The 112,919-nt window shown below is 67.4% G+C and carries 109 protein-coding genes and 1 rRNA gene (1 of these 110 running past the window's edge); 28 read left to right on the plus strand and 82 right to left on the minus strand.

What is annotated here, in order from left to right; genetic code table 11:
* The 4 genes from BLS42_RS02755 to BLS42_RS02770 all read right to left on the minus strand — a co-directional run.
* Positions 1–137, minus strand: a 16S ribosomal RNA gene (locus tag BLS42_RS02755); the annotation flags it as partial.
* Between the two features lie 500 nt (positions 138–637).
* A complete protein-coding gene (tyrS, locus tag BLS42_RS02760; RefSeq protein ID WP_090576143.1) occupies positions 638–1,951 on the minus strand; it encodes a tyrosine--tRNA ligase in 1,314 nt (437 codons plus the stop codon).
* A gap of 112 nt (positions 1,952–2,063) precedes the next feature.
* Complete coding sequence (locus tag BLS42_RS02765) at positions 2,064–4,292, minus strand: HelD family protein (RefSeq protein ID WP_090576146.1); 2,229 nt, start codon at positions 4,290–4,292, stop codon at positions 2,064–2,066.
* Positions 4,293–4,441: 149 nt separating this feature from the next.
* A complete protein-coding gene (locus BLS42_RS02770) occupies positions 4,442–4,963 on the minus strand; it encodes an adenine phosphoribosyltransferase (RefSeq protein WP_176803165.1) in 522 nt (173 codons plus the stop codon).
* Positions 4,964–5,166: 203 nt separating this feature from the next.
* Here BLS42_RS02770 and BLS42_RS02775 point away from each other — a divergent pair, with 203 nt between their 5' ends.
* On the plus strand, positions 5,167–5,784 hold the full coding sequence (locus BLS42_RS02775) for a GNAT family N-acetyltransferase (protein WP_090576149.1): 618 nt from the start codon (positions 5,167–5,169) through the stop codon (positions 5,782–5,784).
* 6 nt (positions 5,785–5,790) lie between these two features.
* On the opposite strand, the gene BLS42_RS02780 is transcribed toward BLS42_RS02775, so the two are convergent.
* Entirely contained in the window at positions 5,791–6,420 is a 630-nt protein-coding gene (locus tag BLS42_RS02780; protein WP_090576151.1) for a hypothetical protein, read from the minus strand.
* Between the two features lie 73 nt (positions 6,421–6,493).
* Positions 6,494–7,210, minus strand: a complete 717-nt coding sequence (locus BLS42_RS02785; protein ID WP_256336207.1) for a DNA-3-methyladenine glycosylase — start codon at positions 7,208–7,210, stop codon at positions 6,494–6,496.
* Between the two features lie 90 nt (positions 7,211–7,300).
* On the opposite strand from BLS42_RS02785, the gene BLS42_RS02790 reads away from it, so the two are divergent.
* The gene (locus BLS42_RS02790; RefSeq protein WP_090576155.1) at positions 7,301–8,812 is read left to right on the plus strand and encodes a DNA-3-methyladenine glycosylase 2 family protein; all 1,512 of its coding nucleotides are present in this window, start codon (positions 7,301–7,303) and stop codon (positions 8,810–8,812) included.
* Positions 8,809–9,327, plus strand: coding sequence for a methylated-DNA--[protein]-cysteine S-methyltransferase (locus tag BLS42_RS02795; protein ID WP_090576158.1), 519 nt, complete (start codon positions 8,809–8,811; stop codon positions 9,325–9,327). Before BLS42_RS02790 ends, BLS42_RS02795 begins: the two co-directional genes overlap by 4 nt.
* 55 nt (positions 9,328–9,382) lie before the next feature.
* Here the strand turns inward: BLS42_RS02795 and BLS42_RS02800 are convergent, their stop codons facing one another.
* The 11 genes from BLS42_RS02800 to argC all read right to left on the minus strand — a co-directional run bounded on the left by BLS42_RS02800 (position 9,383) and on the right by argC (position 20,838).
* The gene (locus BLS42_RS02800) at positions 9,383–10,120 is read right to left on the minus strand and encodes a maleylpyruvate isomerase family mycothiol-dependent enzyme (protein WP_090577030.1); all 738 of its coding nucleotides are present in this window, start codon (positions 10,118–10,120) and stop codon (positions 9,383–9,385) included.
* A gap of 57 nt (positions 10,121–10,177) precedes the next feature.
* Entirely contained in the window at positions 10,178–10,699 is a 522-nt protein-coding gene (locus BLS42_RS02805; RefSeq protein ID WP_090576161.1) for a pyridoxine/pyridoxamine 5'-phosphate oxidase, read from the minus strand.
* Positions 10,700–10,785: 86 nt separating this feature from the next.
* Positions 10,786–11,928 (minus strand): hypothetical protein, encoded by a 1,143-nt coding sequence (locus BLS42_RS19870; protein ID WP_143019133.1) that lies wholly within the window; start codon positions 11,926–11,928, stop codon positions 10,786–10,788.
* Between the two features lie 123 nt (positions 11,929–12,051).
* Complete coding sequence (gene argH / locus BLS42_RS02815; protein ID WP_090576172.1) at positions 12,052–13,479, minus strand: argininosuccinate lyase; 1,428 nt, start codon at positions 13,477–13,479, stop codon at positions 12,052–12,054.
* A 5-nt stretch (positions 13,480–13,484) separates the two neighbouring features.
* Positions 13,485–14,690 (minus strand): argininosuccinate synthase, encoded by a 1,206-nt coding sequence (locus BLS42_RS02820; protein WP_090576175.1) that lies wholly within the window; start codon positions 14,688–14,690, stop codon positions 13,485–13,487.
* A gap of 85 nt (positions 14,691–14,775) precedes the next feature.
* Positions 14,776–15,306 (minus strand): arginine repressor, encoded by a 531-nt coding sequence (locus BLS42_RS02825; protein WP_090576179.1) that lies wholly within the window; start codon positions 15,304–15,306, stop codon positions 14,776–14,778.
* Positions 15,306–16,331, minus strand: a complete 1,026-nt coding sequence (gene argF, locus BLS42_RS02830; protein WP_371129495.1) for an ornithine carbamoyltransferase — start codon at positions 16,329–16,331, stop codon at positions 15,306–15,308. Before argF ends, BLS42_RS02825 begins: the two co-directional genes overlap by 1 nt.
* Complete coding sequence (locus BLS42_RS02835; protein ID WP_090577036.1) at positions 16,328–17,638, minus strand: acetylornithine transaminase; 1,311 nt, start codon at positions 17,636–17,638, stop codon at positions 16,328–16,330. The genes argF and BLS42_RS02835 overlap by 4 nt, the downstream gene beginning before the upstream one ends.
* A 38-nt stretch (positions 17,639–17,676) precedes the next feature.
* Positions 17,677–18,609, minus strand: coding sequence for an acetylglutamate kinase (argB, locus tag BLS42_RS02840; protein ID WP_090576182.1), 933 nt, complete (start codon positions 18,607–18,609; stop codon positions 17,677–17,679).
* A gap of 34 nt (positions 18,610–18,643) precedes the next feature.
* The gene (argJ, locus tag BLS42_RS02845; RefSeq protein ID WP_090576185.1) at positions 18,644–19,810 is read right to left on the minus strand and encodes a bifunctional glutamate N-acetyltransferase/amino-acid acetyltransferase ArgJ; all 1,167 of its coding nucleotides are present in this window, start codon (positions 19,808–19,810) and stop codon (positions 18,644–18,646) included.
* Entirely contained in the window at positions 19,807–20,838 is a 1,032-nt protein-coding gene (gene argC, locus BLS42_RS02850) for an N-acetyl-gamma-glutamyl-phosphate reductase (RefSeq protein WP_090576189.1), read from the minus strand. Before argC ends, argJ begins: the two co-directional genes overlap by 4 nt.
* Positions 20,839–21,119: 281 nt before the next feature.
* Between argC and BLS42_RS02855 the strand changes: the two genes are divergently transcribed.
* The 4 genes from BLS42_RS02855 to BLS42_RS02870 all read left to right on the plus strand — a co-directional run bounded on the left by BLS42_RS02855 (position 21,120) and on the right by BLS42_RS02870 (position 28,886).
* On the plus strand, positions 21,120–22,223 hold the full coding sequence (locus tag BLS42_RS02855) for a fatty acid desaturase family protein (protein ID WP_090576192.1): 1,104 nt from the start codon (positions 21,120–21,122) through the stop codon (positions 22,221–22,223).
* 182 nt (positions 22,224–22,405) lie between these two features.
* Positions 22,406–23,371, plus strand: coding sequence for a quinone oxidoreductase family protein (locus BLS42_RS02860; protein ID WP_090576195.1), 966 nt, complete (start codon positions 22,406–22,408; stop codon positions 23,369–23,371).
* Positions 23,372–23,484: 113 nt separating this feature from the next.
* Entirely contained in the window at positions 23,485–27,417 is a 3,933-nt protein-coding gene (locus BLS42_RS02865) for a Pls/PosA family non-ribosomal peptide synthetase (protein ID WP_090577039.1), read from the plus strand.
* A 47-nt stretch (positions 27,418–27,464) separates the two neighbouring features.
* Entirely contained in the window at positions 27,465–28,886 is a 1,422-nt protein-coding gene (locus BLS42_RS02870; RefSeq protein ID WP_371129496.1) for a M1 family metallopeptidase, read from the plus strand.
* Between the two features lie 25 nt (positions 28,887–28,911).
* Here BLS42_RS02870 and BLS42_RS02875 read toward each other — a convergent pair whose 3' ends face one another.
* Genes BLS42_RS02875 through pheS form a run of 3 tightly spaced genes read right to left on the minus strand, consistent with a single transcriptional unit; the run spans position 28,912 to position 33,308 of the window.
* Positions 28,912–29,655 carry a 4'-phosphopantetheinyl transferase family protein gene (locus BLS42_RS02875; protein WP_090576198.1) on the minus strand — a complete coding sequence of 248 codons (744 nt, stop codon included), beginning with the start codon at positions 29,653–29,655 and terminating at the stop codon, positions 28,912–28,914.
* A gap of 45 nt (positions 29,656–29,700) precedes the next feature.
* Positions 29,701–32,244 carry a phenylalanine--tRNA ligase subunit beta gene (gene pheT, locus BLS42_RS02880; protein WP_090576201.1) on the minus strand — a complete coding sequence of 848 codons (2,544 nt, stop codon included), beginning with the start codon at positions 32,242–32,244 and terminating at the stop codon, positions 29,701–29,703.
* 2 nt (positions 32,245–32,246) lie between these two features.
* Positions 32,247–33,308 (minus strand): phenylalanine--tRNA ligase subunit alpha, encoded by a 1,062-nt coding sequence (gene pheS, locus BLS42_RS02885; RefSeq protein WP_090576206.1) that lies wholly within the window; start codon positions 33,306–33,308, stop codon positions 32,247–32,249.
* A 281-nt stretch (positions 33,309–33,589) separates the two neighbouring features.
* Between pheS and BLS42_RS02890 the strand changes: the two genes are divergently transcribed.
* Positions 33,590–34,060, plus strand: a complete 471-nt coding sequence (locus tag BLS42_RS02890; protein ID WP_090576209.1) for a DUF4157 domain-containing protein — start codon at positions 33,590–33,592, stop codon at positions 34,058–34,060.
* Position 34,061: 1 nt separating this feature from the next.
* Positions 34,062–34,700 (plus strand): SIMPL domain-containing protein, encoded by a 639-nt coding sequence (locus tag BLS42_RS02895; protein WP_090577046.1) that lies wholly within the window; start codon positions 34,062–34,064, stop codon positions 34,698–34,700.
* A gap of 68 nt (positions 34,701–34,768) precedes the next feature.
* On the opposite strand, the gene pcp is transcribed toward BLS42_RS02895, so the two are convergent.
* A complete protein-coding gene (pcp, locus tag BLS42_RS02900) occupies positions 34,769–35,410 on the minus strand; it encodes a pyroglutamyl-peptidase I (protein WP_090576212.1) in 642 nt (213 codons plus the stop codon).
* A gap of 100 nt (positions 35,411–35,510) precedes the next feature.
* Between pcp and BLS42_RS02905 the strand changes: the two genes are divergently transcribed.
* On the plus strand, positions 35,511–36,659 hold the full coding sequence (locus BLS42_RS02905; RefSeq protein WP_090576215.1) for an Rv2578c family radical SAM protein: 1,149 nt from the start codon (positions 35,511–35,513) through the stop codon (positions 36,657–36,659).
* Between the two features lie 75 nt (positions 36,660–36,734).
* On the opposite strand, the gene BLS42_RS02910 is transcribed toward BLS42_RS02905, so the two are convergent.
* From BLS42_RS02910 to BLS42_RS02925, 4 genes are all read right to left on the minus strand, one after another.
* On the minus strand, positions 36,735–38,108 hold the full coding sequence (locus BLS42_RS02910; protein ID WP_090576218.1) for an NAD(P)(+) transhydrogenase (Re/Si-specific) subunit beta: 1,374 nt from the start codon (positions 38,106–38,108) through the stop codon (positions 36,735–36,737).
* Positions 38,105–38,506, minus strand: a complete 402-nt coding sequence (locus BLS42_RS02915) for an NAD(P) transhydrogenase subunit alpha part 2 (RefSeq protein WP_090576220.1) — start codon at positions 38,504–38,506, stop codon at positions 38,105–38,107. Before BLS42_RS02915 ends, BLS42_RS02910 begins: the two co-directional genes overlap by 4 nt.
* A complete protein-coding gene (locus tag BLS42_RS02920; protein ID WP_090576223.1) occupies positions 38,506–39,648 on the minus strand; it encodes a Re/Si-specific NAD(P)(+) transhydrogenase subunit alpha in 1,143 nt (380 codons plus the stop codon). Before BLS42_RS02920 ends, BLS42_RS02915 begins: the two co-directional genes overlap by 1 nt.
* Positions 39,649–39,736: 88 nt before the next feature.
* Positions 39,737–40,201, minus strand: a complete 465-nt coding sequence (locus BLS42_RS02925; RefSeq protein WP_090576226.1) for a (deoxy)nucleoside triphosphate pyrophosphohydrolase — start codon at positions 40,199–40,201, stop codon at positions 39,737–39,739.
* Between the two features lie 193 nt (positions 40,202–40,394).
* On the opposite strand from BLS42_RS02925, the gene BLS42_RS02930 reads away from it, so the two are divergent.
* Positions 40,395–41,603, plus strand: coding sequence for an MFS transporter (locus BLS42_RS02930; RefSeq protein ID WP_090576229.1), 1,209 nt, complete (start codon positions 40,395–40,397; stop codon positions 41,601–41,603).
* A 156-nt stretch (positions 41,604–41,759) separates the two neighbouring features.
* On the opposite strand, the gene BLS42_RS02935 is transcribed toward BLS42_RS02930, so the two are convergent.
* Positions 41,760–42,680, minus strand: a complete 921-nt coding sequence (locus BLS42_RS02935) for a cation diffusion facilitator family transporter (protein WP_090576232.1) — start codon at positions 42,678–42,680, stop codon at positions 41,760–41,762.
* A 231-nt stretch (positions 42,681–42,911) separates the two neighbouring features.
* Between BLS42_RS02935 and BLS42_RS02940 the strand changes: the two genes are divergently transcribed.
* Complete coding sequence (locus tag BLS42_RS02940; protein ID WP_028277246.1) at positions 42,912–43,181, plus strand: GlsB/YeaQ/YmgE family stress response membrane protein; 270 nt, start codon at positions 42,912–42,914, stop codon at positions 43,179–43,181.
* A gap of 174 nt (positions 43,182–43,355) precedes the next feature.
* On the opposite strand, the gene BLS42_RS02945 is transcribed toward BLS42_RS02940, so the two are convergent.
* The 4 genes from BLS42_RS02945 to infC form a co-directional block, all read right to left on the minus strand.
* Complete coding sequence (locus BLS42_RS02945; RefSeq protein ID WP_090576235.1) at positions 43,356–44,252, minus strand: TrmH family RNA methyltransferase; 897 nt, start codon at positions 44,250–44,252, stop codon at positions 43,356–43,358.
* A gap of 64 nt (positions 44,253–44,316) precedes the next feature.
* Entirely contained in the window at positions 44,317–44,787 is a 471-nt protein-coding gene (rplT, locus tag BLS42_RS02950; protein WP_018774438.1) for a 50S ribosomal protein L20, read from the minus strand.
* A 121-nt stretch (positions 44,788–44,908) separates the two neighbouring features.
* Positions 44,909–45,103, minus strand: coding sequence for a 50S ribosomal protein L35 (gene rpmI / locus BLS42_RS02955; RefSeq protein ID WP_009358635.1), 195 nt, complete (start codon positions 45,101–45,103; stop codon positions 44,909–44,911).
* A 115-nt stretch (positions 45,104–45,218) separates the two neighbouring features.
* Positions 45,219–46,391 (minus strand): translation initiation factor IF-3, encoded by a 1,173-nt coding sequence (gene infC, locus BLS42_RS02960; RefSeq protein ID WP_256336208.1) that lies wholly within the window; start codon positions 46,389–46,391, stop codon positions 45,219–45,221.
* Positions 46,392–46,748: 357 nt separating this feature from the next.
* Between infC and BLS42_RS02965 the strand changes: the two genes are divergently transcribed.
* A complete protein-coding gene (locus tag BLS42_RS02965) occupies positions 46,749–47,135 on the plus strand; it encodes a DUF1844 domain-containing protein (RefSeq protein ID WP_090576244.1) in 387 nt (128 codons plus the stop codon).
* A gap of 121 nt (positions 47,136–47,256) precedes the next feature.
* On the opposite strand, the gene BLS42_RS02970 is transcribed toward BLS42_RS02965, so the two are convergent.
* From BLS42_RS02970 to BLS42_RS03000, 8 genes are all read right to left on the minus strand, one after another.
* Positions 47,257–48,570, minus strand: coding sequence for an MFS transporter (locus BLS42_RS02970; protein ID WP_090576249.1), 1,314 nt, complete (start codon positions 48,568–48,570; stop codon positions 47,257–47,259).
* A 63-nt stretch (positions 48,571–48,633) separates the two neighbouring features.
* A complete protein-coding gene (locus BLS42_RS02975; RefSeq protein WP_256336209.1) occupies positions 48,634–49,599 on the minus strand; it encodes an SseB family protein in 966 nt (321 codons plus the stop codon).
* Positions 49,600–49,612: 13 nt separating this feature from the next.
* The gene (gene priA, locus BLS42_RS02980) at positions 49,613–50,359 is read right to left on the minus strand and encodes a bifunctional 1-(5-phosphoribosyl)-5-((5-phosphoribosylamino)methylideneamino)imidazole-4-carboxamide isomerase/phosphoribosylanthranilate isomerase PriA (protein WP_090576255.1); all 747 of its coding nucleotides are present in this window, start codon (positions 50,357–50,359) and stop codon (positions 49,613–49,615) included.
* A gap of 42 nt (positions 50,360–50,401) precedes the next feature.
* Positions 50,402–50,560 carry a hypothetical protein gene (locus tag BLS42_RS20110; RefSeq protein ID WP_176803138.1) on the minus strand — a complete coding sequence of 53 codons (159 nt, stop codon included), beginning with the start codon at positions 50,558–50,560 and terminating at the stop codon, positions 50,402–50,404.
* Positions 50,561–51,310, minus strand: coding sequence for an imidazole glycerol phosphate synthase subunit HisH (hisH, locus tag BLS42_RS02985; RefSeq protein WP_090576258.1), 750 nt, complete (start codon positions 51,308–51,310; stop codon positions 50,561–50,563).
* Complete coding sequence (hisB, locus tag BLS42_RS02990) at positions 51,307–51,930, minus strand: imidazoleglycerol-phosphate dehydratase HisB (protein ID WP_090576261.1); 624 nt, start codon at positions 51,928–51,930, stop codon at positions 51,307–51,309. The genes hisH and hisB overlap by 4 nt, the downstream gene beginning before the upstream one ends.
* 70 nt (positions 51,931–52,000) lie before the next feature.
* A complete protein-coding gene (locus tag BLS42_RS02995) occupies positions 52,001–53,119 on the minus strand; it encodes a histidinol-phosphate transaminase (RefSeq protein WP_090576264.1) in 1,119 nt (372 codons plus the stop codon).
* Positions 53,120–53,187: 68 nt separating this feature from the next.
* A complete protein-coding gene (locus BLS42_RS03000; protein WP_256336210.1) occupies positions 53,188–53,556 on the minus strand; it encodes a LysM peptidoglycan-binding domain-containing protein in 369 nt (122 codons plus the stop codon).
* A 431-nt stretch (positions 53,557–53,987) separates the two neighbouring features.
* On the opposite strand from BLS42_RS03000, the gene lexA reads away from it, so the two are divergent.
* Positions 53,988–54,737 carry a transcriptional repressor LexA gene (lexA, locus tag BLS42_RS03005; protein WP_090577049.1) on the plus strand — a complete coding sequence of 250 codons (750 nt, stop codon included), beginning with the start codon at positions 53,988–53,990 and terminating at the stop codon, positions 54,735–54,737.
* A gap of 76 nt (positions 54,738–54,813) precedes the next feature.
* Here lexA and BLS42_RS03010 read toward each other — a convergent pair whose 3' ends face one another.
* Positions 54,814–56,955, minus strand: a complete 2,142-nt coding sequence (locus BLS42_RS03010; RefSeq protein ID WP_305367287.1) for an ATP-dependent DNA helicase — start codon at positions 56,953–56,955, stop codon at positions 54,814–54,816.
* The gene (gene hflX / locus BLS42_RS03015; RefSeq protein ID WP_090576270.1) at positions 56,948–58,552 is read right to left on the minus strand and encodes a GTPase HflX; all 1,605 of its coding nucleotides are present in this window, start codon (positions 58,550–58,552) and stop codon (positions 56,948–56,950) included. The genes BLS42_RS03010 and hflX overlap by 8 nt, the downstream gene beginning before the upstream one ends.
* A gap of 574 nt (positions 58,553–59,126) precedes the next feature.
* On the opposite strand from hflX, the gene BLS42_RS03020 reads away from it, so the two are divergent.
* Entirely contained in the window at positions 59,127–59,741 is a 615-nt protein-coding gene (locus tag BLS42_RS03020) for a class I SAM-dependent methyltransferase (RefSeq protein WP_090576274.1), read from the plus strand.
* Here BLS42_RS03020 and dapF read toward each other — a convergent pair.
* The 6 genes from dapF to BLS42_RS03050 all read right to left on the minus strand — a co-directional run bounded on the left by dapF (position 59,722) and on the right by BLS42_RS03050 (position 65,687).
* A complete protein-coding gene (gene dapF, locus BLS42_RS03025; RefSeq protein ID WP_090576277.1) occupies positions 59,722–60,678 on the minus strand; it encodes a diaminopimelate epimerase in 957 nt (318 codons plus the stop codon). The genes BLS42_RS03020 and dapF overlap by 20 nt on opposite strands.
* Before the next feature lie 93 nt (positions 60,679–60,771).
* Positions 60,772–61,653 (minus strand): tRNA (adenosine(37)-N6)-dimethylallyltransferase MiaA, encoded by an 882-nt coding sequence (gene miaA / locus BLS42_RS03030; RefSeq protein WP_090576281.1) that lies wholly within the window; start codon positions 61,651–61,653, stop codon positions 60,772–60,774.
* Positions 61,654–61,803: 150 nt separating this feature from the next.
* Positions 61,804–63,426, minus strand: a complete 1,623-nt coding sequence (gene miaB, locus BLS42_RS03035) for a tRNA (N6-isopentenyl adenosine(37)-C2)-methylthiotransferase MiaB (protein WP_218122065.1) — start codon at positions 63,424–63,426, stop codon at positions 61,804–61,806.
* Positions 63,427–63,493: 67 nt separating this feature from the next.
* Positions 63,494–63,964: a regulatory protein RecX gene (locus tag BLS42_RS03040; RefSeq protein ID WP_256336211.1), complete on the minus strand. Its 471-nt coding sequence runs from the start codon at positions 63,962–63,964 to the stop codon at positions 63,494–63,496.
* 193 nt (positions 63,965–64,157) lie between these two features.
* Complete coding sequence (gene recA, locus BLS42_RS03045) at positions 64,158–65,210, minus strand: recombinase RecA (RefSeq protein WP_018774457.1); 1,053 nt, start codon at positions 65,208–65,210, stop codon at positions 64,158–64,160.
* A gap of 240 nt (positions 65,211–65,450) precedes the next feature.
* A complete protein-coding gene (locus tag BLS42_RS03050) occupies positions 65,451–65,687 on the minus strand; it encodes a DUF3046 domain-containing protein (RefSeq protein WP_090576287.1) in 237 nt (78 codons plus the stop codon).
* Between the two features lie 41 nt (positions 65,688–65,728).
* Between BLS42_RS03050 and BLS42_RS03055 the strand changes: the two genes are divergently transcribed.
* Positions 65,729–66,253, plus strand: coding sequence for a MarR family winged helix-turn-helix transcriptional regulator (locus BLS42_RS03055; protein WP_090576290.1), 525 nt, complete (start codon positions 65,729–65,731; stop codon positions 66,251–66,253).
* A 42-nt stretch (positions 66,254–66,295) separates the two neighbouring features.
* Here the strand turns inward: BLS42_RS03055 and BLS42_RS03060 are convergent, their stop codons facing one another.
* From BLS42_RS03060 to BLS42_RS20470, 8 genes are all read right to left on the minus strand, one after another.
* Positions 66,296–66,748, minus strand: coding sequence for a helix-turn-helix domain-containing protein (locus tag BLS42_RS03060; protein WP_090576293.1), 453 nt, complete (start codon positions 66,746–66,748; stop codon positions 66,296–66,298).
* Positions 66,749–66,886: 138 nt separating this feature from the next.
* Complete coding sequence (locus BLS42_RS03065; RefSeq protein ID WP_090576296.1) at positions 66,887–67,429, minus strand: CinA family protein; 543 nt, start codon at positions 67,427–67,429, stop codon at positions 66,887–66,889.
* On the minus strand, positions 67,426–67,998 hold the full coding sequence (gene pgsA, locus BLS42_RS03070; RefSeq protein WP_371129510.1) for a CDP-diacylglycerol--glycerol-3-phosphate 3-phosphatidyltransferase: 573 nt from the start codon (positions 67,996–67,998) through the stop codon (positions 67,426–67,428). Before pgsA ends, BLS42_RS03065 begins: the two co-directional genes overlap by 4 nt.
* A gap of 91 nt (positions 67,999–68,089) precedes the next feature.
* Positions 68,090–71,011, minus strand: a complete 2,922-nt coding sequence (locus BLS42_RS03075; protein ID WP_090577058.1) for an FtsK/SpoIIIE family DNA translocase — start codon at positions 71,009–71,011, stop codon at positions 68,090–68,092.
* Between the two features lie 247 nt (positions 71,012–71,258).
* Positions 71,259–72,950: a ribonuclease J gene (locus BLS42_RS03080; protein WP_090576302.1), complete on the minus strand. Its 1,692-nt coding sequence runs from the start codon at positions 72,948–72,950 to the stop codon at positions 71,259–71,261.
* Positions 72,951–73,010: 60 nt separating this feature from the next.
* The gene (gene dapA, locus BLS42_RS03085; protein WP_090576305.1) at positions 73,011–73,919 is read right to left on the minus strand and encodes a 4-hydroxy-tetrahydrodipicolinate synthase; all 909 of its coding nucleotides are present in this window, start codon (positions 73,917–73,919) and stop codon (positions 73,011–73,013) included.
* A gap of 104 nt (positions 73,920–74,023) precedes the next feature.
* Positions 74,024–74,812 (minus strand): carbon-nitrogen hydrolase family protein, encoded by a 789-nt coding sequence (locus BLS42_RS03090; RefSeq protein ID WP_256336212.1) that lies wholly within the window; start codon positions 74,810–74,812, stop codon positions 74,024–74,026.
* A gap of 9 nt (positions 74,813–74,821) precedes the next feature.
* Entirely contained in the window at positions 74,822–75,277 is a 456-nt protein-coding gene (locus tag BLS42_RS20470; RefSeq protein WP_256336213.1) for a hypothetical protein, read from the minus strand.
* Positions 75,278–75,369: 92 nt separating this feature from the next.
* Between BLS42_RS20470 and BLS42_RS03100 the strand changes: the two genes are divergently transcribed.
* On the plus strand, positions 75,370–76,623 hold the full coding sequence (locus BLS42_RS03100; protein WP_090576308.1) for a heparan-alpha-glucosaminide N-acetyltransferase domain-containing protein: 1,254 nt from the start codon (positions 75,370–75,372) through the stop codon (positions 76,621–76,623).
* 6 nt (positions 76,624–76,629) lie between these two features.
* Here BLS42_RS03100 and BLS42_RS03105 read toward each other — a convergent pair whose 3' ends face one another.
* Positions 76,630–77,112, minus strand: a complete 483-nt coding sequence (locus tag BLS42_RS03105) for a hypothetical protein (protein WP_090576312.1) — start codon at positions 77,110–77,112, stop codon at positions 76,630–76,632.
* 5 nt (positions 77,113–77,117) lie between these two features.
* Complete coding sequence (gene dapB / locus BLS42_RS03110; protein ID WP_090576315.1) at positions 77,118–77,876, minus strand: 4-hydroxy-tetrahydrodipicolinate reductase; 759 nt, start codon at positions 77,874–77,876, stop codon at positions 77,118–77,120.
* Positions 77,877–78,208: 332 nt separating this feature from the next.
* On the opposite strand from dapB, the gene BLS42_RS03120 reads away from it, so the two are divergent.
* Entirely contained in the window at positions 78,209–78,667 is a 459-nt protein-coding gene (locus tag BLS42_RS03120) for a Clp protease N-terminal domain-containing protein (RefSeq protein ID WP_090576322.1), read from the plus strand.
* A 19-nt stretch (positions 78,668–78,686) separates the two neighbouring features.
* Here BLS42_RS03120 and BLS42_RS03125 read toward each other — a convergent pair whose 3' ends face one another.
* From BLS42_RS03125 to BLS42_RS03155, 7 genes are read right to left on the minus strand one after another with little or no spacing between them, the layout of a single operon-like run.
* Complete coding sequence (locus BLS42_RS03125; protein ID WP_090576325.1) at positions 78,687–79,169, minus strand: molybdenum cofactor biosynthesis protein MoaE; 483 nt, start codon at positions 79,167–79,169, stop codon at positions 78,687–78,689.
* Positions 79,159–79,671, minus strand: a complete 513-nt coding sequence (locus BLS42_RS03130; RefSeq protein ID WP_090576328.1) for a MogA/MoaB family molybdenum cofactor biosynthesis protein — start codon at positions 79,669–79,671, stop codon at positions 79,159–79,161. The genes BLS42_RS03125 and BLS42_RS03130 overlap by 11 nt, the downstream gene beginning before the upstream one ends.
* A complete protein-coding gene (gene moaC / locus BLS42_RS03135; RefSeq protein WP_371129499.1) occupies positions 79,668–80,204 on the minus strand; it encodes a cyclic pyranopterin monophosphate synthase MoaC in 537 nt (178 codons plus the stop codon). Before moaC ends, BLS42_RS03130 begins: the two co-directional genes overlap by 4 nt.
* Positions 80,192–81,415 carry a molybdopterin molybdotransferase MoeA gene (gene glp, locus BLS42_RS03140; RefSeq protein WP_090576331.1) on the minus strand — a complete coding sequence of 408 codons (1,224 nt, stop codon included), beginning with the start codon at positions 81,413–81,415 and terminating at the stop codon, positions 80,192–80,194. The genes moaC and glp overlap by 13 nt, the downstream gene beginning before the upstream one ends.
* 26 nt (positions 81,416–81,441) lie before the next feature.
* A complete protein-coding gene (locus BLS42_RS03145; RefSeq protein WP_090577068.1) occupies positions 81,442–83,229 on the minus strand; it encodes a molybdopterin-dependent oxidoreductase in 1,788 nt (595 codons plus the stop codon).
* Between the two features lie 35 nt (positions 83,230–83,264).
* Positions 83,265–84,521, minus strand: coding sequence for a sensor histidine kinase (locus BLS42_RS03150; RefSeq protein WP_256336214.1), 1,257 nt, complete (start codon positions 84,519–84,521; stop codon positions 83,265–83,267).
* Positions 84,508–85,251, minus strand: a complete 744-nt coding sequence (locus BLS42_RS03155) for a response regulator transcription factor (protein ID WP_090576334.1) — start codon at positions 85,249–85,251, stop codon at positions 84,508–84,510. The genes BLS42_RS03150 and BLS42_RS03155 overlap by 14 nt, the downstream gene beginning before the upstream one ends.
* A gap of 132 nt (positions 85,252–85,383) precedes the next feature.
* On the opposite strand from BLS42_RS03155, the gene moaA reads away from it, so the two are divergent.
* The 3 genes from moaA (at position 85,384) to BLS42_RS03170 (ending at position 87,206) form a co-directional block, all read left to right on the plus strand.
* Complete coding sequence (gene moaA, locus BLS42_RS03160) at positions 85,384–86,523, plus strand: GTP 3',8-cyclase MoaA (protein WP_176803140.1); 1,140 nt, start codon at positions 85,384–85,386, stop codon at positions 86,521–86,523.
* Between the two features lie 7 nt (positions 86,524–86,530).
* Entirely contained in the window at positions 86,531–86,797 is a 267-nt protein-coding gene (locus BLS42_RS03165; protein WP_090576340.1) for a MoaD/ThiS family protein, read from the plus strand.
* Positions 86,798–86,924: 127 nt separating this feature from the next.
* Complete coding sequence (locus tag BLS42_RS03170; protein WP_090576343.1) at positions 86,925–87,206, plus strand: hypothetical protein; 282 nt, start codon at positions 86,925–86,927, stop codon at positions 87,204–87,206.
* A 90-nt stretch (positions 87,207–87,296) separates the two neighbouring features.
* Here the strand turns inward: BLS42_RS03170 and BLS42_RS03175 are convergent, their stop codons facing one another.
* The 7 genes from BLS42_RS03175 to BLS42_RS03205 all read right to left on the minus strand — a co-directional run bounded on the left by BLS42_RS03175 (position 87,297) and on the right by BLS42_RS03205 (position 95,489).
* Entirely contained in the window at positions 87,297–87,794 is a 498-nt protein-coding gene (locus BLS42_RS03175) for a DUF1579 domain-containing protein (RefSeq protein ID WP_090576346.1), read from the minus strand.
* A gap of 57 nt (positions 87,795–87,851) precedes the next feature.
* Positions 87,852–89,201, minus strand: a complete 1,350-nt coding sequence (locus BLS42_RS03180; protein WP_090576349.1) for a M16 family metallopeptidase — start codon at positions 89,199–89,201, stop codon at positions 87,852–87,854.
* 106 nt (positions 89,202–89,307) lie between these two features.
* Positions 89,308–91,557, minus strand: coding sequence for a polyribonucleotide nucleotidyltransferase (locus BLS42_RS03185; protein WP_090576352.1), 2,250 nt, complete (start codon positions 91,555–91,557; stop codon positions 89,308–89,310).
* A 247-nt stretch (positions 91,558–91,804) separates the two neighbouring features.
* The gene (gene rpsO, locus BLS42_RS03190) at positions 91,805–92,074 is read right to left on the minus strand and encodes a 30S ribosomal protein S15 (RefSeq protein WP_018774485.1); all 270 of its coding nucleotides are present in this window, start codon (positions 92,072–92,074) and stop codon (positions 91,805–91,807) included.
* A 227-nt stretch (positions 92,075–92,301) separates the two neighbouring features.
* A complete protein-coding gene (gene kynU / locus BLS42_RS03195; protein WP_090576355.1) occupies positions 92,302–93,552 on the minus strand; it encodes a kynureninase in 1,251 nt (416 codons plus the stop codon).
* Positions 93,549–94,403 (minus strand): tryptophan 2,3-dioxygenase, encoded by an 855-nt coding sequence (kynA, locus tag BLS42_RS03200; protein ID WP_090576358.1) that lies wholly within the window; start codon positions 94,401–94,403, stop codon positions 93,549–93,551. The genes kynU and kynA overlap by 4 nt, the downstream gene beginning before the upstream one ends.
* Before the next feature lie 102 nt (positions 94,404–94,505).
* Positions 94,506–95,489, minus strand: a complete 984-nt coding sequence (locus BLS42_RS03205) for a bifunctional riboflavin kinase/FAD synthetase (RefSeq protein WP_090576361.1) — start codon at positions 95,487–95,489, stop codon at positions 94,506–94,508.
* Between the two features lie 235 nt (positions 95,490–95,724).
* On the opposite strand from BLS42_RS03205, the gene BLS42_RS03210 reads away from it, so the two are divergent.
* The gene (locus tag BLS42_RS03210) at positions 95,725–96,345 is read left to right on the plus strand and encodes a DUF937 domain-containing protein (RefSeq protein WP_090576363.1); all 621 of its coding nucleotides are present in this window, start codon (positions 95,725–95,727) and stop codon (positions 96,343–96,345) included.
* 42 nt (positions 96,346–96,387) lie between these two features.
* On the opposite strand, the gene BLS42_RS03215 is transcribed toward BLS42_RS03210, so the two are convergent.
* The 3 genes from BLS42_RS03215 to BLS42_RS03225 all read right to left on the minus strand — a co-directional run bounded on the left by BLS42_RS03215 (position 96,388) and on the right by BLS42_RS03225 (position 99,255).
* Complete coding sequence (locus BLS42_RS03215; RefSeq protein ID WP_090576366.1) at positions 96,388–96,771, minus strand: hypothetical protein; 384 nt, start codon at positions 96,769–96,771, stop codon at positions 96,388–96,390.
* A 44-nt stretch (positions 96,772–96,815) separates the two neighbouring features.
* Positions 96,816–97,337, minus strand: coding sequence for a P-loop NTPase family protein (locus tag BLS42_RS03220; protein WP_256336215.1), 522 nt, complete (start codon positions 97,335–97,337; stop codon positions 96,816–96,818).
* Between the two features lie 181 nt (positions 97,338–97,518).
* On the minus strand, positions 97,519–99,255 hold the full coding sequence (locus BLS42_RS03225; RefSeq protein WP_256336216.1) for an HNH endonuclease signature motif containing protein: 1,737 nt from the start codon (positions 99,253–99,255) through the stop codon (positions 97,519–97,521).
* Positions 99,256–99,541: 286 nt separating this feature from the next.
* On the opposite strand from BLS42_RS03225, the gene BLS42_RS03230 reads away from it, so the two are divergent.
* Positions 99,542–100,096 (plus strand): NUDIX domain-containing protein, encoded by a 555-nt coding sequence (locus tag BLS42_RS03230; RefSeq protein ID WP_090576368.1) that lies wholly within the window; start codon positions 99,542–99,544, stop codon positions 100,094–100,096.
* Between the two features lie 84 nt (positions 100,097–100,180).
* Here the strand turns inward: BLS42_RS03230 and BLS42_RS03235 are convergent, their stop codons facing one another.
* The 3 genes from BLS42_RS03235 to truB are packed head-to-tail and all read right to left on the minus strand — an operon-like array spanning position 100,181 to position 102,082.
* Entirely contained in the window at positions 100,181–100,735 is a 555-nt protein-coding gene (locus BLS42_RS03235) for a hypothetical protein (RefSeq protein WP_090576371.1), read from the minus strand.
* A 1-nt stretch (position 100,736) separates the two neighbouring features.
* Positions 100,737–101,090, minus strand: coding sequence for a hypothetical protein (locus tag BLS42_RS03240; protein ID WP_090576374.1), 354 nt, complete (start codon positions 101,088–101,090; stop codon positions 100,737–100,739).
* Positions 101,090–102,082: a tRNA pseudouridine(55) synthase TruB gene (truB, locus tag BLS42_RS03245; RefSeq protein ID WP_218122066.1), complete on the minus strand. Its 993-nt coding sequence runs from the start codon at positions 102,080–102,082 to the stop codon at positions 101,090–101,092. The genes BLS42_RS03240 and truB overlap by 1 nt, the downstream gene beginning before the upstream one ends.
* 83 nt (positions 102,083–102,165) lie before the next feature.
* Between truB and BLS42_RS03250 the strand changes: the two genes are divergently transcribed.
* Positions 102,166–103,380 (plus strand): pyridoxal phosphate-dependent aminotransferase, encoded by a 1,215-nt coding sequence (locus tag BLS42_RS03250; protein WP_090576378.1) that lies wholly within the window; start codon positions 102,166–102,168, stop codon positions 103,378–103,380.
* Positions 103,381–103,471: 91 nt separating this feature from the next.
* The gene (locus BLS42_RS03255; protein WP_028278246.1) at positions 103,472–103,681 is read left to right on the plus strand and encodes a hypothetical protein; all 210 of its coding nucleotides are present in this window, start codon (positions 103,472–103,474) and stop codon (positions 103,679–103,681) included.
* A 14-nt stretch (positions 103,682–103,695) separates the two neighbouring features.
* On the opposite strand, the gene trxA is transcribed toward BLS42_RS03255, so the two are convergent.
* The 6 genes from trxA to rimP form a co-directional block, all read right to left on the minus strand.
* Complete coding sequence (gene trxA, locus BLS42_RS03260) at positions 103,696–104,124, minus strand: thioredoxin (protein WP_090576381.1); 429 nt, start codon at positions 104,122–104,124, stop codon at positions 103,696–103,698.
* A 146-nt stretch (positions 104,125–104,270) separates the two neighbouring features.
* Entirely contained in the window at positions 104,271–104,780 is a 510-nt protein-coding gene (gene rbfA / locus BLS42_RS03265; RefSeq protein WP_090576383.1) for a 30S ribosome-binding factor RbfA, read from the minus strand.
* A 301-nt stretch (positions 104,781–105,081) separates the two neighbouring features.
* Positions 105,082–107,982, minus strand: coding sequence for a translation initiation factor IF-2 (infB, locus tag BLS42_RS03270; protein ID WP_090576386.1), 2,901 nt, complete (start codon positions 107,980–107,982; stop codon positions 105,082–105,084).
* Between the two features lie 152 nt (positions 107,983–108,134).
* A complete protein-coding gene (locus BLS42_RS03275) occupies positions 108,135–108,596 on the minus strand; it encodes a YlxR family protein (RefSeq protein ID WP_371129501.1) in 462 nt (153 codons plus the stop codon).
* Positions 108,597–108,749: 153 nt separating this feature from the next.
* Positions 108,750–109,730, minus strand: coding sequence for a transcription termination factor NusA (gene nusA, locus BLS42_RS03280; protein ID WP_090576390.1), 981 nt, complete (start codon positions 109,728–109,730; stop codon positions 108,750–108,752).
* Positions 109,730–110,347 (minus strand): ribosome maturation factor RimP, encoded by a 618-nt coding sequence (gene rimP / locus BLS42_RS03285; RefSeq protein ID WP_090576393.1) that lies wholly within the window; start codon positions 110,345–110,347, stop codon positions 109,730–109,732. Before rimP ends, nusA begins: the two co-directional genes overlap by 1 nt.
* Before the next feature lie 86 nt (positions 110,348–110,433).
* Between rimP and BLS42_RS03290 the strand changes: the two genes are divergently transcribed.
* The 3 genes from BLS42_RS03290 to BLS42_RS03300 all read left to right on the plus strand — a co-directional run.
* On the plus strand, positions 110,434–111,666 hold the full coding sequence (locus BLS42_RS03290; RefSeq protein ID WP_090576396.1) for a ferritin-like domain-containing protein: 1,233 nt from the start codon (positions 110,434–110,436) through the stop codon (positions 111,664–111,666).
* Between the two features lie 114 nt (positions 111,667–111,780).
* Positions 111,781–112,509 carry a VIT1/CCC1 transporter family protein gene (locus BLS42_RS03295; RefSeq protein ID WP_090576399.1) on the plus strand — a complete coding sequence of 243 codons (729 nt, stop codon included), beginning with the start codon at positions 111,781–111,783 and terminating at the stop codon, positions 112,507–112,509.
* 67 nt (positions 112,510–112,576) lie between these two features.
* Positions 112,577–112,919: the start of an aminoglycoside phosphotransferase family protein gene (locus BLS42_RS03300; protein ID WP_090576403.1), read on the plus strand. Its footprint extends 764 nt past the window's final position; the window shows 343 of its 1,107 coding nt (coding positions 1–343); its start codon is at positions 112,577–112,579; the stop codon falls past the right edge of the window.

Raw genomic sequence — 112,919 nt, forward strand, 5'->3', positions numbered from 1 at the left:
GTTAAGGGCAGGTTACTCACGTGTTACTCACCCGTTCGCCACTAATCACCGGTGCAAGCACCGGGTCATCGTTCGACTTGCATGTGTTAAGCACGCCGCCAGCGTTCATCCTGAGCCAGGATCAAACTCTCCGTTGAAGTAAAACAGACACACCATGCGCCCCCGGGAAAACGGGATGCACACAATGCACAAAATTTGAAACCAGCTGTAAAAACCAGACCACACCACGGGGTGGCGCAACCTGGTCAATTCAACCAATTCAATACAATAAATTGGTATCAACAAACTTGGCACACTATTGAGTTCTCAAACAACAGACACATTCGAATACTTGCCGAAACAATTCATTTCAATGAATTCTTTATTTCGTTTTTCTTCGCTGCGATGTTTACAGCTTATTTCATTCATTTCCACTTTGCAAATTCGCGATTTTCATCCGAATTTCACTTTGTGGAGCGAATCCGCCCAGCAGAATTGAAGCAATTTCCATTCTGTGCGCCTAGCGCATGAAGAATTGCTTCTCATTTGTGGGGGTTTGTCACCACTCAACGGCGGCAACTCAGAAAACAATACACGCTCCTCCCCGGCCGTGCAAATCGGCCGGGAAGGAGCGTGCAGGGTGCGTTTTCGAAGCCGATCAGGACGCCGCGACTTCCACCGTTGCCAGGTTCTTCTTGCCCCGGCGCAGGAGCAGGTAGCGGCCGTGCAGCAACTGGCTGGCGGCAATAACGGCGTCGGGGTCGGACACCTTCGCATTGTTGACGTAGGCGCCGCCCTCCCCCACGGTGCGGCGTGCGGCGGACTTGCTCTCTGACAGACCGGAGGCGACCAGCAGCTCGATGATGCCCAGGGCGCCGGCGTCGACAGTGGCGGACGGCAGCTCGGAGGTCGCCGCCTTCAACGTCGCCTCATCGAGCACGGAGAGATCGCCGTTGCCGAACACAGCGGCCGACGCCGCGATGACCTTCTCCGTGGCGTCCACGCCATGGACGAGCGAGGTCACCTCGTATGCCAGTTTCCGCTGGCCTTCACGGGCGAACGGCCGTTCGGCGACCGCCACCTCCAGAGCCTCGATCTCCGCCCGGCTCAGGAAGGTGAACACCTTGAGGCGGTCCGCGACGTCGGCGTCCGCCGTGTTAAGCCAGAACTGGTAGAAGGCGTACGGGCTGCACATGGCCGGATCCAGCCAGATCGCATTGCCCTCGCTCTTGCCGAACTTGGTGCCGTCAGAGTTGGTGATGAGCGGCGTTCCCAGGGCGTGGACGTGCTTGCCCTCAACCTTCCGGATGAGCTCGGTGCCGCTGGTGAGGTTGCCCCACTGATCCGAGCCGCCGGTCTGCAGCATGCAACCGTGGTCGCGGAACAACTGCAGGTAGTCCATACCCTGCAGGATCTGGTAGCTGAACTCCGTGTAGCTGATGCCTTCGTCGGAACCGAGGCGGGATGCGACGGCGTCCTTGCGGAGCATGGTGCCGACACGGTAGTGCTTGCCGATCTCGCGCAGGAAGTCGATGGCGCTCAGGGGCGCCGTCCAGTCCAGGTTGTTGACCATCCGGGCGGCGTTATCGCCCTCGAAGCTCAGGAAGCGACGGACCTGCGCCTGCAGGTAGCCCACCCATTCGGACACGGTGTCCTTGGTGTTGAGGGTGCGTTCCGCCGTCGGACGAGGATCACCGATCAAACCCGTGGAGCCGCCCACCAGTCCGAGGGGCTTGTGGCCGGCCAGCTGGAGCCGGCGCATGAGCAGCAGCTGGACCAGGTTGCCCAGGTGCAGGCTCGGTGCGGTCGGATCGAAGCCGCAGTAATACGTCACGGGGTCGCCGGCGAGGAGCTTTTCGAGCTCCGCCTCATCCGTGGAGACGTGGACAAGACCGCGCCATTTCAACTCCTGCCAGATATTGGCAAAGCTGGGATCGTTCTGCTGGGCATCGAGAATATTTAGCTGGGACACGGAATCTAAGTTAGCAGGATCGACAGACCCGCATCACAGTTGACGCCGTGCGCACGGCAGCCGGACAACCATTGCCGCCCGGCCAGCCGTACAGCCATTGCCGCCCAGCGGCCTACTCCTCGATGCCTGCCGGGACGCCGGAGGCGGCGATGAGCCGCAGGCGCTGCGTGGGCCGGGTCATGGCAACGTACAGGTCACCCACCCGGCCGTGCTCGTGGTTGAGCATGTCCGTCGGTTCCAGGACCACGACGCCGTCGAATTCCAGTCCCTTTGCCTCGCGGGGACTGATCACCACGATGTCCTGCGCATAGCTGCCCGCTCCGGTTCCGACACGGTGGCCGTACACGGCCCGCAGCGCCGCGCTGGCCTCGGGCAGAAGCTCGCCGTCGGCGATGACCGCCATCAGGCCGCCCTCGATGGCATCCAGTTCCTCCGGAAGCACCTCGACGAGCTTGTTGACGATCTGGCCCCTGCCGACACTGTCGATGACCGGGGACCAGCGCCCTTCCCTGACAGCCTTAGGCGCCGAAACCACCAGTCCGGCCGCCGTCGCCATGCGGGCCGCGGCCTCGGCGATCTGGGACGGCGTGCGGTAGTTGACCGTCAGTTCCTCGAGCTGCCAGCGGTCGCCAAACATCGGTCCCAGTGCGCTGTGCCAGGAGTTGGCACCGGCGACGGAACTTGTCTGGGCGATGTCGCCCACGATCGTAAACGACTTCAGCGGGCAGCGGCGGACCAGCAGCCGCCACTGCATGGGCGACAACTCCTGGGCTTCGTCCACCACGATGTGCCCGAAGGCCCAGGAACGGTCCGTGGTGGCCCGCTCTGCAGCGGTCAGCCGCGTCTCGCGCTCCTGGTTCTGATCCACGAGCTCTTCGGCCGTGACGAGGACATCTACGCCGGCGGTTTCCATGTTGACCAGGGTCTGCTTGGCGTTGGCGAGGTCGCGGGCACGGTCATGTTCCTGCTGCGCGAGTCCCCGTCCGGCGGCGGCATCAAGCTCGCCGAGCAATTCGGCTGCCTCGTCGAGCAGCGGAACGTCGGACTCGGTCCACGGCGAACCGGCCGGACGGAGCAGCAGCGCGCGTTCCTCCGGGCTGAGGTTCGGCGTGCATGCCTCCAGGATGGCGGGCTTGCTCAGCAGCTCCCCCACGAGCTTCTCCGGGGTCATCGGCATCCAGCACAGGTTCAGGGCGATCCGGACATCCCGGGCGGAGCGGACGTCCTCCGCCAGGTAGGAGCGGTCGGCGTTGTTGCCGATGTTGCCGGCCTCCACAAGCTCCGTCATCTGCTCGGTGAGTTCGCGGAGCAGGATCTTGACGAAGGAGACGCGGGCCTCGTTGTGCGGTTTGCCCGTGGCGCGGGCCCTTTCCTTGGCGCGGCGGACCTGGCGCGGCGTGAGGACCAGCTTGCGGCCGTCGACTTCGAGGATCCGGTTTCCGGCCGGTATGCGCTGCCGGTTGGCCACGGCGTTGGCGACCACCTCGGCCATGTCCAGCCGGCCCTTGATGGCGGCAACGGCGGAGTCCGGCTCGGCAACGGCGGTGATGCCCGGCATGAGCCGGCCAAGGCTCGCCATCACGACGCCGGTCTCGCCGAGCGAGGGCAGCACGCGTTCGATGTACTTCATGAAGGACGACGTCGGCCCCACCAGCAGGACGCCGGCACTCTTGAGCCTGTCCCGGTGCGTGTAGAGCAGGTACGCGGCGCGGTGCAGGGCGACAGCGGTCTTGCCGGTGCCCGGACCGCCCTGGACGACGAGGGCGCCGGAGATGGAGGAACGGATGATCCGGTCCTGCTCGGACTGGATGGTGCCGACGATGTCTGACATCCGGCCCGTCCGTTTGGAGTTTAGGGCAGCCAGCAGGGCGCCTTCGCCCTGAAGCGAATCGTTGTCGGCGAGCATGTCGGCGTCGAGGACGTCGTCCTCGATTGCCTTGACCTCGCGGCCCTGCAGGATCAGGTGCCGGCGGCGGCGAACGCCCTGCCGGTCAAACGCCGTGGCCTGGTAGAAATGGCCGGCCTCGGGCGCCCGCCAGTCCACCATGAGCCGTTGCAGGTCCTCGGTGGTCAGGCCGATGCGGCCGATGTACTGGGCCTCCCCGGAATCCAGGTCGAGACGGCCGAACACGAGCCGGTCATCGACGGCGTCGAGCTGGGCGAGGCGGTCCTCGTAGAGGGCCGCGAAGGCATCGCGCTCGGAAACGTTCTGCATGGTGCCCACGGCACCGGCACGGCGCACCTGGGCCAGCTGGGTGCGCTTCTCCGCCCGCAACTCATCGAGCCGGGCGTAAAGTCCGGCCACATAGTCGCGTTCATGGGCCAAATCAGCGTCGTGCATCGAACGTTCCCCTATCGAAAAAGACGGACCCACCATTCTACAGCCATTTCGGCGGCCACGGCTGTTATATGTCGCCGAACAATGCCAAGGCAGTCTTCGTCAGGGAATTCTACCGACACGTCCCGGATGGTCCAGCCTCAGAGTCCCCGCTAGATCCGCAGCAGGGAGCGGACGTTGTGGCCGGTCAGGGCCGTGCGGCCGGCAAGTTCGTCCAGTTCCATGACCACGCCGATGCCGGCCACGTGGATCCCACACCGCTCGAACAGCCGTGCCGCGGCGCCGAGCGTACCGCCGGTGGCAAGCACGTCGTCGAGGATCAGCACCCGGCTCCCCGGCGCCAGGTCCGTGGTGTGCAGCTCAAGGGTGGCCGTGCCGTATTCCAGGGCGTAGTCCTCGGAGAACACTTCGCGCGGCAGTTTGCCGGCCTTGCGGACCGTGATGACTCCGGTCCCAGTGGCGTAGGCGGCGGCCGCCGCGAGCAGGAAGCCGCGGGCTTCCACTCCGGCGACGGCGTCGAACTGGCCCTGGAACGGTCCAACCAGGGCATCGACGACGGCCCCGAACGCGGCGCCGTCGGCGAACACCGGGGTCAGATCCTTAAAACTGATTCCGGGTTTGGGATAGTCCGAGATGGTGGCGCACAGGCTCTTGATCAGCTCATCCACCGGCATTGCAATCTTCGTCAGGTTCGGCTCGCTTTGATTCACCCGTCCACCTTACTGGCTGGTAGCGGGACGTCCGCCGTACCCGCGGCCTCCCCGGCCGGCGGCCCCCAGGCCGGGGGCCTCGGGGCAACCCCTCAGTCATCTAATGTTCACGCGGAGGGCGCCGGATTCGCCGGTCCCGTCCACCCCACCGGTGATTGAATGCTCGAATGCGACACGAAATCGTCCTCTCCGGCCATGGGGTCCGCCTGGTTCCGCTGGACCCGCACCACGCGGCGGACCTCCTTGATTTTGTGGATCCCGGCATGTGGGGCGGCATGGCGGCACCCATGCCGGGGACGGCCGGCGAACTGGCAGCACTGTTCCAGTCACGGCTGGAGGATCCCGCCACCATCCCGTTCGCCGTGACGGACGGACGCACCGGCGCCCTGCTGGGCACGACGTGCCTCCGCGACTACGTTCCGGCCCAACAGCGCCTGGAAATCGGCGGAACCTTCTACGGGCGGCAGTTCTGGGGCAGCCACGTCAATCCGGCGAGCAAGCACATGCTCCTCGGCTACGCCTTCGAGGTACTGGAAGTGGAACGGGTGGCCTTCCGCTGCGACGCCCGCAATACCCGGAGCGCGACGGCCATCGAACGGCTCGGCGCCCAATTCGAGGGCGTCCTCCGCGGCCACCGTGCAGCGCCCGGCGGAGGACGCGCGGACGCCGCCGTCTTCTCGATCCTCTCGCAGGAGTGGCCGCAGGTGCGCGAAGACCTGCGGCGCCGCCTCGCCCCTTTCACCGTCGGCGCCGACTACGGGCTCTCCAGTATCGCCGCCTCTTAGAAGTCCCTACGCTTCTGCTGTTGGAGGCTCGGCGTCTGGCGGCTCGGCGTCGGGAGGCTCGGCGTCGCCTCCCGGGCGCGGCGGGCGAAGGAGTTCGTTCGCAAGCCCGTAGGAGACCACGCCCAGCGCCTTCCTGAGCGCGCGCTCGGCGTCGAACCGTCCGGCCGCCACGCTGCTGAGCCGGGGGTAGTCCTCGGCCCACCCGGACCGTAGGAACCTGTCGGCGTCACCATGCAGGAGCCGTCCGTAGAGGACGTCCTCGAACAGGTCGTGGTCATCCAAGGCGATTTCGGCCATCAGCGCCTCGCGGTCCCGGATCATCCCGTTCGTGAACAAACTGGCCGCTTCTGCCGTGCCCTCGGTTATCCGGGGGTCCGCCGAGTAGTTGCACAGGCGCAGGGCCCTGACGACGAGTTTGAGCGAGACGTGTTCTTCCGGAACGATGAATTTACGCAACAGGGCCGCACGGAAGAGCTCCACCCAGTGCCTGCGCTCTGCTTCGACGGAGTCCACCGCGGCCTGCTCGCCGTCAGGCGTGAACAGTTCGACCATGCGGAAGTACTCGGTGGCCAGCTGCGCAAAGATCTGGAGCCGTTCCAGCTCGCTGCCCGGTTTTCCGCGTTTCCCCTCGCCCATAATGCTCCATCATCCCCCACCGCGCGTGCCTGCTGCAGGGTGCCTACAAGCCGCGTGCAGGGTGCCTGCCGCCTTACGCCCCGCTGGTGTTTCGCGCCTTTGCCGCCTTGTAGCGCGAGACGGTCGGATCGCCGCTGAGCCAGAACCGCCAGGGGTAGTCGTGGCTGCCGCCGGCGCCGGAGACGCCGACGCGCGGACCGGAACTGATGCCCTCAGCGACCCCTTCCGGCGGGTTTGCGGGCGGTTCCAGCCGGAACGGCGGCGCGAGGGCGTCCCGCCCGCTGTCCGCCGTCGTCAACCCCAGCGCGGTGGCAAGCCGGGCAGGCCCGCTCGCGAGGTCGATGTCCGATTTCGACGTCGGGCGCCTGGCCCTGGCCAGCTCATGTCCGGCAACCACTTCGCCGGCCCGCAGCAGCAGCGCCGACGCCACGCCCTCGGGCCCGCACACGATATTGGCGCAATGGTGCATCCCGTACGTGAAATACACGTAGAGGTGGCCGGCCGGGCCGAACATCGGCGCGTTGCGGGCCGTTTGCCCGCGGAAGGTGTGGGACCCGGGGTCAGGGTGGTGCGAATCATGCGGGCCGAGGTACGCCTCCACCTCGGTAATCCGGACCGCGACGGAGCCGTCGCGCCCGTCATGCGTCAACACGGCGCCAAGGATCAGCGGCGCCACGTGCCGCGCATCGGCCGAGAGCAGCTCCCGCAGCGACGCAGCCGTGCCTGCAATCGTGCCGGACTGGACACCTGTACCGGTGCCGGGCTGGGCAGGAAGCGGACTCGAAGTCATGCTCAGACTTTAACAAACGCCGCCGGAGGACCACACGGCCGTGTCCGAATTCCGCTAGCAGGTGCTCCGCGAAGCTGGCAGGATGGGGTGATGGACTTCTGGCAGCGCTACCGGGCAATCGATGCCCGGGACACCCGATTCGACGGGCAGTTCTACACCGCTGTCCGGACCACCGGCATCTACTGCCGGCCCTCGTGCCCCGCGCGGACGCCCAAGGCGGACAACGTCACGTTCTATGAGACTTCCGCTGCCGCGCACGACGCCGGCTACCGGGCCTGCAAACGCTGCCTGCCGGAGGCCGTGCCCGGCACCCCGGCCTGGAACGTGCGCTCCGATATCGCCGGCCGCGCCATGCGCCTGATCAATGACGGCGTGATCAACCGCGACGGCGTCGAGGGGCTGGCGGCTCGGCTCGGCTACTCCGCGCGCCAGCTCAACCGCATCCTCAGCCACGAACTCGGCGCCGGTCCCCTGTCCCTGGCGCGGGCGAGCCGCGCCCAGACCGCCCGCACCCTGCTGGTCTCCACCGCCATGAAAGTCTCGGACATCGCCTTCGCCGCCGGATTCAGCAGCGTGCGCCAGTTCAACGAAACCATCGGCGAGGTCTTTGCGATGACGCCCTCCGCGCTCCGGGCCACGGCCAGGCATCACCGCTCCCCCGCGGCGACCACAGCGCTCACGCTCAACCTTCCGTACCGCGAACCGTTCGACCCCGGCGTTTTCGACTTCCTCGCCGTCCGCGCCATCCCCGGGATCGAAGAAGGCACCTCCAGTTCCTACGCCCGGACCCTGCGGCTGGCCCACGGCGATGCGCGCTTCCGGGTGGATTACGACGCCGGCACGGCCGGGCGTCCGCTCGTGCTGACCATCGGCGCCGTCGATCTCCGGGACCTGGCCGCCCTGCTGAGCAGGGTCCGCCGCCTGCTGGACCTGGACGCCGATCCGGTCGCCATCGATGCCGCCCTCGCGGCCGATTCCCGCCTGGCCGCGACGGTGGAGAGCACGCCGGGCATGCGGATGCCCGGCGCCGTTGATCCGCAGGAACTGTTGATCCGGGCCATGATCGGCCAGCAGATCACGGTGGCCGCCGCGCGGACCGCCCTGGTACAACTTTCCGCGGCCGGGAGCGCGAGCCTGGTGCCCGACGACGGCCTTCACCGGATGTTCCCGACGGCGGCCCAGATTGCCGAGACCGGGTTCGAACTGCTCCGCGGCCCGCAGCGCCGGATCGATGCCGTCCGGGGCGCCGCGGCGGCGATGGCCTCGGGCGACCTAGACTTCGGCTACGGCGACGACGTGCACGGGCTGGAGGCCAAGCTCCTGCCCCTGTCCGGCGTCGGCCCGTGGACCGTGGGTTACGTCGCGATGCGGGTCATCGGCGCGCCGGATGTGTTCCTGGCCAACGACGCCGCGGTCCGCAACGGCATCCGATCACTCGCCCAGACCCCCAGCGGCGCCGCCCTCACCCCCGATTTCCGTGAGGTCAGCCCATGGCGCTCCTACGCCACCATGCACTTGTGGCGCGCAGCAGCGGCTGCCCAAGCTGCGGCGCGCACAGCGTCTCTCAACCAAAAGAAGACTCCGAAGAAAGCGAACCCATGAAAGCCCAGCTGTTGACCATGTCCACCCCGGACGGTCCTTTCACCATCATCGCCCGCGACGGCGCCGTTTTGTCATCGGGCTGGACCGCCGTTCCCGGCGAGCTGACCGGGCAGATCCACGCGGACCTGCTGCCGGGCGAATTCGAAACCGTTGCCAGGCTGGGCTCGATCTCCGCGGCCGTGGAGGCGTTCTACTCCGGCGATCCGGAGCCGGCCATGGCGGTGCCGGTGCTGCAGAAGTCCGGTCCTTTCCGAAGCCACGCCTGGGATGTGCTGCGCACGGTGGCTCCGGGGCGCCCGGTGACTTACACGGAGTATGCCGAGCTGTCCGGCAACGCCAAGGCCGTCCGGGCCGCGGCCAGTGCCTGCGCTTTCAACGCGGCGGCCCTGTTTGTTCCCTGCCACCGTGTCATCCGCACCGACGGGACCCTGGGCGGCTTCCGCTGGGGACTGGCCGTCAAGGGCAGCCTGTTGGACCGGGAACGCGAACTCGCCCTCGCCACGGCACGGCCCTAGGCCTGCACGGGCCCAGGCACGGCGCCGGCGAAGGATGGCATGCGAAGGAGCGCGCCTAGTTCTTGACGGGCGCTCCGGCAGGCCAGGGCAGCAGTTCCGGAAGGTCAACGCCGTCGGCCGCGGCCGTGGCGCGCAGGCTGCCGAGGGTGGGCGTGCGGCCGGCGAGCCACGCTGCGATGTCCGTCAGCATGCCGTTGATCACCGTCGATGTTCCGCCGCTGCCGATGGCCACCGCGGGCAGGCCGAGCGGCTGCAGCACGAAGCGCTGGCCCTCGGGCACTCGAGCGGAGAGGAAATCGAAGAGGTGTCCGCAGAAGGGGCGGCTCCAGGTTTCCGGTCCGTAGCCGGTGCCGAGATCGGCCGCATGGATGACGAGTTCGCGCCACAGTGCCAGGCCGCCGTCGAACACGACTCTCCCGCGGTAGGTGATGGGCTCGCGCCAGCCCGCAGCGTCGAGGGAGTCGAAGGCGCGCAGGGCCCTGCCCAACGCTGAGTCGAGGTCGGCCCGGTGCTGAGCGAGGCTGTGGCCGGCCGCCATTTCGATGGCGCGGTTTCGCCCCTCGAAGCCGCCGTCGTAGAGCTCCACGCCCTCACCCCGGGCGGCGTATTCGAGCTGGCGGCCCATCGCGTTGGCGATCCCGCAGGTGTGGGCCAGCACGTGCCCGCGGCTCCAGCCAGGCAGTTCCGACGCCGCTTTGATGTCCTGTTCCGTCAGTTTCGCGGCGATTCCGGCCACGACGTCGGCGGCGCGGTGCAGTTCTGCCCGAAGGTTCTCTGGTGTGATTGAGGTCATGGCGCCCATCCTAAACCGATCCACCCAATTAACTCTGATTAACTGAGCGGAATCCGATCAGCGGGGCGCGTAGCGGTGCCGGATGTGCCGGCGGTCGTGCCTGGCCTGCCAGAATTCGATTTCGCGAGGCCGGATGGCGTAGAGCTGCCATTCCGGATTCTCGCTGCCGTCGGCGCTCGGGCGGGCCTGCCAGTCCGCTGCCGAGGCCTCGGTGGACAGCTCTACGACGTCCCCGGCCACCCGCACCTGGCGGCCCTGCTGTTGCCAGAAGAAGTTCAGCGCCGCGTGCGGGTTGGCCGCGAGCTCCTGGCCCTTACGGGATTCCCGGGAGGTCGCGAAGTGCCAGCCGTCGGCGTCGATGTCCTTCAGAATCAGCATCCGCGACGACGGCCGGCCCTGCTCATCTGCGGTGGCCAGGCTGCACGCGTTGGGCTGCGGCACCCCGGCCGCCAGCGCTTCGTCCAGCCACAGCCGGAACAGCTCCGCCGGGTCCGCGGGCGCCGCCGCCGGATCAAAGTCCGGGAGGTGGTCGGGGAAATCGGGCAGGGCGCGCAGCAATTGGCGGAACGATTCGCTCATATGGAGACACTCCGTGGGTGATCCTTCAGCCCCAGAAGCTGAAGTGTGGGTTTGATGGGCGGGTGGGCTGGTCATGGCGGGTAGCTCTATGTGAAGGTTTCCCGATTGAGCTCCATGCCCAGGCCTTGGGTAAAGAGCATGCCGTTGAGTAATTCCCGGCCGGATTCGACGAGTTGGGCGTCGGGGCGATCTTGTGCGAACCACGCGTCGAAGTCCGGGTGGATGACGAGGACCCTATCCACACCTGCCGGCGAGAGGTGCCATTCCGGCGCGAACAAGTCCCGATCGTGGAGCGGTCCCAGCATCTGCACGCCGTAGGCGTCGGGCACGTACCGGTCAAGAACCGGATGTGCCTGACGCATCCACCCGTGCGGTCCCTCAAATTCGGGCCAATTGGTGTCAAGCAACGGTCCAAAAGTTCCGCTCATCCAATTGCCTCCTTTGACCAGCCCATACTGCAGTTCATCAGCCAGATCCACGAGGACCTGAGTCATGTCCTGAACGGATCTCTCCCGTGGGAGCGAGATGTCCCGTTGTTGATACAGAACGTAGCCTTCCAGAGAGAAGTCGACTTTACGGACTTTTTGAAGGCCGTCGAAGCTAATGATGCTCGCTTCTCCTCGCGCTCTGTAGGCTGCTGAGAACAGCCCCCGGCGTTCCTCCGGAAGACACTTGAAGCGGTGCATTCCCATGGCAAAATAGTCCGTCCCGCCTACCACCGCGCACCAGTCCAAGGCATGTCCAAGAATCTTCTCGAGGGCACGCTGCCCTATGCGCCACTGGAGGTCTCCTACGCGCCGATCACGTCCGGCCGGTGCCGGTTTCAGCCAGCGGTTTCCGGTGGGGCTAAACGCCGCTGTCCAGCATGCATAGTCCTGGAGACCGCCTGGGCCAAGCCGCTCGGTCTTGCAGGGTAGCAAGTGACCTCGGATGCCTGAGGCGGTCAAGCTGTCAGCAATAGCCTGAAGAATCCCCGGTACGCGTTTGATGTCCCACAGCTCGTCGAGAATCAGGACGGGACCGTGGGCCGTACTCGCAATGGGTGGCGGTGATACGGGGTCGGGAAGCAGGACGGAGGCGGAGGCATAGGCTGCAGACAACGAATCGAATGCCACTTCAGGAGGACATGAAGTTTCAAGTCGAAGTATGAGTGGCCCGACAATGCTGGCCCTTATCGAACGAAGTGCACCCAGCTCATCCACCGTCACAGCCTCGGAAATATCGATCATTTATGTCTCCCCTTGACAGGATCAGCGCTGTTCCTGTCTGCCTACCCTAACGAAAAAGGTCCCGGCAGGCCCGACCACCGTGGTCGTGCCTGCCGGGACCTATGCCCCACCGGGTCCGTGCAGCTACCCCGCGTACGCCCGCACGCCGGCGAGCTCGCCCTCGAGGGCCAGCAGCTGGCGTTCGACGGCGGCCGGTGCGGTGCCGCCCTGGGAGTTCCGGCTGTTGAGCGAACCCTCAGTGGATAGGACCGTGCGGACCTCCGGCGTCAGGTGCTCCGAGATGGCGGCGTATTCCTCGTCCGTCAGGTCCCAGAGCTCGACGCCGCGGCCTTCGGCCTGCTTCACCGCGGCACCGGAGAGCTCGTGCGCCTCGCGGAAGGGAACGCCCTGGCGGACCAGCCATTCGGCAATGTCCGTCGCCAGCGCGAAGCCAAGAGGAGCCAGCGCTTCCATCCGTTCGGTGTTGAACTTCAGCGTCGCGATCATGCCGGACACTGCCGGGAGCAGGACCTCCAGCGTGTCGGCGGCGTCGAAGACCGGCTCCTTGTCCTCCTGCAGGTCGCGGTTGTACGCGAGCGGCAGGCCCTTCAAGGTGGCCAGCAGCCCGGTCAGGTTGCCGATTAGCCGGCCCGCTTTTCCGCGCGCCAATTCCGCCACGTCCGGGTTCTTCTTCTGCGGCATGATCGAGGAGCCGGTGGAGTAGGAATCGTGCAGGGTGACAAAGGAGAACTCCTTCGTGGCCCACAGGATCACTTCCTCCGAGACCCGGGACAGGTCCACGCCGATCATGGCCGTGATCCAGGCGAACTCGGCAAAGACGTCGCGGGATGCGGTGCCGTCGATCGAGTTGTGCGTCGCCGAGAAGAAGCCCAGGTCGGCTGCGACGGCCTCCGGGTCCAGTCCCAGCGAGGAGCCCGCCAGGGCACCCGAACCGTAGGGCGAAACGCCGGCGCGCTTGTCCCAGTCCTGGAGCCGCTGCACGTCGCGCAGCAGCGCCCAGGCGTGGGCCAGCAGGTGGTGGCTGAGCAGGACAGGCTGGGCATGCTGCAGGTGGGTGCGGCCGGGCATGGCCACCCCCTGGTGCGCCTTGGCCTGCCCCACCAGCGCGTCGATCGTGGCGAGCACGCCGCGGGCGATGATCCGGGCGTGGTCGCGCAGGAACATCCGTCCCAGCGTGGCCACCTGGTCGTTGCGGGACCGGCCCGCGCGGAGCTTGCCGCCGAGCTGAGTGCCGGCGCGCTCGATCAGGCCGCGCTCCAGCGAACCGTGCACGTCCTCATCGGACTCCGCCGGCAGGTAGGCGCCGGAGGCGACGTCCTCATCCAGCTGGGTCAGGGCGGCAAGCATGCCCTCGAGTTCGGCGTCGTCCAGCAACCCGGCCTTGTGCAGCACGCGTGCGTGCGCCTTGGACCCGGCGATGTCGTAGCGGGCCAGCCGCCAGTCGAAGTGCGTGGACTTGCTCAGCGCGGCCAGGGCGTCCGCGGGGCCGCCGGCGAACCGGCCGCCCCACAGTGCTCCCGTGTTTGTAGCTTCGGCCTTTTGCTCAGCCACGGGGGCTACTTTCCTGCGACGCGGATGTCGCGGCCGGAGGCAACCTTGGCGGACATGCCCCACAGCTCGATGAAGCCGCGCGCCATCGACTGATCGAAGGTGTCGCCGGTGTCGTACGTGGCGAGGTCGAAGTCGTAGAGGGAAGTCTCGGAGCGGCGTCCGTTGACGATCGCCTGGCCGCCGTGCAGCACCATGCGGATGTCGCCGGTGACGTACTTCTGGGTGTCCTCGATGAAGGCGTCGAGGGAGCGCTTGAGCGGGGAGAACCACTGGCCGTCGTAGACCAGCTCGGCCCAGCGCTGGCCGACGGTCGCCTTGAAGCGGGCCTGCTCGCGCTCGATCGTGATGTCCTCAAGATGCTTGTGAGCGGTGATGAGCGCCATGGCACCGGGGGCCTCATAGATCTCGCGGGACTTGATGCCCACGAGGCGGTCCTCGACGACGTCGATCCGGCCGACGCCCTGGGCGCCGGCGCGGCGGTTGAGTTCCTTGATGGCCTGCAGCGGGGTGACCTTGACGCCGTCGATCGCGACCGGCACGCCGGCTTCGAAGGAAATGGTGACCTCATCCGGCGCCGGCGGGAATTCCGGGGTGGCGGTGTAGTCGTAGATGTCCTTGGTGGGGGCGTTCCAGATGTCTTCGAGGTAGCCGGTTTCGACGGCGCGGCCCCAGACGTTCTGGTCGATCGAGTACGGGTTCTTCTTGGTGGTCTCGATCGGAAGTCCCTTTTCCTCGGCGAAGGCAATGGCCTTGTCGCGGGTCAGGGCGAGGTCGCGGACCGGTGCGATGCACTTCAGGTCCGGGCCGAGGGTCTGGATGCCGACTTCGAAGCGGACCTGGTCGTTGCCCTTGCCGGTGCAGCCATGGGCGACGGTGGTGGCGCCGAATTCGCGGGCGGCCTTGACCAGGTGCTTGACGATCACCGGGCGGGAGATGGCCGAGACCAGCGGGTAGTGGCCCTGGTAGAGGGCGTTGGCCTTCAGCGTGGGCACGCAGTACTCGTTGGCGAACTCGTCGCTGGCGTCGGCGACGTAGGCTTCGACGGCGCCGCAGCCCAGCGCGCGCTGGCGGATGGTCTCCAGCGATTCGCCGCCCTGTCCGACGTCGACCGCCACGGCGATGACCTCGGCGCCGGTCGCTTCACCGATCCAGCCGATGGCTACGGAAGTATCCAGGCCACCGGAGTAGGCCAGAACAATACGCTCAGTCACGGAAATGCTCCTTAGTTGTTTGGTGATGCTGTCAGTCTGGGAAATCTTTGTTTCAAGCCTGTCACAAGCCGGTGCGTTGCGCGGCTTATTGGCCGGCTTCCTCGGCGAACTGCAGGAAGCGGGCGGCGATGTCCGCGCCGCCCAGAGGCTCCCGGGTGACGAGAAGGACGGTATCGTCCCCGGCGATGGTGCCCAGGATCGAGGGCATCACGGAGTGGTCGATTGCGAGGGCCAGGAAGTTCGCGGCGCCCGGCGGGGTCCGGAGCACCACGAGGTTGGCGGAGGCCTCGGCGGTGACGAGCAGTTCACCGCACAGCCGGGTCAGCCGGGCGTCGAGGATTTCCTGGGTGACGCCGCTCTTGGGCGCCCGTTCGCCGCCCTCCCCCGGGACGGCGTAGACCAGCACGCCGTCCTTGCCGCGCACCCGGACGGCGCCGAGTTCCACGAGGTCGCGGGAGAGCGTGGCCTGGGTGACCTGGACGCCGTCGTCCGCGAGCAGCGCGGCGAGCTCGGCCTGGGACCGGACCGATTCGCCCGTCAGAATCGCTGTGATCCGTGCCTGCCGGGCTGTTTTGGTGGCCGGGCTGGCCCCCGGAGAGGCTGGCTGGACGGACATCAGGCCAAGCCGTCCACCGGCGCCAGCCCATCGACTGGCGCGAGCCCGTCAATAACGGCAAGGCCGGAGCGGTGCATGAGCCAGGCCATCAGCGCCTTCTGGGCATGGAGCCGGTTTTCGGCTTCGTCCCAGACCACCGACTGGGGGCCGTCAATGACGTCCGCGGCGATCTCGTAGCCCCGGTAGGCCGGCAGGCAGTGCAGTACGACGGCGTCCGGCGCGGCGAGCTTCATCGCCGCGCCGTCCACGGAGTACGCCCGGAACAGGTTCATCCGTGCTTCCTTCTCCGCCTCCTGGCCCATCGACACCCAGGTGTCGGTGGCGACGACGTCGGCGCCGAGGAGGGCCTCGGCGGCGTCGATCGTCACCAGCACCGAGCCGCCGGTCTCCGCGGCCCGGTCCTCGGCGGCGGCGATGATCTCCGCGGACGGCAGGTACCCCTCCGGTCCGGCGATGCGGACGTTCATGCCCGCCGTGACGCCGGCCAGCAGGTAGGAGTTGGCCATGTTGTTGGCCGAGTCGCCCAGGTACGCCATGGTCAAGCCCTTGAGCGAGCCCTTGTGCTCCTTGACGGTCAAGAGATCGGCGAGCAGCTGGCACGGGTGGTAGTCATCGCACAGTGCGTTGATGACCGGCACACGGGAGTTCGCGGCCATGGCGACGAGCCCGGCATGCGCGCCAGTGCGCCACACGATGGTGGACACCATTCGTTCGAGTACCTTGGCGGTGTCCTCGACCGATTCCTTGTGCCCGATCTGCGCCTCACCGGGGTTGATGATGAGTGCATTGCCGCCCATGTCCGCGATTCCGGTGGCGAAGGAGACCCTGGTCCGGGTGGAGGTCTTGTCGAAGATGACCGCCACGGTCTGCCGGCCGTTGCCCGCCGCGGCGTAGGGCTGCACGCTGTAGGGCGCGGCCTTCATCCGGACGGCGAGCTCGAGGACCTCGGCCTGTTCGGCCGGGCTGAGGTCCGTGTCCTTGAGGAAGTGGCGGGTGGGCACTGATGCGGTCACGGCGGCGGTCACTTGGCGTCCTTTGCGGCGTTGATACTTGTGGTGGCGGGTTGTTCGGCCGGCTGTTCGGCCGGCTGTTCGGCCTGGACCTTGGCGGTCTCGAGCAGTGCGGGCAGTGCCGCCAGGAAGCGGTCGGCCTGTTCGGTGGTCAGGATCAGCGGCGGTGCCAAGCGGATGGTGCGCGGGCCAGGGCTGTTGACGATGAACCCGGCGTCGAGGCCGGCGGTGACGACGCCCGGGGCGACGTCGGCGTCCAGGTCGAAGCCGATCAGCAGCCCCTCGCCGCGGATCTCGGTGACGCCCGCGATTCCGGCGAGGCCGGCGCGCAGGTGCTCCCCCACGCCCCGGACGTGGGCCAGGATGTCCTGGTTTTCGAGGACGTGCAGGGTGGCGAGGGCGGCCGCGGTAGCCACCGGGTTACCGCCAAAGGTGGTCCCGTGCTGGCCGGCGGTCAGCAGCGCGGACGTTTCCGGTCCGAACGTCACGAGGGCGCCGACCGGGAAGCCGCCGCCGAGTCCCTTTGCGAGGGTCACGGCGTCGGGCACGATCCCGGCGTCCTCACTGGCCAGCCACTTGCCGGTACGGCCGATGCCGGTCTGGACCTCGTCGAGGATCAGCAGGGCGCCGGCGGCGCTCGTGGCCTCGCGGGCGGCCTTGAGATATCCGGCGGGCAGAGGCCGGACGCCGGCCTCGCCCTGGATTGGTTCGAGGAAGACGGCGGCGGTGGTCTCGTCCACGGCGGCGCTGAGGGCGTCGATGTCGCCGAACGGGACATGCACGACGCCGCCGGGCAGCGGTGCGAACGGCGCCCGGTATGCCTCCTTGGCCGTCAGCGCGAGGGCGCCCATGGTGCGCCCGTGGAAGGCGCCTTCGAGCGCGATGATCTTGGTGCGCGGTTTGCCTTCCGAACCAGCATTCCGGCGCGCCAGCTTAAAGGCAGCCTCAACGGCCTCGGTGCCGGAGTTGGCGAAGAACACCTTGGAGCCGGCCGGCGCCTTGGACAGTTCCAGCAGCTTCTCCGCCAGGGCGATCTGGGTGGGGCTCGTGAAGAAGTTCGAGACATGGCCCAGGGTGGCCAGCTGGCTGGAGATCACCGAAGTGACGAACGGGTGGGCGTGGCCGAGGGCGTTCACGGCGATGCCGCCGAGCAGGTCCAGGTACTCCTTGCCGTCGGCGTCCCACACGAGGCAGCCGGCGCCGCGGACCAGGACGCGCTGCGGGGTGCCGAAGACGCCCAGCAGCGAGGACGAGTAGCGGGCCAGCCACTCGGCTCCGCTGCTGCTGGAGACAATTGTGGTTACGGTGGCCTCCGCAGCGATGCGGCCTTCAGCGGAATGGCTCAGTTCAGTGCTGCTCACTATGCGTTCACTTCCTCGTCCGGGACGACCTGGGTGCCGATGCCGGCGGTCGTGAAAGTTTCCAGAAGCATCGAGTGCGGCAGGCGGCCGTCCACGATGTGGGCGCGCTCGACGCCGCCCTCGACGGCCTTCAGGCAGGCTTCCATCTTCGGGATCATGCCCGATTCCAGGCCGGGGAGCAGTTGGCGCAGCTCCGAGACCGTCAGGGACGAGATGAGCGAGGACCGGTCCGGCCAGTTGGCGTACAGACCCTCGACGTCGGTGAGGATGACCAGCTTGGAGGCGCCGAGCGCCTCGGCCAGAGCGGCGGCGGCGGTGTCGGCGTTGACGTTCAGAACCTGGCCGGTGGTGGATCCGTCGTCGTGGATTTCCGGGGCGACTGTGGAGATCACGGGAATCCGGCCGGCGGCCACGATGTCCAGGATGCCTTCCGGGTTCACCCCGACCACCTCGCCCACCAGGCCCAGGTCCACCTCCTCGCCGTCCACCACGGTGCCGGTGCGGACGGCGCGGAGCAGTCCGCCGTCCTCACCGGACATGCCGACGGCGTACGGGCCGTGGGAGTTGATCAGGCCCACGAGTTCGCGCCCCACCTGGCCGGTGAGGACCATCCGGACCACGTCCATGGCCTCGGGCGTGGTGACGCGCAGCCCGCCCTTGAATTCGGATTCGATCCCCAGTCGGCTGAGCATGGCGTTGATCTGCGGGCCGCCGCCGTGCACCACCACGGGGTGGATGCCAACGTGGTGCAGGAACACGACGTCTTCGGCGAAGGCGCGGCGGAGCTCGTCGTTGACCATGGCGTTGCCGCCGTACTTGATCACCATGGTGCTGCCGGCAAAGCGCTGGATCCAGGGAAGCGCCTCGATCAACGTGGCGGCTTTGTCCCGGGCGTCGGATTGGGAGGTGGTCTCGCGTGTCTGGGTGTTCATGTTCGTCGTCCTTACTGTTCCTTCCCCCGGGGGGTTAGCTGGAGTAGGCGCTGTTTTCGTGGACGTAGTCGTGGGTGAGGTCGTTCGTGAGGATCGTGGCCTCGGCCCCGCCGGCCTGCAGGTCGATTTCGACGAGGACCTCGCGCGGTTCGAGGTCCACGAGGTTGCGGTCATCGCCGATGCTGCCGTTGCGGCAGATCTGCACGCCGTTCATGGACACGTTCAGCTGGTCAGGATCGAAAGCCGCGTCGGTGGTCCCGACGGCGGACAGCACGCGGCCCCAGTTGGGGTCCTTGCCGAAAATCGCGGTCTTGAACAGGTTGGAGCGGGCGACGGCGCGGCTGACGACTTCGGCGTCCCGCTCGCTCGCGGCGTTGAACGTCCGGATCGCAATGTCGTGGCTGGCGCCCTCGGCGTCGCCGATCAGCTTGCGGGCCAGCTCGGCGCAGACGTGGGTCAGGCCCGTGCCGAAGTCGGCGGCGGACGGCACGGCGCCGGAGGCCCCGGAGGCCAGCAGCACCACGGTGTCGTTGGTGGACATGCAGCCGTCGGAGTCCGCCCGGTCGAAGGTGACCCGGGTGGCGTTGCGGAGTTCGGCGTCGAGCATGCCCGGCTGGACGTCGGCGTCTGTGGTGATGACCACCAGCATGGTGGCCAGGCCCGGGGCCAGCATGCCGGCGCCCTTGGCCATGCCGCCGATGGTGAACTGTGTGCCTTGGGCGTCCGTGCCGGTGAAGACGGCCTGCTTGGACACGGAGTCCGTGGTCATGATCGCGGTGGCTGCCGCGGGGCCGCCGTCTGCGGCCAGGCCGGCGGTGGCGGAACCGATCCCGGCCAGGATTTTATCCATGGGAAGCTGCTCGCCGATCAGTCCGGTGGAACAGATCACGACGTCGGTGGCGGAGACGCCGAGGGCTTCGGCGGTCTTCTCCGCGGTGGTGTGGGTGTTCTGGAAGCCCTGGGGTCCGGTGCAGGCGTTGGCCCCGCCGGAGTTGAGGAAAACGGCGTCCACGCGGCCGTCCTTGACCACCTCGCGGGACCAGTGCACGGGGGCCGCGGCGACGCGGTTGGATGTGAAGACCGCCGCGGCGGCCTTGGACGGGCCGTCGTTGACCAGGAGGGCAACGTCCGGTTTGCCGGAAGCCTTGAGGCCGGCCGTCACGCCGGCGGCGCGGAATCCCTGCGGTGCGGTGATGCTCACGGTGCGACTCCCTGGAGGTTGAGGCCGGCGGATTCCGCCAGGCCGAGGGCGATATTCATGGACTGCACGGCGCCGCCGGCGGTGCCCTTGGTCAGGTTGTCGATGGCGCAGCATACGATCACGCGGCCGGTGTGCTCGTCGAAGGCCAGCTGCATGACCGTGTGGTTCGATCCCTGGACCGACTTCGTGGAGGGCCACTGGCCCTCGGGGAGCAGGTGCACGAACGGTTCGTCGTCGTAGGCCTCGGCCCAGGCGGCACGCAGCTCCTCGGCGGTCACGCCGGAACGGACCCTGGCTGTGGCCGTGGTGAGGATGCCCCGGCTCATCGGTGCCAGGGTGGGCGTGAAGGAGACGGTGACCGGAGCCCCCAGCGCCTTGGAGAGTCCCTGTTCGATCTCCGGGGTGTGCCGGTGTCCGCCGCCAACGCCGTAGGGGCTCATGGAGCCCATGACTTCGGCGCCGATCAGGTTGACCTTGGCGGCCTTGCCGGCCCCTGAGGTGCCGGATGCCGAGACGATCACGACGTCGTCGCCCTCCAGCAGCTGGTTGCTGAAGCCGGGCGTGAGGGCCAGCAGGGCCGACGTCGGGTAGCAGCCGGGGACGGCGATCCGGGTGGCGTCGCGGAGGGCGTCGCGCTGGCCGGGCAGTTCCGGGAGGCCGTAGGGCCAGGTTCCGGCGTGCGCGGAACCGTAAAACTTCTCCCACGCTTTCGGGTCCTCGAGGCGGTGGTCCGCGCCGGCGTCGATGACCAGAGTCCCGGCGGGCAGCTGCGCCGCGATCTCCGCGGACGCCCCGTGCGGAAGCGCCAGGAACACGACGTCGTGCCCGGCCAGGTTATCCACGGTGGTGTCCTCGAGGATGCGGTCCGCCAAGCCATGGAGATGCGGCTGCAATTCCCCTAGTCTGGAACCGGCGTTGCTGTGGGCCGTAATGGCGCCGATGGTGACGTCGGGATGACCGGCGAGCAGCCGCAGGACCTCGCCGCCGGCATAGCCGCTCGCCCCGGAAACGGCAACAGAAATAGTCATAAGCACGACTATACAGCAAGAGTATGCATAGATGCCGATATTTATGCATAGACGTGCTTGTGTCTAAACCGCGGTCTAAAGGCCCTCTTCCAATGCGTCCCACGCAAGGCTGAACGCAAGTCTGAGATCGCGTGCGGGGCGTTCCACCGGCCGTGGATTGCGCCGCCGACCGGCGGGTGGCATAGACCCGGGGGCGTATGCTGAGTAGAGGGTGATCTTGATCGTGCAGCTGCGAATGTCAGTTGCAGCGTTGCCCGTAACCGTGACGAGGCCAGCGCCCCATGACCGCCACTTCCACCCTTCCCGCCCAAACGCCGGCGCGGCCGCTATCGCGCGTCCGGCAGCCCAACGCAGTGGTCCTGAGCTATTCGGAACTCCTCAAAAGCGTCAAGTCGGCCGGCCTCCTCGAACGGCGCGTCGGCTTCTACGTCACCGTGTTCTCCAGCCTGGTGCTGCTGATGGCCGCCACCTGGTTCGGGTTCGCGCTGATCGGTGACAGCTGGTTCCAGCTCCTGATCGCCGCCGCCCTGGGCATCCTTTGCACGCAGCTGAGCTTCCTGGCCCACGAAGCCGGGCACAGGCAGATCTTCGCCTCCCGGCGCGCCAACGACTGGGCCGCACGGTTGCTTGCCACGTCCGTGGCCGGCATCAGCTACTCCTGGTGGGAGCAGAAGCACGGCGCGCACCACAACCACCCGAACGTCATTTCCAAGGACCCGGACATCGCGCCCGGCCCCATCGCCTTCCACCCCCAGGCGGTAGCCGACCGCCAGGGACGCCTCGCGTTCCTGACGCGCAAGCAGGGCTGGTTCTTCTTCCCGCTCCTGTTCCTGGTGGGCCTGGGACTCCAGATCGATTCCGTGAAATTCATCGTCCGCCGGGCCAAGGTCGCGCACCGCTGGGTTGAAATCCCGATCCTCGCAGTCCGGCTCAGCCTCCTGCCGGTTCTCGCGTTCACCTTCCTGCCGCTGGGCATGGCGTTCGCCTTCATCGGCGTCCAGCTGGCCGTGTTCGGCTTCTACATGGGCGCGTCCTTCGCGCCGAACCACAAGGGCATGCCGGTACTGCCGGCGGACAGCCGGGTGGACTTCTTCAGCCGCCAGGTCCTGACGTCCCGGAATATCTCGGGCGGCCGCTTCATGGACATCCTGCTCGGCGGCCTCAACCGCCAGGCGGAACACCACCTCTTCCCGGACATGGCCCGCCCCCAGCTGGACAAGGCTGCCAAGATCGTCCGCGAGTACTGCGCCAAGCACCAGGTCCCGTACACGGAAACCACGCTGATGCAGTCGTACGCCATCATTGTCCGCTACCTCAACGATGTTGGACTCGCCGCGGGCCGTCACTTCGAATGCCCGATGGCAACGGTCACCCGCCGCTACTAAAGGACGCATCATCCCGGAGGTGTGCGCGCAGGACCCGCCACGCCCAGACGCCGTCACGTGAAGCATCACGTGAAGGCATCGCGTGACGGCCAGTTACGGAACGCCCCTTCATGGTTACCGCCGGTGTCCCTAGGATGGACCCAGGGGCCGGGACAGACTTGGCCGCCCGGAACAGGAGCCACATGATGCACGCAATCGTCGCCCGCCAGGCCGGGGGCCCGGAGGTCCTGGAGCTCGACAAGACAGCCCGCCCCGTTCCCGGGCCCGGCCAACTGCTCGTCAGGGTCGCCGCCGCGGGCGTGAACTTCATCGACACCTACAAGCGCAGCGGCGTCTACAAGGTCAGCTACCCCTTCACACCCGGCTCCGAGGCTGCAGGCACCGTGGAGGAGGTCGGCGACGCCGTCACCGGGTTCGCTCCCGGCGACCGGGTGGCGACGGCCGAGGGCACGGCCTGCTACGCCGGCTATGCCCTCGTCGATGAGGACAAGGCCCTCCCGGTTCCCGACGGCCTGGACGATTTCACTGCCGCGGCCCTGCCTTTGCAGGGGGTGACGGCTCACTACCTGATCAACTCCACCTTCAAGGTCGAGCCCGGCCACACGGTTCTGCTCCACGCTGGCGCCGGCGGCGTCGGGCTCCTGATGATCCAGCTGCTCAAGGCCAGGGGCGCCCATGTCATCACCACCGTTTCGACAGACGAGAAAGAGCAGTTGGCCCGCGACGCCGGGGCCGAGCACGTGTTGCGCTACGACGGTTTCGCGGAGCGGGTCCGGGACCTGACCAACGGCACCGGCGCGGACGTGGTGTACGACGGCGTCGGGAAAGACACCTTCGACGCCTCCCTGGCGTCGCTGCGCATCCGGGGCATGCTGGTGCTCTTCGGCGCAGCGTCCGGCCCGGTCCCGCCGTTCGACCCGCAGCGGCTCAACGCCGGCGGCTCGCTGTACCTCACTCGGCCGACCATGGGCCACTATCTGCGCGACGCCCGGGAACGCCGCTGGCGCTCCGACGAAGTCTTTGCCGCCGCCGCCGAAGGCAGCCTCAAGGTCAGGATCGGCGCCCGCTACTCCCTCGCCGAGGCAGCCCGTGCCCACGATGACCTTGAACAGCGCCGCACCACCGGCAAAGTCATCCTGGTCCCCTAAGCCGCACGGTCCTCCAAGCCGCACGGCAACACCATCCGTTCATCTCCTGCAGGGACAATGCGCCAGTGACCGAGCAACGACTGACCCCGAGTGAAGCCTCCGACGCCGCTACGGTGCAAGGTCTTCCGGCTACCCGCGCCACCCTCTACGAGCCCCAACTGCCGGGCGCACTCTCCGCCCCGGCAGAGCGGACGCTCATAGACATCCTCCGCGATACCGCCGCCCGGTTCCCGGAGGCATCCGCCCTCGACGACGGCCACCGCTCGCTCAGTTACGCCCAGCTCATGGACGAAGTCCGGGCAACCGCGAGGAACCTGCATCTTGCCGGGCTGGGGGCCGGCGACAAGATCGGCGTCCGGATCCCGTCCGGCACCAACGAACTCTACGTCTCGATCCTGGCCGTGCTGCTGGTCGGTGCGGCCTACGTCCCGGTAGACGCCGACGATCCGGATGAGCGGGCCAAACTGGTCTTCGGCGAGGCCAGGGTGGCCGGCATCCTCCGCGCCGGCGGGAAGATCGTCACGGACAGCAACCATCCCCGGCCCTTCCCCGGCGCCAGGCCGCCCGGCCCCGACGACGACGCGTGGGTCATCTTCACCTCCGGCTCCACCGGCACACCCAAAGGCGTTGCGGTCCAGCACCGCTCGGCCGCCGCGTTCGTGGACGCCGAGGCCCGCATCTTCCTGCATGGCGATCCGGTGGGCCCGCAGGACCGCGTGCTGGCCGGCTTGTCCGTTGCCTTCGATGCCTCCTGCGAGGAAATGTGGCTCGCGTGGCGCCACGGTGCCTGCCTTGTTCCGGCACCCCGGGCGCTGGTCCGGACCGGGATGGACCTCGGCCCTTGGCTCATCAGCCACGGCATCACTGTGGTCTCCACCGTCCCCACGCTCGCCGCGCTCTGGCCCGTGGAGTCGCTGGAAAGTGTCCGGCTGCTCATCTTCGGCGGGGAGGCGTGTCCGCCAGACCTTGCCGAGCGGCTCGCCGTCGAAGGACGCGAAGTGTGGAATACGTACGGGCCCACCGAGGCCACCGTGGTCGCGTGTGCCGCGCGGCTGGGCGCGCCCGGCCCCGTCCGGATCGGTCTGCCGCTGGACGGCTGGGACCTCGCCGTCGTCGACGCCGATTCACTGCCCGTCCCCGAAGGCGCGGTGGGCGAACTGATCATCGGCGGCGTGGGGCTGGCCCGGTACCTTGACCCGGTCAAAGACGCGGAAAAATACGCCCCCATGCCGTCCCTGGGCTGGCCGCGCGCCTACCGCTCCGGCGACCTCGTCAAATACGAAGCAGAAGGCCTCATTTTCCAGGGCCGCGCCGATGAACAGGTAAAGCTCGGCGGCCGCCGGATCGAGCTCGGAGAAATCGACGCCGCCCTGCAGTCCCTGCCGGATGTCGCTGGCGCCGCCGCGGCCGTGCAGACGACCGCGGCCGGCAACCAGATCCTGGTCGGCTACCTTGCCGCCGTGTCGGGCGTAGACATCGACCTTGCGGCCGCACGCGAAATGCTGGGCGAGAGCCTGCCGGCGCCCCTCATCCCGCTGCTGACGCTCGTGGATTCGCTGCCGACCAAGACCAGCGGCAAAGTGGACCGCCATGCCTTGCCCTGGCCGCTCAGCGGAACCGGAGCTGCCGAGGCCGACGGCGCCCCGCTGAACCTGCCCGATGACGCGCAGTGGATCGTGGAGCAGTGGAGCGCCGTGCTCGGAAGCCCGGTCACGAGCCTCGACGCCGATTTCTTCGCCTACGGCGGCGGCTCGCTGGCCGCCGCACAGCTCGTATCCGCCCTGCGCGTCCGCTATCCCACCATCACAGTGGCCGATATCTACGCGACACCCCGGGTGGGCGCCCTGGTGGACGAGGCGCGCCAGTCGCTCCCGGAGGGCGGAATGGTCGCCGCCCAGGAGCGCACCGTCCGGCCCACGGCACGGACGTCCCAGGCCTTCCAGACGCTTCTGGGCGCTCCCCTGCATATCCTTGTCGGCATGCGCTGGCTGACCTACCTGATGGCCGCCAACAATCTTCTGGCCGCCTTCGCCGGATTCAGCGCCGCGCCAACGGTCTCGTGGTGGTGGGTGGGCGCGTCCTGGCTCGTCTTTGTCAGCCCCGCCGGGCGGATGCTGCTCTCCGTTGCCGCCGCCCGCCTCCTGCTCCGCAACGTCGTGCCCGGCACGTATCCCCGGTCCGGGCCGGTGCACCTCCGGCTCTGGCTCGCGGAACAGATCCAGGACCTTTCCGGCGCTATCAGCCTGGCCAGCGCACCCTGGGTGCCCTACTACGCGAAGGCGCTCGGCGCGAAGATCGGCGAGAACGTCCAGCTGCACTCGCTCCCGCCCGTCACCGGACTGCTGTCCCTTGGCGCCGGATCCAACATCGAGCCCGAAGTTGATCTGTCCGGCTGGTGGATCGACGGCGACCGCGTCCACATCGGCGCCATCCGCATTGGCCCCGGCGCAAGCGTCGGCGCCCGCAGCACGCTCATGCCGGGAGCCACCGTGGGTGCCGGGGCGCAGGTGGAGCCGGGCTCCGCGGTGATCGGAAAGGTCAAGGCAGGGCAACTGGTGGCCGGGTCACCGGCCGAGCGCCGCGGCAAGGCCCGGCACTCGTGGCCGGACTCCCCGCCCGAGCACCGGCTGATGGGCCGGCTGTGGTTCGCCGGCTTCGCCGCGGCGTCCGCCATGCTGGCGCTCATCCCCTTCGTCTCCGCCGCCGTCGCGGCCTTCGTGATCTTCGCGTTCATCCAGGGCAGCTCCTCCCTGCCCGCGGCTCTGCCCGGCATTGCGCTCTCGATCCCGCTGGCGGCACTGGCATGGTTCCTGACCAACCTGCTGCTGATCCTCGCCACGACCAGGCTCCTCAGCGTCGGCCTCGCAGAAGGCTACTACCGTGTCCGGAGCCGGATCGGATGGCAGGTTTGGGCGACCGAGCGGGTACTGGACCTGGCCCGGGATCTGCTGTTCCCGGTCTACGCCAGCCTCTTTACGCCGGTCTGGCTGCGGCTCCTCGGCGCGAAGATCGGCCGCAACGTGGAAGCCTCGACAGTGCTGCTGATCCCGAGCATGACCACTGTGGGCGAAGGCGCGTTCCTGGCCGATGACACCATGGTGGCGTCCTACGAACTCGACGGCGGCTGGATGCGGATTGCCCCGGCGAAGATCGGCAAACGGTCCTTCCTGGGCAACTCGGGCATGACGGCGGCCGGGCGCAACGTGCCCAAGAACTCCCTCGTGGCGGTCCTGTCCGCGACGCCGGCCAAGGCGAAATCCGGGACATCGTGGCTCGGCAGCCCGCCCGTGCGGCTGCGGCGCACCGCCATCGCCTCGGACGACACGCGGACGTACGAGCCGCCCCGGAGGCTGAAGATCGCGCGCGCCCTGTGGGAGCTGTGCCGGTTCGTCCCGGTCATGCTGACAGTCGCCATCGCCGTCGGCGTGATGCTCGCGTTTGACGCGATGGCGACAGTCTTCAACTATGGAATCGCCGCCCTCCTGAGCGGGGTGGTGGTCCTGCTGGCCGGGGCCACGGCCGCGGGCAGTGCCGTAGTGGCCAAGTGGCTGCTGGTGGGCCGCATCCGCCCCGGCGAGCACCCGCTGTGGAGCTCTTTCATTTGGCGGAACGAGGTGGTGGACACCTTCATTGAGATGGTCAGCGCCCCGTGGTTCGCGCGAGCTGCCACGGGGACACCGGCGCTGGTGTGGTGGCTGCGGGCGCTCGGCGCGAAAATCGGTGCGGGGACCTGGTGCGAAAGTTACTGGCTGCCCGAGGCGGACCTTGTCACGCTCGGCAGGAATTCGACCGTCAACCGCGGGTGCGTGGTCCAGACCCATCTGTTCCATGACCGTGTCATGAGCATCGACACTGTTACGCTCGATGACGGAGCCACCATGGGCCCGCACGGCGTCATCCTGCCGCAGGCCAGTATCGGCAGCGGCGGCACGGTGGGGCCGGCGTCCCTCGTCATGCGGGGCGAAACCGTCCCCGCCGGGACGTACTGGATGGGCAATCCGGTCAGCCCGTGGGACGGGCCCGCACCGCCCGCCGGGCCCCGTTAGTCTCGGCTGCGCACGTCCACCAGCACCACAACCCGAAGGTCCGTCCATTGAGCACCAGCGCACCAAGCAGCGGCGCCGCCGCCGGCGGGGAAATCAGCCGCGAAATCAGCCGCGAAGTCAGCCGGGCAACCGGTCCGGAAACGGGCGCCCCGGACCCCTATATGCCGGGCCATGGAACCAATGCCTACCGCGTCACCCGGTACGAACTCGATCTGGACTACCGGGTCAGCAGCAACCGCCTCGCCGGGCACGCCGTCCTGCACGCCATCACACAGCTCCCGACGTCGGCGATCGTCCTGGACTTGGCCGGGTTGCGGGCCACGAAGATCCAGCTCGACGGACGCAGGGTGCGCAGGTTCACCCAGCGGGCCGAGCAGCTCGTGATCTATCCCGACGGTCCGCTCCTCGCCAACGAGGCCTTCACCCTGGACATCCGCTACGAGGGCTACCCTGCGCCGCGCCGCGGCCTGTGGGGCGAAGTCGGTTGGGAAGAGCTCTCAGACGGTGTGCTGGTCGCCGGCCAGCCCAACGGAGCCGCCTCCTGGTTCCCGTGCAATGACCACCCACGGGACAAGGCGAGCTACCGCATCACCGTGACCACCGACGCGAACTATCGGGCCGTGTGTAACGGCGTGCTGCTCTCCCGCACCAACAGGGCCAGCCGCGAGACCTGGGTGTACGAGCAGGCGGAACCCATGGCCACCTACCTGGCAACGGTCCAGATCGGCCGTTATGAGCTCCTGACGCTCAATGCCGAGCGGCCGTCAGGGCACGTTCCGCAGTACGTGGCCGTTCCGGCGTCGCTCGCCGCGGCGGCCCGGGCCGGCCTGGCCCGACAGCCCGACATGATGCGGACCTTCACCAACTGCTTTGGGCCGTATCCGTTCCCGGAGTACACCGTGGTGGTCACCGGGGACGTGCTGGAAATCCCGCTGGAAGCGCAGACACTGTCCATCCTTGGCCCAAATCATTTGCGGCAGGACTGGGACTCTCAGCGGATGGTCGCCCACGAACTCGCCCACCAGTGGTTCGGGAACTCGCTCACCACGGCGACATGGAAGGACATCTGGCTGCACGAGGGCTTTGCCTGCTACGCGGAATGGCTCTGGTCGGAAGAGGCCGGCATCATGTCGGTGACGGCTCGCGCCCGCGCCGCCTGGCGCAAGCTCGCCGCTTCCCCGCAGGACCTGATGGTGGGCGATCCGGGCCCGGAGTTGATGTTTGATGACCGGGTCTACAAACGCGGAGCCCTGGCCCTGCACGCACTGCGGGTACGCTGCGGCGACCTCGCGTTCTTCGCCCTGCTGCACGACTGGACGGACCGCTTCCGTCACGGCACCGTGACCACAGCCGACTTCATCGTCGCGGCCGCCCACACGACAGGCCTCGACGCAGAGGCCCTGCTGCACCCGTGGCTGTTCGACACCGCCCTCCCGCCGCTTCCGCAGGCAGCGCCGCCCAGGCTCTAAGGGAAGAACTGCTCTGACGGCAGGGCTAGGGAATTACCGCGAGGGCGACGGCGGCCACGAGGTCCGCGGGCAGGCCTGTCTCGTCCGGCGGCAGGTCCCGAAGTCCGGCGCGGCCGTCCACGTTCGAGGCGAGCACGTCGAGGGTGTCCGGGGCCGTCTGCAGCCCCGTGCCCAGCATCTTGAGCCACGCCTCCTTGCGCGCCCACAGCCGCGCCCGGCCCCGCAGCAGGGGGATGCCGTCCAGGCCGGCGAGGTGCAGTTGTTCGGCCGGGGTCAACACGACGTCGTCGAAGCCGTCGAAGTCCGCCCGGGCCGGATCCTCGACGTCGATGCCCAGACGCTGGCCCGGTTCCGGCTCAACGACCCCGGCCAGGAGTGTCCAGCCGGCCGCGCGGGACAGGCTCAGCAGCAGCGGCACGGCCTCGCCCCGGAGCTGGTAGCCGGGCTTGCCGTGTGAGATGTTCGCGCCGGTGCCGCACCGTGGACAGCTGTACCAGGCGGTGAGGTCCGACGCCGGGACGCCGAGCAGGCCGGCGGCGAACCGCCGCTGCGCGAGCCGTCCGGCGAGGAAGTCCTGCCGGGTCCGCGGGGTCATGGCCCGGGCCCGCTCGAGCTCGGCGCCGTCCAGCAGGGAACGCGAGTCGCGGTCCAGCTCAGACGCAGCCGCGGTTTCCGTCTCGGGCCCCGGCACGCCGGGATCGCCGGAAACACGAGTAACGCCGGAAACGCCAAAGGGCGGGCAGGCACGCACAACAAGGTGTGATGCCATGACCCGCCCCCTTTCAGAAAGTCAGCGCTGTCACCAGCGCAGTTCTCAGCGCTGCATCGCTCCGAAGCGTTCGTGGGCAGCGGCAACAGCACCTTCACGCGCCGCCGAGGCCTCGTCGGCCGTCAGGGTGCGGTCGTTGGCGCGGAAGCGCAGGCTGAACGCCAGCGACTTCTTGCCCTCCGCGATGCCCTTGCCCGAGTAGACATCGAACAGTGCGACGTCTTCGAGCAGCTCGCCTGCGCCTTCACGCAGGGCCGTGAGCACCTCTTCCGCCGGGACGTCCTGCGGCACCACGAGGGCCACGTCCTGGGTGGCCACGGGGTACGTCGAGATGTGCCGGGCCACGATCACGTCGGCAGCCGCCTCGAACAGGGCGTCGGCGTTCAGTTCCAGCGCCACGGAACGGGCCGGCATGTCATATGCCGCCAGCAGCTTCGGGTGCAGCTCGCCGGCGTAGCCCACTACTTCGCCGGTGCGCAATTCAAGCTGCGCTGCCCGGCCCGGGTGGAAGGCCTGGTGCCGGCCCTGTGCGACCAGTAGTTCGACGCCGAGCACGTCGCCGGCGATCCGGGCGATGTCCACCGCGTCCGCCCAGTCCCAAGCCCGCGGGGTGTGGGCCGGGGCGGCAGGAGAGTCGTGGCCCGTGAGCACGGCGGCGAGGTGCAGCGGCTGGTCCGGGACGCCGTCGTACAGGCCGTCCAGTACCTCGTCGCTGGGCTTGACGCCGAGCGGCGGAATCGCGGCGGTGCCCAGCTGGTCGCCGGGCAGGAACACGAGCCCGGCCTCGAAGAGGGCGAGGTCGCGGAAGCCGCGGGAGTGGTTGCGCTTGGCTACCTCGATCAGGCCCGGCAGGATGGAGGTCCGCAGGAAACCGTGCTCCTCGCTGATCGGGTTGGCCAGTTTGAGGGCCTTGCGCTCCGCGCCCTCTGCGGGGACGCCAAAGGTGTCATTAGCGGCCTTGGAGACGAACGGGTAGGCCAGCACCTCGGTGAGTCCGGCGTCGGCGAGGGCCTGGATCATGCGGCGGCGCTGCTGCTGGACGCGGCTCAGGCCACGGCCCGGAGGCGCCACCGGCAGGGTCGCCGGGATCTTGTCGTAGCCGACCAGCCGGGCGATTTCCTCGGTGAGGTCGTCCTTGGTCTCGAGGTCGTGGCGCCAGCTCGGGGCGGTCACCGTGTAGCCGTTACCGGTCGCGCCAACGACGGCGCCAAGGTCCTCGAGCGAGGTCAGGATCTGTTCTTCGGTGAAGTCGATCCCGATCCGGGCTGCCGCGTACTCTGCCGGCAGTTCGATGGTGACGGCGTCAGGCGCGGTCCCGACGTCGGTCCCGGCCTCGTCGGCCGTTCCGCCGGCGAGTTCGACCAAGAGGTCCACCACGCGCTGGGCGGCGACATCGGCCACCTGCCAGTCAACGCCGCGTTCGAAGCGCTTTGACGCCTCCGACGGCAGCTTGTGGCGGCGGCGGGCGCGCGCGATCGACACTTCGTCGAAGTGCGCTGCCTCAACCAGGACGTTCGTGGTGGCATCGGACACCTCGGTGTGGGCGCCGCCCATGACGCCGGCGATCCCGATAGGCCCGGATTCGTCCGTGATCAGCAGATCCTCGACGTCGAGCGTGCGCTCCTTGTCGTCCAGGGTGGTGATCTTCTCCCCTGCCGTGGCCCGCCGGACGACGATGTCGCCGGCCAGCTTGTCCAGGTCATAGCAGTGGTTCGGCTGCCCGAGCTCGAGCATGACGTAGTTGGAGATATCCACCGGCAAGGAGATGGACCGGATGCCGGCGAGCCGGAGTCGGGAGGTCATCCACGGCGGGGTGGGCCGGGTGGCATCCACACCGCGCACGGTGCGGGCTACAAAACGGTCGCAACCGGGCTTGCCGTAGATGGGGGCGTCGTCGTTGAGCTTGACGCCGTAGCCGCCGGACAGCGCCTCCGGGACCCGGACCTTGGACACCGGGTCCGTGAACACGGTGCCGGTGGCGTGCGCGTATTCACGGGCCACACCGCGGATGGAGAAGCAGTAGCTGCGGTCAGGGGTGACGTTGATTTCCGCGGCCTGGTCGTAGAGGCCCAGCAGTTCCATGGCGTCGGTGCCGATTTCCGGGTCGAGACCGACCCTGGACAGCACCAGGATGCCATCGTGGTCCTCGCCGATGCCGAGTTCCCGCACGGAGGCGATCATGCCGGCGGAGAGGTGCCCGTAGGTCTTGCGCGCGGAAATGTGGAAGTCGCCCGGCAGCACGGCGCCCGGAAGAGTGACCACCACCTTGTCGCCTTCGACGAAGTTGTGGGCGCCGCAGATGATGCCCTGCACGCCGGAGGGGTCGATGCCCTCGCCGGTCAGGGTCTGCTGCCGGCCCTCGGGGACAACCCGGACCTGGCACCAGTTGATGGTCTTGCCGTTGGTCTGGGGTTCCTTGACGATGCTGAGCACCTGGCCCACCACGATCGGACCCTGGAGGGTGTCCGTGGGGCGGTGGACTGCTTCTTCTTCGAGTCCGACCTTGACGAGCTCGGCCATGACGTCTTCGGCCGTTGCTCCGGCCGGTACCTGCGCGAATTCGCGCAGCCAGGAAAGTGGGATACGCACTGTTAGATCTCCATCCCGAAGTGCTCGCTGAAACGTACGTCGCCTTCAATCATGTCGCGCATGTCGCCAACCTCGTTGCGGAACATGAGGGTGCGTTCGATGCCCATGCCGAAGGCAAAGCCGGAATAGACGTCCGGATCGATGCCCGCGGCGCGCAGGACGTTGGCGTTGACCATGCCGCAGCCGCCCCACTCGATCCAGCTGGGGCCGCCCTTGGCGCCCGGGTGCCAGATGTCGAGTTCCGCGGACGGCTCGGTGAACGGGAAATAGTTGGGGCGCAGCCGGATCTGGGCTTCCGCACCGAACATCTGGCGGGCGAAGTGCTCCAGCGTGCCGCGGAGGTCTGCCATGCTCAGCTTCTTGTCGATGGCCAGGCCTTCGAACTGGTGGAACACCGGGGTGTGCGTCGCGTCGAGCTCGTCTGTGCGGAATACCTTGCCCGGGCACAGCACGTAGATGGGCAGTTCCCGTTCCAGCATGGAGCGGACCTGCACCGGCGAGGTGTGCGTGCGCATGAGCAGGTGGGCCTCGGGCGGCTCGACGAAGAACGTGTCCTGCATGTCGCGGGCGGGGTGGTCCGGCTTGAAGTTCAGGGCATCGAAGTTGAACCATTCGGACTCGACCTCGGGCCCTTCGGCGATTTCCCAACCCATGCCGACAAAGATGTCCGCCACGCGGTCCTGCAGCGTGGACAGCGGGTGGCGTGCACCGGCCCGGCGCCGGCGCGGCGCCGCCGTGACATCCACGGTCTCTTCGACGAGGATCCGCGCGTCGTTCTCGGCCTCGAGCTCGACTGTGCGGTCCGCGAGCGCTTTGTTGACGCGTCCCCGGGAGGCACCCATGAGCTTGCCGGCGGCGGCCTTCTGGTCCTTCGGAAGCGCCCCGATCTCACGGTTGGCGAGGCTCAGCGCGGACTTTTCGCCCGTGTGCGCGAGGCGCACGGCTTTGAGTTCATCGAGGGTCGCGGCAGCGGCGATGGCGGCCACGGCCTGGTCTACGGCAGCGGTAATGGCGGCTTCATCCAGAGGATTCGGGACGGCGGCGCCCGGCAAGGTTTCAGTCATCTACTGTTCTTAGCTACGAGTCGGATCATGCCAACAGCACACGGGACGGGCACAGGGCGCGGCGCGGGTTCTCGGCAAGGCTTGTGGTCACTGTCCCCAGTCTAGTAGACGGCCGTCGGCCGCCAGTCAATCGCCTGCCAATCGTCGGGCGTTCGTGACGCTCCGTCCCTTCGCGCCCTGTGGACGCTGACGCCGAGGACATCCCCACGGACACCGGGGCATCCCGGCCGCCCCTGACCTCTCCATGGAAGGGCATAGACGCCCCCGGCTACCATGGCCTCATGACGCCCGGACAACGGCTACGCCAGATCGCCAACATCCTCAACGGGTCCACCCTGTTGGGCCTGCTGCTGGCAGCCTGCGCCCGGACATCCGTCAGCTCCGGTCCGCGCGGATTGCTGATCGCGAGCCGCTACCGCTGGCGGCTTCCGTTTGCCGCGGCCTTCACGGTGGGCAACGTCATCCTGTTCCGCGCCGGCCCGGACACCGCCCGCGCCGATCCAGCACTGCTTCGACACGAGGAGCGCCACAGCACCCAGTACGCGTGGTGCCTCGGGCTCCCCTTCCTTCCGCTGTACTTCATCGCCGCGGGCTGGTCCCTCTGGCGGACGGGCAACCCGGGCAGCGCCAACTTTTTTGAGCGCCACGCCGGCCTGGAAGCAGGCGGCTATCCCCTCCCCGGCACGCCCGGGACCAGTCCATGGACGCACCGAAGAATCGGCGCCGCCACCCCCAAACGTTATGAGGCCTGACGTGACAGAGAACCCCAGGAGCATCTCGGTCACAGGAACCGGCAGTGCCGAGGCGGTGCCGGACCTCTTGACGTTGTCGATCGGCGTTGAATGCCGCCGCGAGAGCGTGGCCCAGGCCTACGACGAGGCAGGAACACGGTCGGCCGCCATCACGGCGGAGCTCCGGCAACACGGCGTGGACAGCACCGACATGTCCACCTCCGGGCTGAACGTCCGGGCCGAGCTGAACTGGCAGGACGGCCGGGGCCAGACCGTGACCGGCTATCTGGCCTCCAGCACGCTCACCGTCAGGCTCCGCGCGTTGTCGGCATCCTCGCAGATCCTTGCCGCGACCGTTGCTGCCGGCGGCGACTCCGCCCGGCTGAACGGGCTGAGCCTCGGCTTCGCGGATTCCGCCGCCGTCGAGGCCCGGGCCCGGGAGGCGGCCTGGCAGGACGCCCGCACGACGGCCGCGCACTACGCCGCACTCTCGGGGGCCGGCCTCGGCAGGGTCCTTTCCCTCACCCAGCACACCGGTTTCCAGGCGCCGATCCCGGTGGCGAAGATGCAGCGGGCGGTGGCGGCGGACTCGCTCACCGTTGAGGCTGGCGAGTCAAGCGTCACCGCCACGGTCGATGTCGTCTGGGAACTGCTCGACTGATTCTTCGAGTAATTGTTCGAGTCACTGACGGCGGCCGCTACCGGCCTGAGCCGTCGGACGGCCCGCCGCTAGTGCGTTGCGCCGGCTGCAAGCCTGAGATCCGCCGTCGTCGCTAGCGCGGTGCGGACCACGACGGCGAGCGCCACCGCCATCTGGTGCGCCGGCAGCGATGGCGTGCTGCTCCCGGCCGGGAGCTGGGTGTCCGCGTAGGGGACGTGGACGAACCCTCCCCTGGTGCCCGGACGCAGCCGCAGGGCGTGCATGAGCGCGTAGAAGACGTGGTTGCAGACATAGGTGCCGGCGCTCTGGGACACTTCCGCCGGGATCTGCTCAGCAGTCAGCGCCGCGAGCGCAGCTTTGACGGGCAGCGACGTGAAGTAGGCTGCCGGTCCGCCCTGGACCACGGGTTCGTCCACGGGCTGGTTGCCGGCGTTGTCCGGGATCCGGGCATCGTCACAATTGATGGCCACCCGTTCCAGGGAGATGCGTGCCCTCCCGCCGGCCTGGCCGGCGCACAGCACAAGCTCCGGCCGGAAACGCTCAAGGGCCTCCGCTAATACCCTGGCCGAGTCCCCAAAGACGCAGGGCAGTTCCACCGCCTGAACATCCAGCCCTTCGGCCTGGAGCAACCGTGCCGCCGAACGCGCCGCGGTCCAGGACGGATTGGCCGTATCGCCGCCGAACGGCTCGAACCCGGTCAGGAGAATCATCGCCCTAGCCTAGCAATGCGCCTCACGCTGCGACGGGCGACCCGACAGGTGGCGCGGCGGCATCCTTGACATTTAGTCGAACATATATTCGAATGTAGACATGAGATGGGACGCACAAGCACTTGAGCGCGGCGATTCCCCGGCCGCCCTTTCCGCCGATTCGCCAGCCGCACCAGCCCTGCTGCCGCTGGCCGGGCTGGTGCGGTCCGTGTCCACCCCTGAGTTTGCCGGGATCACCTTCCATGAGGTCACCGCCAAATCGGTGCTCAACAAGGTGGTCGCCGGTTCGCGAATGCCGTTCGACTGGACCATCAACCCCTACCGCGGCTGCAGCCATGCCTGCGTCTACTGCTTTGCGCGCAAGAGCCACACCTATCTGGACTTCGACGCCGGCCTGGACTTTGACAGCCAGGTGGTGGTCAAAATCAACGCCGCCGAGATCCTGCGCAAGGAACTGGCCAAGCCCTCCTGGCGGCACGAGCACGTGGCCCTTGGCACCAACACAGACCCGTACCAGCGCGCCGAGGGCCGCTATCAGCTCATGCCGGGCATCATCGGTGCCCTCGCCGATTCCGGCACTCCCCTGTCGATCCTCACCAAGGGCACGCTCCTGGCCCGGGACATCCCGCTGCTGAAGCATGCCGCGGCCCAGGTGCCGGTGGGGGTGGGCATTTCGCTGGCCATGACTAACGAAGAACTGTCCGAGGCCGTGGAACCGGGAACGCCGGGGCCGCGGGCTCGGCTGAAGCTCATCTCCCGACTGCGGGAGGCTGGCCTGCCCTGCGGCGTCATGGCCATGCCCATCATGCCGTGGCTCTCGGACAGCGACGACGCCCTCGACTCCCTTTTCGGCGCCCTAGCGGCGGCAGGCGCCACTGGGGTCACGGCCGGTGCACTGTACCTGAAACCGGGTACCCGTGAATGGTTCATGCAGTGGATTGCCCGCGAACATCCGCAGCTCGCCGGCAAGTACCGTCGACTGTACGGCAGCGGGTCCTATGCGTCCAAGGAGTACCGGGCGTGGCTGGCCGGCCGCATCCGCTATTTCAAGAACCTGCACGGCTTTTCCGGTTCCCAGGGATTCAGCCACCGGGACCTGGAGGGCGGCACCGACCACGACGATGCCCGCGAGGAAGAGGCCCAGTACCCGGCGGGAAGCATCCCGGACACTGCCGGGCACGCCAGCGCCCGTCACGCCGGCCTCACCAACGCAGCCCACGCCAACACAGCCCAGCCCATGCTGTTTTGAAGCCCGCTGCACCTCAGAGCACCACCTCAGAGCACCGGCTGGCCTAGAGCGCAGGGTGTCTAGAGGGCTGAGTGCCTAGAGTGCCTTGACCGCGCCGAGCACCCTGGCCAGCGAATCCTTGGCATCCCCGAACAGGAGCGTGGTCTTGGGATCGTGCAGGAGCTCGTTCTCGATGCCGGCAAATCCCGGGCGCATCGACCGCTTCAGGAACACGACCTGCTGGGCCTGCACCACCTCCAGGATCGGCATCCCGTAAATCGGCGAACCCGGGGAGGACTTGGCCGCCGGGTTGACGACGTCGTTGGCTCCGACCACCAGCGCGATGTCCGTGTTCGCGAACTCGGGGTTGACTTCGGCCAGCTCGCGCAGTGACTCGTACGGCACGTTGGCCTCGGCCAGGAGCACGTTCATGTGGCCGGGCATGCGTCCCGCCACGGGGTGAATGGCGAAGACCACCTCCACGCCGCGAGCTGCCAGGGCCGTGGCGAGTTCCGCCACGGTGTGCTGGCCCTGCGCCACGGCGAGTCCGTAGCCGGGAACGATCACCACGCGCTGGGCGTAGCCGAGTTGAACGGCAACATCCTCCGGCGACGAGCAACGCACGGGCCGGTCGCTCAGGGCGGTGGAACCCGCCGTCGAACCACCCTTGAACGCCCCGAAGAGGATGCCGGCGACTCCGCGGCCCATGGCCGCGGCCATGACCTTGGTCAGGATTGTGCCGCTCGCGCCGACAAGCGTCCCGGCGACGAGCAGCAGGACATTCCCCAGGACCACGCCCGACGCTGCCACCGCGAGTCCGGTGAAGGCGTTCAGCAGTGAGATTACGATCGGCACGTCCGCCCCGCCGACGGGCAACACCAGGAGCAGCCCGGCGGCGAGCCCCAGACCCAGCAGCGCGAGCGACCAGCCGAGCGACCCCGTCAGGACCACCAGCGCTCCCGAGACGACTGCCCCCAGCAGGACGGCCCCCATGACCCAGGGCATGCCCGGAAACAGCAGCGGGCGGGTGCTGATGAGTTCCTGCAGCTTGCCCACAGTCACCGCGGAGCCGGCGAAGGACACCGCGCCCACCAGCATGGTGAAGACCACGGCCAGGCGGACCCATGGATCCTCGTTGTGGCCGAGTTCCAGTACGGCCACAAGTGCGGCGGCCCCGCCTCCGACGCCGTTGAAGAGCGCCACCAGTTGGGGCATCTGGGTCATCTGCACCCGCCGGGCCACGGGGACGGCAATCGCGGAGCCCACGGCGATGGCGCTAAGGATGAGCGGAATATTCTCCAGCCGCGCCGAGAAGAACACGGTGACGACGGCGAGGAGCGCCCCGGCGGCACCGATGGCGTTGCCGCGGCGGGCGGTCCGTGGCGAGCTGAGGCCCTTGAGCGCCAGGATGAAGCAGACGGCAGCCGCAAGGTAGAGCAGGGCCGTCCATTCGGGAGTCAGGAGACTCATCGGCCCTCCCCCGCCACGCCGCCGCCGGCGCTCCCGTCACCGGGGTGTCCTGCTCCCGCGGTCCCGCCGGCTGTGGCGGTGCCGGCTGTGGCGGTGCCGGTTGGGGCGGGTGTGCGTGCCCGTTTGTGGGCACCGAACATCTCAAGCATCCGGTCCGTGACCACGAAGCCGCCCACCAGGTTGACGGTTGCCAGGACCACGGCCAGGAGCGCGATGCCGAGCACCCACGGGTCGCTGGCCTGCCCGGCCACGATGATGGCGCCGACCAGGATGATGCCGTGGATGGCGTTGGCGCCGGACATCAGCGGTGTGTGCAGCTTGCTGGTGACCTTGGAGACGACTTCGAAGCCGACGAACACCGCCAGCACCACCACTGTCAGCAACGCGACCGGGCCCATCATGCCTCCGTTTCCAGTGCTGCCGCGGTGGGGGCATGCCGCACGGCGCCGCCGTGGGTCAGGCACGTTCCGGCGACCACGTCGTCGTCGAAGTCCGGGGCCACTGCGCCGCCGTCGGTCATGAGGGCGAGGAAGTTGCTGACGTTCCGGGCGAAAAGCCGGGACGCATCCGACGGCATGGCGGATGCCGCATCCTGCAGGCCCACGAGCGTGACCGACCCGCCGTCGACCGGCACCTGAACGTCCTGGCCGGCGATCACGCCTTCGACGTTGCCTCCGGACTCCGCGGCGAGGTCGACGACGACGGATCCGGCCCGCATGCTGGCAACCATGGCGGTGGTCACCAGCAAGGGAGCGGCCCGGCCCGGGATGGCCGCGGTGGTGATCAGGACGTCCGCTGCCGCGACGTGCGGGGCCAGGAGGCTGCGCTGGCGTTGTGCCCGGTCCTCGCCGAGGGCGCGGGCGTAGCCTCCCGTTCCGTCGGCGGCCGCATCGACGTCCAGATTGATGAATGTGCCACCCATCGAGGCGACCTCGTCGGCGGAGGCGGCACGGATGTCGTTGGCCGACACCCGCGCGCCGAGCCGCTTCGCCGTGCCGATCGCCTGCAGCCCGGCGACACCGGCCCCGAGAACCAGCACCCTCGCCGGCGGGATGGTCCCGGCGGCGGTCATGTAGAGCGGGAAGAACCGTGGATACCGCGCGGCGGCTTCCAGCACTGCGCGGTAGCCCGTGACCAGGGCCTGCGAGCTCAGCGCATCCATGGACTGTGCCCGGGAAATCCGCGGAAGCAACTCCAGGGCGAACGAGGTGATCCCGGCGGCGGCCAGCGCGCGGACAGTCGGCAGTTCCGAGGCGGGCGATGCCAGGCCGATCGTGACCGTGCCGGGCCGAAGCCGGGCCGCGGCCTCCGGGGTGAGCGGGCGAACATGCAGCAGGACATCGAGGGCCTCGAACGGGAGTTCGGAGATCACGGTGGCGCCGGCCTCCTTAAAGGCGGCATCCACGAACCCTGCTTCGTTTCCGGCGCCGCTCTCCACCAGGATATGGAGCCCGAAAGCTGTCAGCTGCTGGACCGTCTCAGGTGTGGCCGCAACGCGGCGTTCTCCGGTTCGCTGCTCTCGTCCGACACCGACCTGCACGGCCACTCCTCTCGATTGCGTTCAGAGTAGGCACATGCCTGACGGTTTGGCGAGAGGCGGGCATCCAAAGTCCGTCGGCGCGTCCGGGTCAGCGGCTCAGCCGGGCTCCCACTCCGCGCGGCCCGGTGGCCCGGACTGCCGTCAGGAGGGCCTCTACGATCGGGAAGTCCGCCGGGATCCATGGCAGGCCCAGGACCGCCGCCGGGTTACGGAGGTCGAGCCAGCGCAGTTCGTCGTGGTCCTCCAGCGGCCTGGGCTCTCCCTCAACGAGTTCGGCGAACCAGACCCTCATCGCCGCCTTCTCGTTGAGCGGCCAGCCCGTGACGGTCCCCGCGGGCAGCTCGGACCCGAGCCGCACCAGCACGCCCAGTTCTTCCCGGAGCTCGCGGTGCAAGGCGTCCTCGGCTGCTTCGCCTGGCTCCACTTTTCCGCCCGGGAACTCCCACATTCCGGCAAACTGCGGGGGCGCCGTCCGCCTCGCCACAAGGAGCATGCCCGGTTCGGCCAGGGAGTCCACTACTGCGCCGCCGACGACGCCAATGAGTCCAGTCACGCCCCAAGTCTAAGGCGGGCGCCGGGTCCGGGAACCGGAGCGGGGACAGGGAGTGGCCGCGGGTAGGGGACAATGGTGGAGGCGGCCGCCAGGACCCGTTACGGAATATTCGGCGCCCGCTCCCAGTTCTTAAAAACATATTTATCTGTCCGATCCCTCCGGACCTTCCCGGAAAATCTCCCCGAAAAGACGAATGACAACCACCACACTCGCCCCGGCGCCGTCCAAGACCGGCACCCGTCCCGTTACCCTGGCCATCATTGCCCTGGCAATGGGCGGATTTGGCATCGGCACCACAGAATTCACCATGATGGGCCTGCTCAAGGAGATCGAACAAGGCTTGAACATCAGCACGCCGGAGGCCGGTCACCTTATTTCGGCCTACGCGCTCGGCGTCGTGATCGGCGCGCCGGTGCTGGCCGCCGTCGGGGCCAAACTCCCGCGGAAGTATCTGGCCCTGGGGCTCATGCTCTTCTTCAGCATCGCCAACCTCAGTTCCTTCCTCGCCCCGGACTACGGCTCCATGCTGGTGTCCCGGTTCGCCGCGGGACTGCCCCACGGCGCCTTCTTCGGGGTCGCGGCCGTGATTGCCGCGTCCCTGGTGGCGCCGACCAAGCGGGGTTGGGCCATTTCGATGGTCATGGCCGGGCTAACGGTGTCCAACGTCATCGGCGTCCCCTTCGCTACCTGGCTGGGCCAGAGCTACGGGTGGCGGCTCCTCTTCCTGCTGGTCGGCCTGATCGGCATCATCACGCTCGCCATGCTGTGGAAGTTCGTCCCGTTCCAGAAACCGCACGCAGATGCCAGCTTCCGTCGAGAGCTCGGAGCGCTCAAGCGTCTCCAGGTATGGCTTGCCATCCTGGTCGGAATCGTCGGCTTCGGCGGTTTCTTCGCGACCTACACCTACATTGCGCACACTATGACGTCCGTGGCCGGCGTCCCGGCGCCCTGGCTGCCGCTGGTCGTGGCACTGTACGGCGTGGGCATGGTGGTGGGCAACATCGTTGGCGGCCGGATCGCCGATAAGTCCGTCATGGGCACGATTTACTGGGTGCTGCCTGGCACGGCTGTGGCGCTCGTGGTCTATGCCATTGGCGTCCATTGGGCCTGGTCAGCGCTGGTCATGGTGTTCGTGGTGGGCGCCGCCGGGTCCATGCTGGTTCCGGCCCTGCAGACCAGGCTTCTGGATGCGTCTCCCGACGCGCCGTCGCTGGCCTCCTCGCTAAACCATGCGGCGCTCAACGTGGCCAACGCCCTTGGCGCCTTCCTGGGCGGCCTCGTGATCGCCTGGGGCTGGGGTTACGTCGCGCCCGCGCTCGTCGGCGCGGTCCTTGCCGTGCTGGGGCTCGGGGTCGCTGCCATCAGCGGCGCCGTGGAACGCAGGCGGCCGCTGGCCTCCTAGCCGCCCCTTAGCCGCAGCAAGACGGCAGGCAAGGCGGCAGGCAAGGCATACAGGCTCAAACGAAACGGCAGTCCTGTCCAGTGGTGCACTGGACAGGACTGCCGTTCGCCTTAAGGACTGCCGTGAATCTGGGGCTGAGCCGAACTGACGGGCGACTCAAGGGGCACTGACGCGCTGCACGTCCGGTTCCAGGTAGATGACCCGGGCAATCGGGACGGCTTCGCGGATCCGGACCTCTGCGTCATCAATTGCCTTCGCAATGTCCTGGCCCGAGTCCGAGCGGCCGATGCTGATCTTGGCCGCCACCAGCAACTCCTCAGGGCCAAGGTGCATGGTCTTGAGGTGAATGATGCTGGTGCCGCCGGCTTCGATCGCGGTGCGGATCTTGGCGACGTCGTCCCGGGTGGCCGACTCGCCCAGCAGCAGGGACTTGGTTTCCATGGCCAGGACCACGGCGATCGCCACGAGCAGCAGACCGATCATCGCGGTGCCGAGGGCGTCCCAGATGCCGTTCCCGGTCAGGAGCGTCAGGCCCACGCCGAAGAGCGCGAACACCAGGCCCACAAGGGCGCCGAAATCCTCGAGCAGGATCACCGGGAGTTCCGGCTGCTTGGCGTTGCGGATGAACTTGATCCAGCTTTGCTTTCCCCTGAGGGGGTTGGATTCGATGATCGCTGTCCGGAACGAGAAGGACTCGGCAATGATCGCGCCGATCAGGACTGCAAGCGGCACCCACCAGAAGTCACCTTCGATGGCGTGCGGGTGCTGGATTTTTCCCCAGGCCTCATACAGCGCGAACAGGCCGCCGACGCTGAAAAGCACAATCGAGACGATGAAGGCGTAGACGTAACGCTCGCGGCCGTAGCCGAAGGGGTGCTCGGGGCTGGCTTCCCGCTGCGCGCGCTTACCGCCGACCAGGAGCAGCAGCTGGTTGCCGGAGTCCGCGAGTGAGTGGATCGCCTCGGCCAGCATGGATGAGGACAATGTCAGAAAGTAGGCGACGAACTTCAAAACGGCGATGGTCAGGTTTGCGGCCAGTGCCGCGAGAATCGCCTTGGTACCGCCATTTGCAGCCACGTGAGCTTCTCCTTGTGGGGTTCTTCCGGGGGTTTGCGCGAACACCGGAAGAACCCAGCGCCCACAAGGAATACGGTACCCGTTTCCGGGCCGCCGCCGCACCGCGGCAGGGACCAACGCGGCCAAGTAACGATTGGGTAGTCGCCTGCTGACAAGCAATCCGCCCTATGTTAGCTTGAAGCCATGTTCGGGATTCACAATTTGGATGCCGACGAATATGTAGGAGGAGACATGGGCTTTCTTGGCTGGATCATTCTCGGACTCATAGTAGGTGCAATCGTCAAGGCACTCTTGCCAGGCCGGGTCGGCGGCGGCTGGGTTACCAGCCTCGTGCTCGGCGTCGTCGGCGCAATTGTCGGCGGCTGGATCGGGGACCTGCTATTCGGCGGCGGCAAGATGGAATTCTGGAATCTCGGTTCCTGGCTCCTGGCCATTGTCGGCGGCTTGGCGGCCGCCCTCATCTACGGCGCCATCACAGGCCGCAATAAGACCACCACATAAGTTTCCACAGCACTGACCGCACACTTTGCGTGACGCGGCAGTCACAGTACGACGGCGGGGCCCACCTTTCGGTGGGCCCCGCCGTTGGTTTGCCCCGCAGTTGGTTTGCCCCGCCGCGTGTCTGCCCGCCCGCTGCCGGACGCGCCTGTTCCCTGCTGAACCGCGGGCCGACCCCTAGCCCGGCTGTTGCGAGCGGGCGCTGGCGTAGAGGCAGACGGTGGCTGCGGTGCCGAGGTTCAGGCTTTCCGCTCCCCCATAGACCGGGACGGCCACCCGGTGGTCGGCCAACGCGATCTCGTCCTCGGACAAGCCCTGGGCCTCGTTGCCGAACAGCCAGGCTGTGGGCTTTTCCAGCGCGTAGACCGATTCGGCGGCGGAGGACCCCAGGCGGCGGGCCGCGTTCTCGTCCTGGAGACGGTCAAGGTTCAGCTGGCCGTTCCCGTCGGCGGCGAGCACGCCGATCCCCCGTTCCTTGCAGCGGGCCACCAGCTCCGCCACGTCGGCGCCGAGGACGATCGGCAGGTGGAAGAGGGATCCCGCCGTCGAACGGACCGCCTTGGGGTTGTAGATGTCAACGCTGGAGGCGGTCAGGATGACGGCATCAGCGCCGGCCGCGTCAGCGGCACGGAGCACGGTTCCGGCGTTGCCAGGGTCGCGGACCTGACACAGGACCGCGACCAGCTGCGGGCCCGCGTCCAACACCTGATCGAGGCCAACGTCCAGGAAACCGCAGACCGCGAGAATGCCCTGCGGAGTGACCGTGTCCGCCATCGCGGCCAGCACTTCGTCAGTCGCGAGGAAGGCGGTGGTGCCCTCCGCAAGTGTCTCCAGGTCCGGGTGCCGGTCGAGGCAGGCCTCACTCGCGTAGACCTCATAGACGATGCCAGGCTCCCCCGCGGCAATCCGCTTCTGATGCAGCGTCAGGGCCTCCCGGACAGCCTGCGGCCCCTCCGCCAGGAACTCGCTGCGCTTTAAACGGGCCGGGCGCCCGGCAAGTTGTGCCACCTTCCTCACCCGATCAGCTCGAGGATTGGAAAGTGGAAAGTCTTGCGGGCGCCCGGTTTCGTTCATATAAGAACCTTAGTTGCTTTCGCAGCCGGTTCTGGAACGAAGCAGTCCTTCGACTACGGCAGAACTACTTTGCGGCCTCGGCGTCAGCCTTCTTGGCAGCAGGCTTCTTCGCGGGAGCCTTCTTGGCAGCCTTCGGAGCCGGAGCGGCCTCAGCCTGCACGGCCGGAGCGGACGTGTCGGCGGGCAGCGAGTCCTTGGCGACCTTGACCAGCGCGGCGAAGGCGTTGGCGTCGGAAACGGCAAGCTCGGCCAGCATGCGGCGGTCAACCTCAACCTCAGCGGCCTTCAGGCCCTGGATCAGTCGGTTGTAGGTCAGGCCGTTGGCGCGGGATGCAGCGTTGATGCGCTGGATCCAAAGACGGCGGAAATCGCCCTTCTTCTTCTTGCGGTCGCCATAGCTGTACACAAACGAGTGCAGCAGCTGCTCTTTGGCCTTGCGGTACAGGCGTGAACGCTGTCCACGGTAGCCCTTTGCGCGTTCGAGGATAACCCGGCGCTTCTTGTGGGCGTTAACCGCCCTCTTCACACGTGCCACGTGCGTACTCCTTAGAAATTTCTGATCCCAAGCATCTACTGCCGGAACGGTCCGGCTGGCCTGAGAAGCCTTTTTGGTAGTTGACTGCTGCCAGGTGGCGAACAGTCAGAGAACTTGGAACTTAGATGCCGAGCATCTTCCGGATGACCTTGGCGTCGCCCTTGAAGACGATCTTGTCGCCGGCAAGGCGACGGGTCAGCCTGGAGGACTTGTGCTCAAGGTAGTGGCGGCGGTTGGCCTGCTGGCGGCGCAGCTTGCCGCTACCGGTCAGCTTGAAGCGCTTCTTAGCACCGCTGTGGGTCTTCATCTTCGGCATGGGAACCGATCTCCTTACGTATCCGCAGAAAAGTCTGCAGCTCTTTCGTGCAGCCGCCCCTGCGGGCGGCATGCTGGTTGCCTACTGCCGGACATTGCTGTCCGGCAGCCGTGAACTAGTTGGTCTTCTTGGTGCCAGGCTTGGCGGCAGCCCGGGGGGCGGCCGGCCGTGCCGCGGGCTTCGGCGCTGAAGGCCTCGGCACCGGCTTCGGAGCAGCAACCGGCTTCGGTGCCGCCGCCGGAGCGGCTGCCTTTTCCTCCGGAGCCTTGGCCGCAGCGGACGGGGCCGGAGCGGCCTTCGGAGCCGCAGGAGCCTTGGCTGCTGCCGGCTTCTCGGCCACCTTCGGAGCCGCAGGAGCCTTCGCTGCTGCCGGCTTCTCGGCCACCTTCGGAGCCGCAGGAGCCTTCGCCGCTGCCGGCTTCTCGGCCGCCTTGGGAGCAGCCGCCTTCGGAGCTTCCTGGGCAGGAGCCTCGTCGGCCTTGGCCTCTTCGGCCGGGGCCTGCGTCGTCTCTTCGGCCTTGGCCTCTTCGACTACGGGGGCTTCTGCTGCCGGCGCCTCAGCCTCGGTCACCGTTGCAGGTGCCGCAGTCCGGACCTCGTAGCCTTCCGGAAGAAGATCGGCGAGCGACTGCGTCAGGGGTGCTTCGGGGCCGGAGGTGTCAACGCGGCCCGAGGCCTTGGCTTCATTCTCAGCCTTGGCTTCTGCGCGCTGCGTTGCGCGGCGGGCCTCTGCCTTGGCTTCAGCCTTGTTCTTCAGCGGGCCAACCACCATGACCATGTTGCGGCCATCGATCCGCGGGCTGGACTCCACAACACCAACTTCGGCGACGTCGTCGGCGAAGCGCTGGAGCAGGCGGATGCCCATCTCGGGGCGCTGCTGCTCACGGCCTCGGAACTGGATCATGGCCTTGACCTTGTCGCCAGCGCCGAGGAAGCGGAGCGCGTGGCCGCGCTTCGTCTCGTAGTCATGCGTGTCGATCTTCAGGCGGAAGCGGATTTCCTTCAGGACCGTGTTGGTCTGGTTCTTCCGGGCTTCGCGTGCCTTGACGGCGGCTTCGTACTTGTACTTGCCGAAGTCCATCAGCTTGCACACCGGAGGCTTCGCCTGCGGTGCAACTTCAACGAGATCAAGATCGGACTCGGCAGCCAAACGCAGGGCATCCTCAATACGGACGACGCCCACTTGTTCGCCTGCAGGGCCGACCAGCCGCACCTCAGGGACGCGGATACGCTCATTGATTCTTGGCTCGCTAATGTTAAAGCTCCTGTGTTCGTGAGGGTATTTCACCGGCAAAAAGAGAAGGCCCCCAATTGCCGGAGCAATCGAAGGCCTCGAGATCGGAGCTGCCGCCTCAATGGGGCGACATGCACTTCCTGCGGACCGGAGTCCGAGGTGGTGCCCGACCAGGTACCCGGCAACCTTGACTCCCAGAGGGAGGGGCTTCCCGAAGGAAGTTTCGCGGCTGACGCGGGTGGGAGAGAACTCCGCTTGCAAACTAAAGTCAACTCTACAGAAAGATACCCGTTCAACGCACATGTGCGTCGCCGGGCGACAACTTCGGGCCCTAACTTCAGCCAGAAGCACTGCATTCTATAAAAGCCTGAGAATAACGACATTCAGTCGGTCTGTGACAAGCTTACCAGCATGAGCACTTCAGACAGTAATTCCCACGGCTTCGAGCCCGCAGCCGCCCAGGCCGACGTCTCGCAGCAGATACGCGACATCTCAGAAGTCCCCGCGATCGAGGTCATCACCACGGCCGCCGTGCACCTGATGAGCGCCGCCGCGGTAAAGCTCGGCCTCGCCGCCGAGGAAAATGCCCAGGAACTCAAGGACCTGGACGAGGCCCGCAAACTGATCACCGCCCTTGCCGGCCTGGTGACCGCTGCGGCGCCGGAAATCGGCTCCCAGCACGCCGGGCCGTTGCGCGATGGACTTCGCTCGCTCCAGCTGGCCTTCCGCGAGGAATCCGTCATTCCGGATGCTCCGGGCAAGGGCCCGGGCGAGAAGTACACCGGCCCGGTCAACTAAACACTTTCGTCAGCTATATAAAAGCGGCGGCGGGCGGACCACTGAGGTCCGCGCGCCGCCGTCGTCGTTAACGCCTTGCCTTCTGGGTTCCGCGGGTGCCGCAGGCGGCGTCAGCGGACGGTCAGGCGTGGGCCAGGCGGCGACGCCGCACGTGCTGCAGGACGAGTCCCACCAGGCAGAGGGCCACGCCCGCCAGTCCCACGGACACGAAGCCGGCCGACGGGCCGATGAGGTCGATGAACAGCCCGGCAAGCGGCGCACCCAGGGCCACTCCGCCGGTGAGCGATGAACCGTACCAGCCCATCGCCTCGCCGCGTCGGCTCTCGTCAACCAGCTCGGCCACCTTTTCCGAGGCCGCGGACAACACCGGTGCGCACAGCAGACCCGGCAGCAACGAGAGCAGGCTCAGCGTCCAGACGTCGGTCGCGAAGGCCATCGGGATCGTCAGCGCTGACATCCCCAGCAACAGGAGGATCGGGGAAATGGGTCGGTGCATGGCGCCGTAGAGGATGCCGCCAACCACCGAGGCCGCGCACCAGAAGAGGAACACCATACCGATTTCTGCCTCGTGGCCGCCGGTCTGGAGGGCAGCGACGATGCCGACGTCGGTGCCGCTGAGGACCATGCCGGCACCGGCCGCGACAGCGAATACGGCGCCCACGGCGGCGGTGAACCAGCTGAAGTTGTGGATGACTCTGTGGCGCAGGCCGGAGCCCCGCTGGCGCCGTTCCTCGGCGGCGGCCGCCAGGGGTGCCAGCTCGGCTGCAGCCTCCTGCAGGTGGGCCGGGGCGGCGGCGACGACGGCGGCTTCCGCGCATTCCAGCTCCTGCGCCTCGAGTTCAGCGTCGGGGGAAGCGCTCCGGGTGGGCGGGTTGAACCACATGAGGAAGAGTCCCGCGACGGATGTGGCTACCCCCACCACTGTCAGGCCCAGCACGGACTGGCCGCTGGTGGCGACGACGGCTCCGACAGCGGGGCCGATCATGAAGACCAGTTCGGTGGCGATGGCGTCCAGGGTGAAGGCTGTACGGCGCTGTTCCCCGGGGGCCAGCACGCCGAGTGACTGCCGCACCACGCTGAAGATAGGCAGGGTCAGCAGACCCCCGACGAACACCAGGGGCAGCAGGACTTCGTAGGACACGTGCGGCACGATCGACCAGATCACGGTCTCGGAGACGACGGACGGAATGAGCGCCTTACGCAGCCCCACGGTGTCGACCCGGCGCCCGCGCCAGGGCGCCCCGACGGCGATTCCGATCGTCATCACGGCCGCGGCTGCGCCGGCGGCCGCGTAGCCCTGGCCGAGGGTCAGGACGATGTGCAGGGTCAGCAAGACGCCGGCCGCCGAGTGCGGTATGCGGGCGATCATGCCGACCAACAGGAGCCGCCTGATGGGCCGGACGGCCAGCAGCTGACGGTAAAGCGCGAAATTCACGAAACTACTTCCTTCTGGTACTGCCCACGGCAGCACCGGGAAGTCCCCCCGTTGGGCCGTCAGCTATGGTGCTGCGCGCTGCAGCTTGACCTCGATCGAATCAACCCGCTCGGCAAAGATTTCATTCCGGGCCCAGGCGTTGTTGAGGCCGGCCACGATGGACTGCACGCCGGCGGCGTCGAGCCCGTCTTCGAGGTAGAGGACCACACGGAGTTCCGGGCCGGCTCCCCCACCGGGGAGCCGCCTGCCATCGGCCGTTGCCGAGGCAACTCCACCCCCCGGATGAATTTCAACACGGCGGACCGCCGGAAAGCTAACCGCGCCCTCCCCGAGGGCTCCTACGAGGTCTGGATCGGCGTACGACGGCGTCCAGGTCTGCTGCTGGGCGAGTGCCCAAACCGCCGGCCGGCGCACCACGAACGTCAGTTCGGAGCCGGGATCGAGCACCAGCAGCTCGGCGCCTTCCGCGACCGCGGACAGGGCAGCCCTGGCCGCGTACACGGCGACCGGCCTGGCCTCCGAATGCCACGCCTTCAGTGACGCCGCCGAGGTGAACACCGGCATGGCCGTGCGCCCGTCCGGCGCCTTGAGCGTCACGAGGGCCATGTCTGCCTGTTTGTCGGAGCGAAGTTTGTCACCGTGCAGCTGGTCCCCGTGCGGGTGCGTGACGGCTTCGCCCTCTTCGGCGAGCTGGGCGACGATTGGCACGAATACCCGGGCGGTGGCGAGCGCGGCCACTACGGCCGCTTCGTCGCCTGTGCCCGCGGCGAGGTTGTCCAAAGCCGCCAGGTAGCCGGCGTCGGCGGTGCCGTCATCGTCCTCGAAATTGTGGATCTTTGCGTCATCGCCGGACAGGCTGCGGCCTGCCCAGGGTTGGCCGGCGGAGTCAGTGGCCCCGCCGGCGCCGGCAAGGGCGGCCGCGATGTGTCCGGGCAGGTGCCGGACGGGGCCAGCCCCGGGGCCCGGCTGCACTCCCTCATGGGGGTCGTGGGAGTCGTGGGGGTCTTGGGAGTCGTGGGTGTGCGTCATGGGCACTGACCCCCTAGCGGCGGCCGGCGGCGTCGAGGGCCTCGGGCAGTGTGAAGTTGCCGTTGTAGAGGGCCTTGCCGATGATGGCGCCTTCGACGCCCAGCGGCACCAGGGAACGCAGGACCAAGAGGTCCTCAAGGCTGGAAATGCCGCCGGAGGCGATCACCGGTTTGCCTGTCTTCTCGACCATTTGGCGCAGGAGTTCGACGTTGGGGCCCTGGAGCGTGCCGTCCTTGGTCACATCGGTCACGACGTACCGGGCGCAGCCGGCGTCCTCGAGGCGGCCGAGCACCTCCCAGAGGTCCCCGCCTTCCTTCGTCCAGCCCCGGCCGGCGAGGGTGGTGCCGCGGACATCCAGGCCGACTGCGATCTTGTCGCCGAAGCGCTCGATCACCCGCGCCGTCCACTCCGGGTTCTCCAATGCCGCGGTGCCCAGGTTCACCCGGGCGACGCCGAGATCGAGGGCTTTCTCGAGGGACTCGTCGTCGCGCAGGCCGCCGGAGAGCTCCACCTTGATATCGAGCCGTCCAACGACCTCGCGCAGGAGCTCGGCGTTGGAGCCACGCCCGAACGCTGCGTCGAGGTCGACCAGATGCACCCATTCAGCCCCCTGCTGCTGCCAATTGAGGGCGGCCTCCAGCGGGGTGCCGTAGCTCGTCTCGCTGCCTGCTTCGCCCTGCACAAGCCGGACGGCCTGGCCGTTGACGACGTCGACGGCGGGCAGAAGCTCAAGTACGGGCAGCGGGGTTTCGGTGGTCATCGTGGAGTCCTCAGCTTGGGGATGGAAGTTGGGAGCGGGCCGTCAGGACGCCGGCAGGGTCAGGAGGTAGGCGGCCAGCAGCGACATGCCGGCCAGGATGTAGAAAACGATCTGCACCCAGCGCGGACTTTTCTGCTGCCGGAAGGAGATCGCGCCGCCAACCAGCAGGCCGGCGACGCCCATGAGTACCAGGGACCACATCTAGGCGGTCCCTTCCGGGGCTGCGGTTTGTTCAGGGGAAGCGGGGCGCAGGCCTTGGACCCAATTGCGCAGCAGCCGGGCGCCGGCGTCGCCGGACTTCTCCGGGTGGAACTGGGTGGCGCACAGCGGGCCGTTTTCCACAGCCGCGATGAACGGGGCGCCGTGGTCCGACCAGGTCACCAGCGGCGCCGCCATCCGCGGCTGGATGACGTCGAAGTCCCAGTGCTGGACACCGTAGGAGTGCACGAAGTAGAAGCGCTCGCCCTCGACCCCGGCGAACAGTTTGGACCCTTCCGGGACGGAGACGGTGTTCCAGCCCATGTGGGGCACGACGTCGGCGGGCAACAGCTCCACCTTGCCAGGCCACTCCCCCATGCCCTCGGCTTCCGTGCCGTGTTCGACGCCGGCTTCGAACAGCACCTGCAGGCCGACGCAGATGGCCAGCACGGGGCGGCCCCCGGCGACACGGCGGCCGATCATCCGGATGGCGTCAACGGCTTTGAGCTCGCGCATGACGGTTTCGAAGGCGCCGACACCGGGGACGACAAGGCCGTCGGCGTTGAGGACGTCTGCGGGCTTGGAGCTGAGGATGACCTCGGCGCCGGCCCGCTCCAGCGCGCGCACAGCGGACCGGACATTCCCGGAGCCATAGTCCAGCACCGTAACGGTGGGCTTTCCCTCCGGGGACACCGGCTTGGTCGCGGCGGCGGGGTCGATGATGGCCCCGTCGCGGAGCAGCGGGCCGGTCACAAGGCACCCTTTGTGGACGGGATGCCCTCGACGCGGGGATCCGGTTCAACGGCTGCGCGCAGTGCCCGGGCAAAGGCCTTGAACTGGGCCTCGACGATGTGGTGCGGGTCGCGCCCGGCCGTGACGTTCATGTGCAGGCAAATCCCGGCGTGCAGCGTGATCGTCTCAAAGACGTGGCGGGTCAGGGAGCCCGTGAAGTGGCCGCCGATCAGGTGGTATTCCTGGCCTGCCGGCTCACCGGCGTGGACCAGGTAGGGACGGCCGGAGACGTCTACGACGGCTTGCGCGAGGGCCTCATCCAGGGGCACGGTCGCCTCGCCAAAACGGCGAATCCCGGCCTTGTTGCCCAGCGCGGTCCGCAGGACCTCGCCGAAGGTAATGGCCACGTCCTCGACGGTGTGGTGCACATCGATGTGGGTGTCGCCGGTGGCCTTGACGGTCATGTCAATCAAGGAGTGCTTGCTGAGGGCCGTCAGCATGTGGTCGTAGAACGGGACCGACGTGCTGATGTCTGAGACGCCGGTGCCGTCCAGGTTGATCTCGACCAGGACCGAGGACTCACTGGTGGTCCGTTCCATGCGTGCGGTCCGGCCCTCGGTGGTGGATCCCGTGTTGCTCATGTAGATGTGTCCTTTGGAAGAAGGCAGGGTGCTGGGCAGTCTGGCGGGGCGCTCGGGCTCCCCACCAAGTCTAGGCCTGCGGCTTTGCGGAGCCGTTCAGGATGCGTTCAAGGGCCTCAAGGAAGGCTGTGGTTTCTGTCTCAGTGCCGGCGGTCACGCGAAGGTGCCCCGGAATGCCGACGTCGCGGATGAGGACACCGGCATCCAGCATGCCCTGCCAGACTTCGTGGGGGTTCTCCAGGCCGCCGAAGAACACGTAGTTGGAATCGGAGGCGGCCGGCTTCAGGCCCAGCCGCGTCAGTTCCGACACGATCCGGTCGCGCTGGCGCTTGATGTCCTCAACGTCCGCCATGAGCGCTCCCCGGTGGCGCAGGGCAGCCAGAGCCGCGGCCTGGGTGATGGCGGAGAGGTGGTACGGGAGACGGACCAGGCGCAGGGCGTCAGCAACCTCCGGGGCCGCGGCCATGTAGCCGAGCCGCGCACCGGCGAGGGCGAAGGCCTTGCTCATGGTGCGCGAGACGATGAGCCGCTCCCGGCCAGGCAGCAATGTGAGGGCACTGGGCGTGCCGTCGTGGGCGAACTCGTGATAGGCCTCGTCAACGATCACGATGGTTTGACTGGCCTCGCCGGCGTCATAGACGGCCTCGACGACATCGAGCCCCAGCCCCGTGCCCGTGGGGTTGTTCGGGGAGCACAGGAAAACGATGTTGGGCTGAAGCTCGCGGACCTGCCGGGCCGCCGATTCCGCGCTGAGCCCATAGTCTGCCGCGCGGGCACCCACGATGTACTCCGTATCCGTGCCAGAGGCCAGCAGCGGGTACATCGAATACGTGGGAGGGAACCCGAGGGCCGTCCGGCCCGGGCCGCCGAATGCCTGCAGGACTTGCTGAAGGACTTCGTTGGAGCCGTTCGCGGCCCAAATATTCTCCGCTTCCAGGCCGTGGCCAAGGTATTCGGCGAGTGCTTCGCGCAATTCGGTGAACTCGCGGTCAGGATAGCGGTTCAGCCCGGCAGCGGCTGCGCTGACGGCTTCGGTGATCGCCGCGCGGACATCGGCCGGTACGCCATGGGTGTTCTCGTTGACGTTGAGCAGGATGGGGACGTCCAGCTGCGGCGCGCCATATGGACGCAGGCCGCGCAGATTGGTCCGGAGGGGCAGTCGGTTGAGGCGCTCAAGCTGGTCAGTCACTTGACCAGTTTAAGTGGTAGCGGGACGGGCGCTGAAACTGTGACGCCTGCGACTGCGCTTGACGGATGTTACTTGGACGGGACGAACAGCTGCTGGCCCGGCATCACAGGCGCGGCGTCCAGATTGTTCAGCTGCACGATATCGGCCACAACATCGCGGGGATCGCGCTCCGGAGCCACGGACCCTGCAATGGCCCAGAGGGACTCCCCCTGCTGCACTGTGACGGAAACCGTCGGCGTCAGCGAGAGCTGGTCCGCGGAATCCGCCGCTTTCGCGGGAGCGTTGAGGAATCCGCTGAACGACAGGATGAACGCCGCCAGCAGGATCAGCGGGACACCGAAGAAGACGAAGCGTCCGCGCCTGGTGAGCCGCAGCGGTGCCTGCTTCGCCCGCCCGCCGGAACCCGCTGCCGTCATCCCTTGCGGTGCCGGCGACATCGGGGAACTGCGGTGGTGATTCGTGACGCCTAGAACAAAATTGCCGTGAAACGCGCTTGAAGCTGACATGAACTGAGCCCTCCTGGACCATACGGTGCCGCCCGGCGTACTTCACGTACTCGCCGCCAACCGGCCGAACCTTCGAACATAGAACCGAATACCGGATCCGAAGCGTGAACCGCGAAATCGAACACATATTCGAACCTTGCTTGTTCTGTTTTAGCACTTACTAACGAACGATGTCGAGACTCGCTAGAACAAATGTTTGAAAAAGCCGTGCGGCTGGCCTATTTTTGAGGGACAGGACAACCGCGATGAACTCCTTCTGTGAGTTCATTCGTAGTTGATCAGCAGGGTCTGACATTTCAGGCCGGAAGTTCCCGGTGACAGCAGCCACGGCCGCCGGGCGGAACGGAAAGGCGTTGGCGAACATGGCAGCACAAGCCACCGGCGGCAGGGCCACCTCACGGAGCCCGCAGCCCGCCCGGGCCCCCAAGAGCCTCACCGTCCGGCAAAAGAAAATCCTGGAGACCATCCAGCGGTCCGTCACCGACAAGGGCTACCCGCCCTCCATGCGCGAGATCGGCGACACTGTCGGTCTCGCCAGCTTGTCGAGCGTGACCCATCAGCTTTCCCAGCTCGAAAAGCTCGGTTACCTGCGGCGCGATCCGAAGCGCCCGCGGGCCATGGAAGTGCTCATGCCGCTGACCCTGGACGAGGGGACCACGGCTATTTCGGGTGTCGAGAAGTCCAGCGGCCTCCGGGCCGTCGGCGGTCTGTCAGTGACTGAGCTCGCCAGCGCCACTGACACGGCAATGGTGCCGCTCGTCGGACGCATCGCGGCCGGCGGGCCCATCCTCGCGGACCAGGTGGTGGAGGATGTCATGCCACTGCCCCGCCAACTCGTGGGCCATGGCGAACTCTTCATGCTCAAGGTGGCCGGCGACTCGATGATCGACGCCGCCATCTGCGACGGCGACTGGGTGGTTGTCCGCCGCCAGGGTGATGCCGTGAACGGCGACATCGTGGCAGCACTGTTGGACGACGAAGCCACGGTCAAGACATTCCGCCAGCGGGACGGCCACACCTGGCTGCTGCCGCAGAACACCCAGTACGAGCCCATCCTCGGCGACCACGCCGTCATCATGGGCAAGGTCGTCTCGGTACTGCGCTCCCTTTAGCCACCCCGGGCCACGCCATGACCTAGTGGCCACCCCACGGCCGATTTCCGGCGCGGGGTGGCGGCCAGCCTGCGATCTATTCTTTCGCAGAGTCCTTCGCCAGGCGCTCCAGGGCAGCCAGGGCTATCGACGCATCGGTGGTGGGCCAGAACGGCGGAAGCGCGGCACGGAGGAATCCGCCATAGCGCTCCGTCGACAGCCGCGAGTCCAGCACCGCCACCACGCCCTTGTCCGACGTCGAGCGGATCAGCCGCCCGGCGCCCTGCGCGAGCCGAATCGCGGCATGCGTCGCCGACACAGACATGAAGCCATTGCCGCCGGCCTGGGCCACGGCCCGGGAGCGTGCCGTCATCAGCGGATCATCCGGCCGCGGGAAGGGAATCCGGTCAATGACCACCAGCCGGCAGGACACCCCAGGAACGTCGACGCCCTGCCAGAGGGACATCGTGCCGAACAGACACGTGTCCGGCTCGTCGGCAAACTGCCGCACGAGCGCCGTCATGGTCGACTCGCCCTGGCACAGGATGCTGAGGCCCAGCCGGGGCCGCATGGCCTCGGCTGCTTCCTCGGCCGCGCGCCGCGAGGAAAACAGGCACAAGGCGCCGCCGCCGGAAGCACGGATCAGCTTCTCGAGTTCATCCAGGGCCTCGGGGGAAGTCCCGCGGCCGGGTTTGGGCAGGTGCCGGGCGACATAGAGGATGCCCTGCTTCGGATAGTCGAACGGGGACCCGACGTCGACGCCGGTCCAGCTCGGCGCGCCATTGCCAACGAGGCCCAGACCGCCGGCCGCAGGCTCGAAGGCAGCGCCGATGGCCAACGTGGCCGAGGTCAGAATGACGGTGTGGTCCGCGAACAAACCCTCGCGCAAACGCCCCGCGACACTCAACGGCGCAACATTGATCAAGGCCGGCGCGCTCTCGTCCGGCTGGGAGTACCCCTGCGCCGGGTCGAAGCTGCTGTTGCGGGAGAACCACACTACTTCGCGGTTTTCGCGTGCGGCCAGGAGTCGTTCACAGAGTTCCAGAATGACCATCAGGCGTGACCGGGCCAGCTGGCGTCCGCCGTCGGCCGACACGGAGCTGTCGCCCTTCGAATCGGACAGGGCGGCTCGGCACGCGTCGCGTAGCTGGTCGATGCAGTCCAGCTGCTCGGTATTCAGGCCGTTGGGCATCAAACCGCTGGGGACGCCGTCGATGGCCAGCTCCAGGTGGGCGGCGGCATTGTTCAGCGCGTCCACGGTGATGCCCGTGTGCTTCCGGGCCCCGGACGCGGCGGCGTGCACCATAGCCACGGAGAGCTGGCCGGAGACCGCGCCGGTGACACGGTCCTGGAGTTCGTGCGCCTCGTCCACCACCACGACGTCGTACTCGGGCAGCACCGCCAGGCCTTCGAAGGCGCTGACGGCGAGCATGGCGTGGTTGGTGACCACGACGTCGGCATCGGCGGCGTTCTGCCGTGCCAGCTCGCTGAAGCATTCGGCCGCGAGCGGGCACTTCTGCGCGCCGAGGCACTCCATGGAGGTGACCGAGACCTGGCGCCAGGCCCGGTCCGTGACGCCGGGCATGAGCTCGTCGCGGTCCCCCGTCGCCGTCTCCTCGGCCCATTCGCGCAGGCGGACGACTTCCTTGCCCAGCTGGGAGGACGGCCCGCCAAGTGCGGCGGCGAAATGCGGCACACTCGTGTCCTCACCGAGGGAAAACAGCTGTCCCTCGGAGGGCTCTTCGGACGGGAAACCGCCCTCGAGTTTGTGCCGGCAGACGTAGTTGGACCGGCCCTTCACCAGGGCGACCTTGACGGGCCGTTCCAGGGCAGGGGTGATGGTCTTGAGCAGCCTGGGCAGATCCCGGCCCACAATCTGCGTCTGCAGCGCCAGCGTAGCGGTGGAGACCAGTGTGGGCTTGTTGCTGGTCAGCGAATGGGCGATCAGCGGAATCAGGTAAGCCAGTGATTTGCCGGTGCCGGTGCCAGCTTGGACCAGCAGGTGGTCGCCGCTGTCTATCGCGCGCGCCACCTGCCGGGCCATTTCGTGCTGGCCATCGCGGCTCTGGCCGCCCATGCCGGACACGGCACGGTCGAGAAGTTTAACCACGAACTCCTCGCCGGCCGCACCCGCAACCAAATCGACGCCGGCGTCGGCCGATTCAACGTCCGCAGGTTCGGCGTCGGCCGATGCGTCCGCGGGTTCAGCGTCAGCCCTGGTCACCGCAGCCTCAGTCATTGCTGATGAAGGGATCCAGTTCAGCGGCGAGTCCTTCGCGCACCATCACCACGGCACGGGTCCCGGTTTCCTCGTGGTCGAGGCTGAGGATCTCGGCGTCGGTCTCGTGGAGCTTGCTGAGCAGGTCCCCGCGGTTGTACGGGATGAGCAGCTCAAGCTTCACGCTGGGCCGCGGAATGCCCTCGCTGATGGCCTTGAGCAGCTCCGGAATGCCTTCACCGGTGCGGGCCGAGACCACCACGTGGCGCGGCTCGCGCTGCTTGAGCCTCTCCACCACGAACGGGTCCGCGGCGTCGGCCTTGTTCAGGACAATGATTTCCGGAACCTTGCGCGCGTCGACTTCACTGAAGACCGTCCGGACAGCGGCGATCTGGCCTTCCGGATCCGGGTGCGAGACGTCCACGACGTGCAGGATCAGGTCCGAGTCGGCCACCTCTTCCAGCGTGGAGCGGAATGCTTCCACGAGCTGGGTGGGCAGGGACCGGACAAACCCCACGGTGTCCGCCAGGGTGTACCCCAGCCCGTCAGCGGTTTCGGCCTTGCGGACGGTCGGATCCAGGGTGGCGAACAGGGCGTTTTCCACCAGGACCCCGGCGTCGGTCAGCCGGTTCAACAGCGAGGACTTCCCGGCGTTGGTGTACCCGGCGATCGCTACCGAGGGCACGGCATTACGACGGCGGTTAGCCCGCTTCGTTTCCCGGGCGGGCTTCATGGCGGCGATTTCCCGGCGCAGCTTGGCCATCCGGGTGCGGATCCGGCGGCGGTCCAGTTCGATCTTGGTTTCACCGGGACCACGCGAACCCATGCCGGCGCCGGCGCCGCCCACCTGGCCGCCGGCCTGGCGGGACATCGACTCGCCCCAGCCACGCAGGCGCGGCAGCAGGTATTCCAGCTGGGCCAGTTCCACCTGCGCCTTGCCTTCGCGGCTCTTTGCGTGCTGCGCGAAGATGTCCAGGATCAGCGCCGTGCGGTCAATGACCTTGACCTTGACGATGTCCTCCAGGCCGCGCCGCTGGGACGGGGCCAATTCGGCGTCGACCACTACGGTGTCGGCGCCGGTGGACATCACGATGGCCTTCAGTTCCTGCGCCTTGCCGGAGCCGAGGAAGGTTCCGGGATCGGGCTTGGCCCGCCGCTGGACGAGCCCGTCGAGGACCTCGGAGCCGGCTGTCTCGGCGAGGGCCGCAAGTTCGCGCAGGGAGTTTTCGGCATCCGCGAGGGTGCCTTCGGTCCAGAGTCCGGCCAGGACGACGCGCTCAAGGCGCAGCTGCCGGTATTCGACCTCGGTGACGTCTTCGAGTTCGGTGGACAGGCCCGCCTTGCGGCGCAGCGCGTGGCGTTCCTCAAGATCCTGCTGGTCGCCGTCGAAGTTGGTGTACACCTCGTCCAGGCGGGAGATGGCCTGTGCCTTGCCGAGCACCGACGTCGGGCCGCTGGTACTCGCACCGGCGCCTCCGTTGGCTCCGGAGCCGCCGCCACGGCCTGCGCCTGGGGCGGGGGTGTCCTTGGACAGGATCCGGTCGATTACAGCCTGGATCTCCTCAGGACTCATGTCCTGGGCGGCTGAATCGGGTCCGGTGTTGGGGTGGCTGGTCATGGTCTCCTTTAAGGGTTCGGCACTTTCAGAATAGTGCCGATTGTTGCTCTGTGGGGCGGTATTCGCGCTGGGCTGACGGCGGGGGGTCATACAGGCCTCCTGGAATGCCCGCGGCAACGGTGCCGGGGGCAGGGCTGGCTCCGTCCGGAGCGGTGGCTGGGTGAGGGTAGAGGCGGCAATTGCGCCTGGCCGTGGGGAACCCTGGCTGTGGGGAACCCCGGTTGTGGGAAACCTTGGCTGTGAGAAACACAGGCTGTTAGATACACAGTGAGGTAGGTGCCGTCCGCCGAGCCCGGCCCGGCAACGCGCCAAGGAGCACGGTGCCAGCAACACAAGGTGTCTGGGAAAGCGGCTGGATTCCAAGTGATGCGGGCGCCCGCGGGTGAGAAGACTCACCATTGCGATGGCGCGCTCAGCGGAAGGCGTTTACCTGCGTCGCTACGGAGTCGCTAAAGGACGGGACGGAGCCCGTGCCGACTACTTGGAGATCAAGATCATGTTTTTTAGCCTAGCAGACGCCAACGCTCCTACCCGGTTTCCCATTCGGGCGGGCCGCCAACTAATCTGGCCCATTATGGAGTCTGCACACTATTTCAGCGCCCAGCCCGCTGGGCCCTTCACCCGCAAGCCGCTCACCGTGGATCTTGCCGGTGAAACGCGCCGGCTGCAGACATCTTCAGGGATCTTTAGCCCGGACGGGATCGACAAGGGGACGGCCGTGCTACTCGCCGACGTCCCGGCTCCGGCGCCGCAGGGCAACCTGCTGGATATCGGCTGCGGCTGGGGACCGATCGCCCTGACCATGGCCCTGCGGGCACCGCACGCCCACGTCTACGCGGTGGACGTGAACGAACGCTGCGTGACCCTCACCAACGAAAACGCCGGGCTGTTGGGGCTGACCAACCTGACCGCCAGCACGCCGGACGCCGTGGACCCCGAACTGCGCTTTGACACCATCTGGTCCAACCCGCCGATCCGGATCGGCAAGGATGAGCTTCACGCCCTCCTGCGCCTGTGGATTCCCAGGCTGGCGTCGGGTGGATCGGCCTGGCTCGTGGTCCAGAAGAACCTCGGCTCGGATTCGCTGCAGCGCTGGCTGGCGGCGGAGCTCGACTCCAGCTTCAGCGTGACCCGGGAGAGTACGTCGAAGTCGTTCCGGATCCTTCGGGTCAGGAAAGCGTCCCGCTAGCGACGATCACGGCCGGGCCGCTGAGTTCGACGTGTTCGTGCCCCTCCGGGCCCAGGAAGAATTTCACGCCGACGACGCCGCCGGGGACGTGGACGTTCCACGCGTCCGGTGCGCCCTGGCCGGCCCAGTGGCGGATGGCGACGGCGGCGGCGCAGGCGCCGGTGCCGCATGACTGCGTCTCCCCCACCCCCCGCTCGTGGACCCGCATGGTGATGGTGCCCGTGCCGTCGTGGACCAGTGGTTCGGACGGCACAACGAATTCGACGTTTGTCCCGTGCGGCGGCGTCGGGTCCACCCGGGGGGCCGTGAACAGCTGCGTGGCCTCGAGTTCGGCCGTTTCGGCCAGGGCAACCACTGTGTGCGGGTTGCCCATGCTGACGGAAAGGGCGGGCCGGGCGACTTCGAGCCCCTCGGCGCTGACGAGCGAATCCATGGCCCGTGCGGTGGCCTCGCCCGGGAAAATGAACTCCCAAGGACCCATATCCACGGCGTAGCCCGCAGCTGTCCGGACGATTGTCTTGGCACCGCCCCGGGTTCCAATGACGAGGGACTCGCCGGCTGGAAGGTCCACGAGGCCTTCGGCGATGAGGAAGTGCACAAAGACGCGGACGCCGTTGCCGCACATCTCAGACAGCGAGCCGTCGCCGTTGCGGTAGTCCATGAACCACTCGGCGTCGGGGTGCGCGGCCAGCAATTCCTGCCCCTCGGGCAGCAGCCGGGAAGGGACGGCCCGGATCAGGCCGTCGCCGCCGATGCCGCGGTGCCGGTCGCAGAGCGCGGCGACGTGCTCAGGGCTGAGCGAGAGTGTGCCGTTGGGGTCTGCGATCAGGACAAAGTCATTGCCCGTTCCGTGGCCTTTCGAGAACTTCAGGCCGGCGAGGGCGGCGGTGTCTCCGGCAGCGAGGTGGTCAGCGGCCGCGGCAAGGGTTTCGTCCATGGTCCAAGGTTACAGTTCGTTTCGCGACCGGTTGCACTTCGTTTCGTGGCCGGCGGGATGGAAACCGTGACACCGACCTCAGCGGCCGAATGCCTAGCGGCACAGCGCCGTGGCCTTCGCCAGCAGCCCGGGGTCCTGCCAGTCGAGCCAGTGGATGCGGGGGTCGGCGCGGAACCAGGTGAGCTGGCGGCGCGCGAACTGCCGGGTCGCGACGATGGTTTCCTCGGCGGCCTGCGCCGGGTCGGATCCACCGTCGAGCACCTTGAGGAATTGGGCGTAGCCGAGGGCACGAGGCGCGGTCCGGCCGAGCCGGAGTCCGGCGGCGTCGAGTTTGCGGACCTCGTCGAGGAGCCCGCTGTCCACCATGGTGTGGACCCGGCGGGCGAGGCGATCCCGGAGCTGTTCCCGGTCCACGTCGAGCCCGATTTGCACGGCGGGCTGGAAGTACTCGCGGGTGGGCATAAACGAGCTGAAAGGCCGCCCGGTCAGTTCGAACACCTCAAGCGCGCGGATGATCCGGCGTGCGTCCCCGAGCCGGCCGGCCGAGACCGGGTCCACGGCCTCCAGCCGGGCCCGCAGCGGCGCCGGTCCGGCGGTTTCCAGTTCCGCTTCGAGCCGGCTCCGGATGGCAGGGTCGGTGCCCGGGAATTCCAGCACGTCCAGGGCGGCACGGACGTAAAGCCCGGACCCGCCCGCCAGGATGGCGCGTTTGCCCCGGGCATGGATGCCGGCAATGAGCTCACGGGCCTGCTGCTGGAAGTCCGAGACGCTGGCTTCCTGGGTCACATCCAGGATGTCCAGGAGGTGGTGCTGCACCCCCCGGCGTTCGGCCGCTGTGATCTTGGCGGTGCCGATGTCCATGCCGCGGTAAAACTGCATGGAATCGGCGTTGATGACTTCGCCGTCGAGTTCCAGTGCCAGCGAGACCGCGAGATCGGACTTGCCGGAGCCCGTAGGCCCGACGACGGCGATCACCGGCCGTGCCGGTCCTGCACTGTCCGGTCCTGCGCTGTCCGGTCCTGCACTGTCCGGTCCTGCGCTGTCCGGTCCTGCGCCGTCAGGTGTGCCGCCGGCCGCCGGGGCCCCCGCTTGGCCGGCAGCGGGGCCTTGCTGAGCTGTCACAGGCTAGCGGCCGCGGACGGGGAGTGTGGGCATGCCCAGGGACACCCCGGTGCCGCCGGAAGCGGATCCCGGCGCGGGCGCCCCGCAGGAGTCGGCTTGCGACCTGTCCCAGGCGTCACCGGCACGGGACCGGCGCAGGCTGTAGTCCTCCGCCGATGCAGGGTCGGAGATGAGGTGGAACGCTGCGGCCTCTGTGATGGTGACGGTCACGAGGTCGCCGGGCCGGGGCACCTCGGCCCCGGCGGGCACGGAGAAGTGCACCAGCCGTTGGTCCTGGGACCGGCCGGAGAGGCGGTGGGTTTCCTGAGCCTTGCGGCCCGACTGGGCTGTCACCATGACCTCGACGCGGCGGCCGAGCTGCCTGGCGTTTTCCTCTGCGGCGATCCGGTCCTGCAGGGCCGTGAGGCGCTCAAAGCGTTCCTGGACCACGGCCTTGGGCAGCTGGTCCGGCAGGTCGGCGGCGGGCGTGCCCGGTCGCTTGGAGTACTGGAAGGTGAAGGCGGTGGCGAACCGGGACTTCTCCACGACGTCGAGCGTGGCCTGGAAGTCCTCCTCGGTCTCGCCGGGGAAGCCGACGATGATGTCCGTGGAGATGGCGGCGTGCGGGATCTTCTCACGGACCTTGTCCAGGATGCCGAGGAACTTGGTGGAGCGGTAGGACCGTTTCATATCCTTGAGGACCTTGTCCGAGCCGGACTGCAGGGGCATGTGCAACTGCGGCATGACGTTGGGGGTCTCGGCCATGGCGTCGATGACGTCGTCCGTGAAGGCGGCCGGGTGCGGGCTGGTGAACCGGACGCGCTCCAGGCCCGGGATGTCGCCGCAGGCGCGCAGGAGCTTGGAGAACGCCTGCCGGTCGCCGAATTCGACGCCGTAGGAGTTCACGTTTTGACCCAGCAGAGTTACTTCGATGGCGCCGTCGTCCACGAGTGCCTGGATTTCGGCCAGGATCTCGCCGGGGCGGCGGTCCTTTTCCTTGCCCCGCAGCGCCGGGACGATGCAGAAGGTGCAGGTGTTGTTGCAGCCCACGGAGATCGATACCCAGCCTGAATAGACGGAGTCCCGCTTGGTGGGGAGAGTGGAGGGAAAAACATCCAGCGATTCGAGGATCTCCAGCTGGGCCTCGTTGTTGTGGCGGGCCCGGTCCAGCAGCGCCGGCAGGGCACCGACATTGTGGGTGCCGAACACGGCGTCCACCCACGGCGCCTTCTTGAGGATGGTCTCCCGGTCCTTCTGTGCGAGACATCCGCCGACGGCGATCTGCATCCCCGGGTTGGCTGCCTTGACCGGGGCGAGGATGCCGAGGTTGCCGTACAGCTTGTTGTCGGCATTCTCGCGGACCGCGCAGGTGTTAAAGACCACGACATCGGCCAACTCACCGGCGGAAGGAACGTAACCTGCGGCTTCGAGCATGCCGGCCATCCGCTCGGAATCGTGCACGTTCATCTGGCAGCCGAAGGTGCGCACCTGGTAAGTGCGGGGCTGGGCCGACCCGGAACTTTCCGTCGCGGCCGCCGGGTCTGCAGCGAAGGTCGCAGGCGCTGCTGGCGGCACTGCCGGAGACGGTGCTGGAGTCGCTGCGGGAGAAGTCGTGCTGGCCGCTGGGGAGGGAATGGTAAAACTCACTTGTTAAGGGTAACGGGTAAGGGTAACGGGCTGTGGCCGGGCCTGCGTAGACCCCGGATCGGGGGCCTTATTCCCCGACTCCGGCACGGCCGGTGACGGCGTCGAGTACCTCGCCCACAATCCGGAAGGCGAGCGAGGGCTGGTATCCCTTGCGGGCCAGCATTGACGCGAGGCGGCGCGTGATCTTGTCTCGCTCCGCCCGGTCTTCACCGCCGGTGAATCCCCGCAGCTTGCGCTCCACGAGCTCACGGGCCGCCGATTCTTCGTCGGCGTCGCTAACTTGTTCCAGGGCGCCGGCGGCGGTTTCCGGGTCGATGCCCTTGTCCGCGAGTTCGCGCCGCAAGGCCCCCTTGGCGAGTTTGCGCGTTTGGGACCTGCTGCGGACCCACATGTCGGCGAACTCGGTGTCGTCAACCAGCCGCACTTCCTCGAAGCGGTCCAGGACGGCCTCGGCGACGTCCTCGGGAACGTTGCGCTCGGCCAGCTTGCGCGAGAGCTGCAACCGGCTCTTGGGCGAATTCGTCAGCTGCCTCAGCACGATGGCGCGAGCGACCGCTGCCGGGTCCGCGTCCGGATCCAGTTCCGGAGACGGTGCCGCCCTTGAACCGCGGGAGCCGCGGGACCCCCGGGTCCCGCGGGAACTGCGCCCGTGGGAACCGTCATGCGGGTCGGCAGCGCCGTCGGGGTCAGGGTTCCTTGGACGGAACCCTGACCCACGACTCGCTCCTGCGTTAGAAGCCGTCAACGGCCTTCAGCTTCGGCGACTCTTCGGTTTCGGCCGGGGCCTTGACACCGACGCCAAGCTTTTCCTTGATCAGGCGCTCGAGTTCGGCCGCCAGCTCCGGGTTGTCGCGCAGGAAGCGGCGGGAGTTCTCCATGCCCTGACCCAGCTGGTCGCCATCGTAGGTGAACCAGGAGCCCGACTTCTTGATCAGGCCGTGCTCGACACCCATGTCGATAATGCCGCCCTCGCGGGAAATGCCCTGGCCGTAAATGATGTCGAACTCGGCGATCTTGAAGGGCGGGGCCATCTTGTTCTTGACGATTTTGGCCTTGGTGCGGTTGCCGACGGAATCCGCGCCCTCTTTCAGGGTCTGGATCCGGCGGACGTCGATGCGGATGGAGGCGTAGAACTTCAGCGCCTTACCACCGGTGGTGGTTTCCGGTGAGCCGAAGAAGACACCGATCTTTTCGCGCAACTGGTTGATGAAGATGGCAGTGGTTTTCGTCTGGCTCAGGCGGCCGGTGATCTTACGGAGGGCCTGGCTCATCAGGCGGGCCTGCAGGCCCACGTGGCTGTCGCCCATGTCGCCTTCGATTTCCGCGCGGGGAACGAGGGCGGCCACCGAGTCGATGACAATGACATCGAGGGAACCCGAACCGATGAGCATGTCCATGATTTCCAGCGCCTGCTCGCCGGTGTCCGGCTGGGAGACCAGGAGCGCGTCGGTGTCGACCCCCAGCTTCGCGGCATATTCCGGATCGAGGGCGTGTTCGGCGTCGATGAAGGCTGCGATGCCGCCCTGGCGCTGGGCGTTGGCAACGGCGTGCAGCGCGACCGTGGTCTTACCGGATGATTCCGGACCGTAGATTTCCACCACGCGGCCGCGGGGCAGGCCGCCAATTCCCAGGGCGACGTCCAATGCGATGGAGCCGGTCGGGATGACTTCGATGGGCGCACGGACTTCATCGCCGAGGCGCATAACCGAGCCTTTGCCGAACTGCTTGTCAATCTGGGCAAGCGCTGCGTCGAGCGCCTTCTGGCGATCCGGGGCTGCGGCCATGATTCACACCTCTAATACTTTCTCGCTGTGGAGTGGCCCTATAGGCCCTTCGTCTGTCATCACTGACGCTACTGGCACCCTCCGACAAAGTTGTCGCGGGATCCGCATATGTGGAAAACCACGCATGTGGAAAATTCTGCATGGGAAAAGCTCTGAAAAAAGCATATCGCTATCCGAACAGATATTCGAACAAGCGAGCGGCGTGTCAGGCGTCACCTCATGCCAGCGGCGTGTCAGGCGTTAGCGCGGTCCCGTGGTGTCGCGGGGTTTGACGTCCCGGCCCAACCGGCGCTCCGGCGGGACGTCCTGGACGTCGCACAGGGCAAGCCACACCTGGCGGGGAGGAACGCCCGCGCTGAGGGCCTGGTCCGCTGTGCGTCCCCCGACCCCGGCCAGGACCAGCGAGCCGCTCAGGACGTGGGAGTACCCCGCACCGAACTCGTCGTCCATAAGCCGCCAAAAGTCACTAATTCGCACGAGTAAAGTCTCTCACGGCCTAGGACTCTAGAATGGTTGCCATGAGCAACCCAACAGAGTCCGCGGGAGATTCCTCTCCCGGAACCGCCGGCGCGGACGCCGCCCTGGACGCCGTCGAGAACCAGTTGAGCCTGCTCTGGCGCCGGGGCCGGTCGATTTCCCATCAACTCTCGCGCCAGGTCCACCCGGACATGGAACCCGCCGCCTACGGGTTGCTCAGCGTGATCCGCAAGCAGGGCCCCATCAGGCTCACCGATCTCGCATCCTGCATCGGCGTCGGCAAGCCTTCGGTGAGCCGTCAGATCGCCTTCCTCGAGGGCCTCGGCCTGATATCGAAGGAAGCGGACCCGCTGGATGGCCGGGCGCAAGCCATCCGCCTGACGAGCGAAGGGGAGGAACGGATGCACCAAGTCCAGGACGCCCGGCGTGAGGTGTTTCGGGAACGCCTGTCCGAGTGGCCGGCTGAGGACCTGCAGGCTCTTGCCATGTACATGGCGAAACTCAATGCCACCTACGAACGCGATGGGTTCCCCCGGGACGAACACGTCAAAGGACCCCCGGCCTGAGCCGGAGGTCCTTTTCTTGCGTCTTGGGTGGTGAGTTGGCGTCTAGCGAGCTCCGGAAAGGAGGCCCTTCGCCAGCTCGTCGTTGAGGTCGGAGTTGATCTCTCGGTCGAGATCGCGGCCGTAGCGCTGCGCGAACTCCTGGGGGACGGTGTCCGGAACCGCGACGCCCTCGGCGACCGCAACGCGGTCGCTGACTTCGCGGAGCATGCTCGAGAGCGGAACATCGAGGGCCGAGCAGATCGAGGACAGCAACTCCGAGGAGGCTTCCTTCTGGCCGCGTTCCACTTCGCTCAGGTAGCCCAGGGAAACACGGGCACTGTGCGAGACTTCCCGGAGCGTACGGCCTTGGCGCTGGCGGACATCGCGCAGGACATCACCGATTTCGTGACGTAGTACAACCATCTTGCGCTCCTTCTGTTCGCTCTTGGCCTGATCGGCGAGGCCCACATCCTTCCAGCGGACAACGCCGTTTACGGATACGGGCTGCTTTACCATCTGTATCGCCTTGCTCCTCGTACTGTCGAGTCCGCCGGTGGGGCGGACTCTGCTGATGATTTCATCCTAGGCGCCTCCCTTATTTGGAAGCGACACAATGTAACAACTATTCGGAATCAACTTTTGTTCCCGGCAACTTTACGCCCGGTAGCCTTCGGAAGATAGGGCTTCCAGCAGGCGTTCCAAGGCGGCGCCGCACGCGAGTGCGCGGATCTCGGCGCGGCTCCCTTCAAAGGAATAGGGGTACGACGTCGATCCTCCCGCCGTGGCGATGCCGATAAAGACCGTGCCCACCGCTTTGCCGTCGTGTCCTTCGGGCCCGGCCACACCGGTGGTGGACACGCCGACATCGGCGCCGCAGATGCGGCGCGCGCCGTCGGCCATGGCCGCGGCGACTTCTCCGTCCACGGAGCCGACGGCGTCGAGCAGCTCGCCGGGGACGCCCAGGACGTCGGCCTTGACCTTGTTGGCGTAGGACACCACGCCGCCCTGCAACATCCCGGAGGCGCCGGGCGTGTCGGCCAGCATGGCGGTGACCATCCCGGCCGTGAGGGATTCGGCGGTGGCGGCTGTCATCCCGCGGCCGAGGGCGCCGGTGACGGCCTGCTCCGCCAGACGGTGCAGGTTGGGGTGCAGCTTGGGATGAGGACTGGGGTGAAGGTCTGGCTCCGCATGGTTCATGGCTTGTTCTCCCTTACCCGTGCCTTCTCGGCCCTAATGCCGGCGGCCCGCAGCTTGAGGGCCTCAATGACGTATTCGCCGCCGGTCCACAGGGTGATGGCCAGCGCAGCCATCATCACGACGAACGCCACAACGCCCAGCCACGGGGCAATGGACGACAGCGGAAGGATGTAGAGGAAGATGGCCACTGTCTGCACCACGGTCTTAAGCTTGCCGCCGCGCGAGGCCGGGATTACGCCGTAGCGGATAACGAAGAACCTCAGCGCGGTGATGCCCCACTCCCGGACCAGGATCAGGATGGTGACCCACCACGGCAGTTCCTGGAGCAGCGAGAGCATCACCAGCGCGGAGCCGATCAGAAGCTTGTCGGCGATCGGGTCCGCAATCTTGCCAAAGTCGGTAACGAGGCCGCGGGACCGGGCGATGTCGCCGTCGAGCTTGTCCGTATAGATGGCCACCGCGAAAACGGCGGCGGCCGCCCAGCGCCAGACGCCGTTCTGGGCCTGCAGTCCCGGGGCGTCGAGGATGAGGAACCAGACGAAGAACGGCACCAGCACTATCCGCAGCATCGTGAGGACATTCGGCAGGTTCCAGATCCGCGAGGCAGATCCGGCATTGGCTTCGGCGCTATTCACCTTCCTAGGCTACCGTCTTCGCACGCTACCGTCCGGTGAGCGACCAGGCGTCCTCTGAGCCGTCTTCGTCGCTGGAGCCGCCATCGGCGCCGTCGTGGTAGTCGATCGGCTGGGTGCGGTTCTCCAGGTCGGCCGCCACGAGGTCCTCCGCGTAACCGCCCTGGGCGATGTTCGCGTTGGCGTTATCGCTCAGGGCCGCGGTCTGCGAGTCAGCGGCCACCGGGCCGTCTTGGCCCTTCATCGCGGCCAGCACGGCGGCGAGGTCGTCCGGCTTGACCAGCACGTCGCGCGCCTTGGAACCTTCGGAGGGTCCCACAACTCCCCTGGACTCGAGCAGGTCCATGAGGCGGCCGGCCTTCGCGAAGCCGACCCGGAGCTTGCGCTGCAGCATCGAGGTGGAACCGAACTGGGTGGTGACGACAAGCTCGGTGGCCTGGAGCAGGACCTCGAGGTCGTCCCCGATGTCGTCGTCGATCTGCTTCTTCTGCGCCTCGGGCGCGACGTCGTCGCGGTAGACGGCCTTGAGCTGGCCCTTGACGTGCTCGACCACCTTGTGGATCTCGGACTCGGTGACCCAGGCGCCCTGGACACGCATCGCCTTGGAGGCTCCCATCGGCAGGAACAGGGCATCACCCTGGCCGATGAGTTTTTCGGCGCCCGGCTGGTCCAGGACCACCCGGGAGTCGGTGACGGAGGAGGTGGCGAAGGCCATGCGGGAGGGCACGTTCGCCTTGATCAGGCCGGTCACGACGTCGACTGACGGACGCTGGGTGGCCAGGACCAGGTGGATGCCCGCCGCGCGGGCCAGCTGGGTGATGCGGACAATCGAGTCTTCGACGTCGCGCGGGGCCACCATCATGAGGTCGGCGAGTTCGTCCACGATCACCAGCAGGTACGGGTACGGCTTGATGACGCGTTTGGAATCGACCGGCGGGTGGACCTTGCCGGCCCGGACGGCCTTGTTGAAGTCGTCGATGTGCTTGAAGCCGTAGTTGGCGAGGTCGTCATAGCGGGCGTCCATTTCCCGGACCACCCACTGCAGGGCCTCGGCCGCCTTTTTCGGGTTGGTGATGATCGGCGTGATGAGGTGCGGGACCCCTTCATAGGCCGTGAGCTCCACGCGCTTCGGGTCCACCATGACCATGCGGACCTCGTCCGGGGTGGCCCGCATCAGGATCGAGGTGATCATCGAGTTCACGAACGAGGACTTGCCGGCTCCGGTGGCACCGGCCACGAGCAGGTGCGGCATCTTGGCCAGGTTGGCCACGACATAGCCGCCCTCGACGTCCTTGCCGACCCCCATGACCATGGGGTGGTCGGTGCGGCGGGCGTTCTGGCTGCGGAGCACGTCGCCCAAGGACACGGTTTCGCGGTCCGTGTTGGGGATTTCGATGCCGATCGCGGACTTGCCCGGGATGGGGCTCAGGATGCGCACATCCGAGCTGGCGACCGCATAGGAGATGTTCTTGGACAGGGCGGTGACCCGCTCCACCTTGGTGCCCGGGGACAGTTCGATTTCGTAGCGGGTCACGGTGGGGCCACGGCTGAAGCCGGTGACCTGCGCCTCCACGTTGAACTGGTTGAGGGTCTCGGTGAGCGAGGCGACAATCGCGTCGTTGGCCTCGGTGCGTTCCTTGGGGATGGAACCGGGCGTCAGCACGTCCGACGCCGGCAGGGTGTAGGTGACGTCGCCGGCCAGGGAGAGCTGTTCGGTGCGCTGCGGAATCGGAGTGGGCAGCGGTGCGGGCGCCACCGGGTTGGAGGGGACCTTGGCGGCGGCCGCGGCGGCGGCGGGGTTGAGCGATCCCGCGGCCACCATCCCTGGGGTGACCAGCGGGATGGCCTCCGTGGCGTCCTCGCCAACGGACCCCGCGGTGCCGAGGCCTTGGGCGGCCTTGATCTTTTCGACGGCGATCTCGGCCTGGGTGGGACGGCGGACGCCGGGCGCGACGCCAGAGGGCGCTTTCGCGCCCTTCGCACCCTTGGCGGGCGGCTCCTCGTCGTCGTCGATCACGGCGCGCTCGAAGGCTTCGTCGCCTACGTAGCCTTCCAGGCCGGACTCGTCGTCGTGGTCCTTGCCGAAGAGACGCTTCCGCTTCTTCTTCGGCGGGGCCGGGGCGTCGTTCTCGTACAGGTAGCTGCGGTCGTGGCGGTCGCCGGCCTCGTCGTCCTGCAGGTCGATGCCCATCAGGTGCTCGTACGCGTCCCGCAGTCGGCCGGGAATGGCGCCGAAGGGGGTGGCGGTGACGATCAGCAGCGAAGTGAAGGCCAGCAGGCCGTACACCGCGACGGGGACGGCGGTGTGCAGGGCAGCGAGCGGGGCGGCGGCGAGGTACCCGAGCATGCCGCCGGCCCTGCGGAGGCCGTCGAAACCGTCGGCGACCGTCGGCTGGCCGCCGATGATGTGGGCCAGGCCAGAACCGGCGAACGTCATGATGAGGAAGCCGATGCCAATCCGGTTGTTGCCGCGGCCGTCGTCGGGCTGGCGGAACAGGCGGAACGCGCACACGAACAGCATGAGCGGCAGCAGCAGGGACATCCAGCCGAAAGTGCCGTTGACGATCGCAAAGATGAGGTCGGGCAACCAGCCCGTGAATCCCCACCACGCGAAGGTGGCAACGAAGACTCCCAGGGCCAGGTTGAACAATGCGGCACCGTCGCGGCGGTCCTCCGGAGCGAGGTCGCTGACGTCGTGGCCGACCCGCCGGATGCCGGCGCCGAAGACGTGGGCGATGCCCAGCCATGCACCGGCCACCACCCGGACAACCCAGGGCTGGTGCGGCTCAACAACGGCCAGCTGTCGGGTCCGCGCTGTTCCAGTGGTTCCGCCCGCGGTTCCCCGCTGCCGGGCGGATTTGGATGCGGCGGGACTGGACCCCCGGCCGGGAGAACTGCCTGATTTGCCGCTTGAGTTTCCTCTAGGCGCGGAAGAAGTACGAGTCGCCATACCCGCCACGGTACCGGATGCCGGGCCGAAAACCCCGAATTTCCAGGGCGTCCGGGATCATGTTGCCGCCAGCCCCAACGGAAAAACGGCCTCCCCCGCCTCCCGCCGCCCTCAGGCTGCGGTTGGCCGGGAAGGCCATTTACCAGGCATGCGCCCGGTACGTGTGAAGGACCTACGCCCGGTGAACCAACTGGGGCTTACGCCCGGTGAACCAACTGAGGCTTACGCCCAGTGAACCACCTGAGGCTTACGCCTCAAGGACCACCGGGATGATCATGGGCTTGCGGCGCAGCTTGCGGTTGACCCAGGTGCCGACGACGCGGCGGACGACCTGCTGCAACTGGTGCGTGGTGTGGTCCGTGCGGTTCAGCACGGCCTCTTCGAGGGCCTCGTTGATCTTGGGGATGATCTCGTCGAAGACGGAATCGTCCTCGGCCACGCCGCGGGCGTGGATCTCGGGCCCGGACACCACCTTGCCGGTGGCGCGGTGGATGACTGTGATGATGGAGATGAAGCCCTCATCGCCGAGCGTCTGGCGGTCCTTGAGGTCCGCTTCCGTGACTTCGCCGACGCTGGAGCCGTCGACGTAGACGAATCCAACCTCGACCTGGCCCACGATGTCGGCCTGGTGATCGCGAAGGTCGATCACGGTGCCGTTGTCCGCGAGCAGGATGCTTTCCTCCGGCACGCCGGATTCGAGGGCGATCTTGCCGTTGGCGATGAGGTGGCGGGTTTCGCCGTGCACCGGCATGGCGTTGAGCGGCTCAAGGATGTTGTAGCAGTACAGCAGCTCGCCGGCGGCAGCGTGGCCGGAGACGTGCACCTTGGCGTTGCCCTTGTGGATGACGTCGGCGCCGAGCTTGAGCAGGCCGTTGATGATGCGGAAGACGGCGTTTTCGTTGCCCGGGATAAGGCTCGACGCGAGGATGACGGTGTCGCCGTCGCCGACGACGACGCGGTGGTCGCCGTTGGCCATGCGGGACAGGGCCGCCATGGGCTCACCCTGGGAGCCGGTGGACATCAGCACAACCCGGTTGTCCGGCAGGTTGTCGATGTTCTTAATGTCAACCAGGATCCCGGCCGGCACCTCGAGGTAGCCGAGTTTCGCGGCGATGGCCATGTTCCGGACCATGGAGCGGCCCACAAAGGCAACCTTGCGGTTGTGGTTTGCGGCGGCATCGAGGACCTGCTGGACGCGGTGCACGTGCGAGGAGAAGGAGGCGACGATGATGCGCTTGGAGGCCTGCCCGAACAGCCGGTCCAACGTGGGGCCGATTTCCTTCTCGGCGGTGGTGAAGCCCGGGACGTCGGCGTTGGTCGAATCCGACATGAACAGGTCCACGCCCTCTTCGCCCAGCTTGGCGAAGTGCCGGAGGTCGGTGATGCGGCCATCCAGCGGCAGCTGGTCCATCTTGAAGTCACCGGTGTGCAGGACGGTGCCGCCCGCGGTGCGGATGAACACGGCCAGGGCGTCCGGGATGGAGTGGTTGACGGCGACGAACTCGCATTCGAAGGGGCCGAACTTCTCGACCTCGCCTTCGACGACGGTCTTCGTGTTCGGCTTGATCCGGTGTTCCTGCAGCTTGGCCTCGATGAGGGCCAGCGTGAGCTGCGAACCGACAATGGGAATGTCGGCGCGCAGGCGCAGGAGGTAGGGGACGGCGCCGATGTGGTCTTCGTGACCGTGGGTCAGGACGACGGCGACGATGTCCTGGAGACGGTTCTCGATGTAGGAGAAGTCCGGCAGGATAAGGTCGACGCCGGGCTGGGTCTCCTCGGGGAAGAGCACCCCGCAGTCAACGATGAGAAGCTTGCCGTCGATCTCGAAAACGGTCATGTTGCGACCGATTTCCCCGAGTCCGCCGAGCGGCACGATCCGCAGGGTGTTCTTCGGGAGTCGGGGAGGCGTGACAAGGCCGGGAAGGGCGGTTTGGGTCATAGTGCACTACTTTCCAGGCGGAGGCCGGACTGGTTCTTAACGATCAGGAATGTCTCCCGATCAGGAAAAGACCATCCCCGCTTCCGCCAAATCCTCGCGGATGGTTGCGATCTCGGCCTCGCCCGGCTCCACGAGGGGCAAACGGACAACCGAGTTGGGCAGGACTCCCTGCCACTTAAGAACCTGCTTGGCAGCGACAGCACCCTGAATGTGGGTCATCACTGCGCGGACCACGGGGTCCAGTTCGAAATGTAGGGTGCGGGCGGTAGCAAAATCGCCTGCAAGTGCGGCATCGATCAACGCGCGGAACTGCCGCGACGCGACGTGCGCGGAGACGCTGACCACCCCGACGGCGCCGGCAGCCATCCACGGCAGGGTCAGGCCGTCATCGCCGGAGTAGACATCAAGATCGGTGTTGGCCAGAACGCGCGTGATGGCGGCGAAATCTGCCTTGGCGTCCTTGAGCGCAACGATCTTAGGGTGATCGGCGAGCCGAATCATGGTCTCTGGCTCGATGGGCACGCCGGCGCGGCCGGGGATGTCGTACACCATGACGGGGAGGTCGGCGGCGTCGGCCACGGCCTCGACGTGCGCCTGAATGCCGGCCTGGCTTGGCTTGTTGTAATACGGCGTGACGATCAGCTGGCCGTGCGCTCCGGCCTTGGCGGCGCGCTTGGCCATCTCGATCGAGTGCGAGGTGTGGTTGGTCCCGGTTCCGGCGATAACTTTGGCGCGGTCGCCCACGGCCTCGACGATGACGCGGAAGAGCTTCTCTTTTTCGTCGTCTTCCAGCGTGGAGGTCTCCCCCGTGGTGCCGGAGATAACGAGGCCATCATTGCCCTCGTCGACGAGCTTGCTCGCCAGTTCCGCCGACTGCTGGTAGTCGACCTCACCGTCCGTGGTGAAAGGTGTGACCATGGCAGTCACGAGGGTCCCGAACGTGTAAGAGCGAATATCAGAGTCAGCCATATGAAAAACGTTACCTTGTCCGCGGCATGTAAGGACAATGGCGACGGTGTGACGAACGTCAAACTCGCCGGTCCACACGTCACGTTTCCGCCATCCGGCCGGACTCAGGTCCGCCGAAACCGCGCCAGAACGCTGTACTGGAGGCTCGCGGTCAACACCTCGGTGCCGGTGCCGGCCGCCTGCCGGAACGGAAGCCCGTCAGGGCCCCAGAAGCCGCTCAGCCCGCAGGAGGCTCCGAGCGGCGTGGCGCCTGCCAGGTTCGCCAGAACGGAGAACATCCGGTTGTCCATGGCGCGGGCGCCAAGATGCAGACCCAGCCGATGGTCCTCCCCGGCAGTGTAGAGAGCGGAAACGGCATAGATGTCCGCGCCCGCTTCAGCGGCCCATTCCGCGTGGCCGGGGCGGGCGGCGTCGAAACAGATTGCCAAGGCGACCTTCCAGCCGTCGATCTCAAGGACGGCGGGGTGGCTGCCGGCCACGAAGAGACCTTGCTCCGGACCGTGCAGGTGGGTCTTGAAGCTGGTCTCGATGGTGCCTGCAGGATGGACTGCGAGGGAGGCCAGTCGCGGCGTGCCGTCTTCCTCCTTGAACGCAGCCCCGACCACGGCGGTTATTCCGGTGCGCCGGCAGATTTCCCTGATGCCGTCCAGCCGCCCGTCGGCCGCGCTCAGCCACTCCCCCGGCCCCTCCAGCAGGTCCAGCCGGTACCCCGTCAGTGAGAGCTCGGGAAAGACGACCAGCCGGGCTCCGTGCGACTCGGCGTCTTCGATGAGCCGGATGTGTTCGGGCACGTTGGCCACGACACCGCCATCCAGGGCCTCGTATTGGACGGCGGACAGCGTCAGCGCTGTGATCGAGCCAGCGATTGAGCCAGTGATTGAACCAGTAGTCACCCTGCCATCCTAGGCACCTCCGCTTTCGCCGGAAGGCGCAGATGACGCCGAGCAGTAACGCCCGACGGCGGTTTCGCGAAGGGCCTCGGCCCAGACGGCAAGGCGCTGGGCCGCCCGCACGTAGTGGAACAACTCTGTTGGAGTGAGGGCATCCAGGTCCGTCTCGGCCAGCCGCCGGGCCAGCTCCGCTCCCGGCGGCTGCACTGCCAGCGCCGCGCCTTCCTTGTCCCACTGGACGTCCTCGGCGGGCTCGCCGGCGACCAGGCGCCGGAAGAGGAAGTCCACGACGCCCGGGCTCATGGCTTTGAGAACGCCGGCCGCCGACTCGCTGCCGTCCGCCCGCCTGCCGGGCCGGGCACTGTTCCGTTCCGGACCTGTTGGTTCCGGGCCCGTTGGATCCAGGCCTTTTGAATCCCGGCCTGGAAATTCCGGATTCAGGAAGGCGGGCTCTGAGGCGTTGTTCATGCGCTCATCGTATTCGAACATATATTCGAACACAAGGCTTGTTCGGACACGAAGATGAGCTGTGGCCCGGCCGACCATGAGACGATCAGACGATGACCGCGCGCGGACTGACCACTGCTTCCCGGACCGTCAAGGGCACGTCCGCCGCCGCCCGGCTGGTCGGCATCGACGCCGCACGCGGGCTTGCCTTGCTGGCGATGATGGCCACGCACGTGCTGGCGACCTTTGAGCCGGACCCGCAGCTCACGCCGACGTGGATCGGGCTGGCATTCTCAGGGCGGGCTTCCGCCCTGTTCGCCGTACTGGCCGGCGTCGGTCTGGCCCGGTCCACGGGGAAGCAGCAGCCGCTCGATGGCCCCGAACTGTGGGCGGCCCGCCGGGGCATCGCCCTGCGAGCGCTCGTGATCGGCGCCGTCGGACTCTCCCTGGGCGGACTGGAAGTCAACATCGCCATCATTTTGGTCCACTACGCGCTTTTGTTCCTGTGCGTGCTGCCGTTTGTCGGGCTGGGGGTGAAACGCTTGCTCATGCTGGCAGGCGCCTGGATCCTGGCAGCTCCGGTCCTGGCCTTCCTGCTGCGGCCCTGGCTGCTCTCCGCCGATCCGCCCCTGCGGCTGGGGCATAACCCGGGCTGGGAGGACCTGGCCACACCGGCGAGGCTGCTCGGCGACCTCTTCCTCACCGGCTTTTACCCTGTCCTGCAGTGGATCGCCTATCTCCTCGTGGGGCTGGCGATCGGCCGCATGGCGCTGTCGAAGGCAGCAGTGCCCTTCCTGCTGCTGGCCGCCGGAACGGTGGTGGCCGCCACTTCCAAGTGGCTGGGGATCGTCACGATGGAGGACTGGGGCGGCAGGCGCGCGCTGGAGGCGCGGATCGGCGACCCCGCCTACCCGTTGGAGAGCCTGCTGCAGGTCAACCTTGCCGGCGTCGACCAGTCGGGCTCAGCGTGGTGGCTGGCCACCAGTTCACCGCACTCGGGCACCACGCTGGATCTGTTGCACACGTCGGGGGTCGCCGCCGCCGTGATTGGCGTGTGCCTCCTGCTGGGGCGGCTGGGCACATGGCTGGAGCTTGATCTACTGCTCCCGCTCCGCGGAATCGGGGCCCTGACGCTGAGCCTCTACACGGCTCACCTGTGCATCATGGCGGCCCTGCATGATCAGCCGCTGGCACCCGGCTGGACCGTGGATGGCGTGTACTGGGCGCAGGGCGCCGGCATGCTGCTGATCGGCGGGGCCTTCGCGGCGCTGGCCTGGCGCGGGCCGCTGGAGTGGGTGACCCACGCCGCCAACCAGGTGGGCAGCTACCAGTCCGGGCGGGTCCGCCAGCCTGCCCGCTTCCGCTAGGTCCGGCTAGGGCTTCTGCACGCCGGTGCGGAACATCCGCACCGCGTCGCGCATCGAGGCGCGGGCCCGCTTGCGGTCTCCGGCGGCATCGTAGGCGCAGCTGAGCCGGAACCAGGAACGCCAGTCCTCGGGGGCGGCTTCCGCCTCGGCACGGTACTTCTCAAATTCGAGGTCGGCGGCTTCGCGAATGATCCGGCCGGCGGGCGTGCGCGGCAGCGTGTCCTCCGGCAGGCCGCCCTCGGCTTCGAGGATCTTAGCCAACCGCTCGGTGCGGGCGCCAAACAGCAGCTCCCGGATCAGTGCCCAGGCGCCGATGACCGGCAGCACCAGGTAAGCGACGCCGATCGCTTTCGCCACGAGGTTCGGGTCCGACATCAGGAGCACGGAACGTTGAAGGGACACCACCAGGTAGAACGCAAGCAGCAGGGTGACGGCCCCCACCCAGATCTTGGTGCGGTTGGCTTTCAGGGCTGTCAAGGCGGCGGACATCGGACTCAGAATCCCAGATCCAGGTAGCCGTCGAGCCCCACAGTGAGACCGGGGTGTGCGGCGACGTTGCGGATCCCCATCAGCACTCCGGGCATGAAGGAGGCACGGTCGAAGGAGTCGTGGCGAATCGTCAGCTGCTCCCCCGGCCCGCCCAACAGGACCTCCTGGTGAGCGACGAGGCCGCTGAGACGGACGCTGTGGACGCGGACGCCGTCGACGTCGCTCCCGCGGGCGCCATCGAGCTCCGTGGTGGTGGCGTCCGGGCTGGAAGGCACGCCAGCGGCGGTGCGCTCGGCCGAGATCAGCTGCGCAGTGCGCACAGCCGTGCCGGAGGGGGCATCCACCTTGTCAGGGTGGTGCAGTTCAATGATTTCAACGGATTCGAAGTACCTGGACGCCTTGGCGGCGAAGGCGGAAGCCAGGACCGAGCCGAGGGCGAAGTTGGGGGCGATGAGGACGCCGACGCCGGGCCGGTCGGCGAGGAGCTCCTCCAGCCCCGCGAGCCGGTCGGCATCCCAGCCGGTGGTGCCCACCACGGCGTGCATGCCGTGCTCGACGGCGAAGCGGACGTTCGCCTCGGTGCTTTCGGGGACGGTCAGGTCCACCACGATCTGCGCGCCGGAGCTGACAAGCGTGTCGAGGGAGTCGTTGCGGCCAAGGGCCGCGACGAGCGTCAGGTCCGCGGCGGCGTCGACGGCCTTCACGGCCTCTGCGCCCATGCGCCCGTTGGCGCCCAGCACGGCTACTGAGAGTTGTTCGGTCATGCCATCAACCCTACCGTCGGGGCCGTTGCGTTCAGGAACCGGCGGCCTTGGGTTACAGGCCCAACCCGCGCCTGTCAGGCTGGATTGACGAGCCGGATTTGTCAATCTAAACTGACAGGCATGGAGACTGACGACCTGTCCGCGCATATTCATTCACTTGACCCCGCCGTCGGTCTACGGGCGGTCGGCGCCCTTCATCGCCTGGCAGAACAGGTCGAGGCAGCGCAGGTAAGAGCTGCTAGAGAACAGGGATGGACCTGGGAGCAGATCGGTGACGCCCTGGGTGTCTCACGGCAATCCGTCCACGCAAAATACCGAGAGTGAGATCAACGATGTTTGAACGATTTGCCGGCGATACCCGAAAGATCGTCGGCTATGCAATGGAAGAGGCCCGCTATAGCGGCGACAAGCGGTTGGGCACGGATCATCTGCTGCTGGGGGCGCTTCACGATCCCGGTCCGGCCGGCCTTCTTGGAGTCACGCTCGATCAGGCAAGGGCAGCGGCCGCGGCGCTTGATCGTACGGCACTCGCGTCAATCGGCATAGATGCCCAAGGCTTTGAACGCGCCACCATGCCCAGCCGGGGGAAAAAGCCGCCCTTCAGCTCAGGTGCCCGGTCCGTCATGGAAGGCATGCTTCGGTACACCATTGACCAGAAGTCACGACAGATCACCACCGCGAATCTTCTGCTGTCCCTGCTGGACCGCGAGGAACACGATCCGGCGGCCTCGCTCCTCGATGCACTGGGGGTCGACCGGGCCGAGGTCCGGCGCAGGGTCCTTTCCTCCTGATCGCGGGCTCAGGTGCTGCCTACTCGCCGGCGCCGACCCATTCCACAGTGCCGTCGGCGAAAAACTGTTCCTTCCAGATCGGCACCTGGGCCTTGATCCGGTCCACGAGTTCGGCACAGACCTCGAAGGCCTGGCCGCGGTGGGCTGCGGAGACGGCGCAGACCAGGGCAGGATCGCCGATCTCCAGCATGCCGATCCTGTGGGCCGCCCAGATCCGCACCGGCTGGTGCAGTTCCTCGACGACCTCGGCGCCGCCGGCCGGGACCGAGTGCTCGGCCACGAGCCCGGCGACGACGTCGGCCATTACCTGGTGCGCCGTCGGGTGGGCGCTGTAGCTGAGCCGGGAAACCTGCTTGCCGCCGTCGTGGTTGCGCACGACGCCGCTGAAGCTGACCACCGCTCCTGCGGTGTCCGACTCGACCGCCGCGATGGCCTGCCCCACGGAAATCGGCTCGGCGCTCAGCACGGCGTGAACGATTTCAAATCCAGTTTCAGTGCCCATGGCTGCCTTCCAGCTGGTCGCAAAGATGTCCAAGAATGGGATCCAGCACGCCCAGGCCGTCCATCACGCCCTTCGGGGATCCGGGGAGGTTCACGATAAACGTCTGTCCGGCCGCGCCCGCGTGGCCCCGGCTGAGCATGGCCATCGGCGTTTTGGCTGCACCGGCGCTCCGGATGCCCTCCATGATGCCTGGGATTTCCCGGTCCAGCAGGGGCAGGGTCTGCTCCGGCGTAGCGTCAGTGGGACTCAGCCCTGTGCCGCCGCTGGTGATGATGACGGCCGGCTGCTGGCTCAACAGGGCGCGGAGCGCGGCCCCCACCGGCGCCCCGTCCGGCACCACCATGGCAGGGAACGGCTCAAAGCCGTGTTCGGTGAGCCAATCGATGATGACAGGACCGGTGAGGTCCTCGTAGATACCGGCGGCCGCCCGGGTGGAGGCGATCACGACGCCGGCCTTCCGGCCGGTGGCGTCGCCGTGGCGGTGCGGTTCGGGCATGTTCATAGGGTCCAGTCCCCGCTCTTGCCGCCGCTTTTGGCGAGCACCTTGATATCGGTCAGGACCGCGTGCTTGTCCACGGCCTTGATCATGTCGTACACGCTTAGTGCCGCGACCGTCGCCGCGGTCAGCGCTTCCATTTCGACCCCGGTGACACCGCGGGTCTTGACCGTGGCAAACACCGTCACGGAGTCGGTGTCGAGCTCAAAGTCGATGGTGACCTTGGCGATGGGCAGCGGGTGGCACAGCGGGATGAGGTCCGGCGTCTTCTTGGCCGCCATGATTCCGGCGATGCGGGCGACGGCCAGTGCGTCGCCCTTCGGGAGCTCGCCGCCGCCGAGGAGGGAAAGGACCTCGGCCGTGCTGCGGACGGTCGCGGTTGCCGTGGCTTCCCGCGTGGACTGCGCCTTGTTGGACACATCCACCATCTGGGCCGTGCCGTCGTGGCGGAGGTGGGTCAGGCGGGGGTGGTCCGCCGCGGCGTTATCCGCTGGTGCGGCATCCGCTTCAGGGTTTTCTGCTTCATTCACAGGATCCATACTTCCACTTCATCGCCCGCAGCGAGCGCCGCCGTCCCCTCAGGAACGTGAACCAGGGCGTTGGAGCGGGCCAGGGCATGGACCAGGTGCGAGCCCGCACCGCCCTCCAACCGGACTGTGCCGTCTGGAGCCAGCGTGCCGCGCCGGACCTGGTGCTTGCCCGGCGGGGAGGTCAGCGGTTCGGCGAGGCGCGCGCGGACCGCGGGCCGGAGCGCCGGCGCGCCGAACAGCTCCGTGAGGACCGGGCGAAGGAACATCTCGAAGGACACGAGGCAGCTCACCGGATTACCGGGAAACCCCAGCACGGGGACGCCGTCGAAGCTGCCGATCCCCTGCGGGCCGCCCGGCTGCATCGCCACGGCGCCGAACTCGACGTCGTGTCCCGCCATTGCCTGCCGGACCACTTCATAGGCACCTTTGCTGACGCCACCGGTTGTGACGATCAGGTCGACGGCGGGACCATGGCGGCGCAGCAACGCGGCGAGCTCATCCGGCTGGTCAGTGGAGACGCCGGTCCGTGTGACCCGGAGCCCGGCCTGGCGCATGGAGGACTCGAGCAGCGTGCCGTTGGAGTCAAAGATCTTGCCCGGTCCCAGCGGGTTGCCCGGTTCCACGACTTCGTCGCCGGTGGTGACCAGGAGGACCCGAAGGGCGGGACGGACGGGCACATCCGTGTAGCCCATTGCCGCCAGCAGTCCCAGCTGGCCGGGGCCGAGGAAGGTCCCCGCGCCGAGGGCGAGCTCGCCGGAGCGGATGTCGCTGCCGGCGTCGCGCACAAACGTTCCGGCAGCCGCGGGGGGAAGGTGGACCGTGGCGGGCTCTCCGGGTGCGGGGAAGGAATCGGGCACGGCCTGTTCAATGGGTACGACGGCGTCGGCCCCGGCCGGCATCATCGCGCCGGTCATGATCGGTGCTGCCGTGCCAGCGGCCAGTTCTGCCGGTGCGGCACCGGCCGGGACGGGCGCGACGACGCGCAGTTCCGTGCCGCCGTCGGGCACGTCGCCGCTGCGGATCGCGAAGCCGTCCATCTGCGAGTTGGCAAAGGGGGGAAGGTCCAGCGGCGCCAGGATGTCGGCGGCAAGTCCCCGGCCCAAGGCCTCGAGCAGCGGGATCCGTTCCACTCGTTCCTCGGTGCGGAGCGGGGCCAGCAGGGCGAGCACCTTGTCCCGGTGCGCTTGAACGCTAACGTGCCTTGTCTCGGTGCGGTGCATGCGTTTCCTGACCTTTGCTCGGCTCGCTAGGACTTCACTTCCACTCTAATCGTGTGGTAGCCGGTGGCCCCGCTCGGCGCGACGGGGGCCGACTCCTCGACTTGCGGAACGCCGTCGAGGGTGGTGGCCCGGACCTGGACCTCGTACCGGCCCGGAGTCAGCGGCGGGCCCAGCTTCCACTGGTACCAGGTGTCCTTGGAAATGCCCGGGGCCAGCTCGGCCTGATGCCAGTCGCCGCCGTTGGCCCGCAACTCCACCTTGCCGATGCCCGTGTGTTGGGCCCACGCGACGCCGCCGAACACCACGGTCCCGGCCCTCACGCTGGTCCCGTCGCGCGGCACGTCGATGCGGGACGAGGTCTTGATGGGCCCGCGCTCGCTCCAGCCGCGGGGCGTCCAGTAGGCGACGTCGTCGGCATAACGGGTCACCTTGAGCTCGGTGACCCACTTGGTGGCCGAGACGTAGCCGTACAGTCCCGGCACGATCAGCCGGACCGGGAACCCGTGCTCCAGCGGGAGCGGTTCACCGTTCATTCCCACGACCAGCAGCGCGTCCCTGCTGTCCGTAAGGGCCTCGAGCGGAGTCCCGGCGGTCCAGCCGTCCGTGCTGCGGGAGAGGACCATGTCCGCCCCCGGCTTGGGACCGGCCATGGCGAGCAGCTCGCGGACGGGCCAACCGAGCCAGCGGGCGTTGCCGATCAGGTCCCCGCCCACCTCGTTGGAAACGCAGGCGATGGTCACGTAGCGTTCCGTCAGGGGTTTGGACAGGAGGGTGGCGAAGTCGAGTTCGATCTCGCGCTCCACCAGGCCCGTGACCCTCAACGTCCACTTGTCCGGCTCCAGCAGTGGCACACGCAGGGCGGTGTCGATCCGGTAGAAATCCTTGTTCGGCGTCACGAGCGGGCCCAGGCCGTCCAGCCGGATCTCGGCACCGGCGGGTACCGGCGGCGCCGGCGCGGCGGGCGCGGGGAGGACCAGCCTGCTGCGCACCTCAGTGACGACGGCGGCCGCTCCCCTAAGGGTGGAGGCGAGCACACCGGCCACGGCGGCAACCCCGGCCGTCCCGCCCAAGGCCAGCAGGAAGCGGCGGCGGGCAGGCCCGGGTTCATTGGCGGTAGCGTCCTCAGGCTGCGCCGGGGCTTCCGTCGAGGCGGACTCCGCCGCAGCCGGGGCTTCCGTCGAGGCGGCTTCCGTCGCGGCGGGCTCCGCCGCAGGGGTTCCGCCTGCGGCGGGTTTCCACTCCAACAGTTTCCGGATGAGCCACCGCAACAATGCGATGCCCACCAGTGCCACGAGCACCGGGACGGGGATGGCGTTGGCGGTCAGATCGGGCCGGCTCAGCACGGCCACGAGGCCTACCGCGCCGAACACCGCGATGAGAATCACCCCGGCGGAGCGGCGCCGCACTTCCAGGACACCGGACAAGGCCGCGAGTGCGGCGATGACCAGCGCCATGCCGACCAGCAGTGCCACCTTGTCTGCCGTGCCGAACACGGAGATAACCCATTCCTTGACACCCGGCGGGACGGTGTCGATCACGGCTCCGCCCACGGCCGTCACCGGAGAAACCGTAGGGCTCACCAGGCTGGCGGTGAGCTCACCGAGCACCACCGCGGTCCCCACGGCCACCAGTCCGGCCCCGCCGGCCCACAGGTCCCGCGCCCGCTGCTGTTGGGTGCGCTGCTGCTGGGTGGGCTGCTGGTGGGTGCCCTGTTGCGGGGCCTGTAGTTGCGGGTCCTGCGGTTGCCGGGTCCGTCCCCGTTGCCCCTGCGTTCCTCCTTGTTCGTGGTCCTTGCCAGCGAGTGTCCCGTCCATTTCCTTCCCCTGTCCGTCAAAGCCAACGCCACTGTTCACTGTGCCCGTCCTGCCCGGAGCTGTTCGTCCGCTACTGACTCTTGGGCGCCAGATCCCTGGCCAGGGAGCAGCAGTGAGAACCGGCATCCGCCGTCGACGTTTTCCACCGTGACCGTGCCCTGATGGGCGCTGACTATTCCTGCAACAATGCTCAGGCCGAGCCCGGCGCCGCTGTAGCGCATGGCGCCTGCCGGCTCAACCGACCTGGGCACCAGGTCGCCGTCGATCCCAACACCGTCGTCCCCGGCGGACCAACGGCCGGGCTGCCGCCGGGCCGGGTCCTTCTGCCAGCCGGTCTCGAACACATGCGGGAGGTCTGCTTCGGGGATCCCGCCGCAGCCGTCGGTGACCGCGACGACGGCCCGATCCCCTTCCCGGCCGACTTCCACCGTGACGCGGGAACCGGGTGCGCTGTGGACAATCGCGTTGAGCACCACATTCCGGATGGCGCGCCCCATCGAGGGGCCGTCGGCGAGGGCCAGGCTTTCCCGCCGGCCGCCGCCGTCGAGCGTAATGCCGTGCTGCTGCGCCAGTGCGGCGAGATCGGCAATCGCGTCGCTGGCGAGGTCGTAGAGGTCCAACGGTTCGGCCTTGAGCCGCATCGTTCCGGCGTGGATCTTCGACAGCTCCAGGAGGTCGTTGACCATGCCGGCCATGAGGTCGGTCTGGGCGATGATCTTGCGGTAATAGCCGGGAACGTCCGACGCCATGCCGTCCTCCAGGGCCTCGGTCATGGCCCGCATGCTCGCCAGCGGCGTCCGGAGATCGTGGGAAATCCAGCTGACCAGTTCGCGGCGGGCGTTCTCGACGGCGGTCTCGCGCTGCCGGGATGCTTCCAGCATTCGGCTGCTGGATTCGAGCTCGGCGGCGAGGGCGGCAAGTTCGTGGCTCATCACCGGGGACTGGATCCCGGGGCTCTCGCCGCGGCCGATACTCCGGGCGGCGTCGGCCAGCGCCTTGGCGTTCCGCGACACCCTTGATCCCAGCACGAGGGCGATCGAAACAGCCACCGCCGAGGCAACAGCCAGGACGTACCACATGACCTCGAGGTCACGTGCGGAGATGAACATGGCGTTGAAGGCGCTGACCATTCCGGCCGTCAGGACCGCCACGGCGGCGAGCACCACCACACAGATCTGGACGGCGAAGGATGCCCTGCGCAGCGATTTCAGGATGAGCAGTGACGCGGCCCCGATCACGGCTCCCCACGCCACGGCCCAGCCGATGATGGTCAGGAGTTCAGAGGTCTGCACCGGCGGACTCCTCCTCGTCGCTGGGGTCCAGCCGGTAGCCAACGCCCCAGACCGTTTTCAGCACGGAGGGGCGGGTGGGATCGTCCTCGATCTTCTCCCGCAGCCTCCGCACGTGGACCGTCACCGTGGACAGGTCCCCGTAGTCCCAGCCCCAGACGGCCTTCATGAGTTCCTCGCGGCTGAAGACCTGACGGGGACGGCGGAGCATGAAGGCCAGCAGGTCGAACTCCCGGGCTGTCAGCGCCAAGGGCCTGCCATGGCGGGAGACGGTGCGCGCGGCCGGGCTGAGGTCGAAGCCGCCCACTTCGACGGAGGGCTCCGGGCTAAATTCGGGAATGCTTCGGCGGAGGACCGAGCGGACCCGCAGAACCAGCTCACGGGGTGAGAACGGCTTGGTGACGTAGTCGTCCGCGCCGGCTTCCAGGCCAAGGATCCGGTCGTCCTCCGTCCCGAGTGCGGTGAGCATGATGACCGGGACACTGTGTGCCGCACGGAGCCGGCGGCAGACTTCCACGCCGTCCAGGCCCGGCAGCATCCGGTCCAGCAGCACCAGGTCCGGGCGGCGTTCGGCCGCGAGGCGCAGGGCCGTAAACCCGTCGGCGGCGAGGACCACCTGGAATCCCGCCTGGACGAGGTAGTCGCGGACCACTGCGGCGATGGTCGGCTCGTCTTCGACGAGGAGGATGCGCCGGAACTCTGTTGCGTCCGTGGCCGGCTGGGTCTTGTTCACGCTTCCAGCATAGGTTCGCGGCTGCTCCGCGGGCAGGGCTCCGGATCCCCGCAGGGCATCCTTCCCGAATACGTAATATCCGTGCCGCCATGCGGCTGTGACGTGGGCAGCGACGTGGCGTAGCCTGACTGTATGACAGTTCAACTGGGTATGCCCCAGCCCCGCGAGGCAGGCAGTCCAGGAGTCGGCATGCCTCTTGCGGCCGCACTGCCCGGGCGCCCGGAGGGCCTGCCCGCCGGGCTCGTGGATCGCTACGGCCGCCGTGCCACGGACATGCGCCTCTCACTGACGGACAAGTGCAATCTGCGCTGCACCTATTGCATGCCGGCCGAGGGCCTGGAGTGGTTGTCCAAGCAGGCGGTGATGTCCGCGGACGAAATCGTCCGGATCGTGCGGATCGGCGTCGACATGCTCGGCGTACGCGAACTGCGGCTAACCGGCGGCGAGCCGCTGGTGCGCGCGGACCTGCTGGAGATCATCGCCGTGCTCCGCCAGGCCCACCCCGGGCTGCCGATCTCAATGACCACCAACGGCGTCGGCCTGGACAAGAAGGCCGCCGGGCTCAAGGCCGCGGGACTCACCAGGATCAACGTTTCGCTGGACTCCCTCCATGAGGAAACCTTCACCCAACTGACCCGCCGCCCCTTCCTGAACAAGGTCCTCGCCGGCGTTGACGCCGCCTGGGCTGCAGGCCTGGGCCCGGTCAAGCTCAACGCCGTGCTCATGCGCGGGATCAATGACGCCGAGTCCCCGGCCCTGCTAGCCTGGGCACTGGGCCGCGGTTATGAACTGCGCTTCATCGAGCAGATGCCGCTGGACGCGGACCACGGCTGGACCCGACGGAACATGATCACCGCCGCGGAGATCCGCGAACTGCTCTCCACCGACTACGTCCTCAGTTCCGACCCGCGGGACCGCGACGGCGCCCCGGCTGAACGGTTCGAAGTCCGGGCCCGCGTTCCCGGCACCGACCGGGCCACCGGCCCTGTCCTCGGCACGGTGGGCATCATCGCCTCCGTCACGGAGCCGTTCTGCTCAGACTGCCGCCGCACGCGCATCACCGCCGAGGGCAAGATCATGAGCTGCCTGTTCTCACGCGAGGAAGTGGACCTGCTGGGGCTGCTGCGCGAGGGCGCAGGCGACGAACAGCTCGCCGAACGCTGGCAGGATGCCATGTGGATCAAGCCCAAGGCCCACGGCATGGACCATGTGGGACTCGGCTCCGCCGACTTCGTCCAGCCGGACCGCAGCATGAGCGCCATCGGAGGCTGATTTTTTCGTGAACGTACGCTACTTCGCTGCAGCGCGCGCTGCCGCCGGTGTGGATGAGGAAAGCTACGAGCTAGCCGACGGCGACACCCTCGCCTCGCTGCTCCAGGCGATCCTCGCCGTCGAGCGCCCCGAACCGCCGGCCGGTACGCCGCCGCTGGCCCGCATCCTGTCCCGCTCCAGCTTCCTGCTCAACGAGGTTGCGGTGCGTGACCACGCCGCGGCGCTCGAGCCTGCCGACGTCGTGGACGTGCTGCCGCCGTTCGCGGGCGGCTAGGCGCAGCACGTCCGGCACTGAATCCCGGACGGCGGGCGCCGGAATTCTGGGGTATCGCGTGGACCCTGCCGGTCCTAGAGTGTGGAATATCCCAACGGCAGGCGACAGCAGCAATCAGGAGAGCGCCATGTTTACCTTGCAGATCGAGCATAAGATCAAGGATTTTGGAATGTGGAAGGCGGCGTTCGACCGTGATCCGGTGAACCGTGCGGCGTCGGGAGTCACTACGTACCGCATCGGCCGCCCGGTGGACGACCCGCACTATGTGGTGGTCGAGCTGGATTTCGAGCAGCGTGGGCAGGCGGAAGCCTTGTTGGCCAATCTCCAGGCCAAGGTCTGGAACTCCGCCGACTTGGCCCCGGCCCTTGAGGGGGCGCCAAAGACCCGGATTCTGGAGGCGGCATCCTGAGAGCGCGAGCCTGAACCCCACGCCTGAATACCCAGCCACACCAGAGAAGAAAATCTTGCCGAGCGCGAAGCCTCACGCAGGGCTGATGACTTACGCCGGGATAGACGCGCCCTCAGCGACGCGACGGCACACGGTGGTCATGAAGGGCATGAAGTCGCTCGCCTTGCCCAGGCGGAGACCGGCGGTGTGCGTCAGCTCGTCGTCGTCCACCCGGAAGGTGTGCCGCGCGGTGCCGCGGTCGCTGCGCCGTTCCACGGTCAGGGTGCCGCCTTCCATGCTGGCGCGCGCGGGCCCCTCGGGCGGCAGCCCCAAGCTGTTGACGTGGTACCAGAACGTGTCGGGATGGTCCGGGTCCGTCGTGAAGACCCCATGGCCTTCGGCCCGGGTCCCGTCCGCATCCGAATGCCGGTAGCTCTGGGTCACGGCAAGCCCGGCGGCCGCACGGGAAAAGATGATCTCGGTATCGGCGCTGCGCGCCGGACCCCACGCGGTTGCCTCCCAGTGCGTGGTCCCCGTCCAATGCCCCAGAAAAACCTCAAGCGCCGCGCATGCACTGCCTGGCAGTGGCCGGTCCACAGTTTCTCCCATATGGAGTTCCTCCCGAGTGACCCCGCCACCATCATGACGCCGTGCCTGCTGTGGTGTCTAGGCTAAGAGCCCAAACGTCTCGGTTTCCTCGAACGGGCCGACCACCGTGACAGTCCGCGGCGCCGCCGCGAGCTCACGGGCGAGCTCCTGGACCTCCGACGCTGTGACGGCCTTGATCTGGCGGAGGGTTTCATCAATGTCCTGGTACTCGCCGGACACCAGTTCCGCGCGGCCCAGCCGGGACATCCGGGAACCGGTGTCCTCAAGCGCCAGCACGATTCCGCCGCACAGCTGCCCCACGGCCTTCCGAAGCTCTTCGTCGGAGATGCCGTCCGCCGCCAGCTTGTCGAGTTCGGCGCCGAGCAGCCCTATGACCTGCCGGACCTTCGACGGCGTGCATCCGGCGTACATGCCGAAGTAGCCGGCGTCGGCGTAGGAGGAGGCGAAAGAGTAGGTCGAGTAGACGAGGCCGCGCTTCTCCCGCACCTCCTGGAAGAGCCGGGAGGACATCCCGCCGCCGAGGACGGCGTTGAGCACGCTCATGACAAAGCGGCGGTCGTCCGTGGCGACCAGCGAGGGGCAGCCCATAATGATGTTGGCCTGCTCCACCTGGCGCTTGACCACATGCAGGCCGGCCGTACCGGTGATGGCCGCACGCTCGGTGGAGCGGCGCTGCACGGGGGCGGCAGCGGGCTCAAGATTCCAGCCGGCGGAGTGCAGGGCATCCACCACGAGCCCGCAGACGACGTCGTGGTCCAGCCCGCCGGCCGCGGTGACCACGAGCTCGTCGGGACGGTAGTAGCGGCGGTAGTGGTCCCACACCGAATCCCGCGCCACGGCCCGGATGGCTGCCGGGGTGCCGCCGATGGGGCGGCCCAGCGGGTGCATTCCCAGCACGGCGGCGACGAAGTTCTCGTGCGCGACGTCTGTGGGGTCGTCGCTGTCCATGGCGATTTCCTCGAGGATGACGTCCCGCTCCTGCTCCATCTCCTGCGGGTCCAGGACGGCACCAGTGATCATGTCGGCGATGACGTCGATCGCCATGGGAAGGTCACTGTCCAGCACGCGGGCGAAGTAGCAGGTGCTCTCCTTCGCGGTGGCGGCGTTCGATTCCCCACCGACCTCATCGAAGGCCGAGGCGATCTCCAGCGCGGTGCGGCGCTTGGTGCCCTTGAAGAGCAGATGCTCCAAAAAGTGCGTGGAGCCGTGCTGGCCGGGGGCCTCGTCACGGGAGCCCACCCCGACCCAGAAACCGATCGTGGCAGAGCGCTGGCCGGGCATCGCTTCGGTCAGCACGCGGACGCCGCCGGGCAGGACCGAGCGTCGCACCTCGGAACCGCCGTCGGCTCCGTGGATCAGGGTGTCAGCGTGCTGGTTCTGCTCTAGCGGCAGGGGAACGACAGTCATCAAGGCCTTTCATTGAACACGTGCCAAATCTGCCTGCCATCCTACCTTTAAACAGCAGCGGGGCCGGTGGTTGATCCACCGGCCCCGCTCTTTGATGCAGGAGAGACTACTCTGCGGACTCCTCGGAGACCTCAGCGTTGTCTGCGTTCTCGGAGCCTGCACCCTCAGCCACTACGGGTGAGAGGGAAAGCTTGCCGCGGTCGTCGATCTTGGTGATTTCCACCTGGATCTTCTGGCCCACGGAGACGACGTCCTCGACGTTGTCCACGCGCTTGCCGCCGGCAATCTTGCGCAGCTCGGAGATGTGCAGGAGGCCGTCCTTGCCCGGGGTCAGGGAAACGAAGGCGCCGAAGGTGGTGGTCTTGACGACCGTGCCCAGGTAGCGCTCACCGATTTCCGGGATCTGCGGGTTGGCGATGGCGTTGATCGCGGACCGTGCTGCGTCGGCAGACGGGCCGTTGGTGGCGCCGATGTAGACAGTTCCGTCGTCCTCGATCGAGATGTCGGCTCCGGTGTCTTCCTGGATCTGGTTGATCATCTTGCCCTTCGGGCCGATGACCTCGCCGATCTTGTCTACCGGGATCTTGACCGCGATGACGCGCGGCGCGAACTCGGAGAGCTCGTCCGGAGTGTCGATCGCGGAGTTCAGAACGTCCAGGATGTGCAGGCGCGCTTCGCGGGCCTGCTTCAGGGCGGCGGCCAGGACCGAGGCCGGGATGCCGTCGAGCTTCGTGTCCAGCTGGATGGCCGTGACGAACTCGGAGGTACCGGCAACCTTGAAGTCCATGTCGCCGAAGGCATCTTCGGCGCCGAGGATATCGGTCAGGGCGGCGTAGCGGGTCTGGCCGTCAACCTGGTCAGAGACCAGGCCCATGGCGATACCGGCAACAGCAGCCTTCAGCGGCACACCTGCGTTGAGCAGGGACAGCGTGGAGGCGCAGACGGAACCCATCGACGTCGAACCGTTGGAGCTGAGAGCCTCAGACACCTGGCGGATGGCGTAGGGGAATTCCTCGCGGGAGGGCAGCACCGGCATGATGGCGCGCTCTGCGAGGGCACCGTGGCCGATTTCGCGGCGCTTCGGGGAACCGACGCGGCCGGTCTCGCCGGTGGAGTACGGCGGGAAGTTGTAGTTGTGCATGTAGCGCTTGCGCGTCACCGGAGACAGCGAATCGATCTGCTGTTCCATCTTGAGCATGTTCAGCGTGGTGACACCCATGATCTGGGTCTCGCCGCGTTCGAAGATGGCCGAGCCGTGGACGCGGGGCAGAACCTCAACCTCGGCGGTGAGCTGGCGGATGTCCGTCAGGCCGCGGCCGTCGATGCGGATCTGGTCCTTGAGGATGCGCTGGCGCACAACCTGCTTGGTGACGGAGCGGAAGGCTGCGGACAGCTCCTTCTCGCGGCCTTCGAATTGGCCAGCCAGGGAAGAGGTGACCTCGTCCTTGAGCTCGTCGGAAGCGGTGTCGCGTTCCTGCTTGTCGGCGATCTGGAAGACAGCGGCCAGCTTCTCGGCGGCAGCGGACTCCACAGCGGCGTAGACGTCGTCCTGGTAGTCCAGGAAGACCGGGAACTCGACGGTCGGCTTGGCGGCGCGGGCTGCCAGGTCGGACTGTGCTTCGCAAAGGGCCTTGATGAACGGCTTGGCAGCCTCGAGGCCTTCGGAAACAACCTCTTCGGTCGGGGCGGTGGCGCCCTGTTCCTTGATGAGGTTCCAGGAGTTGTCGGTGGCTTCGGCTTCAACCATCATGATGGCGACGTCGTCACCGGCGATGCGGCCGGCAACGACCATGTTGAAGACGGCGTTCTCGAGCTGGGAGTGCTTCGGGAACGCAACCCACTGCGAGCCGTTCTCGTCGGCAACGAGGGCAACGCGGACGCCGCCGATCGGGCCGGAGAAGGGCAGGCCGGAAAGCTGGGTGGACATCGAGGACGCGTTGATCGCGACGACGTCGTAGAGCTCGTCCGGGTTGATGGACAGCACGGTGACGACGATCTGGACCTCGTTGCGCAGGCCCTTGACGAACGCGGGGCGCAGCGGGCGGTCCATGAGGCGGCAGGCCAGGATGGCTTCCGTGGAGGGACGGCCTTCGCGGCGGAAGAACGAGCCCGGGATGCGGCCGGCGGCGTACATGCGCTCTTCGACGTCGACGGTCAGCGGGAAGAAGTCGAAACCTTCACGCGGGTGCTTGCCGGCGGTGGTTGCGGACAGCAGCGCGGTCTCTTCATCGATGTAGACCATCGCTGCGCCGGCTGCCTGCTTGGCAAGGCGGCCGGTTTCAAAGCGGATTACACGCTTGCCGAAGCGGCCATTGTCAATAACTGCTTCTGAGAACTGGATTTCGGGACCCTCCATAGAGAGTCACCTCCGTTTCATGGTTCACGGAGCCCAGCCGCATCAACCCAGTCCAGCATCTGTCTACTGGCCTGCACTGCACCCGGTCATCGATCGAGACCCACGGGCCGGGACTCATTCCTTGAGGCCGTTCCCGGGGATCACTACCGAGGACCGCGAATGCGTGATGCGGTTGATCCTCCTGTTTAGTTTTTTCCTGAAGAAGGCGGCCCGTTCCGGTTCGGAAGGGGCCGCCCCTTAAAGCTGACTAGCGACGCAGGCCGAGGCGCTCGATGAGCTTACGGTAGCGGGTGATGTCAGTGTTCTTGAGGTAGGTGAGCATGCGCTTGCGACGACCAACCATAGCCAGCAGACCGCGCTGGGTGTGGTAATCGTGCTTGTGCTCCTTCATGTGCTCAGTGAGATCCTTGATCCGCTGAGTCAGGACTGCAACCTGGACCTCCGGCGAACCGGTGTCGCCCTCGGACGTTGCGAAATCCTTGATGATGGACTGCTTTACAGCGGCTTCAAGTGCCACAATAACTCCTAGAGATGTGCCGTGAGGCCCGAATCAGTAATTCACTGCCGGGGGTGCCGTCCCGGAATCCACCGCCGAAGCGGGTATTCCGTACACAACAGGGACCAGCCGCCACGGACTGCAGCCGGATCCAACGTTTAGTTTAGTGGCACGTCCGCGCTCTTGTCGAAACCGCCAGCCGCGCCCGCCGCCGCGCCGGCTGCCTGCGGCGGTTGCGGGGTTCCGCTTTACCGGCCCGAAAGCAGCTCGCGGATGGCCGTGACGCCCCGGTAGACCTCCGCGAATGAGGTGCTCAGCGGCGACAGCCCGATCCTGATGCCCTGCGGGGCACGGAAATCGGGAATCACATCCTGATCCCACAAGGCTGCCGTCATTTCACGGAAGGCGGGGTGGTCCACCGTCACGTGGCTGCCGCGCAGTGCCGGGTCACGCGGGGTGGACAGCTGCACACCGGCAGGTGCCAGCCAGGCGTCGAAGAGTTCGAGGGCATAGGCCGTGAGCAGCTGTGACTTCTGCCGGAGGGCGGCCATCCCCGCTTCCTCGATCAGGTCCAGGGTGCCGCGCATGGCGAGCATCCCGAAAATGGCCGGGGTGCCGCTGAGGAATCCCCGGATGCCGGGCGCGGCCTCGTAGCCGGGTCCCATTTCGAACGCGTCCTTGCGTCCCATCCAGCCCCAGATCGGCTGCTGCAGTCCGGCCAGGTGCCGGGCGTTGACGTAGGCGAACGCGGGCGAGCCCGGTCCCCCGTTCAGGTACTTGTACGTGCAGCCGGCCGCGAAGTCGGCGCCGGCGTCGTCCAATGCGATCTCCACAGACCCGGCCGAGTGGCACAGGTCCCACACCACCAGGGCGCCGGCGTCGTGGACTGCCGCGGTGATGGTCGGCAGGTCCGCGAGGAAGCCCGAGCGGTAGGCGATCTGGCTCAGGACCACGACGGCGGTGGCCGGGCCCGTTGCGGCCCGCACCTGCTCGACGGTGACACCGGAGGCGGGATCGGCGTCGATCCAGCGCAGCGTCAGGCCTTCTTCGCGGGCGATTCCCTCCACCAGGTAGCGGTCGGTGGGGAAATTGTCCGTGTCCAGGACGATTTCCGTCCGCGCCGGATCCGTCACAGCTGCCAGGGCGGCGCGGATGAGCTTGTAAAGCACCACGGTGGTGGAATCGGCAATGATGGTCTGTCCGGGCGCCGCACCGAGCACTGAGCGGCCGAGTTGGTCGCCGATGGCCTGGGGCAGTTCGAGCCATTCCTCGTCCCAGCCCCGGATCAGGCGGCCGCCCCAGCTGTCCTGGATGAAGCTGCCGATGTCGGTGACGGTCCGCTTGAGGGGCCGGCCCAGGGAGTTGCCGTCAAGGTAGGACAGATCCGTGTCCGTGCCGACGAAGTGGTCGCGGTAGCCGGCCAGCGGATCGGCGGCGTCGAGACCCAGGGCGCGCTGCCACAGTGTGTCCGTTGATGCAGTGCTGGCGGGGATGCTCACTGGCCGATCTCCGTCCGCACGGCGAACAGCTCAGGGAAGAAGGTGAGCTCGAGGGCTTTCTGCAGGAACGCGGCACCGCTGGATCCGCCAGTGCCGGCTTTCATGCCGATGGTGCGCTGGACGGTGCGCAGGTGGCGGAAGCGCCACAGCTGGAAATTGTCCTCGAGGTCCACGAGTTCCTCGCAGGCCTCGTACGCGCCCCAGTTGTCGGCGGCGTTCTCGTAGATGTACTTGAACACCGGGACCAGCTCGGGGCAGAACGCGTGGGCCTTGGTGACGTCGCGTTCCAGCACGGAGGCCGGGACGTCAAAGCCCTGGCGCTTGAGGTAGGCGAGGAAATCGTCATAGATGCTGGGGGCCTCGAGCAATTCGCGCAGCATCTCGTGGGCCTCGGGGTCCGATTCGAACACCGGGAGCATCTTGGCGTTCTTGTTGCCGAGCAGGAACTCGACCGCACGGTACTGGCTGGACTGGAATCCGGACGAGTTGCCGAGGAAGCCGCGGAACTGGGAATACTCGGTGGGCGTCAGGGTGGCCAGCACGGACCATTGCTCGGTGAGCGTCTTCTGGATGTGCTTGACGCGGGCGATCGCCTTTAGGGCGGAGCCAAGGTCGTCCGAACGCAGCCAGGCGGCGGCGCTGCGAAGCTCATGCAGTACCAGCTTCAGCCACAACTCCGTGGTCTGGTGCTGGATGATGAACAGCATCTCGTCGTGGTGTTCCGGAGTGCTGACCGGCTGCTGGGCGCTGAGCAGGGTGGGCAACTGCAGATAGGACGCATAGCTCATGCGCGCGCTGAAGTCCCGGACAATGTCCTGGTCCAGTTCCCTCGTGTTCTTCTCGATGGTCACGTCTCTCTTGCCTTCCTTGCCACGTGGCTGCGAATCAGCTCACGGGTCCAGTGAGTCAGAACGCCGTCAGCGCGGGGGGCCGACGTCGATCCGGCCCGGTTTTCAGCGGGCGAACAGGATGTCATGGGTCTGGACGACGTCGAGTCGCATCTGGTCCACCAAAGCCTCCGCCCCACGGTACGCCACCATGCCGCGGAGCCTTGAGACAAATTCCACCACAACTGTCTGGTCGTACAGATCGAAGTCGTCGGGTGACTCTTCCGGACGGTCGATCACGTGGGCCTCGACCTGACGGCTGACGCCGTCGAACGTGGGGTTGGAGCCTACGGAGATGGCGGCGGGCCAGCGGGTGCCCTCCTGGTCCACAAGCCAGCCGGCATAGATCCCGTCCGCGGGGATGTATCCGCTGGCCGTCGAGCCGAGGTTGGCCGTGGGGAAGCCGAGGTCGCGGCCGCGTGCGGCACCGTGCACCACCTCGCCGCGCATCCGGTGCGGCCTGCCGAGCACCGCAGCCGCAGTGGCAACGTCGCCGGCGCGCAGGGCCTCGCGGACCCAGGTGGACGAGCAGCGGCGGTCCGTCCCGTCGTCGTCGTGGATGGGGAAGCCTTCAGAGCCGAATTCGCTGATGACCAGCACCTCAAAACCGAGCTTCCGCCCCAGGTCCTGCATGGTGGAGAGGTCCCCTGAATTGCCGCGGCCGAACCGGGCGTCGTGGCCGATCACCACGTGGCTCGCCTTCAGGCCGTCCACCAGGACCGTGGCGACAAATTCTTCAGGGGTCAGGCTGGCGAGCTCCATCGAGTACTTCATCACCAGTACGGCATCGAGGCCGAGCTCGCCCAGGGCCACGAGCTTGTCCTCCAGCCCCATGATCAGCTCGGGGGCCGACTCGGGACGGTGCACTTGCGCGGGGTGCGGATCGAAGGTGATCGCGACGGCGCGGGCGTGGTTCAATCGGGCGGTGCGGATCAGTTGCGACAGCACCTGCTGGTGGCCGCGGTGCACGCCGTCGAAATTGCCGAACGTGACAACCGAAGGACCAAAGTCCGCCGGGACTTCGGACAGATCGTTCCAGATGTGGACCATCAACCTCGCCTTTTGCTGCCTGCCATGAACTCCTCCGGAGCGACCGTGCCGGCTCCGGAACTCTCTAAGATTACCCGCATTCCGGGCTGCTCCCGGACGGTTCGCTTAGGTCCCGGGGCAGGCCTTCCACGGCCTGATCCGCAGGACTACGATTCAAAGGCACTAGTTCGGCGGCGTCCATGCAGACGTCGTTTCCCGCGATGCCCGCCGCCGCGCGCGGCTGAAGGAGTACGACATGACTGAGCTCCAAGACATCATCGGCCAGATCCCGATGGACCAGATTGCCGGCATGCTAGGCACCGACGAACCCACAGCCCGCGCCGCGGTGGAAGCCGCCGTGCCCACGCTCCTCGCCGGTATGAATAGTAATGCGCAGGCCCCGGACGGTGCTGCGTCACTCGAGTCGGCCCTGGGCCAGCACCAGGATGGACTGATCGACGGAGGCGTCGACGTCGGTCAGGTGGACACGGCCGACGGCGAGAAGATCGTCAATCACGTCTTTGGCGGCCAGCAGGACCAAGTGGCCAGCCAACTCGCCGGGACTGGACAACTGGGCGGCGCCGGAAGTGACCTGGTCCGGAAACTGCTGCCCATCCTTGCGCCGATCGTTATGTCCTATCTGGCTAAGAAACTTCTCGGCGGAAACCAGGCGGGGGCTGGCTCCCAGACCGAAGCCGGCGCTCCGGGCGATTCCGGTCAGGGCGGCGGAATGGACCTCGGCGGCGCAATAGGCGGGATCCTCGGTGGAATGGTCGGTGGCCAAGGCGGCGCCGCCGGAGGTCCGGGGGAACAAGACGGACAAGGCGGCTTCGGCGGCCTAGGCGATATCCTTGGCGGTCTGTTCGGGAAGAAGTAGGCGATTCGCCCCTGCGTTGGCAACGGACAATGGAACAGCGCGCTATCTCCCGAGCAGTAGCCTCCGCTGGCTGTCGCGGACTGAGTGATTCCGCCAGTTCCGCCAGTGCAGCAGGACGGCGGCGAGGATGAGCGGGACGTGGATTCCGGGCAGCATTCTTGCGAACCACCGCGGGAGGTAGATGTCCGTGACCGAGCCGCTGCCGTCGCCGAGGTCCTGTGCGACGGTGGTCAACGGGCAGCGGAAGCCATTGGCGGCAAAGATCAGCGTTTCGCCAGCGACCACGACGGCGGCCATGCCTGCCTTCCGGTCGGTGCGGCCCCTGACGCCGGTGTACAGGACGTAGGCCATGCAGGCTTCGATGACGAGCCAGGCAATGGTGTGGAACGTCTTCACTGCCCACAGCATCAGACGGCGCTGGTCCATGCCTCCACCATAGGCCCGCCGGGGCGTGCGGCGGTGCGCGTCGTTCAGAGGCTTTTGGCCCGGCTGACACCGGTGGCGACCCCCGCCATCCATGTTTCCAAGTCCTTGGGCCGCCGGAAGACGACAACGCGCGGCGAGTTCGGTTCTGCTTCCATGTCCCGAATGATGCGCCGCTTCCGGGCGAAGGATTGAAAGTGCCAGCGGACCACCGAGTCCTTGGAGAACAGCCGGGCCATAGTCTCCCGGTTTCCGTTGCAGACAACCTGGCTGGTCACAATCCGCCGTACCGTCCGGCGGATCAGGCGGCACAGGGACAGCCAGCGGGGATAGTCAAGCGCAACCACCAACTCCGCCCGGGCCAAGACTAGGTCCCGCCAACCGCCGTACGCGCTGTCAAGCACCCAGCGGTCCTGGGCCACGATGGCCGCGCCGAGGGCGCGTTGCTCCTCTGCGTCTCGCTGCTCCCACCCGGGGTGCCAACCGATGTCGTCATCCACCGAGAATTCGGGCAGGCCTGTCGCCTCGGCGTAGGCCCCTGCCGCCGAGGATTTGCCACTGCCCGTCACCCCGTAGAAGAGGACACGAGAAGGAGATGGAGGCGGGCACGTAGTTGGACGCGAGTTGGTGGAGGACACGAGGATTAGCATGCCATGCGCACTCGCCTCCGCTCTGGACCGCCCCCACCCGGGCCGGTAGGTTCTGAAGATGCAGAAGCCGGTTCGCTGCAGGAACTGGCCGCGACCCGAGCTAGTTGGGACGGAAGTAGCTGTTGCGGCGGGGCACCCGCCCGGGATCCACATGCGGCGGTGGGATGAACCAGGGGATGCCGGCCCGCATCTGGATGGTCCACTGTTCTTTGTGGATCAGGTGGTGATGGTGCGTGCACAGCAGGGTTCCGTTGTCCGTGCCGGTGCTGCCGCCCTTGGACCAGTAGGTGATGTGGTGGGCCTCGCACCAGGGTGCGGGGATGGTGCATTGCGGGAAGGCGCAGCCTTGGTCCCGGGCCGTGAGGGCCTTGCGGACATGGGGCGGGAAGACCCGGGAGGCGCGTCCGATGTCCAGGATCCGGCCTTCCCCGCCCAGGACCACCGGAATGATGTCGGCGTCGCACGCGATCTTGCGCACCGTGGACGCGGTAATCGGGCCAGTGAACGTCAGCGATCCGGTGCCCTCGTGGTGCGGGCCCGCGCCGTTCGGGGCGCCTACGCCGCCAAGCCGCTGGAGGAGGTCCCGGTAGACGATAGTGGCCATGACCTGGGGCCGCAGTCCGCCCGCGGCGGGCAGCCCTCCCGTGGCGAGGGCCGCTTTGCAGCCGCCGACCAGGCCGTCGAGCAGCCGCTGCGGCCGGGAGCGCAGGTCGAGCCGGTCAGCTGCACCGGTTTCGGCGAACACGTCGCCGCCCACGACGCCGCTCACGGCGGCGGCCGACGAACTGGAAGCGCCGACGGCCAGTCCGTTACCGTCACGGATCTCGTCTACCGCGTCCAGACCAACCCGGCCATCCATTCCACCGCCGGCCGATCCAATAGAAGAGAATTCCGCCACCGAGTGCGGGCCAGCGCCGGTGTCTGCTCCTGCGCCGGCGTCTGCCCCCTGTCCCGGTCCTGGGACCGCGCCCGGGCCGGTGCGGGGGTTTGTCGCGGTGTTCATCACCGTGACGAGGTGTTCGAACTGGTCGGTGGTGGCGAAGATTTCCACGTGGTGCAGGCCGTGCCGGGGTTTGCGGATGAACGCGCCCTGGATCCGGCGGAGAAGTTCCTCAGACGGTTCGGCGCCGTCCTGGTCCAGGGCCTCGGTCCATCGCCGCGCTATCCGGGCCAGGAAGTCGGCGTCGTTCTCGATGGCCGTCATGGTCAGGGCATGTTCCATCGTGGCCGCGGCCTCGGGGTGGGAGGTGTGCCGGACCCGGTCCAGGGCGAGGATGATGATGGTGGCGGTGTGGGAGGCCACGGTGCCGGAAGCGACGGCGGCGGCGAGCTCCGCCCGTACCGGGGGCTCGGTGTGGCCGGCGGTGCCGGTGCGGGGTAGCAGTTCGGCGCCGAGCGTGAGGCGGCGCCGGGCTTCGGCGGCGCTGATCCGCAGCCGCGCCCGCAGGAACTCGGTGGCGTTCCGGTAGCCGTCGTCGGCGGCGGCGGCCATGGCCACCGGCCCGGCCGGAGCACAGCTGGGGCCCGCCCCGGGGTCAGATCCGGTGTCGGATTCCTGTGTCCAGCCGGTGAGCCAGCCCGCGGGCGCCGCGGCGGCCGGCCCGGCCCCGGCTGACTGCTTGCGCGTCCGGTCCACCGCGGCGGCGGCAATGAGCTGCAGGTATTCCGCCGCCCGGGAAATGTCCTCGACCTGGGCGGCGAAGTCCGCGGCCTCCAGCAGGCCGAACCGGTCCGCTTCAGCATGGGCCGTCGGGCCCAACGAGCGCAGCATGGCCAGCGCCGAGTCCACTGCCGAGCCAACGGCCGTGCGCGCGGTACCGTCCGCTGCGCCTGTCATTACACCGTTCCCAATGCCGTTCACAGCGCCGGTTGCTGCACCAGCCCCACCGGAAACGGCAGCCAGACGGGGCAGCCAAGAGTCCATCGCCGGACCGGCCCAACGGGTCAGATCCGGGACGAACTCTCCAATGGCTTCCATAACTAGACTCTGCCAGAGGGGTACGACAGAAATAATGGGCCCGGTTCGGCCCAACTTGACCCCGGCACGGCTGACACACCCACCGCCCGTAACACTGCGTACGCTGCCCGCCCTCCTACACACCGCCGCGTGGCAAGCTGTAGGGATGGACAGCACAGCCGCGCCCCGAGCCGGGGAATCGCCATTCGCACGACCGGTGTCGGGCGATCCGCGCCGCCCGTTAGGTCCACGGGACCCTGGTGACGCCTGGGTCGACGGCGACCGGGGACGGTTCTGGGGACGTTTCGGTTCCGCCGGGCTCCTCGTCCACGACGCCGGAAAGGGAATCCTGCTCCAACACCGCGCCTTGTGGAGCCATCAGGGCGGCACGTGGGGGCTCCCCGGAGGCGCCCTGCACCATGGGGAAGCGGCCATCGACGGGGCGTTGCGGGAAGCACAGGAAGAAGCGGCCGTGCCTCCGGAGAATGTCCGTGTCCTGTTCACGTCGGTGTTCGACGTCGGCTACTGGTCTTACACCACGGTGGTTGTCGAAGCACTGAGGCCCTTCGAGGCCGCCATCAGTGATCCGGAAAGTCTCGAACTGCAGTGGGTGGGAATTGACGCCGTCGTTGGCAAGGAACTGCACCCGGGCTTCGCCGCCGCCTGGCCCGGGCTGCGCAGCAGGCTCACGGAGACCCGGCCCATCACCAGCAGCGTGTAACCAGCCGGGTGTAACGAGCTGGATCCAACCAACAGACTGCACCCAGCCGAGTTTCCGGGGCAAGCCCCGGACGGGCAGCCCGCCCTAGTGGTGCCGGGGCGCGGGGCGCCGGCGATACAGCCAGATGAGTCCCAGAATAGGCAGCAGGAGCGGGATGAATCCGTAGCCGCGGCCGAACAACGACCACACCGTCTCGTGCGGGAAGTTCACCGAGTCGAACACGCTCAGTGCCCCCACCACGAGGACGCCCACAAGCTCCACCAGGACTGCCGCCACGGAAACCTTGAACGCGGTGCGGCCCGGCTTCGCGAGGGACACGGTGGCCACGACATAGACGGCTGCGGCGAAGGCGGACAGCAGGTACGCCAGCGGCGCCTCGGAAAACTTGGTGAGAATCTGGTAGCCGGCCCGGGCGGTCGCCGAAATCGCGAACACGGCATAGACAGCAATCAGCAGCCGTCCGGGCCCGGTGTTGCGGGTGTCGGTCGCCGGCGGCGCAGTTTCCGCCGCCCCAGTTTCCGTGGAACCGGCAGCTGCCGGCCCGGCGTCCGCTGCCCCAGTGATGCCGGAGGCTGACCCCGCCGGGTTGCTCGTGCCATCCTGCGAGGATTTTGCGTTCACGTTTTCTGCCTCTTCCATCTCAATACCAGATCTGGTTCATGCGGGCCGCCATCACCAGGGCGGTGACGCCGACGGCGGCCAGGACAAAGTTGCTCCAGCGGGTCCGCTCCAGGATGGCCCAGTACACGGCGCCGATCGGGAGCAGTAAGGCCGTGGCCAGATAGCCCCAGAACTCCCACAGCTCCCCGGCGATCTGCTCCCCGCTGGCCACCCGGACAACCGACCCCACCAGATAGACCAGGAGGGCAAGTTCGACGGCGGCCACCGACAGTATCGTCGTGTCGTTGGGCGCCTTCTTCAGGATGCCCGCGGCGGCGCAGATGATGCTGGAGAGCAGGCCCACCACAAGGATGATGTAGAAATACGCGTCCACTACTGCCCGGCCCGCTGCTCGTTGCCGCCCTCTTCGGTGCCCTGCTTTTCATTGGCCTTGTCGTTGCCGCGCTTTTCGTTATCGGGCGCGAACACCAGCACGGGCTTGGCGTAGCTTCCCGCGTCGGCCAAGAGCGCCACGAGCGTACCGTCCGGCGCGAACGCCGCTGCCGGCTTGTCCGCGGTCGCTGCCTCCGGCGTGCCGGCAGAGGCTCCCGCGGCGACCCTGCGGCCGAAGGAAATCTCGGTGGTCTCCGCCTCGGTGAGTTCACGGTTCGGCATCAGCGCCCGGGCCGCGTCGGAGATCTCCAGGACGTCCAGCTTCTCGGCCAATTGTTCAAGGGTGTGCGCCTGGTCAAGGGTGTAGGGGCCCACTTGCGTCCTGCGCAGTGCCGTCAGGTGGCCGCCGACGCCGAGAGCGTCACCCAGGTCGCGTGCCAGGGCACGGATGTAAGTGCCGGAAGAGCACTCGACCGTGACATCCACGTCCAGGGCGTCCCTGTCTGCCTCAGCATCGCGCACGCGGCGGACCTGATGGACCTCAAAGCGGTGGATCGTCACGGGCCGGGCTGCGAGCTTGACCTCTTCACCGGACCGGACCCGGGCGTAGGCGCGTTCGCCGTTGACCTTGATGGCGCTGACGCTGCTGGGAACCTGTTCGATCTCCCCGGTCAGTGCGGCGACGCCGGCGCGGACGGCCTCTTCGGTGACCCCGGCGGCGTCGCGGGTGGCAGTGACCTCGCCTTCGGCGTCGTCCGTCACGGTAGATTCACCGAGCCTGATGGTGGCCGTGTAGGTCTTGGAGGTGCCTACGATGTAGGTCAGCAGCCGGGTGGCCTTGTTGATGCCCACCACCAGAACGCCGGTGGCCATCGGATCCAGTGTCCCGGCGTGGCCGACCTTTCGGGTACCGGCGATCCGCCGCATCCATCCAACCACATCGTGGCTGGTCCAACCTTGCGGCTTGTCTACTATCACCAGTCCAGAAAGCACGCCTCCCAGTATATGCGGGCCAGCCGTGCCCCAACGCCCACCGACCAGCCTCACCGTGGACGCCGGGCATTAGGATGGCACACATGCCCGAGCTTGCCGCACATGTCCGCGACGTCCCGATCAACCAGATCCGCGAGATCACCGAAGCCGCCTGGGGAACGCCCGGTGCGATCGTGCTCAGTATCGGGGAGCCGGGGTTCGCAGTCCCCCGCCACGTCCTCGAGGCCGGGATGGCGTGCCTGGACCGGGACGAGACCAACTACACACCGAACGCGGGGATCCCGGCACTGCGGGAGGCCTTCGCCGCCCGCTTCCGCGAACACAACGCGACGCCGGTCGGTGCTGAGCGCGTCTATGTGGTCGACGGCGCCCAGCAGGGCCTGCACTTCGCCATGAGCCTGCTACTCTCCCCCGGCGACGAGATCCTCATCCCCAACCCCGGCTACCCCACCTTCGCGATGACGAGCAGCCTGCTGCACGCCGTTCCCGTCCGCTACCCGCTGTACCCGGAGCATGATTTCCAGCCGCGGATCGAGGACATCGAGGCGCTCATCACGCCCCGGACCAAGGCGTTGATCCTGAATTCTCCGTCCAACCCGCTCGGCGCCGTCCTCGGCGAGGACCTGACGCGCCGCCTCGTGGAACTGGCCAGGCGGCACGATCTGTGGGTCATCTCCGACGAATGCTACGAGGCTTTCACCTACGATGTCCCGCACGTCAGCCCGGCCCGCTTCGACAGCGACGTTCCGGGTGAAGCGCGCGTCTTTACTTCGCTCACGCTCTCCAAGACCTACGGGCTGACGGGACTGCGAATCGGCGCGCTGATCTGCCCGCCGGGCCTTGAGCAGAAGATGAATAACGTCATGGAGTCGATCGTGTCCTGCGTGGCCTCGCCGTCGCAGTACGCCGCGCTGGCGGCGTTGACCGGTCCGCAGGACTACGTCAGCCACGCCCACGCCCATTACCGGGCCAACCGGGACGCGGCCTCGGCCGTGTTGCGCTCCCACGGCATCCCCTACCTCGCGGCGCAAGGCGCGTTCTACCTGTGGGCGGACGTCTCGCATGCCAGCGGTGGGGATGTCCGGGCATGGACGCGCCGTTTCCTGGCCGACTCCGGCGTGGCCTTCGCCCCCGGCACGGCGTTCGGCTCGATCGGCGAGGGCTGGATCCGGATTGCGCTCTGCGGAACCCGGGCCGATCTGGTGGAGGGCCTCCGGCGTATCCCCGCACGCGAGCCGGCAGCGGGCCCCGACGGGTCCACCGGCCCTACCGCCGGAGAAGCTGGCGCCCTAGCCTGAGCACACGGCGCTTCCAGGCTGCCCCGCTTTTCTGGCTTCGGGTTGTCCTGGCCCGTGCGGGCGCCGTGGATTCCGGCCAAGGGAGTACATCGTGTGGTGGCAAGACCTGCTGTGGGGATTCTGGAATGGGCTGACGGCATGGATTGTGCTGATCGCCCATGTCTTTGGCTTCTGGAGTGAGTTCCCGTTCTATAACTCCGCCCGCGCTGGGAACTGGTATGACTTCGGCTACCTCCTTGGCATGGGGTCCCCCGTGCTGGGCGGTGGGCTGGGAGCCCGCGGACGCTCCAGGCGCCGCTAGGGCATTTCGTCGGGCTATTCCGCCAGTGCGGCGTCGAGCCAGTTGCGGAGGGCCGCGGCCGGCGGCGCGCCGGCCTGGCGGGCCGCCACCGCCCCTTTTTTGATGACAAGCAACGTTGGGATGGCCTGGATATCGAACCGCCGGGACAAACCCGGTGAGGTGTCGACGTCGACCTTCACGAGCTTGAACTTACCGGCCCGCTCCTGCGCCAGCTTGTCCAGCACCGGGCTGACCATCCGGCACGGCCCGCACCACGCCGCCCAGAAATCGACGAGAACCGGAACCGAAGACTGCTCCGCGACAACCGGGAAGTCGGCGTCTGACGCCGACACGATCCAGGGCAGGTCATGACCGCAATTGCCGCAGCGCGGATGCCCGGCAGCGGCCGCAGGAATTCGGTTGGTTTTCCCACAGCGCGGGCATTTGGTCAGGCTGGATTCCACGGCACTCCGGCGCCTTTGCGCATACCTGCAGTCATGGTTCCATGGGACTCCCCCGCCCCTCAACGGGCCAAGGGTCGAAGGTCCCCGGATACGGAAACAGCAGGGGCCGGATCCGTTACCGGTTCCGGCCCCTGCTGTTGAAGGCACTACTTGTTGCGGTCCTCATCGATCGCGTCGTTGTCGATGAGGTCCAGGTCCTCTTCGTCGAAGTCGTCTTCGTCGAGCTCCACGTCCTGCGGGGTGTCACTCTTGTAAGGATCAGCGTCCCCGGCGTGCTTGGCGCTTTCGGCCAGCGCGGCCACCTCGGCGTCGCGCTTCTTGGCCGCGCGGAGCAGTTCCTCAAGGTTCGAGGCGGTGACGGGGATCTGGTCGGCGACGAACTCGAGCGTCGGAGTCAGCCGCACGGTGATGTTCCGGCCGACTTCCTGCCGCAGCACGCCCTTGGCCTTCTCAAGCCCCTTGGCGGCATCGGCCTGGGCCACTTCGTCACCGAACACGGTGTAGTAAACAGTCGCGTGCTGCAGGTCGTTGGTCACCCGCGAGTCGGTCACGGTGACGCCCTCCAAACGGGGATCCTTCACCCTCCGGCCCAGCGCCTCGGCAACGACAACCTTAATCCGCTGCGCCAACTTGGCAGCCCGTGCGGGATCAGCCATTTCCACTCCTAAAAATTTGGATGTACGACGGCGCCGGAACGGTGGCCGCACAACTGTTGGGTTTTGATGCCACGCCCCTAAGGCGAGTCTACGACGGACTCCCGTTGGGTTTTTTCCGGCGGCCTGGGAGTGGCATCCAAGGCGGCAGCCGAGAGGCCCGATGCGAGCTTGCGAGCATCGGGAAGGCTGACGCCGCTATCGGAGCCGGACGGTTTGCGATCGAAGATCGAAAACCGTCCGGCGAAGGGGCGGGGCCGCCGGGAAAAACCCAACGGCCCCGCACCTGTAACGCTAGAACACCCTAGACGCGCGGCTTTTCGCGCATCTCGAAGGTCTCGATGGTGTCGCCTTCGGTGATGTCGTTGAACGAGCCAAGACCGATACCACACTCGAAGTCCGTCCGGACCTCGGTGGCGTCGTCCTTGAAGCGCTTGAGCGTCTCAACGGTGAGGTTGTCACCGATGATCTTGCCGTCGCGGCTGATGCGGGCCTTGGCGTTGCGTCGGATAATACCCGAGCGGACGATCGAGCCTGCAATGTTGCCGAACTTGGAGGAACGGAACACTTCGCGCACCTCGGCGGTGCCAAGCTGGACCTCTTCGTACTCCGGCTTGAGCATGCCCTTGAGGGCTGCCTCAATGTCATCGATTGCTGCGTAGATGACGGAGTAGAAGCGCATGTCCACGCCTTCGCGGTCTGCCAGTTCGGCAACACGCTCGGCGGGCTTGACGTTGAAGCCGATGATGACGGCGCTGTCGACCGTTGCCAGGTTGACGTCGTTCTGCGTGATCGCACCGACACCGCGGTGGATGACGCGGAGCTGGACACCCTCGCCGACGTCGATCTTGAGCAGCGCGTCTTCGAGGGCTTCCACGGCACCGGACACGTCACCCTTGAGGATGAGGTTGAGGGTGTCGATCTTGCCATCGGCGACGGCCTGGTCGAAGTCTTCCAGGCTGATGCGCTTGCGGCGCTTGGCCAGGGCGGCGTTGCGGTCGGCAGCTTCACGCTTCTCGGCGATCTGGCGGGCGGTGCGCTCGTCAGCGGTCACGAAGAAGGTGTCACCGGCGCGCGGGACGTTGGACAGACCCAGCACCTGCACGGGGCGGGACGGGCCTGCCTCGGTCAGGGCGCTGCCGTCGTCGTCGAACATCGCACGGACGCGGCCGTGGGCCGTGCCTGCCACGATGGTGTCGCCGACGTGCAGGGTACCGGACTGAACCAGGACGGTGGCCACGGAACCGCGGCCCTTGTCCAGGTTGGCTTCAATCGCGATACCGCGGGCGTCCTTGTTCGGGTTGGCGCGCATGTCCAAGGCAGCGTCTGCGGTGAGCAGGACGGCGCCGAGGAGCTCGTCGATGTTGAGGTTCTGGCGGGCCGAGACCTCCACGAACATGGTGTCGCCACCGTATTCTTCCGGAACCAGGCCGTACTCGGTCAGCTGGCCGCGGACCTTGTCCGGGTTGGCGCCTTCCTTGTCGATCTTGTTCACGGCCACGACGATCGGCACGTTGGCCGCCTGGGCGTGGTTGAGGGCTTCAACGGTCTGCGGCATAACGCCGTCGTCCGCTGCGACCACCAGGATGGCGATGTCGGTGACCTTCGCACCACGGGCACGCATGGCGGTGAACGCCTCGTGGCCCGGAGTATCGATGAAGGTGATCTTGCGATCGATGCCTTCGTGGGCGTGGGTGACCTGGTAGGCACCGATGTGCTGCGTGATGCCGCCGTGCTCGCCCGCCATAACGTCGGACTTGCGGATGGCGTCGAGCAGTCGGGTCTTACCGTGGTCAACGTGACCCATGACGGTGACAACCGGAGGACGTGCCTCGAGGTCTTCATCGCCTTCGGCTTCCAGTTCGGCGTCGAAGTCGATGTCGAAGGTGGAGAGCAGCTCGCGCTCCTCGTCCTCCGGGGACACAACCTGAAGCTTGTAGCCAAGCTCCTCGCCGAGCAGGGCGAAGGTCTCTTCATCCAGCGACTGCGTGGCCGTGGCCATTTCGCCGAGGTGGAAGAGGACCGTCACCAGTGCGGCGGGGTTCGCCTCGATCTTGTCGGCAAAGTCCGTGATGGACGAGCCACGGCGAAGCCGGACTACGGTGTTGCCGTCGCCGCGGGGTACGCTCACGCCACCCAGCGACGGAGCACTCATCTGCTCCAGTTCCTGACGCTTGGCACGCTTCGACTTGCGCTGCTTGCCACGGCCTGCGCCGCCCTTACCGAAGGCACCCTGGGTGCCGCCGCGACCGCGACCGCCCTTACCAAAGCCACCACCGGCCGGAGCGCCGCCACCGGCACCGGGAGCACCGGTACCTGGAGCGCCACCCGGACGGCCCGGACCACGGCCTCCGCCGCCGGGACGGCCGGCACCAGCGGGTGCGGGACGTTCGGTGCGGTTAGGCATCATGCCCGGAGTCGGGCGGTTGCCGCCGGCTCCTGCCGGACGACCAGCGCCGGCAGCGCCAGCCGGACGCGGGGCGCCGGGGCGGGGGCCGCCTGCGCCTGCTGCCGGACGCGGACCACCCGGACGGGGGCCGCCAGCGCCTGCTGCGGGGCGCGGACCACCGGGGCGTTCGCCCTCGGTGCGGCCGCCCGGACGCGGCATGCCCTGGGAAGGAGCGAACGGGTTGTTGCCCGGACGCGATGAACGTTCGTTGTCGCCGCCGCGGCCGCGGGGCATGCCCTGGGACGTGGCGAAGGGGTTGTTGCCGGGACGGGGACCGCCCGGACGCGGTGCAGAACCGCCCTGGCGTGCCGGAGCAGCCGGGGTTTCAGCCTTGGGGGCCGGACGCGCGCCGGGCTTAACGCCCGTCGAGGGAGCAGCCGGGGCCTGGGCAGCGGGGGCTACCGGAGCCTGGGCGGCAGGGGCTGCCGGAGCGGCGGGCGCGGCGGCAGGTGCCGCAGCGGCCGGAGCCGGAGCTTCAGCCTTGGGTTCCGCAGCCTTGGGCGCAGCGGGGCCAGGCGCAGGCGCCGGACGGGTCGCTGCCGGGCTGGCAGATGCCTGGGGGGCGGACGCCGGAGCTTCGGACTTCGAAGCTGCGGGGGCGTCGGGGAAAGCGTTGCGCAGTTTCCGCACAACGGGAGCCTCGATTGTTGACGAGGCGGAGCGAACGAATTCGCCCAATTCCTGCAGTTTGGTTACTGCATCTTTGGAAGTAATACCGAGCTCTTTAGCAAGCTCATGTACGCGGACCTTGGCCACATTTCTCCTGTCTCGGTCCGCACCGAGCCAGGCACGAACCGTCTACTTCTTACTGCGGGCCTCCGCCGCGAATGCAGCTGAAAGGCCCATTGCAGAGCGCAACAAAGTTGTCATCGTTGCGCACTCATCGCTGGGAACTCATCGGGTTTCCATCAGTTTTCTGACCCGCTTTCAGGTTGGACGGTTGTTGCTGCGGCCACCGGGGTGCCCACGGCTTCCGTGCCGGTAGTGATCCGGCGTTCCACGTCAGCTGTACCGGCTGCGCCCTTGAGGGCGCGACCGAACGCTCGACGTTTGACCGCCAGTGCCAGGCACTTTTCGCTGGGGTGCAGCCATGCTCCCCGGCCAGCCATCCGGCGTCGTTCATCCACCACGACGGCGGACGAACCACCGGCGCCGGCGACGAGCCGGAGTAACTCCGACCGCGACCCTTTTTGTCGGCATCCGATACAGGTGCGCTGCGGCTGATTCCCGAGGTGTTGCACATGTGCCACGTTCGAGTATCTTCCTGCCAGTACAACTGCTTGGTGAATCACCGCGTCCCGGGAATCTGAGAAAAACCCAGACGCGCCAAAGACACACGGATACCGGCCGTTAGGCGCGGTCATATCCATTCTAGCCCCTCCGGCGCCCGGGTCCCGAACCCAGACGTGCCGGTCAGCTTGGAAATCACGGCCAGCCCGTGAGAACGCACACAGGCAGCGGACCGCGACGGCGGCCCGCTGCCTGTGTTCGTGCGCCTGTTCGTGCGCTTGCGCGCTTGGGAGCTATTTGCCGCTGTTGACGGCGGCGTCGGAGACGATGTCGATGCGCCATCCCGTGAGCTTGGCGGCGAGACGGGCGTTCTGGCCCTCCTTGCCGATGGCCAGGGAGAGCTGGTAATCGGGAACGACCACCCGCGCCGAACGGGTCGCCTCATCAGTGATCGTGACCGAATTCACGCGCGACGGCGAGAGGGCGCTGGCGATGAAGGTCGCCGGATCGTCGTTGTAGTCAACGATGTCGATCTTCTCGTCGTTCAGTTCCGTCATGACCGCCCGGACACGCGAACCCATTTCACCGATGCAGGCGCCCTTGGCATTGACGCCGGGGGTGTTGGCCTTGACGGCGATCTTGGTGCGGTGGCCGGCCTCGCGGGCAAGCGCCACGATTTCGACCGAACGGTCCGCGATCTCGGGAACTTCGAGTTCGAAGAGCTTCCGGACGAGACCGGGGTGGGAGCGGGACAACGTGATGGACGGGCCCTTGGTGCCGCGGTGGACGTCGATCACGAAGGCGCGCAGCCGGTTGCCGTGGATGTACTTCTCGCCGGGAACCTGCTCGGGCGGCGGCAACAGTGCCTCCACCGTGCCCAGGTTCACCTGGATCATGTGCGGGTTGTTGCCCTGCTGGATGGTGCCAGCCACAAGCTCACCTTCGCGGCCTTTGAACTGGCCTAGCACGTTGTCGTCCTCGGCGTCCCGGAGGCGCTGCAGGATGATCTGCCGTGCGGTACTCGCCGCGATGCGTCCGAAGCCCGCGGGGGTGTCCTCGAATTCGCCGATCGGGGCGCCGTCGTCGTCGATCTCGGTGGCCCAGATGGTCACGTGGCCGCTCTTGCGGTCGAGCTCGGCCCGGGCCTTTTCGAAGGCGCCGGGGGTCTTGTGGTAAGCCACCAGCAGTGCCTGCTCGATCGTTGGAATCAGGAGATCCAGCGGGATTTCACGCTCACGCTCCAGGAGTCTCAGCGCGCTCATGTCAATATCCATTAGGCCTCCTCAGAAGGTCCATTGTGTTCTTTTTCCAGACCGGCCTCTTCGAGGTGGCTGAACTCTATCTCGACTTTTCCGCTGCGGATCCTGTCGAAAGGAAGCTTGACGGGCTCACCCTGTTTGGGCTTCATGCCCTTCTTGACGGCAATTTCCGGGACGATGGTGACGCCCCCGTCATCTACGGACTGGACCCTGCCGGTGACGTTGTCACCCTGAATCACGTTCACGTTGACCATCCGTCCGCGGGCGCGGTGCCAGTGCCGCTCTTGCGTCAGTGGGCGTCCGACGCCGGGTGAAGAGACTTCAAGCTCGTAGGGGCGCGCGTCCATGCTGGGGTCGTTGTCCAAGGTGTCCGAGAGGGTCTTGGAGATCTCGGCGATGACATCGAGCCCGACGCCCCCGGTCTCCTCCTGGGGCAGGTCCACCACTACGTGGACCACCCGGTTGGCGCCAGCGACATGGATGGATACATCCTCAAGATACAACCGGTTCGCCTGCACTGCAGGTTCCAGGAGTGCATACAGGCGCTCGGCCTCGACATTCTGAACGGGTGCGGCTTCAGCCTTCCCCGTCCCGGTCCGGTCTGATGAAGTCGTGGCTTCTGCGTTGGTCATGATGCCGGCCGCCTCCCGCTAGATAATGTTGTGTGTACTAGCCTAGCGATTTTCCGGGCGACGTGGTGCACGGAGTCCGGGCAGGCATGACAACATGGTCTGTTGTGAACGACGACACCAGGGAAAAGCGATGGCAGGACCACTTTCCCCGGTCGCTCCCCCGCTACGTGCTTCTGGTGTGCCTCGCCCTTGTGGTGGTGAGCCTGGGGGTGGTTCTGATACCAGCCAGGCCGCCGGAACCTGCGGAACCGCCCTTTTCCGAACAGGCGCGCGCTGCCGCATTGGCCGAAACCCTGCAGCTGCTGGACGCCGGCAGCCAACTGGGCACCGCGAAGCAAGACGGGCCAGAAGACAGCCCAGCGGAGAGCGCGGACCGCCCTCCGGCCGCTGCCGGGAACCCCGCCGTCAAGCGAACTGTGACGTTGCTGACAACCCAGGCGCAAGCGCTGCTCGCACCGGGAGAAAGCCCTGCAGCCGCGGCCAGCACAGCGGCCGCGGACTCCGGCCCTGCAACGCCTCCGGCCCCCGCACCCTCCTCCGCCACACCGGCTCCGTCCGTTTCCGGAGCGTCCAGTGCCGGAGCGTCAGCTTCGCCTCTGCCTTCGACCGCTGCCGGGCTCGTGGCGGCTCTCGCGAAGAGCGGAAAACAGCGCCTCGCGGACGCTGCCGTGGCCGACGGCGGCATGGCACGGCTGTTGGCTTCCGTCGGCACCGCGCAGCTGCTGCAGGCGTCCGCCCTCGCGGCCGGCACCGGGACGGCGGCGCCGGCTGCCGACGTGACCTCCCCGCATCTGTCCGGCACATGCCCGTCCCCAACTCCGACATCGCAGTCCGATGCAGGGCCGTCCGATGCAGGGCAATCCGCAGCGGGGAAGTCCGCGGCCGCATCCAGCCTCGGGGGTGCCCTGGCGGCGGTGGTCCGGACCGAAGCGCAAACCATCTACGGCTACCAGGTGGCGCTGCCCCGGCTGGGCGGCGACCAGGCGAAATCCGCGGCCGAGAAACTCGCCCGCCATGACGCGCTCCTCAGCGGCGCAGAATCCCTGAGCCGGCTGAACTGCTCCGCTGTTCCGCCGCGCGAGGCGGGCTACAAGCTGGGTCGGTCCTTCCTGGTCTCCCCCGCGGCCGGCCTCGGCAGCCTGGAAGCCACCGCGCTGCCCGCGTATGGCGACCTCGTGGCGCTGAGCGAAGGTGAGACCCGGCAGTGGGCCATTTCGGCCCTGCTCGGTGCCGGGAAGCGGGCCGTGCAGTGGGGCACGGATCCCGGCGCTCTGCCCGGTCTTGACCCCGCCACGCTGCCGTCGCAGCCGGCAGGCTGAAGGCAGGCTGAAGGCCGTCGAAGCCGGGACGCCCAGGGGCGGAGCAAGCCTCGGCTAATTTTGGTAAGCCTTGGAATACTGGCAAGGCCCCGGCCCGGGTGATTTGCTGTAGTCATGGACATGACCGGCGCCGCAACCTTTCACGAGAACGAGCCGCACCACAATGACCTCGCGCACCGCCTCAATTGGCTCCGTGCGGGCGTCCTGGGGGCCAATGACGGCATCGTCTCTGTCGCCGCGATCGTCGTCGGCGTCGCCAGCGCCACTACCGACACCGGGCCGATCCTGATCGCGGGCGCCGCGGGCGTGGTGGGCGGCGCTATTTCGATGGCGCTCGGTGAATATGTCTCGGTCAGCAGCCAGAAGGACAGCCAGCGCGCCTTGATCGAGAAGGAGCGCCTGGAACTGCAGGAACAGCCGGAGGAAGAGCTCGAGGAGCTCGCCGCGATCTACCAGGGCAAGGGCCTTAGCCCCGCGACGGCACGCACGGTGGCCAAGGAGCTCACGGCGCACGACGCCCTCGGCGCGCACCTCTCGGCCGAACTCAACATTGACGAGACCGACATCGTGAGTCCATGGCACGCGGCGTTCGCTTCCGCCATCGCGTTCCTCGCCGGTGCGGTCCTGCCCATGCTGGCCATCCTGCTGCCGCCGGAGAGCATCAGGATCCCGCTGACCTTCGTGGCCGTGCTCGTGGCGTTGGCGGTCACCGGCGCCGTGGGCGCGTGGATTGGCGGCGGCTCAAAGCTCAAGGCAGCCATCCGCGTGGTGGTTGGCGGCGCGGCGGCTCTCGTGGCCACGTTCGCGATCGGCAACGCGCTCGGCGCGAGCGGCATCGTCTAAGGCCGCAGCGCCCAACCCGGCACGTGCCAAGCCGGCAGCACGCACTCCGGCGCCTACGATAGGTCCCGTGAGCCCCATCCCAGACGTTCCCATTCCGCCCGATCTTTCCCGCCGCTACTCCCGCACGCCGGACGGACGTGCCTGGCTGGCGTCGCTTCCTGGCCTGATCGGACAATGCCTCGATCAGTGGGAGCTTCTGCCGGACTTGGAGCCGGGCGCCCTTCCCTGGAACGGTCATGGCGGCGTCGTCATCCCGGTCCGTCGCCGGGACGGGGATGGATCCGGCGGCACCGGCCCCGGCAACGGCGGTGCAGCGGTCCTGAAGGTGGCTTTCCCGCATGAGGAGGCCACTCGCGAACACCACGCCCTCACCCTGTGGGGAGGCCATGGCGCCGTCAGGCTGCTGGCCG

Source organism: Arthrobacter sp. ov407 (assembly GCF_900102895.1).
GTDB lineage: Bacteria > Actinomycetota > Actinomycetes > Actinomycetales > Micrococcaceae > Arthrobacter.

Excerpts from the sequence above, each read along its gene's own strand:
- BLS42_RS02765 (WP_090576146.1), bottom strand. The coding sequence starts at position 4,292 with ATGCACGACGCTGATTTGGCCCATGAACGCGACTATGTGGCCGGACTT.
- BLS42_RS02770 (WP_176803165.1), bottom strand. The coding sequence starts at position 4,963 with ATGCCGGTGGATGAGCTGATCAAGAGCCTGTGCGCCACCATCTCGGAC.
- BLS42_RS02775 (WP_090576149.1), top strand. The coding sequence starts at position 5,167 with ATGCGACACGAAATCGTCCTCTCCGGCCATGGGGTCCGCCTGGTTCCG.
- BLS42_RS02780 (WP_090576151.1), bottom strand. The coding sequence starts at position 6,420 with ATGGGCGAGGGGAAACGCGGAAAACCGGGCAGCGAGCTGGAACGGCTC.
- BLS42_RS02785 (WP_256336207.1), bottom strand. The coding sequence starts at position 7,210 with ATGACTTCGAGTCCGCTTCCTGCCCAGCCCGGCACCGGTACAGGTGTC.
- BLS42_RS02790 (WP_090576155.1), top strand. The coding sequence starts at position 7,301 with ATGGACTTCTGGCAGCGCTACCGGGCAATCGATGCCCGGGACACCCGA.
- BLS42_RS02795 (WP_090576158.1), top strand. The coding sequence starts at position 8,809 with ATGAAAGCCCAGCTGTTGACCATGTCCACCCCGGACGGTCCTTTCACC.
- BLS42_RS02800 (WP_090577030.1), bottom strand. The coding sequence starts at position 10,120 with ATGACCTCAATCACACCAGAGAACCTTCGGGCAGAACTGCACCGCGCC.
- BLS42_RS02805 (WP_090576161.1), bottom strand. The coding sequence starts at position 10,699 with ATGAGCGAATCGTTCCGCCAATTGCTGCGCGCCCTGCCCGATTTCCCC.
- BLS42_RS19870 (WP_143019133.1), bottom strand. The coding sequence starts at position 11,928 with ATGATCGATATTTCCGAGGCTGTGACGGTGGATGAGCTGGGTGCACTT.
- BLS42_RS02825 (WP_090576179.1), bottom strand. The coding sequence starts at position 15,306 with ATGTCCGTCCAGCCAGCCTCTCCGGGGGCCAGCCCGGCCACCAAAACA.
- argB (WP_090576182.1), bottom strand. The coding sequence starts at position 18,609 with ATGAACACCCAGACACGCGAGACCACCTCCCAATCCGACGCCCGGGAC.
- argC (WP_090576189.1), bottom strand. The coding sequence starts at position 20,838 with ATGACTATTTCTGTTGCCGTTTCCGGGGCGAGCGGCTATGCCGGCGGC.
- BLS42_RS02855 (WP_090576192.1), top strand. The coding sequence starts at position 21,120 with ATGACCGCCACTTCCACCCTTCCCGCCCAAACGCCGGCGCGGCCGCTA.
- BLS42_RS02860 (WP_090576195.1), top strand. The coding sequence starts at position 22,406 with ATGATGCACGCAATCGTCGCCCGCCAGGCCGGGGGCCCGGAGGTCCTG.
- BLS42_RS02875 (WP_090576198.1), bottom strand. The coding sequence starts at position 29,655 with ATGGCATCACACCTTGTTGTGCGTGCCTGCCCGCCCTTTGGCGTTTCC.
- pheS (WP_090576206.1), bottom strand. The coding sequence starts at position 33,308 with ATGACTGAAACCTTGCCGGGCGCCGCCGTCCCGAATCCTCTGGATGAA.
- BLS42_RS02890 (WP_090576209.1), top strand. The coding sequence starts at position 33,590 with ATGACGCCCGGACAACGGCTACGCCAGATCGCCAACATCCTCAACGGG.
- pcp (WP_090576212.1), bottom strand. The coding sequence starts at position 35,410 with ATGATTCTCCTGACCGGGTTCGAGCCGTTCGGCGGCGATACGGCCAAT.
- BLS42_RS02905 (WP_090576215.1), top strand. The coding sequence starts at position 35,511 with ATGAGATGGGACGCACAAGCACTTGAGCGCGGCGATTCCCCGGCCGCC.
- BLS42_RS02910 (WP_090576218.1), bottom strand. The coding sequence starts at position 38,108 with ATGAGTCTCCTGACTCCCGAATGGACGGCCCTGCTCTACCTTGCGGCT.
- BLS42_RS02915 (WP_090576220.1), bottom strand. The coding sequence starts at position 38,506 with ATGGGCCCGGTCGCGTTGCTGACAGTGGTGGTGCTGGCGGTGTTCGTC.
- BLS42_RS02930 (WP_090576229.1), top strand. The coding sequence starts at position 40,395 with ATGACAACCACCACACTCGCCCCGGCGCCGTCCAAGACCGGCACCCGT.
- BLS42_RS02940 (WP_028277246.1), top strand. The coding sequence starts at position 42,912 with ATGGGCTTTCTTGGCTGGATCATTCTCGGACTCATAGTAGGTGCAATC.
- BLS42_RS02945 (WP_090576235.1), bottom strand. The coding sequence starts at position 44,252 with ATGAACGAAACCGGGCGCCCGCAAGACTTTCCACTTTCCAATCCTCGA.
- rpmI (WP_009358635.1), bottom strand. The coding sequence starts at position 45,103 with ATGCCGAAGATGAAGACCCACAGCGGTGCTAAGAAGCGCTTCAAGCTG.
- BLS42_RS02965 (WP_090576244.1), top strand. The coding sequence starts at position 46,749 with ATGAGCACTTCAGACAGTAATTCCCACGGCTTCGAGCCCGCAGCCGCC.
- BLS42_RS02975 (WP_256336209.1), bottom strand. The coding sequence starts at position 49,599 with ATGACGCACACCCACGACTCCCAAGACCCCCACGACTCCCACGACCCC.
- priA (WP_090576255.1), bottom strand. The coding sequence starts at position 50,359 with ATGACCACCGAAACCCCGCTGCCCGTACTTGAGCTTCTGCCCGCCGTC.
- BLS42_RS20110 (WP_176803138.1), bottom strand. The coding sequence starts at position 50,560 with ATGTGGTCCCTGGTACTCATGGGCGTCGCCGGCCTGCTGGTTGGCGGC.
- hisB (WP_090576261.1), bottom strand. The coding sequence starts at position 51,930 with ATGAGCAACACGGGATCCACCACCGAGGGCCGGACCGCACGCATGGAA.
- BLS42_RS03000 (WP_256336210.1), bottom strand. The coding sequence starts at position 53,556 with ATGTCGCCGGCACCGCAAGGGATGACGGCAGCGGGTTCCGGCGGGCGG.
- lexA (WP_090577049.1), top strand. The coding sequence starts at position 53,988 with ATGGCAGCACAAGCCACCGGCGGCAGGGCCACCTCACGGAGCCCGCAG.
- BLS42_RS03010 (WP_305367287.1), bottom strand. The coding sequence starts at position 56,955 with ATGACTGAGGCTGCGGTGACCAGGGCTGACGCTGAACCCGCGGACGCA.
- hflX (WP_090576270.1), bottom strand. The coding sequence starts at position 58,552 with ATGACCAGCCACCCCAACACCGGACCCGATTCAGCCGCCCAGGACATG.
- BLS42_RS03020 (WP_090576274.1), top strand. The coding sequence starts at position 59,127 with ATGGAGTCTGCACACTATTTCAGCGCCCAGCCCGCTGGGCCCTTCACC.
- dapF (WP_090576277.1), bottom strand. The coding sequence starts at position 60,678 with ATGGACGAAACCCTTGCCGCGGCCGCTGACCACCTCGCTGCCGGAGAC.
- recA (WP_018774457.1), bottom strand. The coding sequence starts at position 65,210 with ATGGCCGCAGCCCCGGATCGCCAGAAGGCGCTCGACGCAGCGCTTGCC.
- BLS42_RS03055 (WP_090576290.1), top strand. The coding sequence starts at position 65,729 with ATGAGCAACCCAACAGAGTCCGCGGGAGATTCCTCTCCCGGAACCGCC.
- BLS42_RS03060 (WP_090576293.1), bottom strand. The coding sequence starts at position 66,748 with ATGGTAAAGCAGCCCGTATCCGTAAACGGCGTTGTCCGCTGGAAGGAT.
- BLS42_RS03065 (WP_090576296.1), bottom strand. The coding sequence starts at position 67,429 with ATGAACCATGCGGAGCCAGACCTTCACCCCAGTCCTCATCCCAAGCTG.
- pgsA (WP_371129510.1), bottom strand. The coding sequence starts at position 67,998 with ATGCTGCGGATAGTGCTGGTGCCGTTCTTCGTCTGGTTCCTCATCCTC.
- BLS42_RS03075 (WP_090577058.1), bottom strand. The coding sequence starts at position 71,011 with ATGGCGACTCGTACTTCTTCCGCGCCTAGAGGAAACTCAAGCGGCAAA.
- BLS42_RS03080 (WP_090576302.1), bottom strand. The coding sequence starts at position 72,950 with ATGACCCAAACCGCCCTTCCCGGCCTTGTCACGCCTCCCCGACTCCCG.
- dapA (WP_090576305.1), bottom strand. The coding sequence starts at position 73,919 with ATGGCTGACTCTGATATTCGCTCTTACACGTTCGGGACCCTCGTGACT.
- BLS42_RS20470 (WP_256336213.1), bottom strand. The coding sequence starts at position 75,277 with ATGAACAACGCCTCAGAGCCCGCCTTCCTGAATCCGGAATTTCCAGGC.
- BLS42_RS03100 (WP_090576308.1), top strand. The coding sequence starts at position 75,370 with ATGACCGCGCGCGGACTGACCACTGCTTCCCGGACCGTCAAGGGCACG.
- BLS42_RS03105 (WP_090576312.1), bottom strand. The coding sequence starts at position 77,112 with ATGTCCGCCGCCTTGACAGCCCTGAAAGCCAACCGCACCAAGATCTGG.
- dapB (WP_090576315.1), bottom strand. The coding sequence starts at position 77,876 with ATGACCGAACAACTCTCAGTAGCCGTGCTGGGCGCCAACGGGCGCATG.
- BLS42_RS03120 (WP_090576322.1), top strand. The coding sequence starts at position 78,209 with ATGTTTGAACGATTTGCCGGCGATACCCGAAAGATCGTCGGCTATGCA.
- BLS42_RS03125 (WP_090576325.1), bottom strand. The coding sequence starts at position 79,169 with ATGGGCACTGAAACTGGATTTGAAATCGTTCACGCCGTGCTGAGCGCC.
- BLS42_RS03130 (WP_090576328.1), bottom strand. The coding sequence starts at position 79,671 with ATGAACATGCCCGAACCGCACCGCCACGGCGACGCCACCGGCCGGAAG.
- moaC (WP_371129499.1), bottom strand. The coding sequence starts at position 80,204 with ATGGATCCTGTGAATGAAGCAGAAAACCCTGAAGCGGATGCCGCACCA.
- glp (WP_090576331.1), bottom strand. The coding sequence starts at position 81,415 with ATGCACCGCACCGAGACAAGGCACGTTAGCGTTCAAGCGCACCGGGAC.
- BLS42_RS03145 (WP_090577068.1), bottom strand. The coding sequence starts at position 83,229 with ATGGACGGGACACTCGCTGGCAAGGACCACGAACAAGGAGGAACGCAG.
- moaA (WP_176803140.1), top strand. The coding sequence starts at position 85,384 with ATGACAGTTCAACTGGGTATGCCCCAGCCCCGCGAGGCAGGCAGTCCA.
- BLS42_RS03170 (WP_090576343.1), top strand. The coding sequence starts at position 86,925 with ATGTTTACCTTGCAGATCGAGCATAAGATCAAGGATTTTGGAATGTGG.
- BLS42_RS03175 (WP_090576346.1), bottom strand. The coding sequence starts at position 87,794 with ATGGGAGAAACTGTGGACCGGCCACTGCCAGGCAGTGCATGCGCGGCG.
- BLS42_RS03180 (WP_090576349.1), bottom strand. The coding sequence starts at position 89,201 with ATGACTGTCGTTCCCCTGCCGCTAGAGCAGAACCAGCACGCTGACACC.
- BLS42_RS03185 (WP_090576352.1), bottom strand. The coding sequence starts at position 91,557 with ATGGAGGGTCCCGAAATCCAGTTCTCAGAAGCAGTTATTGACAATGGC.
- BLS42_RS03205 (WP_090576361.1), bottom strand. The coding sequence starts at position 95,489 with ATGGTCCACATCTGGAACGATCTGTCCGAAGTCCCGGCGGACTTTGGT.
- BLS42_RS03210 (WP_090576363.1), top strand. The coding sequence starts at position 95,725 with ATGACTGAGCTCCAAGACATCATCGGCCAGATCCCGATGGACCAGATT.
- BLS42_RS03215 (WP_090576366.1), bottom strand. The coding sequence starts at position 96,771 with ATGGACCAGCGCCGTCTGATGCTGTGGGCAGTGAAGACGTTCCACACC.
- BLS42_RS03225 (WP_256336216.1), bottom strand. The coding sequence starts at position 99,255 with ATGACAGGCGCAGCGGACGGTACCGCGCGCACGGCCGTTGGCTCGGCA.
- BLS42_RS03230 (WP_090576368.1), top strand. The coding sequence starts at position 99,542 with ATGGACAGCACAGCCGCGCCCCGAGCCGGGGAATCGCCATTCGCACGA.
- BLS42_RS03235 (WP_090576371.1), bottom strand. The coding sequence starts at position 100,735 with ATGGAAGAGGCAGAAAACGTGAACGCAAAATCCTCGCAGGATGGCACG.
- BLS42_RS03250 (WP_090576378.1), top strand. The coding sequence starts at position 102,166 with ATGCCCGAGCTTGCCGCACATGTCCGCGACGTCCCGATCAACCAGATC.
- rbfA (WP_090576383.1), bottom strand. The coding sequence starts at position 104,780 with ATGGCTGATCCCGCACGGGCTGCCAAGTTGGCGCAGCGGATTAAGGTT.
- BLS42_RS03275 (WP_371129501.1), bottom strand. The coding sequence starts at position 108,596 with ATGGATATGACCGCGCCTAACGGCCGGTATCCGTGTGTCTTTGGCGCG.
- nusA (WP_090576390.1), bottom strand. The coding sequence starts at position 109,730 with ATGGATATTGACATGAGCGCGCTGAGACTCCTGGAGCGTGAGCGTGAA.
- rimP (WP_090576393.1), bottom strand. The coding sequence starts at position 110,347 with ATGACCAACGCAGAAGCCACGACTTCATCAGACCGGACCGGGACGGGG.
- BLS42_RS03290 (WP_090576396.1), top strand. The coding sequence starts at position 110,434 with ATGACAACATGGTCTGTTGTGAACGACGACACCAGGGAAAAGCGATGG.
- BLS42_RS03295 (WP_090576399.1), top strand. The coding sequence starts at position 111,781 with ATGGACATGACCGGCGCCGCAACCTTTCACGAGAACGAGCCGCACCAC.